The following is a 107,222-nucleotide window of genomic DNA, read 5'->3' as shown; positions in this document are numbered from 1 at the left end:
ACAAAGAAGCACCCACTTTTGCAGGCGTAGGTAGCACTGGACTCCGTCAATGCGCCGTATTCCGTGCCCTAGTCGCTGATTTGCCGTCGGTCCCACAATCGCGCGCACTGCTGCATGAGGTTCAGCGGGATGCATAAACCTCCCGGGCCACTCGATGGATCGATGGATACCGTCGCCTCTGATCCGCATCAGCGCGCACTGCTGCTGAATCGAGTTTCCAGGGCTTCTCAAGTCGCATTGGTCGGTACACGCAGTTCCCGCGCCGACCGGAGCCATCGAGACAAATCCCGCCAGTTGATGCTGCAAGGGCACCCTGACGGTCAAGACAGCCTCAAAGCCCCTTTCCGAAAGCCGCAGCGGCTAGCGGGGCGGGGTGAACCCTAGGCCTCCCGAGCGCGCTCAGCGCCTCAAAGCCCCAGCAACCCCGGACAATGTTAACGGATGCGTAAAGCCGAACGACAACGGTGTGTCCGGCAATGGTTCCGATCATGCGCCGCCGCGCCGGGTCGGCCAGACAGATCAACAACAAAAGAGAAACCCACGCAGGCCCGAAGGCTTGCGTGGGTTTTCGCTGGCATTTGGTGCCGGTGAAGGGACTCGAACCCCCGACCCCATCATTACGAATGACGTGCTCTACCAGCTGAGCTACACCGGCATCATGCTGTGAACGGGCGGATAGCACCTTCCCCTGCCGGAGAAAAGGGGCCTTGGGCGTCTTTTTTCGCCCAAGGCGCGTTGCCGGGGCACGTCAGTTCTTCGGCTGGCTTGTCTCGGCGGGTTCAACGTCGGGACGGACCATCTCGGGTTCCACCGGCTCGTGCCGGGGTATGATCACCTCGGGCTCGGGGACGGGGGCCGGGGCTGGCTTGGGCGCTTCCGGCGCGGTCACTGTCGACGACGGCGTATCGTCGTAATCCGTCTCTCTTGGCACCATGCCCGGCGCGAGCTTCGGCGTCGACGGCTTGCGGATCGGCGCGGACGATTCCGGCTCGGCAGGTCCAGGCGGGTGCGGCTGGACGGGCTGGCTGAGGTCGGGTGCGTCGGCTGCGGGCCGCGGGCTGCCGACCAGCAGCGGCAACATCTCGGCGCCGGTCGAGGTGGTCGAGGCCGCTCCGATTCCGCCTTCCGGCTCTCTCCAGGTCAGCGTGTCGAAGCCGCCGCAGTGGTTGCAGACCGGTGCCCAGGCGTTCATGACGTTGTGGCACTTGTCGCAGACCCATTGCGGCCCCCGAGACGCGGTCAGCGCCCGTGTCAGCCAGCCGCGCACGACGCTGTCGTCGGCGCCTTCGCCACGCTCGACGGCGGCCATGATCGACAGGGTCCGCGTTGTCGGATGCTTTTCGGCCAAGTCGCCCAGGGCGCGGCGGGCGCCGGGGAAATCTTCGGCGGCCAGCAAAAGCTCGGCCCTGAGAAGACGGCTTTCGTCGTGGTCGGGCGACTTCGCGATAAGCCGGTCGAAGCGGCGCAGGCGCGCGGCAGACGTCTCGTCCGGCACGATCTCGGCATAGGCGGCGGCGATGTCGGGATGGGGGCGAACCGACCAGGTTTTTTCGAGGATCCGCGAGGCGTTGCGGAAGTCCTTCTGCGCCACATAGCTGCGCGCAGCCAGAACGGCCGCCGGAATCAGATCGGGCGATGCCTTGGCGGCAGAAATCGCCGCCTCGCGCGCGCTGATCGAGTTGCCATGCGACAGCACCTCGCTGGCCTCCTGCAGTGCCAGGACGGCATCGCGGCGCAGGGCCACATCCTTGGGCAGATCGCCTTGGTTGCGCTTGTCCTTCAACGTTTGGCGCGCGCCCTTCCAATCATGCTCGCGGGTTTGCAGCTCCAGCAGCGTGTCCTGCAGTTCCTTGTGGCGCGGCTTCAGAACATAGGCCTTCTGGGCCAGCAGCAACGCCTTGTGCGTGTCGCCCTCGGCCAGCTTCTGGCGCATCAGGCCGCGGATGCCGACGAAGCGCGTACGGTCGTCTTCCAGAAGTTCGCGATAGACGGCGACGGCGCGCTGCGAATCGCCCGCGGTTTCCGCCGCCTGCGCGGCCAGCAGGTTCGTCAGGTGCGGCTGGTTCAGGTACTTCGCGGCCTTGTTGGCCTTGTCCTGGGCCAGCTTGCCCTCGCCCGAGGCGACGGCCAGCATCCCCTCGCCGAAGGCGGCATAGCCCTTGCGCTCGCGCGCGTGGGCAAAGTGGCGGTTGAGGGCGGTCTCATCCCCGGCAAGGAAACGCAGGAAGGCCACCAGCAGGCCCAGCAGCTTGAAGACGATCCAGGCCGCGACCATCAGGACCAAAAGCGCCAAGAGCGCCTTGACCGGGGTCAGTGCGAATTCGGTCCCGCCATATTCGATGCGCAGCATCTGGCCGGTTTCGGACAGGTAGACCGCGCCCAGGGCCAGCAGCAGCACGACCGCAAAGAAGAGCAGGATTTTCAGCAGGGAAAGCAGCATCCGTCGTTCCTCAGTTCGTGGACGAGGTCAGGTCGGTCAGCGCCGCCTGTGCCTGGCGGTGGGCAGTGGCGCGGTCCAGCCACCGGGCCATGGCCGGGGCGGTGCGCGCGGGTTCGGGCAGGGCCTGGAGTTCGGTCAGCGCAGTGTCGATGCGACCGGACTCCACCTCGGCATCGGCGCGCGACAGGATCGCGTCGGCATCGTTGCCCTCGCGCGGCTCGACCGAGCGCGCACCGGTCTGGGCCCGCAGGAAGTTCGTCAGGACGTTGCCCTCGCCGCTGGCGCTGCTGTCGCGCAGGCTGGCGCGCAAGGCACCGCGCGCGGCCTCGGGGAATTCGGATTGCAGCGACGTCAGGCTGGGCACCTCTGTCGTCAGCGCCTCGGGCGTCTGCAGCCCGGCGTCTTCAAGCGTCTTGCGGGCCTCGTCCGGGGTGACACCCTCGTCCAGCGCCGCCTGCAGCTGGGAAATCGCGGCCACGGCCTGGGCGCGGCGGGTGCTGTCCTCGGCGGCCTGCTGAAGTTCCTGAGCCTCGGACCGGGCAGCGTCGAGTTGGGCCTGCGCATCGGCGGCCGCAGTCTCGATCTGCTGCTGAAGGTTCTGCGCGGCATCCGGGTCGAATGCCGGGCGGGCTGCCAGTTCCTCGATCCGTGCCTGCTGCTCGTCAAGGCGTTGCTGCAGGGCCTGCAGCTGGTCGGCACCGTCATCGGCGGGCGCCTGTTCCAAGGCGGCGACGCGTTCGGCTAGGTCGGATTGCCCGGCATCCGCGGGCATCGCCTCGGCGGCGGCACGGCGGCCGGCTTCTTCGGCGGCGGCGATCAGCGCGTCCTGGTCGGTCGCGGCAGCGGCAGGAACCCGGTCCACGGGAAGATGCGGAAGCGCATAGATGGTGGCCGCAGCCCCCAAGCCCGCCGCAACGGCACCACCGAAAACCATCGGCCAAAAGCCACCCTTGCGCTGACGGACCTCGGACGCGGGACGGGCCGACTGGCTGGCCGAACCCGACGCTGCCATGCCGTCACGGGGATCACGCGCCGGGTCGGGGGCAGTCGACGCCACGTCGTGGTCGGGCACCGGTTCGGTCTCATTGACGACAGCAGGCTTCGCGCCCGCCGCAGGCAGCCCCGAGGCGGCGTCACCCACCAAGGTCGAACCGATCGGTTCGACCGTCCCCGGCTGTCCTGCCTGCGCGGCCTTGCCTTCGCCCACCGGCGACGACTCGATCACGCCGGGATGCGCCGGCACCTTGCGGATGTCGGTCGCTGGCTGCCCTGCGGCGGCGCCAGTCCCGGCTTGCGCCGCCCTGCCGCCGGCCTTGGTCTTGTCTGGTTTCTTCACGTGCCTGTCCCCGTCTCGGTGCCATTGCGGCCGCCATGCCCACATCGCGGCCCGTCCCGGCGTCCGCTGCAGCCTAATCAGCCAAGCCTGAACGCTCAACCCGCCGTGTTCAGCTTTGTTCCGTCAAAGCAACCCTGTAATGACCGCCCTCATGCCTTCCGCAGAGGGCTGGAGCGCCACGATCCGCCGGTCGCAAGGCTGCCGGAACTCCTGTGCCGCGGCCGTGCTGATGGCCGCCAGCCACAGCGGCGCGCAGGCGTCCGTTGCCTGCGCCGACAGCAGATCCGCAGAACGGGGAGAGAACACGGGCAGGATGACCGGTTCGTCCCCCGCCAGCAGTTCCCGCGCCGCGTCGTCCAGCGGCTGCGACACCTGGTCATAGACGACGACCCCCGGCACCGGCAGGACCTGCGCCAGATGCCGTCCGTGCGGATGGACCAGCGGCACCCCGGCTGCGGCAAGCAGCGGCAGCAGGCTGTCTGCGGTGCCCTCGCCCTCGACCACTGCGAATCCCGCGTCCCGCGCCACGCCGGCCGTTCGTCCGCCGACGCAGATGGCCGGACGCCCCCGGCCCGGGCCTGCAGCGGCGACGGCATGGGCCGAGGTGAAGACCAGCCCCGGCGCATCGTGAAGCCGCGCGGCATCGTGATCCACCGGCCGGATCGCCAGGATCGGAGAGATCACGCAGCGCCACCCCGGCATGGTCGCGGCGAAGCGCAGCGAATCCGTCCGTGGCCGGGTCAGAAGAAGCGGGGGTCGGGCGTCCGCCGGCATTGGCTTATCCTTCAGCGGGTGCTAGGCCCCTTTGCGTAAGCGCCACCCCCGGCCAGGGCAAGAGCATGACCGACACCATCTTCCTGGGCATCGAGAGCAGCTGCGACGACACCGCCGCCGCGCTGGTGACCGGCGACCGGCGCATCCTGTCGAACGTGGTCAGTAGCCAGACCGACCTGCATGCCGACTTCGGCGGCGTCGTCCCGGAAATCGCCGCGCGCGCCCATGCGGAGCGCCTGGACCTGGCGGTCGAACAGGCGCTGGCCGAGGCGGGCATTGGCCTTGATGCGCTGTCCGGCATCGCGGTGACGGCGGGGCCGGGGCTGATCGGCGGGGTGCTGGCGGGCGTCATGTGCGCCAAGGGCCTTGCGGCGGGAACCGGGCTGCCACTGGTGGGCGTGAACCACCTCGCAGGCCACGCGCTGACGCCGCGCCTGACGGACGGGATCGACTTTCCCTATGTCATGCTGCTGGTGTCCGGCGGGCACTGCCAGTTCCTGCGCGTCGACGGGCCGGACGACTTCACCCGTCTTGGCGGCACCATCGACGATGCACCCGGAGAGGCGTTCGACAAGGTCGCCAAGCTTCTGGCGCTGCCCCAGCCCGGCGGCCCCTCGGTCGAGGCCGAGGCGGCCGGGGGCGATCCCGACCGCCTGCCCCTCCCCCGTCCGCTGCTGGACCGGCGCGGCTGCGACATGTCGTTTTCGGGGCTCAAGACCGCGGCGCTGCGCCAGCGCGACCAGTTGATCGCCGCGCATGGCGGGCTGCGGGCGCAGGACCGCCGCGATCTCTGCGCCGCCTTCCAGACCGCCGTGGCCGAGGTGCTGGCCGAGAAGGCCCGCCGTGCGTTGGCCGCAAGCCCCGCCCCGGTGCTGGCCGTGGCCGGCGGCGTGGCCGCCAACCGGCAGATCCGCGCCGCGTTGGAATCCGTCGCCGCCGCCGCTGGCGCACGATTCCTGGCGCCGCCCCTGCGGCTTTGCACCGACAACGGGGCAATGATCGCCTGGGCCGGGATCGAGCGGTTCCGCACGGGCCATCGCGATGGCCTGGACCTGGCCGCGCGGCCCCGCTGGCCGCTGGATCGGCGTGCGGCACCGATGCTGGGCAGCGGCAAGAAGGGGGCCAAGGCATGATCGCCATCCTGGGCGCAGGCGCCTTTGGAACCGCGCTGGCCGTGGCCCTGTCGGCCAACGGTCCGGTGACGCTCTGGGGTCGGACCATCGACTGGCGCGACCAGAACCCTCGCCTGCCCGGCGTGACCCTGCCCGACGGCGTGCAGGTCACGGACGATCTGGGTGGCGCGCTGGGGGCCGGGACGGTGCTGCTGGCGCTGCCGGCGCAGAAGCTGGGGACCTTTCTGGAGGAACACGCGGCGCGGCTGGATGGCAAGAGCCTGGTCAGCACCGCCAAGGGCATCGACCTGCAGCGCCTGAACGGCCCCTCGGCGCTGATCGCCGCCGCCTGCCCGCGCGCCACGGTGGCGGTGCTGACCGGCCCGTCCTTCGCGGCCGATATCGCGCGCGGCCTGCCGACCGCCCTGACGCTGGCCTGTGCCGAGCCCACGGCGGCCGAGGCGCTGCAGCAGCGGCTGTCGGCGCCCGTCCTGCGGCTTTATCGCACGACCGACGTGAAGGGGGCCGAACTGGGCGGCGCGCTGAAGAACGTCGTCGCCATCGCGGCGGGCACGGTGATCGGCGCGGGCTTGGGCGACAGCGCCCGCGCCGCCATCATCACCCGCGGCTTTGCCGAGATGACCCGGCTGGCGGCGCATCTGGGCGCCCGGCCGGAAACGCTGACCGGGCTGTCGGGCCTTGGCGATCTGACCCTGACCTGCACCTCGGACCAGTCGCGGAACTTCCGCTTCGGCCATGCGCTTGGGGCGGGCCAGCCGTTCGATGCCTCCACCACCGTCGAGGGCGCTGCCACGGCGCGCGCGCTGGTGCGGCTGGCGGCGCGGGACGGGCTGGACCTGCCCATCGCCGCCATGGTCGCCCGCCTTGCCGAAGGCGAGGTTTCGGTGGAAAAGGCCATGGACCACCTGCTGAGACGCCCCCTGAAGGAGGAATGATGCCCCTGTTCGCCGTGATCTGCCGGGACAAGCCCGGCGCATTGCAAATCCGCCTGGACACGCGCGAGGCGCACCTGGCCCATATCAACACCAGCCGCATCGTCTTCATGGCCGGACCCCTGATCGAGGAGGGCGAGATGCGCGGGTCGCTGGTGATCCTGGATGCCGCCGACTTGGCCGCCGCGCAGGCCTGGGCCGACGCCGACCCTTACAAGGCGGCGGGCCTCTTTGCCTCGACCGAAATCGTCGAATGGAAGAAGGTGATCGGCTGATGGCCTATTGGCTTTTCAAGTCGGAACCCGACGTCTTCGGCTGGGACGACCTCGTGTCGCGCGGCGACAAGGGCGAGGAATGGGACGGGGTGCGCAACTATCAGGCGCGCAACATGATGCGCGCAATGAAGGTGGGCGAGCTGGGCCTGTTCTACCATTCCAACATCGGCAAGGAAGCCGTCGGCATCTGCGAGGTCATCGCCGAGGCCCATCCCGACAGCACGGCGGACGACGCGAAATGGGAGTGCGTCGACGTCCGCGCCGTCCGCAAGCTGCCCCGCCCCGTCACCCTGGACGAGGTCAAGGCCGAGCTGCGGCTGAAGGACATGGTGCTGGCCAACAATTCGCGCCTGTCGGTCCAGCCCGTCACGCCCGAGGAATGGGCCGTCATCATGGAGCTGTCGGGCGCGGAGTGAGCGGCGGCTTTTCCGCTTCAAGCCACACCCGCCCCACGTTAGGTTCCGCCATGCCCGGCAACCCAGGAGGTCACATGAGCCAGCGCCTGCACCTTGTCTTCGGCGGAGAACTGGTCGATCCGTCCAGCACCAAGTTCCGCGACACCAGCCAGATCCACATGGTCGGGATCTTCCCGGATTATGCCAGCGCCTTCCAGGCTTGGAAGGCCGAAGCGCAGCGGACCGTGGACAGCGCCCAGACCCGCTATTTCATCGCGCACCTGCACCGCCTGCGCGACGAGGAACGCGAGGTCAGCCCGACCGAGGAACTCGGCGGCTGATGGCGGCGGGGACGGGTCTGGGCCAGCTGGGGCTATGGCTGCACCTGCGCGGCCGCCGCGGCGACGGCCTCGACCTGCCCGCCATTCCGGCCGGCCCCGGCCCTGCGCTGGTGCTGCATGTCTCGGACGATGCGGCACAGGCCTGCCCGCAGATCCTGCGCCGGCTGTCGGCCAGCCACCCGTCGCTGCGCGTCCTGCGCCTAAACGCGTCCGACGCAGATCCCGCCCGCGACCCGGCGCTGTCGGCGCAGCTTCTGGCCCGCGCACGGCCAAGGGCGGTGCTGCTGCTGGGCAGCAGCCTGCCGCCCGCGCTGATCGCCGCCGCCGCCGCCCGGCACCTGCCGATCATCCTGGCCGAGGCCAGGTTGAGTGCCGAGGACCACGGCTGGGGCCTGCGCGCCAGCATGCGCCGCCAGCTTCTGTCGCAGATCGATGCGGTGATGCTGCCCGATGCCGCCAGCCACCGCATCGCCCGCCGCATCGGCATCGAAGACTCGCGCATGGTCATGACCGGCCCCGTGTCCGAGATCCGAGAGCCGTTGTCCTGTTCGGAAACCGAGCGTGCCTCGATGGCCCAGCAGATGAATGGCCGCCACGCCTGGTTCGCCGCCTGCGTCCCCCCGGCCGAGGAAGCCGCCGTGCTGGCCGCGCACCAGGCCGCCCTGCGCCGGTCGCATCGCGCGCTGCTGATCATTGCCCCGCGAGACGCCGCCCGGATCGACGGGCTGGCCCGCGACATCGAGGCTGACGGCCTGACCGTCGCCCGCCGCAGCGAAGACGAGGATTTCGGTGACGAGGTGCAGGTGCTGCTTACCGACGGCCCGACCGAGATGGGGCTGTGGTATCGCCTCGCCCCCGTCACCTTCATCGGCGGCACGCTGTCCGGCGACGACAACGCAATGCGCCACCCGTTCGAGCCTGCCGCGCTCGGCTCTGCCATCGTGCGCGGCCCGCGTCCTGGTCCGTTCCGCACCGAATGGCACCAGCTGGCCGGCGCCAACGCCGCGCGCCAGGTTCGCAACGCCGAGGAACTTGCCCAGGCGATCGCTGACCTGACCCAGCCCGAGACGATCGCCACCCTGGCCAGCAACGCCTGGACCGTCAGCACGGGGGGTGCGGATGTGGCCCTGCGAATCGCGGACCGGGTGGCGGCTGCTCTGGATGCGGCTGCGCGGGTCACCGCATGAAGCGCGCGCCCGCCTTCTGGTTCCTGCGCCCGCCTTCGGTGCGGGCGCGGCTGCTGGCCCCGCTTGGCGCCGCCTATGCCCGCGCCACCGCGCGACGGCTGGCGCAGGGCGCGCGGGCGCGCGTGGGCGTGCCGGTGATCTGCGTCGGCAACCTGAACGCCGGGGGGACAGGCAAGACGCCCACGGTCATCCACCTGCAGATGGCGCTGGCGGCGCGCGGCGTCTCGGCGCATGTCGTCTCTCGCGGCTATGGCGGCAGCGCCAAGGGTCCGCTGAGGGTCGACGAGCCAACCCACGACGCGATCCTGACCGGCGACGAGCCGCTGCTGATGGCGGCTTTCGGCCCGGTCTGGGTCGCCGACGACCGGCACGCCGGTGCAAAGGCCGCGGTCGCGGATGGCGCGCAGGCGATCATCCTCGACGACGGTTTCCAGGACCCGGCGCTGGCGCATGACCTGTCGCTGGTGGTCGTGGACGCGGCCAAGGGCTTCGGCAACGGGCTCTGCATCCCTGCCGGGCCGCTGCGGGAACCGGTGGCGGCGGGTCTTGCGCGCGCCGACCTGCTGCTGTCCATCGGCCGCGACGCGGCGCAGGCGGGCTTTCCGACGCCGGACGGCGCCCCGCGGCATCTGCGCGGTCGGCTGGCGCCCCTGCAGATGGGCTTCGACTGGCGCGGCCACCGCGTGCTGGCCTTCGCCGGCATCGGCCACCCCGAGAAGTTCTTTGCCACCCTGCGCGATCTCGGCGCAGAGGTGGTCCGGGCCGAGGGGCTGGAGGATCACCAGCTCTTCACCACCGCGCTGCTGACCCGGCTGGAAACCGAATCGCGGCTGCAGCGGGCGCAGCTGGTCACCACGGAAAAGGACGCCGCCCGTCTGCCGCGTTCCTTCCGGCCCAAGGTAATGGCCCTGCCCGTCCGGCTGGCGTTGGCCGACGATGCCGCGCTGACCGCTGCGCTGGACCGGCTGTTTCCGCCAGCCGTTTGAAATCCGCCGCGCAACCCCGATATAGGGGGCAACGTTCACGAAAGGCGCGCCATGTCCTCGAATGCCCGAGCCAGGCTGAGTTTCTATCTGCTGATGCTGCTGACGCTTTATGCGGCCACCGCGGGTGCGGGCTGACCGGCATGTTTTCCCTGGACAACCTTCTGCGCAACAACCTCGGCGTCCCGGCGCGCCCGGCCCTGCCGCCCACGCCCCGTCACCCGCACGAGGGGCGGCCGAAGTGGATCACCCTCGCGGCAACGCCCTTCCTGCTCGGGGCGTTCTTCCAGGGCGCGACTGCCATGGTCACCGACCTTGCGGCCTTCGGACTGGTCGCAAGCGGCATGTGGATGACCCGCGAGGGGCTCGTCGCGCAGGCAGCGTTCGAGGCACGCCGCATCGCCAAGCGCCCGGCGATCCCGCGCAAGCTGTTCGGCGGCGTCCTTGGTGCGGTCGGACTGGGGCTCGGCGCGGCCGAGCCGGGCGCATTGGCAGATGCGGGCCTGATCGGCGCGGCGGGGCTGGCGCTGCACCAGCTGTCCTTCGGCCTGGACCCTTGGCGCGACAAGAACCGCGACGGCGTCGACAGCTTTCAGCAGGGCCGCGCACAGCGGATGATCGAAGAGGCCGAGGGCCACCTGGAGCAGATGCGCGACGCTATCGCCCGCACGGGCGACCGGCGGCTCGAGGCGCGCGTCGGCGTGTTCGAGGCGACGGTGCGGCACCTGTTCGACCGGGTGCGGGACAATCCGGCGGGGCTGGCCTCGGCCCGGCGCTATCTTGGCGTCTACCTGATGGGCGCGCGGGATGCGACAATCAGGTTCGCCGATCTCTATTCGGTGACCGACGACGGGGCCGCCCGCACCGCCTATGAGAGTTTCTTGGACGATCTGGAAAAGGATTTCATCGCACGCTCGGACCGGCTTTTGGACGGCGACCGTGACGCGCTCGACATCGAGATGTCGGTCCTGCGCGAACGGCTGGCCCGCGAGGGCCTGGCCGGCGCCGCGACCCGCGTGGCCCCTGCCGATCGTCCGGCCCTGCAAAGCCACGAGGCGCAGACTTTGGACGACCTGCTGAAGATGCCATTCCCGGGTCAGAAGACGCCGCGCGACTGATGCCCCGTTTCGCATTGAAATTCGAATACCAGGGCGCGCCCTTTGCTGGCTGGCAAGCGCAGGCCGACCAACCTTCGGTCCAGGGCGCCATCGAGGCTGCGCTGGCGCGTCTGGACGCGGGCTTCGCCGCCGGCGCACGGATCGCGGCGGCGGGTCGGACGGATGCCGGCGTCCACGCCACGGGCCAGGTCGCCCATGCCGACCTGGCGCGCGACTGGGACCCGTTCCGGTTGGCCGAGGCGCTGAACTGGCACCTGAAGCCGGCACCGGTCGCAATCTTGCAGGCGGCGCGGGTCGACGACGACTTCCACGCCCGCTTTTCCGCCATCGAGCGGCGCTACCTGTTCCGCCTTGTGGCCCGTCGCGCACCGGTGACGCATGACAGGGGGCAGATCTGGCAGGTGCTGAACCCGCTGGACATCGGGGCGATGCGCGAGGGCGCGGCGCATCTGGTGGGCCATCACGACTTCACCACCTTCCGATCCTCGATCTGCCAGGCCAAGAGTCCGGTGAAGTCGCTGGACGAGATCGCCATCGAAGAGGTCGAGATCCCGCACGGCCGCGAATACCGCTTCCACCTGCGGGCGCGGTCGTTCCTGCACAACCAGGTGCGGTCGATCGTGGGAACGCTGGAGCGTGTCGGCGCCGGGTCGTGGCCGCCGGCGCGCGTGGCCGAGGCGCTGGCGGCGCAAGACCGTGCGGCCTGCGGGCCGGTATGCCCGCCGCAGGGTCTCTATCTTTCGGGGGTGGGTTACCCCTGCGACCCCTTCACGCGCCGGGAACCTGCCCGGTGCAGCAGCGAGCCGTCCGGCAGTTCGACCTGACCGCGGCGGCGGCGGCGCGGGCGTTCGTCGCGGCGCGACACGACGATCTTGAGCGTGTGCCACAGGATCCACAGGTCCAGCCGCAAGCTGCGATGACGCTGATAGATCAGGTCGATCTTCAGCTTGGCCGGCAGGCAGCGGCGGTAATAGGCCGCCTCGGTCGCCTGCGCGGACTTGCAGCGGGCGAGGATGCGGTCCTCGTGCCGGTGATAGATCAGCGTCGCAAGGCCGGTGACGCCCGGGCGGCTGTGCAGCACCTGGCCGTAGACGGCAGGGAACCGTTCGACGTATTCGCGCAGTGGCGGGCGGGGGCCCACGAAGCTCATGTCGCCCTTGAGGATGTTGACCAGCTGCGGCAGTTCGTCGATGCGCGATCGGCGCAGGAAGCGCCCCATCGGCGTGATCCGCCAGGCCTTGTGCGCACCGGTGGCGCCGAAGTCGCCCTCCTTGCACAGCATGGTGCGGAACTTCCACTGGGTGAAGGGCTGATTCGGGCTGCGCATCCGATGGGCGGCATAGAAGATCGGGCGGCCCTGCAGCACCAGAAGGACAGCCGCGACACCCAGCATGACGACGGACAGCGGGATCAGAAGCAGAAGGGCCAGCACCACGTCGAAGGTCCGCTTGGTCAGCGGCATCGGGTTCACGCCGGGCGCCGTCGCCTCGCCCATGAACCACGCCATCTTGGGCGCGGTCAGACTGGCCAACCGGGCAGCGTCGGTGTTGTCCCAGTCGTGGTGGATCGTCACATTGGCATCCGGTTACTGGCTACGAGCTTCTTTCGCGGCTAGCACAAGCCGGAACGATAGGGAACTGGCGCCCGAGGTTTTCGGTGCAATCCCTTGCGCAACCATGGCAGTTCGGCCACTCTGTGCCGATCCGGAACGGCAAGACGGGGTATGATGCGGAAATTTCTGGTCCTGCTGGACGACAGCAAGGAATGTCTGAACGCGATCCGCTTCGCCTCGATGCGCGCGGCCAAGACCCAAGGGGCTGTCGTGATTCTGGCCGTCATTCCCGCCGACGAGATCCAGCACGGCTTCGGCGTGGCCGACGTGATGCGCGGCGAGGCGCGCGAGCGGATCGAGGCGCATTACGAGGTCTTCGCGAAGTGGATGCGCTCTCGGCCGGGGATCGAGCCGGAGCTGGTCATCCGCGAAGGGGACCCGGCCGAGGAGCTTCTGGCGCAGATCGCCGAAGACGGAGAGATCGGCATCGTCGTCCTCGGGCTTGCCGCCGACAAGGGCGGACAGAACCCTGTCCTGACGCGGCTGCTGCGCGACCCGCTGGCCTTGCCGTGCCCGATCACGCTGGTGCCGGGCGACCTGTCCAAGGACCGCCTGGAGGCGATCACCTGACCGCCCCTGCAGCTTGACCCGAACGCCCTGGATAGCCATATCAGGCATCAAAGGAGCGCCCCCATGTTCATCCAGACCGAGACGACCCCGAACCCGGCCACGCTGAAGTTCCTGCCCGGCGAAACCGTGCTGGGCAGCGGAACGGCCGACTTCCCCTCGCCCGAGATGGGCGCGACCTCTCCGCTGGCCCGCCGGATCTTCACGGTCGAAGGCGTCACCGGCGTCTTTCTGGGCCGCGACTTCGTCACCGTGACGAAGGCCGACGATGCCCCCTGGGACCACCTGAAGCCGTCGATCCTGGGCGCCATCATGGAGCATTTCCAGTCCGGGGCCCCGGCGATCGAGGGCGAGGCGCCCGAAAGCGCGGGCCATGCCAGCCATGACGGACCGGATTCCGAGGTGGTCGGCCAGATCAAGGAACTGCTGGACACGCGCGTTCGTCCGGCTGTGGCGCAGGACGGCGGCGACATCACGTTCCACGGCTTTGATCGCGGCATCGTCTACCTGCACATGCAGGGTGCCTGCGCGGGCTGCCCGTCCTCGACCCTGACGCTGAAGATGGGGATCGAGAACCTGCTGCGCCATTATATCCCCGAGGTGATCGAGGTCCGGCCCGTTGCCTGACCGGATCGTCCTGGGCTTCGACACATCGGCCGCGCATTGCGCGGCCGCTTTGCTGCAGGGCGACCGTCTTCTGGCCCAATGCCACGAGGAGATGGCCAAGGGACAGGCCGAGCGGCTGATGCCGATGGCCGCCGAGGTTCTTGCCGAAGCCGGGTTGAGATGGGGCGATGTCGCGCTGGTCGGCGTGGGCGTCGGTCCGGGCAACTTCACGGGCATCCGGGTTGCGGTGGCGGCGGCGCGCGGGCTGGCGCTGGCCCTTGGTGTTCCGGCGGTCGGCGTCGGCACGCACGAGGCGCTGGCCTTCGGCCTGCCCAGGCCCTGCCGCATCGTCATCCCCGGCCGGGCGGGAGAGATCATCTGGCAGGATTTCCCGCCGCCGGATGAGGCCCAGAGCGGGAGCCGGCCGCGGCAAGCCGCAGCCGGCGCGCTGCCGCCCGGCCCCGCGCCGGCTGCGCCGGTTGTCGCTCTGGCCGAAGGTGTGGCGCGGATCGCGGCGTCGCGCGCCGACCGGCCGGGGCCGCGGCCGGCGCCGTTGTATCTTCGGCCCGCGGATGCGGCCCCCGCGCGGGAGGCGCCGCCGGTGATCCTCCCGTGACGCCGGAGGCGCTTGCGGAGTTGCATGCCCGCTGCTTCGAGCGGCCGCGCCCCTGGACCGCTGGCGAGTTTGCGGACCTCGTGGCCTCGCCCGGCGGCTTCCTGCTGTCAGAGCCGGGAGGCTTCCTGCTGGGTCGCGCCCTGGCCGGAGAGGCCGAGTTGCTGACGCTGGCAGTGGTGCCCGAGGCCCGGCGGGCGGGCCTGGGCCTGCGCCTGGTCGAAGGTTTTGCCAGAGAGGCGGCACGGCACGGGGCGGACGCGGCCTTCCTGGAGGTCGCAGCCGACAACTTGGCGGCCCGGCACCTTTACGACCGCGCGGGCTGGGCGCATGCTGGCACCCGGCGGCGCTATTACGGGCCGCAGACGGACGCCATCGTGATGCGATTGACGCTGCGTGCCGACCAAGAAGGCGGTTGACCGTCCCAGACCGATGCGCCCTAATCGCGAGTGACGGCGGGCCCTTCTGAATCGCCCGCGGAAACAGGATGAGGTTCCCTGATGACGCTGATGAAATCGCTTCTGACCGGCGCGGCGCTGTCCGCGATGTCGGCCGGCGCGGCCCTGGCCGATCCGGCGCTGATCTTCGACCTTGGCGGCAAGTTCGACAAGTCCTTCAACGAGGCAGCCTACATGGGCGCGCAGCGTTGGGTCGAGGAGACCGGCGGCAGCTATCGCGAGCTGGAGATGCAGTCGGAAGCGCAGCGTGAACAGGCCCTTCGGCGCTTGGCCGAATCCGGGTCGAACCCGATCGTCATGACCGGCTTTGCCTTCGGCGACGTCCTCAGTCAAGTGGCGGGCGATTATCCCGACACCAAGTTCGCGATCATCGACATGGTGGTCGAGGCGCCGAACGTGCAGTCGGTGGTCTTCACCGAGGAGCAGGGCAGCTACCTTGCCGGCGTCATGGCGGCCATGGCATCGGAATCGGACACCGTCGGTTTCATCGGCGGCATGGACATCCCGCTGATCCACAAGTTCGAATGCGGCTTTGCGCAGGGCTTCAAGTCGGTGAAGCCGGAAGGCGAGGTGCTGATCAACTATACCGGCACGACCCCGGCGGCCTGGAACGACCCCGTGAAGGGGGGCGAGCTGGCGCGCGCGCAGATCTCTCAGGGGGCTGACGTGATCTATGCGGCGGCGGGCGGCACCGGTATCGGCGTGCTGCAGGCAGCGGCCGACGAAGGCATCCTGTCGGTCGGCGTCGACAGCAACCAGAACATGCTGCACCCGGGCAAGGTCCTGACCTCGATGGTCAAGCAGGTGGACAACGCGGTCTATGATGCCTTCGTGGCGGGTGCCGATCTGGAGCCCGGCATCAAGGTCATGGACCTGGCCGCGGGCGGCGTGGACGTCGCCATCGACGAGAACAACCAGGAGCTGGTCACCCCCGAGATGCAGGCCGCCGTGGACGAGGCCAAGGCCGCCATCGCCTCGGGCGAAATCTCGGTGCACGACTACATGACCGACAACACCTGCCCGGCCAGCTGATGGCGACCGCAGGGAAAAGCGTGGGGGGGCGGTCGGACACGGCCGCCCCCGCTGCCATCGAGCTGCGCGGCATCTCGAAGGCGTTCGGGCCGGTCCAGGCCAACCGCAATATCGACCTGCGCGTCCCCAAGGGCACGATCCACGGCATCATCGGCGAAAACGGCGCGGGCAAGTCCACGCTGATGTCGATCCTCTACGGGTTCTACAAACCCGACGCGGGCGAGATTCTGGTCGACGGCCGCCCGATCACCATCGCCGACAGCCAGACCGCGATCCGCGCCGGCATCGGCATGGTCTTCCAGCATTTCAAGCTGGTCCGAAATTTCACCGTGCTGGAGAACGTGATCCTGGGCGCCGAGGACGGGGCCATGCTGCGCCCGTCGCTGTCCAAGGCGCGCGGCGTGCTGAAGCAACTGGCCGCCGAATATCAACTGAACGTGGACCCCGACGCGACGATCGACTCGCTCTCGGTTGGTCACCAGCAGCGGGTCGAGATCCTGAAGGCGCTCTATCGCCAGGCCGATATCCTGATCCTGGACGAACCCACGGGCGTGCTGACACCGGCCGAGGCGGATCACCTGTTCCGCATCCTGGAAGGCCTGCGCGACGAAGGAAAGACGATCATCCTGATCACCCACAAGCTGCGCGAGATCATGGAGATCACCGACAGCGTCAGCGTCATGCGCCGGGGCGAGATGGTGGCATCCGTCCGCACCGCCGAGACCAGCCCCGAGGAGCTGGCCGAACTGATGGTGGGCCGCAAGGTCCTGCTGAACGTCGACAAGCAGCCGGCGCGGCCTCAGGCCCCGGTGCTCGAGATGCGCAACCTGAGCATGGTCGACGACGAGGGCGTGGAACGCCTGCGCGGCGTCAACCTGGACATCCGTGCGGGGGAAATCCTGGGCCTCGCCGGCGTCAGCGGCAACGGCCAGACCCAGCTGCTGGAGATTTTGGGCGGCTATCCCCCAAAGAATGCCAAGGTCGGCGGCGAGGTGCGGATGAACGGCCAGCCCCTGCCCCTGTCGGGGAGCAGGTGCAACGCCGGCCAGCGGCGCCGCGACGGCATCGGCCACATCCCCGAAGACCGGCAGGTTGAAGGGCTGATCATGGACTTCGCGGCCTGGGAAAACGTCGCCTTCGGGTGGCAGGACGCGCCGGAATTCAACAAGGGCTGGCTGATGGACAACGCCGCCATCCGCAGCGACGCCGCCGAGAAGATGGAGCGGTTCGATGTCCGCCCGCGCGACCCGAACCTGGCGGCGCGCAACTTTTCCGGTGGCAATCAGCAGAAGATCGTCGTCGCGAGGGAGATCGAGCGCAACCCCGACCTGCTGCTGATCGGCCAGCCGACGCGCGGGGTGGACATCGGCGCCATCGAATTCATCCACAAGCGGATCGTGGAACTGCGCGACGCCGGCAAGGCGATCCTGCTGGTCTCGGTCGAGTTGGACGAGATCCTGTCGCTGTCGGACCGCGTGGCGGTCATGTTCGACGGACGCATCATGGGCGAGAGGCTGCCGGACCAGACCACCACCGGGGAACTGGGCCTGCTGATGGCCGGCGTGACCGACATGAGCGCCCCCGCCACCGCTGGCATCCCGCCCGAAGACCAGCACCCCGAGGAGCGCGCCTGATGGACAAGATGCCGAAATGGGCGGACGTGATCCTGACGCCGCTGATCTCTCTGGTGCTGGCGATGGGAATTTCCGCGCTGGTGATCCTGGCGATCGGCGAAAGCCCCTGGGTCGCGCTGACCACGATGGTCGAGGGCGCGCTGGGGTCGTCCTATGGCTGGGGGTTCACGCTTTATTATGCGACGAACTTCATCTTCACCGGACTGGCGGTCGCCGTCGCCTATCACGCCAGCCTGTTCAACATCGGCGGCGAAGGTCAGGCGGCGATGGGCGGACTGGGAGTCGCGCTGGTGCTGTTGAATATCCCGCTGCCGCATTGGGCACTCGCGCTGCCTGTTGCCATGGTCGGGGCGGCGCTGTTCGGCGCGGCCTGGGCCTTCATCCCGGCGATCCTTCAGGCAAAGCGCGGCAGCCACATCGTGATCACAACGATCATGTTCAACTTCATCGCGGCAGCGCTGCTGAATTACGTGCTGGTCAACAAGCTGCGCCCAGTGGGCAGCATGGACCCGGCCTCGGCCCGGTTTCCCGAGTCGACGAACCTGCCGGCGCTGACCGACCTGTTCGCGTCCATCGGCATCGAATGGGGGCGCAACACCCCCGCAAACATCACCTTCTTCCTGGCGCTGGCCGCCTGCCTGCTGGTCTGGGTGCTGATCTGGCGCACGCGTCTTGGATTCGAGATCCGCGCCTTGGGCAAGTCCGAACCGGGCGCCGTCTATGCCGGCATCAACCCCGTCCGCATCACCGTGATCGCCATGCTGATCTCGGGCGGTCTGGCAGGGCTGATGGCGATCAACAACGTCATGGGCGAATCGGAACGCCTGGTCCTGAACGCCGTCGAAGGCGCGGGCTTCATCGGCATCGCCGTGGCGCTGATGGGCCGCAACCACCCGCTCGGTATCCTTCTGGCGGCGCTGCTGTTCGGCTTTCTCTATCAGGGCGGGGGCGAACTGGCGCTGTGGACGACCATCCCGCGAGAGCTGATCGTGGTCATCCAGGCGCTGGTGATCCTGCTCACGGGCGCGCTGGACAACATGGTCCGCGTGCCACTGGAGCGTCTGTTCCTGTCCCGCCGCCGGACCGGGGGGGCCAAGGGATGAACATCAAGGATTCCTTCATCGCCATCATCGTGCTGGCGATCTGCCTTGTCTGGGCGCTGGCCGACGGGACGGCTGCGCAGCAGGGCATCGGCAGCGCGCTGCGCCTGATGACGCCCCTGCTGCTGGCCTGCCTGGCGGGGCTCTATTCCGAACGGGCCGGCGTCTTCGACATCGGGCTTGAGGGGAAGATGCTGATGGCGGCCTTCACCTCGGCCTCGGTCGCGTTCCTGACGGGCAGCGCCTGGCTGGGGCTGGCGGCGGGGATCGCCGGGGCGCTGGTGCTGTCGCTGGTCCACGGGCTTGCCTCGATCACCTTCAAGGGCAACCAGCTGATCTCGGGCGTGGCGATCAACTTTCTCGCCTCGGGCCTGACGGTGCTGGTCGGCCAGAACGCCTTCGGCCTTGGCGGTCGCACGCCGTCGCTGACCGGGGCGGGCCGGTTCAATCCGATCACCCTGCCCTTTGCGGACACGCTGCGCGACGTGCCGGTGCTGGGGCCGATCTATTCCGGTCTGATCTCGGGGCACACGATCCTGGTCTATGTCGCCTTCGCGCTGGTGCCGCTGACCTGGTGGGTGCTGTTCCGCACGCGCTTTGGCCTGCGGCTGCGGGCCGTGGGGGAAAACCCCGCCTCGGTCGATACCTCGGGCGTATCGGTGACACGGCTGCGCTATGCGGCGGTGGCGATCTGCGGCGTGCTGACCGGCATCGCCGGGGCCTATCTAGCCACGGCTCTGTCGGCCGGCTTCGTCAAGGAGATGACGGCAGGCCGCGGGTTCATCGCCCTGGCGGCGTTGATCTTCGCCAAGTGGCGGCCCTGGCAGGCGCTGTTCGCGACCTTCCTCTTCGGCCTCCTCGAGGCGATCGCGAACCTCTATCCCGACCTCGACCTGGGCTTCGTCACCGTCCCCTCGATGTTCATGAACGCGCTGCCCTATATCCTGACGGTGGTGATCCTGGCGGGCTTCGTCGGCCGCGCCGTCCCGCCCCGCGCCGGAGGAGAGCCCTATGTCAAGGAGCGCTGAGCTCGCCGCCCTTATCCGCGAGCGCGCCGGGGATAAGCCGCCAGCGTTCGGCATGATCCTCGGGTCCGGGTTGGGGCACCTGGCGGCCAAGGTAGAGGGCGTCGCCATCCCCTACTCGGACCTGCCGGGCTTTCCCCATGCCGGCGTGTCCGGCCATGTCCCGCAACTGGTGATCGGCCAACTGGAGGGCACCCGCGTCGCCGTCTTCGGCGGGCGGTCGCATTACTACGAATCGGGCCGTGCCGACGCCATGCGCCTGCCGCTGGAGGTGCTGGCCGAACTTGGCTGCGACCGCCTGATCCTGACGAATGCGGCCGGCTCGCTGCGCTCCGACATCCCGCCCGGCGCGCTGATGCTGCTAAGCGATCACATCGCCTTCGCCGGAACGAACCCCCTGATCGGAGAGGCGACGGACGCCCGATTCGTGCCCATGACCGACGCGCATGACGTCGACATGCGGGCCGGCCTGCGCGCGGCCGCCGAGGCCGAAGGCGTGGAGCTGCCAGAGGGCGTCTATTGCTGGTTTTCGGGCCCCAGCTTCGAAACCCCGGCCGAGATCCGCGCCGCCCGCACTCTTGGTGCCGATGCCGTGGGCATGTCCACCGTGCCGGAAATCATCCTGTCGCGCTTCCTGGGGCTGCGCTGCGCCGCGATCTCGGTAATCACCAACATGGGGGCGGGCCTGTCGGACGAGGCGATCAGCCACGATCATACCGAAGCAATGGCGCCCTTGGGCGCTGCCAAGCTCGAGGCCGTCCTGCGCCGCTTCCTGCGCGACTGAGGGTTCACGGTCTGTCCGAAGTCGCAAGTCGGCTTACACGCTGTCTCGGGCAATCCTGCCAACACGGTCAGGCGTCGAACAGACGCCTGGACGGCTGAATGCGGCCGATGGGCGTCGACCTGCAGCCGCCGGTTTCAACAGCGTCTTATGCGACGCCACCTGCCCGCGCCCATCGTGATGCCGCGGACATGATCAGCCGCCGATCGCCGATCCCGTGGACGGCTGCATCCGGGCCAATGCGGCCTCGACCTTCGAGGTCGCCGCCTCAAGGTCCGTCAGCCCGTGCAGGAACACCACCTGCCCGCGCCCGTCGTCATGCCGCGACCGGTGGCGTTGGTAGCGCGGGTCGTAGTGGTCCCGCAGCAGGCTCTCCGAAATTCCGTAGAGGTCGCCGACCGCCAGCATCTCCCGCCACATGGCGATCCGGTCGGCGGGGTGCAGCGGCGTCAGCTGGGTCAGAATCGGCGCCATGCGGACGCCGTCGCCCAGCACCTCGGCATAACGGTCGGCGGTGAAGACCGCGCGCGCCTCGACCGGCACCTCCAGCCGGGCGCGCGGGGCGGCGCAGATCGCCTGCCACATCGCCTTGGGAACGTTCAGATCGCCGATCCGGCTGCTCTCGGCCTCGACCAGCACCGGTCGGGTGGGGTCCAGCGCCTCAAGGGCCAGCGCCAGGCGGCCCTCGAACATCTTCTGGCTGGGCTGGCCACCTGGCATGCCGCCGAAGATGCTGCCCCGGTGGTTCGCCAGCCCCTCCAGGTCGATGACCTGGTGCCCGCGGCTGGCCAGGTGCAGCAGGATCTCGGTCTTGGCGCTGCCGGTATTGCCGTCCAGAACGATCACCGGCGCGGGAACCGGGCCATTCTGCACCAGGTCCACGACCAGCCGGCGCCAGGCCTTGTAGCCGCCCTCGATCCGGTCGGCGCGCCAGCCGACCTCTCGCAGAAGCGTCGTGAAGGCGCCGGAGCGCTGCCCGCCCCGCCAGCAATAGACCAGCGGCTGCCACGCCCCGTCGTGATGGGCCAGCGGCCCCGCGATGTGGCGGGCGATGGCCGCGATGACCAGCGCGCCGCCGATCTTGCGGGCGTCAAAGGGCGACACCTGCTTATAGATCGTGCCGACGCGCGCCCGCTCCTCGTCGTTGAGGACGGGCAGGCTGATCGCGCCGGGCAGGTGATCCTCGGCATATTCCGCCGGAGAGCGGGCGTCGATGATCTGGTCGAACCTCGACAGCGCGGGGTCGGCCACCCGTGACAGGCGCAGGGTCAAGATCAGAAGACGTAGACGGGCGTGCCGACCGGGACCTGGTCGAACAGGCTGATCACGGCTTCGTTGCGCATCCGCAGGCAGCCGTTCGACACCGCCCGGCCGATCGATCCGGGATCGGTCGTCCCGTGGATGCGGATCGCCGTGTCCTGGCCCTGGGCGTTATAGAGATAGAGCGCCCGCGCCCCCAGCGGGTTCTTCGGACCGCCGGGCATGCCATCGGCATATTTCTGGTACGCGTCCGGGTTACGTTCGATCATGTCCTGCGTCGGGCGCCAGCTGGGCCATTCGACCTTGCGCCCGATGGTCGCTTTGCCCTTCCAGACCAGTTCGTCCTTGCCGACGGCGACGCCGTAGCGGATCGCCCGGCCCGGCGCGATGACGTGGTAGAGGAAGAAGTCGCGGCTGACCACGACGATGCTGCCGACCTCGAAATCCTCGCGGATGGCGACCTCGGTCGGAACATAGGGATCGGCCGCAGCCGGGGCGACGGGTGCGGCCTGTGCCATCACCAGCGACGGCGCGGCGGCCAGCGCAACGGCCAGAGGCAGGGCCAGCGAGATCATCTGACGGCGGTTCATGCTTCATCCTCGTCCGGAACATTCGGCCCATGGTTACAGGAAAAGCGGCACCCCCCGCAACTCACGTCGACGTTGAGCCTTGACCGAGGCGCACACGGGCCACATCTGTTGGGCATGTGCTGCAGCAATTCGCAACCTCGCCGCCGCAAGGCGACTGTCCGTCCGGCCCATCTGTGCCGGGGCCGGGGCGACCGAGCCTGCCGCTGCCACATGTCCGCCCGGCCGCGCCTGTCGCGGCCCGCACCGCGCCCCGTGCCGGTGCACCTGGAGGCGCTCCCGCACGCTCAGCTGGCTGACCGCGCGCCATCGCGCCCGCAGGCGCCGCCGGCGGCCCCAATGTTGCTGCGACCGATCCGCAACCTTGGGACATCTGGACATGACCTCCGCCACCGAACTTGACCTGACCATTCCGGGCATCAGCTGCGCGTCCTGCGCCGGCCGTGTGACCCGTGCCCTGACCGCCCTGCCCGGCGTCAGCGACCTGAACGTGAACCCCGTCACCAAGCGCGCGCATCTGCGGCTTGACGGCGCCACCCTGCCGCAGGTGCAGGACGCACTGGAGCAGGCGGGCTATCCCGCGCAGCTGACCACCACCCGCCTGACCATCGACGGGATGAGCTGCGCCTCGTGCTCGGGGCGGATCACCCGCGCTCTGACCGTCCGCCCCGATGTCGCGCAGGCGCAGGTGAACCTGGCCACCCACCGGGCCGAGGTGACCCACGCGCCCGGCCTGTCGCCCGAGGCGCTGGCGCAGGCCATCACCCACCTGGGCTATCCCGCCAAAGTCGCCGTGCCCGACTGCCTGGCCGCGCCGCCGCCCGATCAGGCGCCCGACCTTCGGCGCGCTTTCCTGACGGCCCTTGCCCTGACCCTGCCGGTCTTCCTAGTCGAGATGGGTGGACATGCCATTCCCGGCTTTCACCACTGGCTGCACGGGCTGGTCCCGACGCAGGCGCTGTGGCTGGCGCAGATGGTGCTGACGCTGGCGGTTCTGGCGGGTCCGGGGCGGCGCTTCTTCACGGCAGGCATCCCGGCCCTGCGCCGCGGTGCACCCGAAATGAACAGCCTCGTCGCCCTCGGCGCGGGGACGGCGTTCCTGTTCTCGACCGTGGTGACGCTGGCGCCGGGGCTGGTGCCGGCATCCTCGCGTCAGGTCTGGTTCGAGGCGGCGGCGGTAATCATGACTCTGATCCTGATGGGCCGCTGGCTGGAAGCGCGCGCCAAGGGGCAGGCCGGCGCCGCGATCCGCGCGCTGATCGCGCTGGCGCCCGACACGGCGACAGCCCTGCGCGACGGACGTCCGGTCAAGCTGCCGGTCGCCGATCTGCGCGACGGCGACCTGCTGCTGCTGGCCCCCGGCGAACGGGTGGCGCTGGACGGCGTGGTGACCGACGGTTCGGGTCCCGTCGACGAGTCGATGCTGACAGGGGAACCTGTCCCGGCCTCGAAAGCCCCGGGCGACAAGGTCACCGGCGGGACGGTGAACGGATCGGCGGCCCTGACCTATCGCGTCACCGCGACCGGGTCGGACACCGTCCTGTCGCGGATCGTGGCGCTGGTCGAGCAGGCGCAGGCCGCCCGGCTGCCGGTGCAGGCGCTGGTCGACCGCGTGACGCTGATCTTCGTGCCGGTTGTGATGGCGCTGGCGGCGCTGACCTTCGTGCTGTGGCTGATCTGGGGGCCGGGGCTGGCCCATGCTGTCGTTGCCAGCGTGTCGGTGCTGATCATCGCCTGCCCCTGCGCCATGGGTCTCGCCGTGCCGGTGTCGATCATGGTCGGCAGCGGTCGGGGTGCGCAGCTTGGCGTCCTCTTCCGGCGGGGCGATGCGCTGCAGAAGCTGGCAGGTGCGCGGGTCGTGGCCTTTGATAAGACCGGCACGCTGACGCAGGGTCGCCCGCGGGTCACCGCGATCTGGACCGACGGCATCGGGCGCGACGATGCGCTGCGCTTTACCGCCGCCGCCGAGGCTCGGTCCGAACATCCCCTTGCCGCCGCCATCCTGGCCGAAGCCGAGGGCATGGACCTGCCCGCCGCCCGCTCGGTCACGGCCACCGCCGGACGTGGTCTAACGGCCTCGGTCGAGGGGCAGGACCTGCTGATCGGCAACCGTGCGGCGCTGGAGGCTGGCGGCGTCCCCCCTGCCCCGGCCCTGCTTGCGCAGGCCGATGACGCGGCCCGTCAGGGCGCGACCCCCGTCCACCTGGCCGTCGATGGTCGACACGTGGCGACCTTTGCCCTGGCCGACCCGGAACGCCCCGAGGCCGCGCCCACGGTGGCCGATCTGCACCGGCTGGGTCTGGAAACGGCGATGCTGTCGGGCGACCTCCTTGCCACAACGCAGGCCGTCGGCGCGCGCATCGGCATCGACCGGATCAAGGCCGGCCTGACATCCGAGGACAAGCTGACCGCAATCCATGGCATGGGCAAGGGCAGCGTCTTCGTGGGCGACGGCATCAACGACGCCCCCGCGCTGGCCGCCGCCGAGACCGGCATCGCGATCGGCACCGGCACCGACATCGCCATCGAATCCGCCGACGCGGTGCTTATGTCAGGCAATCCCCAAGGCGTCGTGCGGGCGATTCGCCTGTCGCGGGCGGTGATGCGCAATATCCGCCAGAACCTGTTCTGGGCGTTTGCCTATAACGCAGCGCTGATCCCGGTGGCGATGGGCGTGCTGGTGCCGTTCGGGGGACCGCAGCTCTCTCCGATGCTGGGGGCGGCGGCGATGGCGCTGTCCTCTGTCTTCGTGGTCGGCAACGCCCTACGGCTGCGGAGCGCCGCATGACCCTGTCCCGCCGTCAGCTGCTGACCGCCGCTGCCCTGACCCTGGCGCTGCCCGCCACGGCCCGGGCGCAAGTCGTGCCGCGCATCCTGTGCTTCGGCGACAGCCTGATGGCGGGCTATGGCCTGCCGCCCGGCCAGGGGCTGGTGCCGCAGCTGTCGAACTGGTTGGAGGCGAACGGGCATCCGGCGCGGCTGATCGACGGGGGGCTGTCCGGCGACACCGCCTATGGCGGTCGCGTCCGCATCGGACCGTCGCTGCGGCGTCACCGTCCCGACGCCGTCATCGTCGAACTTGGCGGCAACGACATGCTGCGCGGCTGGCAGGCGGACCAGGCGGAAAGGAACCTCGACGCGATCCTGACCATCGCCGGCAGGGGCGGTCGGTCGCTGCTGCTGGTCGGCGTCGGTGGCCCCGGCAAGGATGCGGCATCCCGGCGGGCTTGGGCCGGGATCTGGCCCCGGCTGGCGACCCGGCACGATGCGCTGCTGCTACCGAACCTTTATGGGCCGCTGCTTGCCGCGCCGCGCGACCGGCAGGCGGGCCTGCTGCTGGACGGCGTGCATCCGTCGGCCGAGGGAGTGCGGCTGATGGTGGGGCATCTTGGGCCGGTGGCCGCGCAGCTGGTCAGCCGCGCGGCGTGACAGCCGGTCAGTGACCGGCGTGGTCGCCATGTTCGGCGGCGGCGTCCTCTCGCTGGTTGTCGACGACCGCGGTGGTCGTTTCGCTGCCGCAGTCGCCGAAGTCGAGCGTCAGATCGATGCTGTCGCCATCGGCCAGCGGACGGGTCAGGCCCATCAGCATCACGTGATCGCCACCGCGCGCAAGCTGGTGCGTCCCGCCGGCGGGAACGGTGATGCCACCCTCGATGGCGCCCATGCGCATCACGCCATTCTCCTCGGAATGGCTGTGCAGCTCGACCCGATCGGCCGCGTCCGAGGCGACGGATTGCAGCGAACAGGCCACCTTGCGATGGTTTTCCAGCGTCAGGAAGATCGCGCCGGTCTTGGGGTTGGCGCTGCGGGCATAGGCGTCGTTGATGTGCATGCCGTCATGCGCCAGCGCGGCAACGGGAAAAAGGGCCGCAACGGCGGCAAGGGTCAGGGTCTTCATGATGGTCCTCGTGTTCTAAAAAGTGATTCTCAGGCAACGAGGAGAACCGGAGGATCGCGCACCCGGATGGCGGTGCGCCGGAAGGTCCGGGTAGGCGCACGCCGCGCCGTCGTGGCCCCGAGGGTGCCCGACACGCGCTGCGGCAACGCGACATCAGCGGAGCCAACCGCGACCAGCACGGCAAGGGCCATGTCGGGGCAGACATGGGCGGCACGGCCCCCGTCGTCGGGAAGAACCGTGACGACGACCCCGTGCCCGGTGCACAGCACGACCTCGGTCCCTTGGCGCACGGTGCCGCGCGCAGCACCCAGCCCGATGCTGGTCAGCATCACGACAAGGATCAGGGCGAAGGGCACGGGACGGAACATGGCGGGACCCTAGCTGACCGGGCGTGGCGGGTCAGCGGTCAATCGGTCGCAGGCATGCGAAAGCCCCGCCGAAGGGACGGGGCTGCGCAGGTTGCCGGCTGCTGCGGCTCAGGCCGAGGCGGTCTCGGCTTCGGCCTTGGACAGGTCGCGCTTGATCTTCAGCGCACGGTCCGACAGTTCGGTGTCCTTGGCGCGGGCCAGGAAGGCGTCCAGCCCGCCACGGTGATCGACCGACCGCAGGGCGGCGGCCGAGATCCGCAGCGAGTAGCCACGGCCCAGCTTTTCGGACAACAGCGTGACCTCGTTCAGGTTCGGCAGGAACCGGCGACGGGTCTTGTTGTTGGCATGGCTGACATTGTTACCGGTCATCGGGCCTTTGCCGGTCAGTTCGCAGACGCGCGACATGGTTGTGTTCCTTCGTCTCAGCTATGCGGGCGTTCCCGGCAGTGGGTCCGTCCCAATGTGAAAGGGCGCCGCGAGGCAGCGCCCGGAATTCCGTTCGCGGGTGGTTACAGCGATGCGGGGCCTGCGTCAAGCCTTGTCGGGCGATTCGCCGCGCGATAGCCGGATTCCAGCGCGATCAGGCGTTCCTTCCGCCAGAGGCCGCCGGCATAGCCCGTCATGCTGCCGTCGCTGCCGATCACCCGGTGGCAGGGCACGACCAGTGCCAGCCGGTTCGCGCCATTGGCCGCAGCCACCGCACGGACGGCGGACGGCTGGCCGATGGCGGCGGCAAGCTGGGCGTAGCTGCGCGTCTCTCCTGCCGGGATGTCGCGCAGCGCCTGCCAGACGCGGGCCTGGAAGGGCGTTCCCACAAGCCGCAGGGGCAGGTCCAGCCGCCCGTCGCGGCCCTCGAAGAATCGGGCCAGCGCGGCCTCGGTCTGGTCCGTCACCGCCGTCCGGCCCAGCCCGATGCGCCCGCCGACCAGCGCCGACAGCCGCCGCAGACCCTGCGGCAGCGCCTTGCGGTCCACGAATTCCAGCAGGTGCAGCGCGTCGTCGTCGGCGATGACGACCATCCCGCCAAGGGGCGTGTCGATCCAGTCGGCGCGCAGGTCGCCCTGCATCTGGTGCGGCGCGTGGCCGAACAGCGCGCGGAACGCTTCGCGAAACCCCGAGGACGAATCGAAGCCGGCCTCCAGTTGTGCATCGATCATCCTGCCCCCCTTGTGCAGCGTCGCCATTCCCTGCCGCAGCCGCGCGGTGCGGGCCATCTGCAGAAAGCTCTGCCCGAAATGCTGGCGGAACAGCCGCCGGACAGTCGACGGATCGTGACCGCGGGCAGCCAGGTCCGCCTCGGACCAGCGGTGGTCGGGGCGGGCGGCAAGGGCTGCGGTCAGATCGGCGATCAGCGGATGCGCATCCGCCTGCGCCCCCCCGGGTTTGCAGCGCAGGCAGGCGCGGAAGCCGGCGGCCTTGGCGGCGGCGGCGTCGGGAAACCAGCGGCAATTTTGGGGCCGGGGCTTTCTGGCCGGACAGGTCAGCCGACAGAAGATCCCGGTCGTGGTGACGCCGACCAGCGCCACGCCCTCATAGGCCGCATCGCGCGCCAGCAGCGCGGCATAAAGTTGGTCATGATCCGTCAGGTCACGCATCGCATCACCCCTTTCCCGCACCGTCATACGCGATTCGCGCGGGGTGTGGGGCGTGAAATCGGGCAGCTATTCCCGCGCGCCCAGCCAGTCGAGCACCTGGCGCGCAGCGATCCCGGGGGCCAGGTCGCCCGCAGCCACCGACTGCCCCAGATCCTCGACCCGCCTGCGCGCGTCGGGCGTGTCCAGCTGCGCCAGAAGACCGGCGCGCAGTTCGGCCAGGAACCAATGGCGGGCCTGCTGGGCGCGAATGCTGTCGAAATGCCCGTGCGCCCGCCGCCAGTCGACCAGCTGGCACATCCGGTCCCAGGCCTCGTCAAGGCCCGCGCCCGTGGCGGCCGAAACCGGCAGCGCCTGGGGAAAGCCCTCGGGGTCCTGCGGTCGCTTGCGCAGCAGGCGCAGAGCGCCCGCATAATCCGCGACGGTACGGCGGGCCGATGACATCAGCTCTCCGTCGGCCTTGTTGACCAGGATCAGGTCGGCCATCTCCATGATGCCGCGCTTGACGCCCTGCAGCTCGTCCCCGCCCGCCGGGGCCAGCAGCAGGATGAAAAGGTCCGACATGTCGGCGACCAGCGTTTCGGACTGTCCGACGCCGACCGTCTCGATCAGGATGACGTCGTGGCCTGCGGCCTCGCAAAGGCGGATCGCCTCTCTGGTCCGGCGGGCGACGCCGCCAAGCTGGGCGCTGGAGGGGGTCGGGCGGATGAAGGCGCGGGGGTTGCGGGACAGAAGCTCCATCCGGGTCTTGTCGCCCAGGATCGAGCCGCCGGACCGGGCCGAGGACGGATCGACCGCCAGAACGGCCACGCGCAGGCCCTGTTCGGTCAGGCGGGTGCCGAAGGCCTCGATGAAGGTGGACTTGCCGACACCGGGCGTGCCCGACAGCCCGATGCGCAGCGCCTGCCGGTCGGGCAGCGCCCCGATCAGCCGTTGCGCGCGGTCGCGGTGGTCGGGCCGGGTCGATTCGACCAGCGTGATTGCCCGCGACAGCGCCCGGCGGTCGCCCTGCGTCAGAGGTTCGAGAAGTTCGTCCATCCATCGCCCCGTTCAGATCGGCCGGAACATTGGACCAGATGCAACCGACCGACAATCCCCGCGCCCCCGGTCTGGTCCTTGTGCCCGAGGGGGCGCGGGCCTAGATTGCGCATCGTCAGGGAGGACCGGCATGCCCAAGCTGTCCCGAAGGACCGTGGTTCTTGCGCTGCCGGTGCTGGCGGTGGCTGGACGCGCATGGGCGCAGCAGGACTGGTCCGCGCAGCCCCTGCAGCTGATGATGGTCTCGTCCCCCTATTGCCACTTCTGCCGCGCCTGGCGGGCAGAGATCGCGCCAGGCTATGCCGCCTCGCCCGCCGGACGGGTGGCGCCCTTGTTCGATGTCGATGTCGACGGCCCCTTCCCCGACGGGCTGGCACTGGACCGGCGCCCGCGCATCACACCCAGCTTCATCCTTCTGGACCGCGGCACCGAGATCGGGCGCGTCGAAGGCTATGTCGGCAAGCACTATTTCCATCCGGTGCTGGAGGAGATGATGCAGCGCGCGGGCGTCGACCTGGCGGCGTCCTGACGACGATTATCGCGCGGGGAAGATGCGGCGGGCTTTTGTCGGGCGCGTCCTTGCGCTAGGCAAGCGGCGATGCAAATTGCGAAGGTGCCGCCATGCATGACATCCGTGCGATCCGTGACAACCCCGAGGCCTTCGAACAGGCGCTGAACCGGCGTGGGCTGCACGGCCTGACCTCGCAGATCCTGTCGCTGGACAGCGACCGTCGCGCGCGGATCAGCGCCGCCGAAACCGCGCAGGCGGACCAGAACAAGGCCAGCAAGGAGGTCGGTGCCGCCAAGGCCCGCGGAGACGACGCCCAGTTCGAGCGACTTCGCGCGCTGGTCGCGCAGACCAAGTCCGACATCGCCGCCATGCACGCCGAGGCCGCCGATCTGGATGCGCAGTTGCGCGACCTGCTGATGGGCATCCCGAACCTGCCGCTGGAAATCGTGCCTGATGGCAAGGATGAAGACGACAATGTCGAGCTGCGGCGCTGGGGCACCCCGCCCGGCTTCGACTTCCATCCGCAAGAGCATTTCGACATAGCGGGCGTCAAGCCCGGCATGGATTTCGAAACGGGCGCCAAGCTGTCGGGCAGCCGCTTCGTCGTGCTGAAGGGCGCGGTCGCCCGCATCCACCGGGCGCTGGCGCAATTCATGATCGACCTGCACATCGACCAGCACGGGCTGGAGGAGACCTGGACCCCGGTCCTCGTGCTGGAGGACATGATGCTGGGCACCGGTCAACTGCCCAAGTTCGGCGAGGACAGCTATCTGACCCGCGAGGGGTACTGGCTGATCCCCACGTCCGAGGTGACGCTGACCAACACGGTGCATGGCGACCTTGTCGATCACGCCAGCCTGCCCCGCCGGATGGTCGCGCACAGTCAGTGCTTCCGGTCCGAGGCCGGCAGCGCGGGCCGCGACACCGCCGGGATGCTGCGCCAGCACCAGTTCGAGAAGGTCGAGATGGTGTCCATCACCGACGCCGACAGCGGCCTGGCCGAACATGAGCGGATGACCCGCTGCGCCGAAGCCGTTCTGGAAGCGCTGGACCTGCCCTACCGGACCGTCGTGCTGTGTACCGGCGACATGGGCGCGGGCGCGCGGATCACCCACGACCTCGAGGTGTGGCTGCCCGGCCAGGACCGCTATCGCGAGATCAGCAGCGTCAGCTATTGCGGCGATTACCAGGCGCGACGCATGAACGCGCGCTATCGCCTCGAGGGCGGCGGCAAGCCGGAATTCGTGCATACGCTGAACGGGTCCGGGCTGGCCGTCGGACGCGCGCTGATCGCGATTCTGGAAAACGGCCAGCAGGTCGACGGTTCGGTCGTGCTGCCCCAGGCCCTGCACAGGTATCTGGGCGGCGCGACGCGGCTGACGGCAAAGGGAACGCTGTCCTGAACCGTTCTGCAGCACGGCGGAAACTGGCGCACCCGACGGCGCGTTTGCCTGCATGATCAGGCGCGGGACAGTTGTACATGTGGCGGCCTCGGTGATCTTCGTGATCGCCGGGATCGGCCACGCCATCCCCGTCACCCACGACAGCGCCCGCCTGTCGGGGCCGCTGCTGCCTCCGCCGCCGCAGATCACCATCAGCGCGCCCGGACAGATACCGGAACTGTATCTCGACCCCGTGAACATCGTGATGTGGGCCCTGCTGGCGTCGATCTGGGCGATGGTGCTGCTGGATGCGGCGGGACAGTTCATCGATCCCTCGGATGACATCGTCGAGCGAGGCGACCTGCCCCGTATCTGGCCCCTGATGAGCATCGCCGTGCTGGCAGCGACGGCCCTGCCCTGGCTGCTGAGAAACCCGTTCCTGCTGACGGCGGTCGCCGCCCTGGGGGCGCTGTGCGCCATCATTGCAGCGGGACGCGCTGCAGGGCACCACCGGCCCGCGATCGGCTTTCTGGCGGGGTGGTCGACCGCGGTCTTCTCGGCGACGCTGGCGGGGCTGGCGGCGGACAAGCTGCCGATCCAGGCGCTTTCGGCGCTGGCCATCCTGCCGGGCGCGGCCATCGGGATGGTGGCCCAGATCTGGATCGGATCCAGCGTCGGCTACTCTCTGGCGCTGATCTGGGCGTTCTGCGGACTTGCGGTCACCACGATGGGCAGCGACCCCATGATCGCGCTGGCGGCGATCCTGGGGATCTCTGGCATGGCGACGGTGCTGGTCCGCGCCGCCAGTTAGCTGCCCTTCGGTTTCTGCCGCACCTTGTGCTTGGACAGGGCGCCCGACTGCACGATCCTCGTGGCCTTCGCCTTGTAGGGGTTGTCGCCCCCCTGGTCGCGGAAGAACAGCCGGATCGGCGTGCCGGGCATGTCGAAATCCGCCCGCAGCCCGTTGATCAGGTAGCGCTGATAGCTGTCGGGGATTTTGTCGGTGTGCGTCGCCTTGACGATGAACGCGGGCGGCCTGGTTTTCACCTGGGTCATGTAGCGCAGCCGGATGCGGCGCCCGCCCGGTGCGGGGGGTGGGTGGCTTTCGGTCATGGCGCCCAGCCACTGGTTCAGCTTGGCCGTCGACACGCGGCGGTTCCAGACCTCGTGCGCCTTGAGGATCGCGTTATGCAGCCGGTCCAGACCCTTGCCGGTGCGTGCGGACACCGTGACCAGCGGTGCGCCCTTCAGCTGCGGCAGCAGCTTCTCGAAATTCGCGCGCAGTTCGTTCAACTTCTGCGGCTTTTCCTCTTCCAAGTCCCACTTGTTGGCGGCAACGACGACCGCGCGGCCCTCGGTTTCCGCGAAGTCGGCAATGCGCAGGTCCTGCTGCTCGAACGGGATCTCGACGTCCAGAAGGACGACGACAACCTCAGCGAAGCGGACGGCGCGCAACCCGTCGGCGACCGACAGCTTCTCCAACTTGTCGGTGACCTTGGCACGCTTGCGCATGCCCGCCGTGTCGAAGATCCGCATTGGCGTGTCCATGAAGCGGGTCGTCACGCTGATCGAATCGCGAGTGATCCCGGCCTCGGGACCCGTCAGCAGTCGGTCCTCGCCCAGGATCTTGTTGATCAACGTCGACTTGCCGGCATTCGGGCGGCCGATCACGGCCAGCTGCAGGGGGCGATCCTCGGACGGGCGCCAATCCTCTTCGCCCTCGCCACTTTCGGCATCCTCGTCCGAAAGGTCGATGTCGGTCACGGCCTCGACGGGCGCGGGGCGGTCGGCCTCGATCTGATCGGCTAGGGGCACCAGCAGGCGGTAAAGGTCGTCCATTCCCTCGCCATGCTCGGCCGAAATGCGAATGGGCTCACCAAGGCCAAGGGCATAGGCTTCCATCGCACCGGCCTCTCCGGCGCGACCCTCGGACTTGTTGGCGGCCAGGATCACGTGTTTTGCGCGGCGGCGCAGGATCTCGGCAAAATACTCGTCGGCTGCGGTCACACCGACCCGCGCATCGACCACGAAGAGGCAGATGTCGGCCTCGTCCACCGCGCGTTCGGTCAGGCGGCGCATGCGGCCTTGAAGGCTGTCGTCGTCGGCCATTTCCAGGCCGGCACTGTCGATCACGACAAAGCGCAGGTCGCCCAACCGTCCCGCGCCTTCGCGCAGGTCGCGGGTCACGCCCGGCTGGTCATCGACCAGCGCAAGCTTCTTGCCGACAAGACGATTGAAAAGTGTGGACTTGCCCACGTTGGGCCGCCCGACGATGGCGAGTGTGAAGGTCATCTGAACGCATGCAACTGGCCGTTGCGCGCAACGACGTAAAGGGTTTGACCGGCGACGACGGGGGCCGAGGCAGCCCCTCCGGGGATCTGCGCCTGCCCGACCAACGCGCCGGTGGCGGGATCGAAGCTGCGTAACATGCCATCGGATGAGGCGACATGCAAGCGCCCGCCGGCCAGGATCGGCCCGTAATGCGCGTAGATCTGGCTCTGCTTGCGCGTACGCTCGGTCGTGAAGAACGGCAGCGGCTGGCGCCAGAAGACGCCGCCCGTGACCGCGTCCAGCCGCACCAGCTGCCCCTGGTCGTTGACCGAGAAGACCGATCCGCCCGCCACGACCACGGGGCTGGTCGCGCCTTCGTCGGCGGCCCAATCCTGCAGGCCCGTGGCCAGTTCGACCGCATCCATGCGCCCCGACGAGGTCGCGGCGTAGACCCGGCCCCCGGTGATGACCGGGTCGCCGGTCACGTCGCGGATGATCGCCATGCTGCGCCCGGTCCGGGTGCCGGCGATCTGGTTGGCCCAGGTGGTGAGGCCCGTTTCCCGGTCTACGGCAAGCATCTGGCCGGACGCGAAGGGAAAGATCACCGTGTTGCCTTGCACCGCCGGGACCGACACGCCCATGACGCCGGATCCCGACGGCGCGCCGGAGGTCTGCCACAGCACGCGCCCGTCGCTGGCGCGCACCGCCCATCCGACCGAGTTCGTGTCCGCGACATAGACGACGCCGTCCTGCACCGCCGGACCGCCGCTGATCGGCGCACCGACGCGCTGCCGCCAAAGCACCGCGCCCGAGGCCGCGTCCAGCGCGACCAGTTCGCCAAAGCCGGTTGTGGCAAAGACGCGCCCACCTTCGTATGCCAGCCCGCCGCCCGAGGCGCTGTCGGGATTTTCCTGCACCGGCGTGATGTCGACCGACCATGCGCGTCCGCCGGTGGGGGCCGTTGCCGTCACCCGCGCCCGGCTGTCCAGCGTGAAGATGCGCCCTGCCGCCACGACCGGATCCGACGTGATGCGGTGGCGGCGTGTTTCCCCCTGCCCGATCGGCACCGACCAGAGCCGGCCTAAGGACGGGGCCAGCTGTACATGGCCCGGCGCATGGGCGGCATTGCCGCCGCGATGGGTCCATTCGGCGTTCGAGACCGGCGCTGCCAGCGACAGGGCGGTGCCGGTGATGCCGGCCGGCCCCTCGGCCGCGGGGCCATCGGGCGAGGTCACCGCCAGCGGGTCAAGACGCTCTCCGGGCAGGATCACGTCGCGGTTTCCGCAGGCCGAAAGCCCCAGTCCGGCGGCAATCGCCAAGGTCAGTCGCAGCGTGGCGGTCATCCCGGCCTCTCCCCTCAGTCGTTCGTCAGTTCGTGGCGTCCAGCATGTCGGCGGGTTCCGGGTCGGCGCCGAGCGCGATCATCATCTCGGACAGGCGGCGACGCAAGGCTTCGCTGAGCCCGTCCTTCTGCTGGATCTGCCGGATCAGCGACATCGCGTCCTCGGACCGGCCGGCATCGACCAGGGCCACGGCCTTCTGTTCCAGCGCCAGCAGCTCGAACGGCGCACCGGCGCGCGACAGGCGCGTCAGGACGGCGTCACGTTCGGACGGGTCCATGTCAGGACCGTTCAGCATCACCAGCTTCAGCTGCGCCAGCTCGATCAGGACGCCACGTTCGGCCACGTCGGTGACGCCGCTCAACGCCTCGGCCGCAGCCGCATCGTCGCCGGCCTGGGCGTACTCGCCGGCGGCCAAAAGTCCCGCCAGCGCCTCGCGCCCGGTGGACCCTTGCGGGTCGACCGCCAGAATCGCGGCCGGGTCGTCGCCGGCCAGGATGGCGTCGCCCCAGGCTTCGGCGGCGGCGCGGTCCTGCGCCAGGCTGTATTCGCGCCACGCAGCCCCGCCGACGATCAGCACGATCAGAAGAATCCCGATCCAGCCATAGCGGCGCATCGCGCCAGCAAGCCGGTCGCGGCGCAGTTCCTCGGTCACCTCGTCGATGAAGCTGTCGTTCTGGTTGGCCATGGCCGCCTTCAGGTCAAAGTTCCGTTGCCACGGTCTTATACCGGCACGGCGCGGAAAGCCAATGCCGGGAACGGCTTGCCCTGCGGCTGTGACAAGCGTGCCTGGCGCTCAGTCTTCGGGCAGAAGGGCCGGGTTCCAGACCACCTCCCACAGGTGGCCGTCCGGGTCGCTGAAATAGCCTGCATAGCCGCCATAGAACGTGTCCCGCGCCGTCTTGACGATCCGGGCGCCTGCCCGACTGGCTTGCGCCATGACGGCATCGACGTCAGACCTGCTGCCGACGTTGTGACCGATGGTGAAGCGGGTCGGATCTGCGGGCCCCTGCGGCACGCCCGTGTCATGGGCAATGTCTGCCTGCGCCCACAGCGCCAGCTTGAGCCCGCCCGACAGGTCGAAGAACGCGACGGCGCCGTGGTCGAACTCCTGCCCGACGATCCCCACTGTCGGCAGGCCAAGCCCGTCGCGATAGAAGGCCAGCGACCGCTGCAGGTCAGCGACGCCCAGAGTGATGACCGATATGCGTGGTTTCATGTCCGTGCCCTTTTCCATCCGGTCCGCGACATGCGGACCGCCGACAGTCTTGGGCCGTCGCCGTGGCGACGGAAGGACCCGCGATGCGGGGGCCGGGCCAACCGTCCCGAGCCTGACCTGTTTCAGACGGGGAAACGTTAAGGGCACCTGTCGGGGGCTGTCAACGGCCACGAGAAAGGCCCGCCGGATCGGCGGGCCTTGATGCGGCGGGCTGAAGAATCAGAGGCGCGAGGCCACGTTTTCCCAGTTCACCAGCTTGTCGAGGAAGTTTTCCAGGTATTTCGGCCGGGCGTTGCGGAAGTCGATGTAGTAGCTGTGCTCCCACACGTCGCAGCCAAGAAGCGCAGTCTGGCCGAAGCAGAGCGGGTTGACGCCGTTCTCGGTCTTGGTGACTTCGAGCCCGCCGTCAGAGTTCTTGACCAGCCAGACCCAGCCCGACCCGAATTGCGCCGCGCCGGCATCCGAGAACTTCTTCTTGAAATCCTCGACCGAACCGAAGCTGTCCTTGATGGCCGATTCAAGTTCCGACGGCATCGCGCCCGAGTTCGGCGACATCATTTCCCAGAACTGCGTGTGGTTCCAGTGCTGGCTGGCATTGTTGAAGATGCCGTTCTGCGCCACGGCGCCCTTCTGATAGGTGCCCTTGACGATGTCTTCCAGCGACTTGCCGTCCCATTCGGTCCCGGCGACCAGCTCGTTCAGCTTGGTGACATACGCGTTGTGGTGCTTGTCGTGGTGGTATTCCAGCGTCTCGCGCGACATCCCAGCGGCTTCCAGAGCGTCGTGCGAATAGGGAAGATCGGGAAGGGTGAAGGCCATTTTCCTGTCCTTTCGAAAGGGTTGGGTCTGCGGTCGCGGCGCACGGTCGCGCATTCGCCCGTTCAACGCAAGGGGTCGGGTGCGGTTCCGGTGCGCAGGCGAGAGAGGGGGCCGTCTGCCCCCTTACCGACCCTTGGCCAGTTGCCTCGATGCCCGGACGAACTCAGCGCGGGGCCAGCTGGCTGCCCGGCAGCGCCGCGTTGGTCAGGATCAGGCCCAGATAGTCGGCGGTCGAGCGGAAGCCGATGACGCGGAAGCCGCCGGGAATTCGCCAGATTGCGGCGGCGGTCTGCGCCACGCGGGTGCGGCGCAGCTGGCCCTGCCGCAGCGCCAGCGCATCGACCGGGGCCAGCTTGGCGATGATGTCGGCGGCATGGGGCCCGGTCACGTCGAAGACCGCGCGGGCGTCCGACACGTCGACGACAAGCCCGTGGTCACCCATCAGCGCCTGGGTCAGCGCGTCCTGCGCGTCGGCACGCTCGGCCTCGGGGAGGATCAGCAGCAGCTCGTCCGGCGACATCCAGCCCAGGCTGCGGCTGCCGTCGGTGGTGATGCCGGCGACGTCGGGAATGGCAAGGCCCGTGGCCTCGGCCAAGGCGTCGCCTGCGCGCGACAGGTCAGCGCGGATCGTGATCATGCCAAGCCCCGGAACGCGGGCGATGGCGGCCAGTGCGTCAGCCATTCAGGCGGCTCCCTTCCTTGTCGTAGAAGACGGGATCGACAATCCGCGCCTGCATCACCTGGCCCGAGGGCATGGGGAAATCCAGCACCTGCCCCATGCGCTCGGGACCGTGGCGCACAAGGCCCATGGCGATGGGCCGCCCCAGCGTCGGCGAGTGATAGCTGGAGGTGACACGGCCCTGCACGTTGCGCTGGCCGTTGGGGTTCACACCTTCTGCCACGGCATAGGCCCCGTCGGGCAGCACCTGCCCGTCGACGCTTTCCAACCCGACCAGCCGCCAGCGCTTACCGTCGACCATGTGCAGGCGCCGCTGCGCGCGCTTGCCAATATAGTCGGCCTTCTTCTTTGATATCGCCCAACCAAGGCTGAGGTCCTGCGGGATCACGGTCCCGTCTGTCTCGTCGCCGATCATGATGAAGCCCTTCTCGGCGCGCATCACGTGCATCGCCTCGGTGCCATAGGGGGTGATGCCCAGGTCCTGGCCGATCTCGTGCAGACGCTCCCACAGCTCCAGCCCGCGTCCCGCGGGAACCGCGATCTCGTAGCTGAGCTCGCCCGAGAAGCTGATGCGGAAGACGCGGGCGGGGATGCCTGCGATGTCGCCCTCGGCCCATTGCATGAAGGGCAGAGCGGCCTGCGACAGGTCGATGCTTCCGCCAAGACGTTCCAGCAGCGTCCGCGCCTGCGGGCCGGCGACGGCGATCTGGGCATATTGCTCGGTCAGGTTGGCGGTATAGACCTGCCAGTCCCACCATTCGCATTGCAGCCAGTCTTCCATGTGCCCGTGGATGCGGTCGGCTCCGCCGGTGGTGGTGTGGCAAAGCCAGGTGTCGTCGGACAGGCGGGCGACGACGCCGTCATCCATCAGGAAGCCGTTCTCGTTGCACATCAGGCCATAACGGCATTTGCCGGCCGGTAGCGTGGACATCATGTTGGTATAGAGCATGTCCAGGAACCGCCCTGCATCCGGCCCCTTGACCACGATCTTGCCCAAGGTCGAAGCGTCCAGCGTCCCCACGCCCTTGCGCACGGCCAGGATCTCGCGGTCGACGGCCATGTGGCGATCCTCGGCGCCCTTTGGATAGGAATAGGGGCGGCGCCACTGGCCGACGGGTTCGAAGCTGGCGCCGTGCGCCTCGTGCCAGGCATGCATCGGCGTCTTGCGCAGCGGCTGGAACGCCTCGCCCTTGGCGTCGGCCGCGATGGTGGCCAGGGTCAGGGGCGTATAGGGCGGGCGGAAGGTCGTCGTGCCGGTGGCCGCGATCGGCTGGTTCAGCGCATCCGACAGCACCGCCAGACCGTTGATGTTGCTGAGCTTGCCCTGATCCGTCGCCATCCCCAGCGTCGTGTAGCGCTTGGCATGTTCGACAGATGCATAGCCCTCGCGCGCGGCCAGTTCGACATCGGTGACCTTCACGTCATTCTGGTAGTCCAGCCACATCTTCGACCGCAGCTTGTAGGGCGCGCGGGCGGGCATCACCCAGACCGGCTGCGTCGCGCCCTCGGCCCGCTCCAGATCGCCGGCGCAGCGCAGGTCGCCACTGGCGGCGCCAACGGCTGTGACGTTGCCCTTGCCGTCGGCACCCAGGGGCGGGCGGTCCGGGTCGGGACGGAACATCGCCTGCGCCTTGTCCCAGGTCAGCTTGCCGCCGCAATGGCTGTAGAGGTGCACGACCGGCGACCAGCCGCCCGACATGGCGACGACGTCGCAGTCCAGGCTGTCCGTCACGCGGCCTTCGCCCGACTGGTCGCATAGGGTGACGCCCGCGACATGGCGGCCGCCTTTGACTTTGGCGATGCCGGTGCCGGTCAGGACGGTGATCCCCGCATCGCGGGCCGCCCGCGGCAGATCGCCGTCGGCCACCGGGCGGGCATCGACGATGGCCGGCACGTCAAGGCCAGCGGCCCGGGCCGCCAGAGCGGTGCGATAGGCATCGTCGTTGTTGGTGACGACGACGATGCGCTGCCCCGGCGCCACCCCGTATTCGGCAATGAAGTCGCGCACGGCCGAGGCCAGCATCACGCCCGGAACGTCGCTGCAGGCAAAGGCCAGCGGGCGCTCGAGCGCACCCGTCGCCGTGACGACATGCCCTGCCCGGATGCGCCACAGGCGCTGGCGGGGGATGCCCTGGTTCGGATCATGATCGGCCAGCGCCTCTCGGGCGATCAGATAGCCGTGGTCGTAAAGCCCCGTGGCCATGGTGTTGCGGCGCAGGGTCACGTTCGGCCGCCCGCGCAGGTCGGACAGCAGCGCGTCGATGGCCGCCTGCCCGTCCTTGTGGTCGATCGGCGTCCGCCCGCCCCACAGGCTGTCCTGTTCCAGGACCAGCACCTGCCCGCCCGCCTGCGCGGCGTCACGCGCGGCGGTCAGACCGGCGATGCCGCCGCCGACGACGACCGTGTCGGCAAAGCCGTAGGCCTGTTCATACCGGTCGGGATCAGCATCCGTCGGCGCCCGGCCAAGGCCCGCGCTGCGGCGGATGATCGGCTCGAACAGGTGCTTCCAGAAGGACCGCGGGTGGATGAAGGTCTTGTAATAGAAGCCCGCCGGGAAGAAGGGCGACAGAAAGCTGTTCACTGCGCCGACATCGGCGTCCAGCGACGGCCAGCAGTTCTGGCTGCGGGTGACCATCCCCGCGACCAGGGGCGTGGTGGTGGCGCGCTGGTTCGGCTCGAACCGGCCGCCCTGGCCCAGGCCCAGAAGCGCGTTCGGTTCCTCGGCGCCCGAGGCGACGGGGCCGCGCGGGCGGTGATACTTGAAGGACCGGCCCATCAGCATCTGGCCATTGGCCAGAAGCGCCGAGGCCAGCGTGTCGCCGGTCAACCCGCGCAGGTGGCGGCCGTCGAAGCGGAACGGCAACTGATAGGCGCGATCGATGCGGCGTCCGCCCGACGGCAGGCGAAAGGGGGGTGTGTGGGTCATTTACGTGGTCGTCCAGTCGGGGGTCCAGTCGGGGCGGGCGGCGCGGATGCTGTCCACGATGTCCGACGGCGGATGCGCGTTCTGCGCCTTGTAGGTGCCGAAGACCTGCAGCGTCGCGGTGCAGCGGGCGGCCAGGAACCACCTGCCGCAGCCATAGGCGTGACGCCAGCGTTCGAAATGCACGCCCTTGGCGTTCTTGCGGTCGAAGAGGTAGGCCTCGAACTCCTCGTCGGTGCCTCCGGGGCCGACGCGCTTCAGATGCGCCTCTCCGCCCGGTTGCAGCTCGGTCTCCTCGGCGGTGACGCCGCAATAGGGACAGGTCAGGATCAGCATGAAACGCTCCTTGCGGCGGGGGCGGGACGAACGAAACCACCGCAGGGGCTGTGCCCTGCGGTGGTTCCGATCCGAAGGTCCGGGTCGGGCCGGGCGATCCGCGCGGTCGCGGTCGCGGCGGGATCAGTTGGCCGGGGCCGGTTCGACAGGCTCGGCCGGCGATTCGACGGCCGGGGGGCTGTCGGTCTCGACTTCGACAGGGGGAACGTCGGCGCTGTCGTCCTCGACGACGACATTGGTGTCGCCGCCGGCAACCGGTTCAGTCGTGGCCGTGCCGGTTTCGGTGCCCGACATGAAGAAGAACAGAAGCGCGACGACGACAACGATGCCGCCGACGATGAAGTACAAGCCATTGTTATTGCGGTCAGCCATGAGGAACCCTTTCGGTCGAAGCTGGTGTGACCGAACAATTCCGAAGCCGGCGCGGCGGTTCCGAAGAAGAAGAACATCGGCGTGCCTCCGCCTAATGCGCGACGCCGGCGGCGACGGATTCGTCGATGAACCGCCCCTCGCGGAAGCGGTTCAGACCGAAGTCCGCGGCCAGCGGTCCGGGCGCGCCTGTTGCGATCAGTTCCGCCATGGCCCAGCCCGATCCGGGGATCGCCTTGAAGCCGCCGGTACCCCACCCGCAATTGACGAAGATCCCGCCTACCGGCGTCGCCGACAGGATCGGGGACCGGTCGCCCGTCATGTCCACGATGCCGCCCCATTGCCGCAGCATCTTCAGGCGCGACAGCATCGGGAAGGTCTCGATGAGGGCGCGGACGGTCTCCTCGACATGGTGCCAGGACCCGCGCTGGGTGAAGTTGTTGAAACTGTCGGTGCCGCCGCCGATCACCATCTCTCCCTTGTCGGACTGCGACAGGTATCCGTGAACTGTGTTGGCCATCACCACCACGTCCATGCAGGGCTTGATCGGCTCGCTGACCAGCGCCTGCAGCGCCACGCTCTCGATGGGAAGGCGGAAGCCCGCCATCTCGGCCAGCTGGCTGGAATGCCCCGCGACCACGAGAGCCACTTTGTCGCAGCCGATGCGGCCCTTGGTCGTCTCGACCGCGCGGATCTGGCCGCCCTCGGTGTCGATGCCCTTGACCTCGCAGTTCTGGATGATGTGCATTCCCATGTCCGAACAGGCGCGGGCATAGCCCCAGGCCACCGCGTCGTGGCGCGCCGTGCCACCCCGCGCCTGATAGAGGCCCCCCAGCACGGGATAGCGCGGCCCGTCGAGTTGAATGATCGGCACCAGTTCCTTGAGGCGCGCAGGCTCGATCCACTCGGTCGCCACGCCCTGCAGGTTGTTGGCATAGACGGTGCGCTTGTAGCCGCGCACCTCGTGTTCCGTTTGCGCCAGCATGATCAGGCCGCGCGGGCTGAACATGACGTTGTAGTTCAGGTCCTGCGACAGGTTCTCAAAAAGGCTGCGGGACTTTTCGTAGATCGCGGCCGACGGGTCCTGCAGATAGTTCGATCGGATGATCGTCGTGTTGCGCCCGGTATTGCCGCCGCCCAGCCAGCCCTTCTCGATCACCGCGACGTCGGTGATGCCGAAGTTCTTCCCCAGGTAATAGGCCGTCGCCAGCCCGTGGCCGCCCGCCCCCACCACGACCACCTTGTAGCGGTCGCGCGGCGGCGGGTTGCCCCAGGCGCGTGTCCAGCCCTTGTGCTGGCGCATCGCCTCGCGGGCGATGGCGAAGACGGAATAGCGGCCGGTGCGCGGGGCGTCTGGCATGGTGGCTCCCAAGGTTGCTCGGCCCCAATTTGAAGAACCGCGCGCGCCCGCTCAACCCGCGTTGCGACAGATCGCGCAGATGTGCGGCATGCGACACCATGAACCCGCGGCCCGCCCCCCATGGCCGCTTCCGGTTCGGGGTCAGGCAGGCTAGGGAGGGGCAACGGAGGATGCCCATGTTCTGGATCTTTGCCGCCGGCCTGACGGCGATCGTCGCCTATGCCATTCTGTCGCCCGTCTGGCGCGCCCGCGGCCGGGCCGAGCCTGCCGCCGCCTTCGACCTGCGCGTCTATCGCGACCAGCTGCGCGAAGTGGAGCGCGACCTCGACCGCGGCGTGATCCGCGCCGACGACGCCGACCGCCTGCGGGTCGAGATCGGGCGCAAGGTGCTGGACGCCGACCGCCGCCTGACACAGGCCGCGCCCACGGCTGCCGCAGGCAGGCCGATCGTCGCCGGCGTGGTGATGGCAGGGCTTCTGGCCATCGCCGCCACGCTTTATCTGAGCGAGGGTGTTCCCGGCGCATCCGACATGCCGCTGCAGGCGCGCTTGGTCGCCGCCGATGCCGCGTATCGCGACCGTCCCTCGCAAGCCGAGGCCGAGGCTGCCGTCCCGCCCCGCCCGCAGCCGGACCTGTCCGCCGTCGATCCGGAATATCTGGACATGGTTGAACAGCTGCGGCAGGCGGTGGCCCGCACCCCGGACGACCCCCAGGGCCTGCAGCTTTTGTCCACGCACGAGATGCGCCTCGGCAACCTTCCCGCCGCCCGCGCCGCGCAGGAGCGCCTGGTGGGGATCGAGGGCGACAACGCCACGGCCGCCCAGCTGATGCAGCTGGCGACCCTGATGATCGAGGCTGCCGGCGGGGTCGTCACCCCAGAGGCCGAGTCCGTCCTGTCCGGGGCGCTTGCCAAGGATCCGGACCAGCCGCAGGCGCGCTATCTGCAAGGCGTGCTGCTGATCCAGAACGGCCGCCCCGACCGGGCCTTCCCGATCTGGCGCCGCCTGCTCGAGGAAGGGCCGGAAACCGCGCCGTGGATCCCCTCGATCCGTGCCGCCATTGCCGATCTGGCCTGGCTGGCGGGCGATGCGGACTACACGCCGCCCGCCCTGCCCGGCCCCGACGCGGATGCCCTTGCCGCCGCCGAGGACATGCCCCTCCAGGATCGCCAGCAGATGATCGAAGGCATGGTTGCCGGGCTCCAGCAGCGGCTGGCGACCGAAGGCGGCAGCCCTTCCGAATGGGCTCGGCTGGTCGGCGCCCTCGGCGTCCTCGAACGCACCGAGGAAGCCCGTGCCATCCTGCAAGAGGCACGGACCCGCTTTCCCCAACCCGATGCTGTCGCCCCCATCGAAGAGGCCGCGCGCGCCGCGGGACTGGACCCATGATCCACGAGGACATGATCGAATTTGCAGCCGCCCTGCCACGCTTCGGCGCGCTGGCCGGGCTGGATCTCGGCACCAAAACCATCGGCGTCGCCGTCAGCGACGGGATGCGGCAGGTCGCCTCGCCGATCACGGTGATCCGCCGGCAGAAGTTCACGCTGGACGCCGCCGCCCTGCTCGAGATCATCCGGGACCGCGGCCTTGCCGGCATCGTCCTCGGGCTGCCCCGCAACATGGACGGCTCGGAAGGGCCGCGGGCGCAGTCGACGCGCGCCTTTGCCCGCAACCTGATCCGGTTGACCGAGCTGCCGATCGGCTATTGGGACGAACGGTTATCCACCGTCGCCGCCGAACGCGCGCTTCTCGAGGCCGACACCTCGCGCAAGCGCCGCGCCGAGGTCATCGACCAGGTGGCGGCAGGCTACATCCTGCAGGGGGCGCTGGACCGGCTGTCCCACCTGTCGCGGCAGGCGTGACGGCCGCGCAACGCGCGGCCCCCGGCCAAGCGGCAGCGTCCGGGTCGGGCTCCGCCCGACCCGTCCCTTTTTTTTCGCACCCCCGGTGCTTCGCGCACCCACGCTTGCCTGAGGCGCCGAAACGCGCCATCCAAGGCACCATGACCGAAGCCATCGCCAGCCCCTGCGTCGGGATCTGCACGCTCGACGACGATCTGCGGATCTGCACCGGCTGCTATCGCAGCCTCGACGAAATCGCCTCATGGGGCAGCCTGCCGCCCGAGGCCAGGCGTCGCGTCATCCGCGACCTGCCCCGGCGCCGCCGAACATCCGGCCGCGGCGACTACATCCCCTGCCGGGGATCATAGGCGTGGCTCTTGCGCCATTCCTGGAAGAACTCCGCCAGCTCGGGATCGACCTTCGGCGGTATGACGATGCGCAGCTCGACGTGCTGGTCGCCTCCGTTCACGCCACGCCCCCGAAGCCGCAGCTTCTGCCCCGAGGTCGCACCCTTCGGGATCGTCAGGTTCACCTTGCCGTCGATGGTCGGTGCCGCGACCTTCGCGCCCAGCACCGCCTCGTCCAACGTGATCGGCAGCACCAGGTGGATGTCGTCGCCGTCGCGCCGGAAATGCGGATGCTCGGCCACGCTGACGGTCAGGTAGGCGTCGCCCGCATCGCCCCGCCCAAGGCCCGGCTCTCCCTTGCCGCGCAGACGGATCGCCTGGCCGTCGTGCACCCCCTTTGGAATCGCCACCTCCAGCGTACCGCCCTGCGGCAGCGTGATTCGCGTCCGGCCGCCCTGGACGGCGGTCATGAAATCGACGGTCAGCGCATAGCGCACGTCTTGCCCGCGCATGTCGCCACGCGCGCCGCCGAACCCTCCGAAGCCGCCGAAGGGGCCTGCGCCCCGCGCCCCCGCCCGATGGCCGAACAGGTCGGCGAAGACGTCGGACAAGTCCGGGTCGCCGCCGCCATGCGACGGACCCTCTCCAAAGGGATTGCCGCCGGCGTGCTGGTGCCAGCGGCGGCTCATCCGCTCCTGCCCCTGGGCGTCGATCTCTCCGGCATCGAAGCGGCGGCGCTGCTCGGCATCCTTCAGCAGGTCATAGGCCGCCGAAGCCGCCTTGAACCGCGTCGCCGCCGCCGGATCGTCGGTCAGATCCGGATGGTCCGTCTTGACGATGCGCCGGTAGGCCTTCTTGATTTCCTCCGCGCTGGCCGTGCTGGACACGCCGAGCGCTTCGTATGGATCGCCTGCCATGCCTGAAACCCCATCTGCCGTTTATTCTGTCTCGTCAGAAAGATATACGCGGCAGGCGTTTCATCAATAGGGCAACGGGTGGTGGCGGTGCAGTCGTTCGATCCCGCGTCGCAATTCGTCGGTAAGATCACGTCCCAACCCTGCGATGATGTGGCGCAGCTGATCCATCGTTGTCGCCCCGATGATCGGCACGACCTTGAAGGGCCGCGTCAGCTGCCAGGCGATCGCCATGTGGACGACGTCCCAGCCATGCTCGGCCGCCAGCGCGCCATAGGCGTCGGCCGCCGCGATGCCGCGACCGGTCTTGCGGCCGCCGAGGATGCCCATCCCGCCCGACGCCTTGTCCACCGCCGCGCGGCTGCCGTCGGGCATGGCGTCGCCCGAATACTTGCCGGTCAGCAGGCCCGCCGCCAGCGGCGAATAGGACAGAAGCGTCACGTCCTCGTTCACCGCCACCTCGGCCAGGTCGGTATCGTACATCCGGTAGAGCGGCGAATATTCGTTCTGGATCGCCGCCATCCGCGGGCTGCCCGTCCTGTCGGCGATGTCGCACCAGCGCGCCAGCCCCCAAGCCGATTCGTTTGACAGCCCGACCGCGCGGATCTTGCCCGCCTGAACGGCATCGCGCATCGCGCCCAGCACATCCTCCATATGCGCCAGCGTCGCGGACTTGTCCTGCGCCGATGGGTCATAGGTCCAGTTCTGGCGGAAGGCATAGGACCCGCGCACCGGCCAGTGCAGCTGGTAGAGGTCGATCCGGTCCGTCTGCAGCCGCCGCAGCGAGGCGTCTATGCAGTCGCGCACCGTCGCGCCGTCGACGGTCGCGCCATCCCGGACCATCTGGCTGGGCCCGGTGATCTTGGTCGCGATCTCGACCCGGTCGCGGTTGCCGGTCCGCACCAGCCAACGGCCGATGATGTCCTCGGACAGGCCGATCGTCTCGCGGCGGACGGGGTTGACGGGATACATCTCGGCGCAGTCCATGAAGGTCATCCCGATCTCCAGCGCCGCGTCCATCTGGGCATGAGCCTCGGCTTCGTCGGTCTGGTTGCCGAAGGTCATGGTGCCCAGGCAGATCCGGCTGACCTCGACGTCGCTGCTTCCAAGTGTGACGCGTTCCATTCGCTGATCCCTGTCCATCCGTGTTGCGCGGCAAGCTAGCGAACGGTTCGGTGGACGCAAGCCGTCCCTTCGCGAAGAAACGGCTTGCAAGCCCGATCTGAAATGACAAGCAATATCACTGCTTCAAAAAAACCAGCGCGAGGCTGCAACCCTACCCCCGGAAGGGCGTGACCGACCTCTGAACCCTGAACTCTTGAAAATATCGGGCTCAATGGCAGCCACTAGCCGGTCATCGCGTTTACGCCTATAGCCCCATAGGGCTACGTTGCGCCGAAGACACCGGCCGCCGTGAAACCGATTGCACGCCGATACAGATCGAATGACGCGCCACCCATGCCGATGACTTCCCCCCTCCTTGCCGAAATCGACCAAGAGCTGAGCCATCTCGCTCCGCGCGGCTACATGTTCGGCCTGCATATCCGCTTCTCGCGCCCTGTGCGGCGCGTCTGCACCTATCCCTCGCGCTGGATCCAGACCTACACGCGGCGGAACCTGGGGATCGGCGACCCCATGATGATCTGGTGCATGCTGAACGAAGGCGCCATCCGATGGGGCGATCTTACCCGGATCGCGGCGGATCCCCTCGACGTCATGGCGCAGGCCCGGCACTTCGGCCTGACCTTCGGTGTCGCCGTGGCCCACGGACCAGTCGAATCGCGATCCTATATTGGCGCCGCCCATGACAGCCGCGACTTCACCGATGCCGAGATCGACCGGATGGCCCACCTGCTGCGGACCGGCCACGACCATCTGGACCGGGCCACTGCGCTGCGCCCGATCCTCGTCGAGGCGCTCGAGGCGATTGCCTGCGGCATGACCTATGACCAGGCCTGCGGCGCGCTTGGCATCTCTCGGACCGCGCTGCGCTATCGGCTGCAGACTGCGCGTTCTGCCCTGGGGACCGAGGACAACGCCCAGGCCATCCGCAAGGCGATCGACCTGGGGCTGATGAACAGCAACACCATCGCCGGGATCAGCAAGGGTCTGCCGAGCGGGCCGGAGGGGTAAGAATGTTGGCTGCGGTGGGGGTCCACGATTGCCGGAGTGGAGCGTTGCTCAGCAGCCAGCATGGGGTCGCCTCGCTGCTCGAGGTCTCGGCAAGGACGCGGCCCAGATAAACAGAGCTTTGCAAGACAGGGGGCTATGCGCCTGAAGGCCATCTGCAGGGAGCGTGGGGTGAGCGACCGATGCAACAGGCGCCGCGGGGGACGAGGCAATCGCTTCGACATCCTGTTCGGCAGGCTCATGGACCTGCGATCCGCGCCTCCTGTCATCGGCACGCAAGGGTATTCCCCGCCGCGGTCGGTGCCCTCCCAACATTCGATGGCTCGGTTCGCTGACCTACCGCCGACGACGCCACAGGCGGTGCCGGGGCCAGCGCCAACCTTTGAAGAGGCTGCGCTTGCCAAGCGGCTCGAAGATCTTGTCAGGGCCTTCGGGGTCCAGGATCTCGTTGTCGGCCATCCAGGTTTCCAGGCCGCTCAACTCGGGGACCTCGTAGGGGATCAGCGTGCGCCCGGTTCCGGGGGCGTGACGGCTGGCCTCGATCGCCGCGATCAGGCCGCCATGCGTCCTGATCCTTGATGACACCTCGTCCTGCGACAGCGCCAGATGTTCGGCAATCAGATCGTCGCGCAGACCGGCGACGGTGCGCCGCATTTCGTCCGCACCGGGGCGATCGGCGGCCAGCACGACGTCGCATTCCGTGTCCAGCCGCATCGAGCGATTGTTGAAGTTCGACGAGCCGACGCGGAGATAGGTGTCGTCGACGATGGTGACCTTGGCATGGACATAGATCTCGTGTCCGCCATCGGTCACCGGGTGATAGATCCGCAGCCGGCCGCGATGGTCCAGCCGCTGCAATGCCTCGACCAGCCGGGCGCGGGCGGTGTCCATGGCCAGCGGCTCCAGCCAGCCCTGCGCGGTGATCGGGTTCACGATGACGATCTCTGGCGGGTCGTCCTCGACCAGCCGCCGCGCGATCGCCTGAGCGATGCGGCGCGAGGCAAAATACTGGCTCTCGGCATAGATCGACCGCTTCGCCCTCGCGATCAGGTCCAGGTACATCTGCTCGATCTCGGCCACCGGCTCGATATCGGCCATCTCGGGCCGCGTGCGCGCGATGGCCAGCGGCACGTCACGCAGGGTGGGCTTCAGCCCTTCGGGCCAGCAGGCAGATGATTTGATGACCGGCTCCAGCTTTTCGCCCGAGGCGACAAGCCACCGCTCGCGTGCCAGATCGCCCAAGGCCCGCGCCGCAGGACCGTCGAAGGCGCTTGTCGCGTCGTGCCACGGCACCAGGGGCTTGCCGCTGACGCTGGTGCGACGGGGGTCGTCGTCCAGATGCTCGCGGGTGTCCCAGCGTCCCTCGGTCATGTCGATGCCGCCGCAGAAGGCCAGGCAGTCGTCGATGACCACGATCTTGTGGTGGTGAGAGCTGGCAAGCGGGTGCTTGCCGTCCAGCCGCAGCGTGATGCGCGGATGCATCTTCCAGCGCAGGATGGTCAGCAGCGTCGTGCCCCGCAGCATCGCCTTGAAGGCGCCGGTGTCCCATCTCAGCAGGCGTATCTCCAGCGAGGGCGTGCGTCGTGCCAGCCAGATGACGAAGTCGCCGAGCACAGCGGGGCCACCATCGCTGGCGTCGCCCAGATGGATGCGCGCGTCGAAGTCCCAGCCGATCATCAGGATGCTGTGCCTGGCCTGGACCATGGCCTGCCGCACCGCGCGGAAATACTCGTCGGCATCGGCGATGAAGCTGAAGCGTTCCGACGTCTCGACCCGCCAGCAGTTCCGGCCCGCTTGCGTCAGGCGGTCGTTGCAGCCGTCCATTTTCGTCCCGATGCCCCTCGTCACGTCCTTGCGCCCTGTCCCGCCCAGGAGAGGGATCCACGTGCAAACGCGCCGCCGCGCCCTTCGTTCCACCGCAACTTCCGTCACTTGCATGGATGTTGAGGCCCGCTGTGACGCTGCCCGGGCGACGCTTTCGGTAAATCTTGAACCAATCGGAAAAGCGTCTTTCTCGTTGATGTCACGGCAACACGAAGAGTGCGTCGTTGCCACCAGCACTGACCATGGCCGGATCACGTGCATCCTTGCGTGGCTGCGATGTCAGAAGCGCGTTCCTTGACCCGCCGCAGGCTGCCCCTGGTCCAGAACACCACGGTGGCCACGGCCTACCGGCGAGGGAGGTAATGGATCAGCGACATCAGCGCGATGAAGATGAAGGCCGGGGCGATGCCGGCAGGATGATGGTTTCGTTGTTGACGTCTCGCCGCAGGCTGAGGGCATGGATCGCAAGCGAGGTCAGCATCGCCATCAGGAAGGCGTTCACCGGTATGATGTAATCGACCGCGAAGGGAAAGTGCGCGGCCCCGAGGCCGCGCCGCCCCGAACCTCGCCCCGGCGGAATCCCACGCGTGAAGGGGCTGTCCAGCCGGTCATTCAGGATCGTCTGCATCTGCATGCCAGCCATCGACAGGCTGGCACCGACGACCAGCGCCAACAGCGCGACGAGCAGGCGGATTCGCACAAATCCTGTTCGTCCGCCAGGCGGGCCGCAGCAGCGCCTCGACCACCCGGCCGAGGCTGTAGCGCGGCTGTTCCAACCCCAAGTCGGTGCCGAGGCCGAGGGCGACAGCCGCCGCAAGCGCCAGCAGGATCAGTTGGCGCCGCAGCACCATTGCGCCATAGAAGTCACGCCCCTGCACCGCCACGGCGTCGTTACTGCTCACTCAGCGACACCCAATACGCCCTGCTGAGTACGGCGCCCTGCCGAAGGCGGACAAGTCAAAGCATCTCCGCTTCAACGATCTTCGAGGAACAGCAGTTACGCTGCTATCCGAAGCTGGCAACGGCATTCCCCAGATCTGCCACACTCTGCAGTCAGCGACGCGCATATCGGAGAAGTATCTCGCCACGACCCCTGCCCTATCTCGGGCGGCGATTCTGGCCTTTGAGAACAGCCCGGCAACTCAATTTGCAAACAGCTGCAAACCGGCCCCCAACAGGTCGATCACCGGCCACATAAAGTGCACGGAGATTAATAACCTGAATGGCGGACCCGGAGCGATTCGAACGCCCGACCCCCAGATTCGTAGTCTGGTGCTCTATCCAGCTGAGCTACGGGTCCGTCTTGAGGAGGGGGCTTACCGGCCAGTTCGGGGGGATGCAAGAGCGAAAAACGAAAATGGGGTCAGGTTTTTTGGAAAGCTGTCACCCGGCCTGCAGGATCGGGCCTGGCGACACCGTGGTCATGCCGCGGGGGATGTGGATGCAGAACTGGCTGCCCTCGGCGTCGCTGCGCAACAGATCGAGGCGGCCGCCATGTCCGCGCACCAGATCCGCGGCGATGGTCAGGCCCAGGCCCGTCCCCCCACGGCGCGTGCTGCCCGTGAAGGGCTTGAAAAGATATTCGCGCGCCTTGTCGGGCAGGCCGGGGCCGGTGTCGCAGACCTTGATCCACCAGCCGGTATCGCCCTCGCCCGCGCCGATCTCGACCGTGCCGGGCTGGCCCATCCCCTCGATGGCCTGGCGGGCGTTGCGCGCCAGGTTCGCCAGCACGCGGTAAAGCTGGTCCCGGTCGGCGCGAATCGTCAGACTGGGCGGAATGTCGATCAGGAACTCGACCTGCCCCGCCGCCTCGCCGGCCAGCGTCTCGGCCTCCACGACCTCGTTGACCAACTGCGCCAGGTTGAAGCGCGACAGCGTCGGCATCGGCTCCTCGGCCTTGCCGAAGGCCAGCGTCGTCTCGCAGAGGTTCACAGCGCGGGTGATCGAGTTCACCAGCTTCGGCGCGGCGCGCCTGACCTTCGGGTCGGCGCTTTCCTCCAGCCGGTCGGCGAAGATCTGCGCCGTGGTCAGGATGTTGCGCAGGTCGTGGCTGATCTTGGCCACCGCCTGCCCCAACTGTGCCATGCGCTCCTTCTGCTTCAGCGACGAGGTTACCGTCTGCTGCATCGACTGCAGCGCGGTTTCGGCCTCGTTCAGCTCGGCCAGGCGGGCATCGGGGATGATGATGTGGCGCGCATCCTCGGGCGCGTTGGCATAGGCGGTCATGTGGGTGATCACGCGCCGGATCGGCACCAGGATCAGCCGTTGCGCCGCCAGAAACAGCAGGATCGCCGTCAGGATCGAGAACAAGGCCGATACCGCAAGCAGCCGCAGCGCATAATCGATCATCGCCTGCCGAAGGGGCTGGATCTGCATGGTGATCTCGATCAGCTGCCCCGCCTGGTTCACCGGAGAGCCGATCACCCGGATCACCCGGTCCTGCCCGTTCAGAAGCACGGCCAGCGAATCGTCGATGGTCTGCAGGACATCCTCGTCGCGCAGGTCGTATGTGGCGGCGATGGGTCCGGGAATGCGCGACGACAGCACCAACTGCCGGATGTCGTTGCGCCGCAGCACGACGTTCAGGACGCCGGCGTTCTGCAGAAGCTCGCTTTCCAGGTCCGTCGCCAGCGAATCGTCGGTGGCCAGCAGCGCGAGGCTGGCGATCTGCGCCCGCTCCAGCCGCGATTCGAGATAATCCAGCCGGAATCCCGCCAGGGACGGCAGCAGGATGAACAGCTCTGCCAGGATGACGAACATGGTCGTCAGCGCGGCGAATCGGCCAGAGATCGTATTCAGTCGCATCTTGTCCGGATTGTGGTATGGCCAGCGCCGGTTATCGGCCACGCGAGGTTTGGATTGCACATCAAACGAATGTGATCGCGACAGGGTTCCGTTCAAGGCCCATCTGCGCCCCCGTCGCGATGAAGTGTTGACGCAGGCGGGCAGGTCCACTATCCAGCGGGCTTCGAACAACCGGCGCCGTTGCGCGGGGCGGCTTTTGGCCACCTTGCCCCGACTGGCCGCCCCCCGCAAGAACCGATCCGGAGACTGACCATGAAGCGCACCTTCCAACCGTCGAACCTCGTTCGTGCGCGCCGTCACGGCTTCCGCGCCCGCATGGCCACCAAAGGCGGCCGCCTGGTGCTGAACCGCCGCCGCGCCAAGGGCCGCAAGCGTCTGTCGGCCTGATCGCGTCAGGCGATCACGCCGGTGGCCACGGCCGCCGCATGAAGGCTTTCGACATGCCGCCACTGCCCCATCCTGCTGACGATCAGCCCAGGGATGCCGGCAAGGCGGCATTTCGCATGCCTCCGGTCCTGCGACAGCGGGCCGAATTCCTGGCCGCCTCGCGCGCCAGGCGACAGGGCACGCCCGGTTTCCTGCTGCAGGCCCGCAGGCGCGACGACGATGGTCCGGCGCGCGTGGGCTTTACCTGTTCAAAGAAGATCGGCAACGCCGTGGCCCGCAACCGGGCCAAGCGCCGCCTGCGCGAAGTCGCGCGGCTTCATCTGCCGACGCTTGGCCGCAAGGGCTGGGACTATGTTCTGGTAGGCAGGCCGAAGGCGACGATCGATCGCGGCTTTTCCGACCTTTGTGAGGATTTCTCCCGCGCGATGGCCAAGGTCCACGGATGACCCCCCTGGCCCGCATCGCGGCCCTGCCGGTGCGGGCCTACCGCCTTGTCGCCTCGCCCTGGGTCGGGCACGGCTGCCGGTTCCAGCCGACCTGCTCGGCCTATGCGCTCGAGGCGCTAGAGCGTCACGGCGCGCTCCGCGGTGGCTGGCTGACCCTGCGCCGCATCGCGCGCTGCCATCCCTGGGGCGGCTGCGGCTATGACCCCGTTCCGGGTGCCGATCCCGATCACGAAGAGGCCCGCCATGCTGGACGACACTGACGAGACCGAGATCCACCCGCTGTTCGCCGGCGCCCCCCGGGCGACCGAGTTCCGCAAGCTGCGCAAGCGCCTGGTCCGCGAAACTCGGTCGGCAATCGAGGATTACGGCATGATCCGTCCGGGCGACCGATGGCTGGTCTGCCTGTCCGGCGGCAAGGACAGCTACACGCTGCTGGCGATCCTGCACGAATTGCAGTGGCGCGGGTTGCTGCCGGTTGATTTGCTGGCCTGCAACCTGGACCAGGGACAGCCGAATTTCCCGGCGACGGTCCTGCCCCAGTTCCTGAAGGCACGGGGCGTGGCCCATCGGATTGAATACCAGGACACCTATTCCATCGTGAAGGAAAAGGTTCCGGCAGGCCGCACCTATTGCGCGCTCTGCTCCCGCTTGCGGCGCGGCAACCTTTACCGGATCGCGCGGGAAGAGGGTTGCTCGGCGGTGGTCCTCGGCCACCATCGCGACGACATCCTGGAAACCTTCTTCATGAACCTCTTCCACGGCGGGCGCCTTGCGACCATGCCGCCCAAGCTTCTGAACGAGGACGGCGACCTGACCGTCCTGCGCCCGCTGGCCTACGTGGCCGAAACCGATTGCGAACGGTTCGCCCGGGCGATGGACTATCCGATCATCCCCTGCGATCTCTGCGGCAGCCAGGAAGGTCTGCAGCGCGTGCAGGTCAAGCGCCTGCTGGACGAGTGGGAGGCCAGGACCCCCGGCCGCCGCCAAGTCATGTTCCGGTCGCTGATGAACGTGCGGCCCTCGCACCTGCTGGACCCCAAGCTGTTCGATTTCGCATCGCTGTTTCCCGGCGGCGGCGCGGCGGACGACGATGTTCCGCAGCTTCGCGGCGAAGCTCTGGAACATTAACCGAACGAAAAGCATTCCGCGCTAGACCTGATCACGTTGATTCCGTGAGAGGTCCGGCATGTCCAGGAACGTCCATCGCCTGTTTTCGCCCATCCGCAAGTTTCTGGGCAGCACGTCCGAGGCTGGCGACGTCTCGCGTTCGGTCCTGATCCTCAGGCTCGAGAATACCGAGACACTGGGCCGCCTGCTGGACAAGACGGCGCTCAGCCATCTTCTGGTCCAGCTGTCCATGGCGCTCGGCCGGGCGGTCCGCCCCTATGACCCGGTCCAGATCATTGCGCCCGGTCTTTTCGCCTTCGTCCTGCGGGATCGAACGGACCGAGATGCGCTGCACATCGCGCGCCGCTTGCAGCAGCAGGGGCAGGCGCCGATCGCCTTGTCCGGGCAGACCGTGACGCCGGTGCTGTCGGGCGTGCTTGTCCACGCGGAAGCCCCCGGCCTGCCGGACGTGGGCGCGCTGATGGACAACGCCCGCCGCCGGATGGAGATGGTGGACGACAAAGGCCTGGGCCAACTGAGCCTTTTCACCCACGACCCAAAGCTCGCAGGACCGGAACTGGTCGCCACGGTCACCGACGCCATTCGGGTCGACCAGATCGAGGCATGGTTCCAGCCCCAGATCAGCTGCCACACTGGCCGCATCACCGGGTTCGAGGCCTTGGCCCGTTGGAACCATCCGCAGCGCGGCCTACTGACGCCAGCGGCATTCATGCCGCAGATGTCCGAAGTTGACCACAACAACCTGACGCTGTGCATGCTGGCGCAGTCGCTGGCGGCGCTGAAGTCCTGGGACGAAGCCGGCTTCGACGTGCCCGCCGTGTCGATCAACATCTCGAACTGCGAACTTTCGGACGCGAATTTCGCCAGCTGTCTCTTGTGGGAGCTTGACCGCCATGACATCGCCCCGCGCCGCCTGGTCGTCGAGGTCCTAGAGAGCGTGGGCCCGCTCACCAGCAGCGCCGAAACGCGGGCGAACCTGCGCAAGCTGGCCAAGGCCGGTTGCCAGATCGACCTGGACGACTTCGGCACCGGCTATGCCAGCCTGGACGCGATCCGGCAGTTCGGCATCAACCGCATCAAGATCGACCGAAGCTTCGTGACCGCCTGCGACATCGACCCGAACCAGCAGCGCATGATCCTGGCGATACTGGCGCTGGCCGAACGGCTTGGCATCGCGACGCTGGCCGAAGGGGTCGAGACGCGCGAGGAGTACGGCTTCCTGGCGCAGATGGGCTGCGACGAGGTGCAGGGCTATGCAATCTCCCGCCCCATCCCGCTGCTGCAGACGTTCGATTTCCTGTCCCGTCACAGGACATCGGCCGCCGACCTGCCGACCATCGCCCGCCGCGGCTGACGGTTCCCCGGCGGCGTTTGGCCGCAGCCAAGCCCCCGGCGGGCAGCGCGGCCCCGCTTCGGACCGTTCCGAAGCCCCTTGTTTTCCTGCACCGGATGCCAAATCCGCTTGACCTTTCGGGGTCGCTTCTGTTGAACCGGCGCGACTGACGCGATGACGGTGGTAACCGAAGTATGGAAGACAACAACCGCAATCTGATCCTGGCGACGGTCCTGTCGTTCCTGGTGATCCTGGTCTGGTACACGGTCTTCGCCCCCGAGCCGGTGTCGGACCAGCCCTCGGGCCAGCCCCTGACCGAGCAGACGATCACGGACCAGCCACTGGCCCCTGCCGCCACCGAAACGGCGCCCACGGACCTTGCGGTGGCCCCCGGGGCTGCCGATCCGGTTGCTCGGGTTCCCATTGCGTCCGAGGCGCTGGCAGGCTCGGTCTCGCTGCTGGGCGGACGGATCGACGACCTGCTGCTGACCCGCTACGAAGAGACGCTGGACGAGAATTCGCCCGACGTCCGCCTTCTGTCGCCCTCGTCCGCGACCGCCGATGATACCGTCGTCACCGATCCGGCGGCCTACAAGCCCTATTACGCCGTCTATGGCTGGACGCCCGGTGCGGGCGTGGATCCGTCTGCCGTTCCAGGTCCAGGCACCGTCTGGTCGCTGGAGTCCGGCGACACGCTGTCCCCCGGCCAGCCGGTCACGTTGGCGTGGGACAACGGCGCCGGCCAGGTCTTCCGCCGCACCTTCCAGCTGGACGAGAATTACCTCTTCACCGTCTCGCAGAGCATCGAGAACAACGGCGACGCCGCGTTCACGGCCGCTCCCTACGGGATCATCGCACGCCACGGCCGTCCGAACACGCAGAACTACTTCGTCCTGCACGAAGGCGTCGTCGGCATGCAGGACGGCACCCTTCTGGAGATGGACTACGGAGATATCGCCGAACTCGAGCCAGTCGCCCGCGAAGGCCGCGCCGAGGTCTACGAGGTCAGCGGCAACGGCTGGATCGGCTTCACCGACAAGTACTGGATGACGTCTTTGGCGCCCGCGCCGGGTCAGGCCTTCACGGCGGTCGTGAAATACGCCGACGGCGCCGACATCTACCAGACCGAAGCCCGCTTCCCGATGCAGACCGTGCAGCCGGGCACGCAGCTGACCGCCGACAGCTACCTGTTTGCCGGTGCCAAGGTCTGGGAGGTCCTCGACGGCTACGCCGAGGCCCCCGGCATCGAGCGTTTCGTCGACGCCATCGACTGGGGCTGGTTCTATTTCCTGACCAAGCCGATCTTCCGCCTGCTGCACTGGCTGCACGGCATCATCGGCAACATGGGCTGGGCGATCATCGCGCTGACCTTCGTGCTGAAGACGCTGGTCTTCCCGCTGGCCCGCAAGTCCTACATCTCGATGGCGAAGATGAAGGAACTGCAGCCGCAGATGGAGGAGATCAAGAACCGCACCGGCGACGACCGCATGAAGTTCCAGAAGGAAGTCATGTCGCTCTACAAGCGCGAAAAGGTCAACCCGGCCGCCGGCTGCCTGCCGATCCTGCTGCAGATCCCGATCTTCTTCTCGCTCTACAAGGTGATCTTCGTCACGATCGAACTGCGCCACGCGCCCTGGATCGGCTGGATTCACGACCTTTCCGCGCCCGATCCTTCCAGCCTTCTGAACCTGTTCGGCCTGCTGCCCTTTGCGGCGCCGGCCCAGGGGACGCTGCTTCACTCGTTGTCGCTGCCCGCCCTGGCGATCGTTCTGGGCATCAGCATGTGGATGCAGCAGCGGCTGAACCCGGCCCCAACCGACCCGGCACAGAAGATGATCTTCGCCTGGATGCCGTGGATCTTCATGTTCATGCTGGGCGGTTTCGCCTCGGGCCTCGTGCTCTACTGGATCACCAACAACGTGATCACGATCATCCAGCAGTACACGATCATGTCGATGCACGGGCATCGCCCGGACCTGTTCGGCAACATCAAGTCGTCGCTGCCGGCCCGCCGGCGCGAAGGCGGCAAGTGACCCCGCGTCTGGCCCTGATCCGCCGCCACCCGATCAAGTCGGTCGGCGGAGAGGGGCTGGACAGCGTCACCCTCCGGCCCGCCCGCCGCCTGCCCGGCGACCGGGAATGGGCGATCCTGACCGAGGCTGGCGAACGCCACGCCGTCGCCAGCCAGGCCGCGGGCCAGCCTGACCGCTGGCTGCCCAAATCCTGCTTCCTGCGCGGCGTCGCCTCGCTCGATCTCCAGGCCATCAGGGGCGGGTGGCGGGATGACCGCCTGCATCTGTCACATCCGCGCCACGGCAGCATCACGATCGATCCCCATTCCGAAGGTCCGCGGCTGATCGACTGGCTGTGCCCCCTCTGGCCGACCGAGGCCCCCGCGCCGACGCGCTTAGTGCAGGGCGCCGCCATCTGGACCGACCAGAAGTGGCCGTGGCTTTCGGTGCTGTCGCTCTCCAGCCTCGCGGACCTCGAATCGCGCACGGGCCAAACCCTCGGCACGCATCGCTGGCGCGGCAACCTCTGGATCGAGGGCTGGCCGCCCTTCGCGGAACGCGAACTGGTCGGCCACGTCATCCGCGTCGGAGAGGTCGAGCTGCGCATCACCGCCCATGTGGGCCGCTGCGACGCCACCAGCGCCGACACCGAAACGGGGCAGCGCGACATCGACATGGTCCAGACGCTGGACCGCCATTTCGGCCATACCGACTTCGGCGTCTTTGCCGAAGTCGTCACCGGCGGCCAGATCCGCCTTCAGGATCAGGTCACCACATGAAGGTTTCATTCCCCGTCGCGCCAGAGCCCGACGCCGCCGCAGCCGAGGCCGCGCGCCTGCTGTTCGCCGGTCCCGTCGACTTCCTCAAGGGCGTCGTTGCGATGGACGGCCTGCCCCCCGCCGACCGCCCCGAAGTCTGCTTCGCGGGCCGTTCGAACGTCGGCAAATCCAGCCTGATCAACGCGCTGACCGGCCGCAAGGGCATCGCCCGCGCTTCGAACACGCCGGGCCGCACGCAAGAGATCAACTATTTCACCCTCGGCGACCGGTCCTACCTGGTCGACCTTCCCGGCTATGGCTTTGCCAAGGCGCCCGTGGCGGTCGTGGCCAAGTGGCAGGCGCTGCTCAAGAACTACCTCGCCGGTCGCCCGACGCTCCGCCGCGCCTTCTGCCTGATCGACTCGCGCCACGGCGTGAAGGATGTCGATCACGAGATCATGACGCTGCTCGACCGTTCCGCGGTGCCGTTCCAGGTCGTGATGACCAAGACCGACAAGCTTGGCCCGAACGCGGTCAGGCCGGTGCTGGCCCAGGTCGAGGAGGCGCTGCAGAAGCATCCCGCGGCTTACCCAGAGATCGTGGTGACGTCTTCCGAGAAAGGCCACGGCATTTCCACGTTGCGGACGATCATCGCCGGGCTGGACTGACAGGCGCATGCGCCCTAGGGTCCGCCCCGTCAGCCAGGGACCTTCAGGATGAGAAGACAGAGCATGAACCGTGACTGGATCGCCACCGCCCGCACCCTTTCTGAAGCCCTGCCCTATCTGCAGCGCTATTCGGGCGCCGTGGTCGTCGTCAAGTTCGGCGGCAACGCGATGGGCGACGACGACGCCATGGCGGAATTCGCCCGCGACATCGTCCTGATGAAGCAGGTCGGCATGAACCCGGTCGTCTGCCACGGCGGCGGCCCGATGATCAACGACCTGCTGGACCGCCTGGGGATCGAGAGCCGCTTCGTGCGCGGCAAGCGCGTGACCACCAAGGAAACCGTCGAGGTGGTCGAGATGGTGCTGTCCGGCCTTGTGAACAAGCGCATCGTCCAGGCCATCAACGACGCCGGCGGCCGCGCGGTCGGCATCTCGGGCAAGGACGACGACATGATGGTCTGCGAGGTCGACGACCCTGAACTGGGCTTCGTCGGTCGCCCGGTCGAGATGAACGTCCAGATCATCCGCGACCTCTACGGCGCCGGCATGATCCCCGTCATCGCCCCCGTCGCCACGGGGATGGAGGACAACGAGACCTTCAACGTCAACGGCGACACGGCCGCCGGCGCCATTGCCGGCGCACTTCAGGCCGACCGGCTGCTGCTGTTGACCGACGTGTCGGGCGTCAAGGACGCCTCGGGCGAGGTGGTGACCGCGCTTCATCCCGATCAGGTGCGCGCGATGATCGTCGATGGCCAGATCGCCGGCGGCATGATCCCCAAGACCGAAACGGCGCTGAAGGCGCTCGAGGATGGCGTGCGGGCCGTCGTGATCCTGGACGGTCGCGTCCCGAACGCCTGCCTGCTGGAACTGTTCACCGAGCATGGCGCGGGATCGCTGATCCGCACGACTGAACCGCGCGTCAAGCCGCGGGGACTTCGCCAGGGCGATACCGGCCTCTGATCGCGCATCCGGCGGTGTCCGCTTGCAGCTTGGCCGAATGCTGTGGCAGGCTGCGCGGACCGATGGCATGAAAGGCAGACCGCGATGACGCCACTTGGATACCGACGCCTGATCCTGACCCGCCATGCCAAGTCGGCTTGGGACGATCCGACGCTGGACGATCATGACCGTCCGCTGAACGACCGTGGCCGCCGCTCGGCCCGCGCGCTGGGGGACTGGATGGCCAGCCGCGGCTACGAGCCCGAGGAAGTTCTCTGCTCTTCCTCGGCCCGCACGCAGGAAACCTGGGCGGTCATCGCCGGCGCACCGTTGGAGGTCAGGCCGCTGATGCGGATCGAGCCGTCGCTGTATCAGGCGGGCACGGACCGGATGCTGTCGGTCCTGAAGACCGCGACGCAGCCGACGGTCATGATGCTGGGCCACAACCCCGGCATCTCGGAATTCGCGGCCATGCTGCCGGCCCGCGCGCCGATGGAGCCGGATTTCCGCCGTTATCCGACGGCCGCCACGCTGGTGGTCGACTTCCAGATCGACGACTGGCGCGACGTCCAGCCGGGCCAAGGCAGCGTCATGGACTTCGTCCGCTTCGACGGCCGCAGCTGATACCCGTTACGGGCTGGGGGCAGCGCCCCCTGCCCGCTCAGTGGCCCAGGATCTGGCTCAGGAACAGCTTTGTCCGTTCCGATTGGGGGCTGTTGAAGAACTCGCGCGGCGCGTTCTGCTCGACGATCTGGCCCTGGTCCATGAAGATGACGCGGTTCGCCACGGCTTGGGCAAAGCCCATCTCGTGGGTGACGCAGATCATCGTCATCCCTTCTTCGGCCAGCTCGATCATCGTGTCCAGAACCTCCTTGATCATCTCGGGGTCCAGGGCGCTGGTCGGTTCGTCAAACAGCATGATCTTGGGCTGCATGCACAGGGACCGCGCAATGGCCACGCGCTGCTGCTGGCCGCCCGACAGTTGCCCCGGATACTTGTCGGCCTGTTCGGGGATCTTGACCTTTTCAAGAAATCGCCGAGCCGTCGCCTCGGCCTGCCTGCGTGGGACGTTGCGGACCCAGATCGGCGCCAGCGTGCAGTTCTCGAGCACGGTCAGGTGCGGGAACAGGTTGAAGTGCTGGAACACCATCCCGACCTCGGACCGCACCTTGTCGATGTTCTTGATATCGCTGGTCAGTTCCACCCCGTCGACAACGATATGCCCCGACTGATGCTCCTCCAGCCGGTTGATGCAGCGGATCAGCGTGGACTTGCCAGATCCGGACGGGCCGGCGATGACGATCCGTTCGCCCTTGTGCACTGTCAGGTCGATATCGCGCAGCACGTGGAAGCTGCCGTACCACTTGTTCATGTTGCGAATGTCGATGGCGACCTCATCGCTGATCGTCATCCGGTGGCGGGGGCTCTGTTCGGTCATCGGGTCCTACCTGTGGTCGCGCTGCAGCCGGCGTTCCAGATACATCGAGTATCGCGACATGCCGAAGCAGATGAGAAAGAAGATGGCGCCGACGAAAATGAACGGCTCCCAGTAGATGCCCTTCCAGGCGATATTGGCGCGCACCGCGTCCGACATCGACTTCAGCGGGTCGTAGAGGCCAACGAAGGTCACCAGCGTCGTGTCCTTGAACATGCCGATGAAGGTCGACACGATCCCGGGGATGCTGATCTTCAGCGCCTGCGGCAGGACGATCAGCCGCTGCGCCTTCCAGTAGTCGAGGCCAAGCGCGTCCGCGGCCTCGTACTGGCCCTTGGGCAGGGCGGCCAGGCCGCCGCGGATCACCTCGGCCATGTAGGCGGCGGCGAAGATCGTCACCATGATGATCACGCGCAGGATGATGTCGAAGCTGGTGCCCGGCGGCAGGAAATAGTTCAAGAGCAGCGACGCCACGAACAGCAGCGCAATCAGGGGGACGCCGCGGATGAACTCGATGAAGATCACCGCCAGCGACTTGATCAGAAACATGTCCGACTGCCGCGCCAGCGCCAGCACGATGCCGAGCGGCAGGGACAGCGCGATGCCCGCCACGCCGATGGTCAGCGACAGAAGGAAGCCGCCGAAGCGGTCCGACCGCACCGGCTCGATCGCCAGCGGGATCAGGCCCTGCGCGTCGCTGGCTGCATCACCGGCCAGGAACAGCCAGAAGAGGACCGTGACCACCCCCGCCGCGACTGCCCCCAGCATTGGGGCACGCCCAGCCAGCAGCCGCCATGCCAGCCAGCCCAGCACCGGCGCCACCAGCACGAAGATCGGCCCCCAGAGCGTCCCGCCCCAAAGAAACCAGACCCCCAGCAGCGGATAGATGACCGAGAAGGGCAGCAGCCAGGCGATGTTGCGCTCGGACGCGTAGAGCCCGAAACCCAGGACCAGCGCCGTGAAGGCCAGCCAGCCCGCTGGCACGCCCAGCACGATCATTGCCCCCAGCGTGACGACAGCGGTGACGGCCAGCACCACGCGGCGGATCAACAGCGACGCGCCGAACAGCACCGGCGCCAGCGCGACCATCAGCAGGCCGAAGGTCATCGTCGGCCGCCAGTAGAGATCGGGCGGATAGAAGCCGAAGATATACTGGTTCCACCGCTCGCGGATGACGGCGAAACATGCGCCGCGCGCGCCCTCGCCCCAGGTGGCGGCGATGATCTCTCGGCACTCGGAGAGGCTGGAGGCGTTCCAGACGGAGTGGGCGAACCAGTCCCAGAAGGTCACGAACAGGAACCAGACGATCAGCGCCCCGAGGATCGTCAGGACGGTGTTCACCGGCCCCGAGAACAGGTTTTCTCGCAGCCAGCGGACGGCCCCCGCCTGCCGGTCGGGCGGCGGGGCCGCGGGCAGCATCGTGTCTCGAACGAAGGGGACGGTCTGGGCATGGGTGTCGCTCATCTCACCGCTCCTTCAGTTTGACGCTGGCGTTGAAGACGTTCATTCCGGCCGAGATGATCAGGCTGAGCGCCAGGTAGGTCAGCATCATCAGCACGATGGCCTCCAGCTCTCGGCCCGTCTGGTTCAGCGTCGTGCCGCCAAGCGTGCCGCGCAGGTCCATGTAGCCGACGGCAATGGCCAGAGAACTGTTCTTGGTCAGGTTGAGATACTGCGAGATCAGCGGCGGAATGATCACCCGCAGCGCCTGCGGAAGGATCACCAGGCTCATGGTGCGGTTGGGGCGCAGGCCCAGGGCGAAGGCGGCCTCGGACTGGCCGCGGCTGACGGCCAGAATGCCGGCGCGCACGATCTCGGCGATGAAGGCAGCGGTATAGAGCGTCAGCGCCAGCCACAGGGCCACCAGGCCGTTCGCCACGTTCAGCCCGCCCGAGAAGTTGAAGCCCTGCAGGCTGGGCGGCACCAGGTGCAGGCCGAAATACCAGATCAGGAACAGCGACGGCAGCACCATCACCGCCAGCGTCTTCCACCAGGTCGCGGGACGGTCCCCCGTCCGGTCCTGCACCGCCTGCGCGCGGCTGCGGATCGCGCGACGCGCGAACCACCCGCCCAACAGTGCCACGACGAAAGCGATGGTCGCCCAGTTGAAGGTGATCCGCGCGCCCAGATCCAGGCTGCCGGGGTCGTTGGTCATCCCCAGCGTCGGGATCGAGGTATAACGATTCGTCAGCGCCACGTTGTCGAAGAGGATCATCGACCAGGCCGGGTCCTCTCCGCGATAGGCGTTGGGCGGCGGCAGGATCTCGGTGAAGATCGCAAAGACGATCAGGATCCACAGCAGCAGCGGCATGTTGCGGAAGATCTCGACGAAGACGGTCATCAGCCGCGCGAACAGCCAGTTCTTCGACAGCCGCGCGACGCCCACGATCACGCCCAGGATGGTGGCCGAGATGCAGCCCAGCACCGCCACGATCAGCGTGTTCAGCAGGCCAACGACGGCCGCGCGCAGATGCGTGTCATCGGCGGTATAGGGGATCGGCGTCTGCGGAATGTCGTATCCGGCGCGCTGGAACAGAAAGCCGAAGTCGAAGCTTTTTCCCAGCAGGGCCAGGTTCTGCAGCGTGTTGTTGATCAGCCACCAGAACAGCGCCATCACCAGGATGAACACGATGACCTGAAAGGTCAGCGACCTGTAACGTCGGTCATGGATCAGCATGCTCAGCCGGAACGGCGGGTTCGCCGGCACCGAGACGTCCGTCATCATCTTTACCCCTGTCGCCTGCCATCGGCTTGTCGCCGCTTTGCGTGGGCAGGTTTATCGTTGCAGGACAGCCGCGGGCCGGTCCGGCCCGCGGGTCTTCAGGATCAGCGGAACGGCTGCGCGTAGAGCAGGCCGCCCTGCGTCCACTGCGCGTTCAGCCCGCGGGCCAGGCCGATCGGGGTCTGTTCGCCGATATTGGCTGCGAAGATCTCGCCATAGTTGCCGTTCGCCAGGATCGCGCGGCGCGCCCACTCGGCGTCGAGGCCGATCATCGCGCCGAGTTCGTCCGACACGCCCAGAAGACGCTGGACCTCGGGGTTGTTCGAGGACCTGACCAGTTCCTCGATGTTTCGCGAGGTGACGCCGTATTCCTCGGCCGCGATCAGCGCGTTCAGTGTCCAGCGGGCGATGTCGCCCCAGTTGTTGTCGCCGTGGCGCACCGCCGGCCCCAGCGGCTCCTTCGAGATGATCTCGGGCAGGATGATGTGGTTTTCCGGGTCGGCGAAGGCCGCGCGCGTGGCCGCCAAGCCCGAGGCGTCGGTGGTATAGGCGTCGCAGGCGCCGGCCATGTACTGCTGTTCACCTTCGGCATTGCTGTCGATGTTGACGGGCGTGTAGGCCATGTTGTTGGCGCGGAAATAATCGGCCAGGTTCAGCTCGGTCGTGGTGCCGGTCTGGATGCAGATGGTGGCGCCGTCCAGTTCCTTGGCCGAGGTCACGCCCAGATCCTTGCGGACCATGAAGCCCTGGCCGTCGTAATAGTTCACGCCTACGAAATCGAGTGCCAGGTCGGTATCGCGAGAGAAGGTCCAGGTCGAGTTCCGCGCCAGAACGTCGACCTCACCCGAGCTGAGCGCCGTGAAGCGGGTCTGGCCGGTGGTCGGCACGAAACGCACCTTGTTCGGGTCGCCCAGAACGGCCGCGGCCAGCGCGCGGCAATAGGCGACATCGAAGCCCGTCCAGTTGCCGCTGGCATCCGGCGCGGCGAAGCCGACAAGGCCCGTGTTCACGCCGCAGTTCAACTCGTCACGTTCCTTGACCTGCGCCAGGGTCGAGCCCTCTTGGGCCAGCCCCATGCCGGCAAACACCGTCGCCGCGGCCACCGTCCCCAGGAAAACCGATTTTGTCATTGCTACCTCTGTGTTGGAGCGTCCGGGCCGTCGCGCGCGACCCCCGAAGGCGATGCGGACCGGTCCCGGCCCTTGTCGTCATAGCACGGCGCGCAATTTGCCGTCCCAATAGGCGATATTGTGCCGGTACAAAGCTGCGCGTCAAGAACCGCGTCGGACGACGCTAGGGCACTCAACCCCGGCGGGACAGCTGCCACAGCCGTTCTGCCCATTCCATGGACAGGCGGCGCTCCTCGGCGGCTTCCGCCGCTTCCTCGTCGGCGCCCCAGCGTTCGATCTGGAAATCTTCGTCGATGCGGGACAGCCGATGCGCCTCGGCCGCAGACAGGCGTCCCCGGATGACCGCCAGCCCCAGGACCAGTGAACCGGGGATCGTCACAAGATCGTGCAGCGCCGTCAGCGCCCAGACATCCAGCGCCGCAACTTCCGCGCGCAGCCGTTCCAGCGCGTCCGGGTCCTGGTCGACGGGAATCACCCCCGCCGTCGTTTGCAGGGGTGCGCGCAATTCGGTTGCCGCCCAGTCCAGCAGAGGGTCCCATTCCGCCGCCTGCCGTTCGACCAGTTCGGCGGGCTCGGGTGCCCGATAGCACAGCAGGTCCGTGCCGCCATATTCGGCCAGCATCCCCACCACGCCGTCGACCTGTGGGGCCACCTTCTCGACGGCCGAATTGGCGGCGCGCGTCAGCGGCATGGTGTGGGGCAGGATCTCGGCGGATTGGGCGTCCCATTCGGCGGCGATGGCCTGCGCCAGCGGTTCGGTCGGCAGGACCAGCGGCTTCTTGTTCGGCGTGCGCAGCTGGCGGTCGTCCAGCAGGATCTCGTATCCGCCGTCGGTGGCGCGGGTATCGACCCGCGTCCAGAACCTGCGCGCCTTCCATTCGCTCATTCAGCCCACTCCTCGATGGTTCGGGTCAGGGTGTCGAATTCATCCACGATCCGCGCGGCACCGGCATCGGTCAGCGCCGCCGCCGGGTGATAGCCCCAGCTGACGCCAAAGCCCGCCATGCCGGCCGCACCGGCCATCAGCATGTCGAAGCTGGTGTCGCCGATCATGACGGCCTGCCCGGCCTCGATTCCCGTTTCGGCCATGGCCGCCAGCAGCATCGAGGGGTGCGGCTTCGACGGATGCCCGTCCGCCGTCTGCAGGCTGAGGAACCGCCCGGCCAGCCCATGCGCCGCGATCATCGCATCCAGCCCGCGCCGCGACTTGCCGGTCGCGATTGCCAGCAGCAGGTCGTCGCGCATGGCCAACCGATCAAGACACTCCATCGCGCCGGGATAAAGCGGTGCGGCCTGTTCCAGCCGCGCCTTCATGAAGCTGTCCTTGTAGCCCGCGACGATCCGCACCTGCGTCTGGACATCCGCCTCGGGCGCCAGCTCGGCGACGGCAACGGGCAGCGACAGCCCGACGATTGTCAGCACCTCGGCCTTGGGCAGCGGCGCCAGCCCGGCTTCCTGGAAGGCAAAGCTCATCGCGTGGTGGATGTGGTCCTGGCTGTCGACCAGCGTGCCGTCGACGTCGAAGACGACCAGCCTCATTCGGCCTCCGCGAAGGGATCGTCGGGGACGTCGTTCTCGTGCCAACCGAGCGATTTCCACGTCCGCTGCATATGTTCGGGCAAGGCTGCCGTCAGCGTCATGCGCTTCTTGGTGATGGGGTGGTCGAAGGCGATGCTGCGGGCGTGCAGGTGCAGCTTCTTGCTGATCTCTCCGCCAAGCTGTGCGCCCCAGCCGTCGCCCAGGTTTTCCTGACCCGAGCCGCCATACTTGCCGTCACCCACGATCGGGTGCCCCAGTTCCGCCATGTGGGCGCGCAGCTGGTGGGTGCGGCCGGTGATCGGCACCAGTGCACACCAGCTTGCCCGCGTCCCCAGCGCGTCCAGCACGGCATAATCCGTCGTCGCGCGCTTGGCGCCCTCGGTCGTGTCGATGTCGCGCGGGTGGACGGCGATCATCTTCTCGTTGTCGCCGCGCCCGCCGCCGCCCTTGACCAGGCCATAGCGGACGGTGCCCATCCGCGGATGCGGCACGCCCGCCACCGCCGCCCAATAGATCTTGCGCGTCGTGCGCGAGCGGAACGCCTCGGACAGGGCGCGCGCCACGCGGTCGGTGCGCGCCAGCAGCAGGACGCCGGAGGTGTCCTTGTCCAGCCGGTGCACCAGCTTGGGACGGTCCTTGTAGCCGAACATCAGCGCCTCGGTCAGCCCGTCGACGTGACGGCCGCCCAACCCGCTGCCGCCCTGGCTGGGAAGGCCCGGCAGCTTGTTCAGCGCAATGATGTGTTCGTCCTTCCACAGGACGGCCGCCTGGATCATCTGCACGTCGCCGTCGGTGAGGCGCGGCCCGATGGGGCGCGGCCTGGCGGGAACAGGCTGGGCGTCGGGCAGCGGCGGGACGCGCACCTCCTGGCCCGGCTCGATCCGGGTGGCGGCCTTCACGCGGCCTCCGTCGACGCGCAGCTGCCCGGTGCGGCACATCTTCTCGACCGCGCCCTGCGACAGCTGCGGAAACCGCTTCTTCAGCCAGCGGTCCAGGCGCATCTCGCCCTCGTCCTGACCCACGATGATCGTCTGAACGCCGCTCATGCCCATATCCCCCGTCCGACAGCCAGGCCCGCGACCACCGCCAGCAGCGACAGCACGACCGAGGTCAGCACATAGATTCCCATTCCCCAGACCTGGCCACGCTCCCACAGGGTCAGCGCGTCCAGCGAGAATGCCGAAAACGTCGTGAACCCGCCCAAAAACCCGCTCAGCAGAAGCGGCGCATAGTGGTTGCCAAGCCGCTCGGCCAACGCGACGGCCAGCACACCCATGGCAAAGCTGCCCAGCACGTTGACAACGCCGGTGGCGACCGGGAAGCCGGGGCCGTGCCAGGCGATGGCGCGATAGACGGCATAGCGTGCCGTCGCACCTGCCGCGCCGCCAAGGGCGACCTGAAGGAATGGGTTCATCATGGGCTGCTCCTCGGCGCTTGGGCGCGCAAAGTCAACTGCCGCGCTTCAGGCGCTGGCTGACGAACCAGTCCAGCCTGCGCTTCAGTTCGCGCTCGAAGCCCCTCTCGACCGGAGTATAGAGAACCGGGCGCTTCAGCCCGTCCGGGAAGTAGTTCTGGCCGCTGAACCCGTCCTCGGCGTCGTGGTCATAGGCGTATCCGGCGCCATAGCCCTGGTCCTTCATCATCTTTGTCGGCGCGTTCAGGATATGGGCGGGCGGCATCTGGCTGCCCGTGCGCCGGGCCTCGGCGCGGGCCGCCTTGTAGGCGACGTATCCGGCGTTCGACTTGGGGGCCAGCGCCAGGTAGATGACTGCCTGACCCAACGCCAACTCGCCCTCGGGGCTGCCGAGGCGTTCGTAAAGCGTCCAGGCATCCAGGCAATGCCGCGCGGCGGCCGGATCGGCCAGCCCGATATCCTCGATTGCCATGCGGGTGATGCGGCGGGCCAGGTAGCGCGGATCCTCGCCCCCCTCCAGCATGCGCGCCAGCCAATAAAGAGCCGCGTCGGGGTCGCTGCCGCGCACCGATTTGTGGAGGGCCGAGATCAGGTTGAAATGCTCGTCGCCCGACTTGTCGTACTTCGCGGCCCGCTTCATCAGCCGCTGCGCCAGCGCCTCGGCATCGACCTTCGCGTCGGTCTTCCACGCCGCCACCTGCTCGATCAGGTTCAGCGCCGCGCGACCGTCGCCATCGGCCATCTCGAGCAGCGCCTCGCGCGCTTCGGCCGTCAGGGGCAGCTTGCGGCCAAGCTCCCGCTCGGCGCGTTGGGCCAACAGTTCCAAGTCGGCAAATCCCAGGCGCTCCAACACGATGACCTGCGCGCGCGACAGGACGGCGGCGTTCAACTCGAAGGACGGGTTCTCGGTCGTGGCACCGACCAGCAGGATCGTGCCGTCTTCCATATGCGGCAGGAAGCTGTCCTGCTGCGCCTTGTTGAATCGGTGGATTTCGTCGACGAACAGCAGCGTCGCGCGGCCCTGCTGGCGGCGCAGCTTCGCGGCGTCGAACACCTTGCGCAGGTCTGGAACGCCCGTGAAGATCGCGCTGATCTGCACGAAGGCCAAGTCGCTTTCATCGGCCAGAAGCCGTGCGATCGTGGTCTTGCCCACCCCCGGCGGACCCCAGAGGATCAGGGAAGAGAGACTGCCGGCTGCCAGCATGCTGCCCAACGGACCGTCCGGTCCCAGGACGCGCGCCTGGCCGATGACGTCGGAAAGCTTTGCAGGACGGATGCGGTCGGCCAAGGGCCTGACCCCCGCTGATCGCGGAGGTTCGGAATGTGATGCTGTATCGAAAAGATCCGCCATGACGCCCATAATCTAGGTCGGACGCGGCATCTGCAACAGAGGTGATCGACGATCAGTGCATCTTCGCGGTCAGGTCGATCGACACGCACTGGAAGGCACCGTCGTCGATCCACATCTCTCGGCCAAGGGCCTCGGCCGTCAGGCCGCAGCGGCCGTACCAGCGCGGCCAATTGGCACCCGTCAGCGCGATCAGCCGGGTGGCACCCATGTCGCGGGCCGATCCGGTCATTGCCTCAACCATCTTGAAGTGCACCTTGCGGCGGTACATCTGTGGGATCGAGTGGCTGACGAACACGCGCGAACATTCCCAGACATAGGGATCGACCGGAGCAGGCTGGAACAGCAGGTCCTGTGGGATCGAGCCCCCCAGAATCCCTTCTTGCGCATCACGAATCATGTACGAATAGATCCCGCACCGCGCGGTGGTGGGCGTCAGGCGGATGCCAGCCAGGACCTCGCCCTTGTCGTGTATCGCGATCCAGCGGCTCTGCGGAGTGTCGTACTGGTCGAACTCCATGTCCTCTGCCTCGGGCAGGTCCCAGTTCTTCTGAATGATGAAACTCTGTTTTCGGGCGCGAAACAGATTGGCGAACAACTCGCCATGGTTGTGGAGGTTGGAAAAAGACAATGTCGTCGTTTGCATGTGTTGCTCCTGAGGTGTGGGCCCCCTCCGCGCCTCGCACTCACCCCGGCGACCTACTACAACAGACGGTATTCCTTGGCTCTCTGAAGCGCCTCGGCCGTGGTCCGGGCGTTCAAACGTTCTCGGACCGAGATCAGCCTTGCCTTGAAGGCGCTTTCGGTGATGCCAAGCTTGGCAGCCGCTGCTGCGTGACGATCGCCCTCGGCAATGCAACGAAGGGCTTCTTTCTGAGCCTTGGTCAGGCTCGCAGGCGGCTCGGTCACTTCGTGGAGCCGCCATACCGTCGTCGAGATCTCCTGGATCTCGGCATCCGTAAATTCTCGATCGGGACGGGCGAAAGACGCGATCGTACGTGACGCGATTGGGCCGTGCGACACGGTCAACCCATAAATGAGGCCGTGATCCGCAGCATCCTTGAGGATGTCGAACGGGTCCGGGATTGGCAGCGCCGACCATCGACAGGCGCCGGTCGTCGAGAACCCCCAGGCAATCGTCGGGTCCCGCAGCGCATAGCCATTCTGGGAATAGAACTCGGCCCATTCCTCGGCGTAGGTCTGGAACTGCATCAAGGGGGCCGCAAAGCGGATGTGCAGACCGACGAAATACCCAGACAGAGCAACCTTGCCCAGCTTCCGAAGTCCAGCGTTTATATCTGCGCGAGAAGACATGGGCGTCGAAAATGATTTCTAGAGGTTGAAGGGGGCGTCACTTGCAGCTTTGCCCTCATATCATTTCATAAAAGTTAACAACAACGGGGAGTTTTCAAATATTCCGGTTCGTGGGCAATATGACGAACCGGGGCAACACCACAGTCATACGATACAGCCTGCGCACATGCCGTCAAAGCCTTCACGCACCACGTGCCGCTACGTCAGCCTTTGTCTGCCCAAAGAAAAGCCCCGCCGCGACCTGCGCAACGGGGCTTCTTCAGGAATCGTCTCGAAATCACTCTTCGGCGGCGAACTCGGCTTCCAGGCGGGCGCGGTCGGCGGCACCCTTGGCCGAGGTGTCGCGGTCGACCAGCTCGATGATCGCCATCGGCGCCATGTCGCCATAGCGGAAGCCGGCTTTCAGGATGCGGACATAGCCGCCCTGGCGATCCTTGTAGCGCTCGCCCAGGACGTCGAACAGCTTGGCGACGTGCATGTCCTGCTTCAGCTGCGAATCAGCCTGGCGACGGGCGTGCAGATCGCCGCGCTTGGCCAGCGTGATCAGCTTTTCGACGATCGGACGCAGTTCCTTGGCTTTCGGCAAGGTGGTCTTGATCTGCTCGTGCTCGATCAGCGAGCCGGCCATGTTGGCGAACAGCGCCTTGCGGTGTTCGTGGGTGCGGTTCAGGCGGCGATAGCCACGTGCGTGACGCATGATGTGTCTCCTTTACGTCTTTTGCTTTGTCCGGCAGCCCATGCGTGCGGGCCGCTCTCCTTGGGGCGGAAAGCCCGGGTGGCGGGGGGACCGAAGCCCCCCAGCCAAAATCAGAACTGGTCGTCGAAACGCTTGGCCAGGTCCTCGATGTTCTCCGGCGGCCAGTCGACCACGTCCATGCCCAGGTGCAGGCCCATGCCAGACAGCACTTCCTTGATCTCGTTCAAGGACTTGCGGCCGAAGTTCGGGGTGCGCAGCATCTCGGCTTCGGTTTTCTGGATCAGGTCGCCGATATAGACGATGTTGTCGTTCTTGAGGCAGTTGGCCGAACGGACCGACAGCTCCAGCTCGTCGACCTTCTTCAGCAGGCGCGGATCGAACTCCAGTCCGTCGTCGCTGTCCTGGCGGGTGGCCGATTCGGGCTCGTCGAAGTTGACGAAGACCGACAGCTGGTCCTGAACGATGCGCGCGGCATAGGCCACGGCGTCTTCCGGGGTCAGCGAACCGTCCGTCTCGATCTTCATGGTCAGCTTGTCATAGTCCAGCACCTGCCCTTCGCGGGTGGGCTGCACCTCATAGCTGACGCGCTTGACCGGCGAGAAGATCGCGTCGATCGGAATGAGGCCGATGGGCGCATCCTCGGGACGGTTCTTGTCGGCGGCGACATAGCCTTTGCCCGTCTGCACGGTCAGTTCCATGTTCAGCTCGGCGCCGTCGTCCAGGTGGCAGATGACATGGTCGCGGTTCAGCACGGTGATGCCGGCCGTTTCCTGGATGTCGCTGGCCTTGACCTCACCCGGACCCTTGGCCGAGAGCGTCAGGCGCTTGGGGCCTTCGACGTCCATCTTCAGCGTGACGCCCTTGAGGTTCAGCACGATGTCGGTCACGTCCTCGCGGACGCCGGCGACGCTGCTGAACTCGTGCAGGACGTTGTCGATCTGGACGGCGGTGATGGCGCCACCCTGCAGCGACGACATCAGGACGCGACGCAGCGCGTTGCCCAGGGTCAGGCCGAAGCCCCGCTCCAGCGGCTCCGCGATGAGCGTCGCGGTGCGGGTCGCGTCGGCCCCCGGCTTGACGACCAGCTGGGTCGGCTTGATCAATTCGGCCCAATTCTTGTGGATCATGGATTTTCCTCCATACCTGTCCCCGACCCATGACCGTGGCCGGAAACGCCCGAGGTGAAATGCGAAAGTCCGGCCCGCGCGAAAGCCACGCGCGGGCCGGTCAACGATGATCCAGGATCAGACGCGACGGCGCTTCGGCGGGCGGCAGCCGTTATGGGCGATCGGCGTCACGTCACGGATGGCCGTGATGTTGAAGCCGGCGGCGGCCAGCGCACGCAGGGCCGATTCGCGGCCCGAGCCGGGGCCTTGGACTTCGACGTCGATGGTGCGGACGCCATGTTCCTGGGCCTTGCGAGCCGCATCCTCGGCAGCCATCTGGGCGGCGTAGGGTGTCGACTTGCGCGAACCCTTGAAGCCCATCGTGCCGGCCGACGACCACGAGATAGCGTTGCCCTGAACGTCCGAGATCAGGATCTTGGTATTGTTGAAGCTGGAGTTCACATGAGCAACGCCGGTGGCGATGTTCTTGCGTTCCTTGCGCTTCATGCGGGTCTTGTCACGTGCCATGTCGCTGCCCCCTTACTTCTTCTTGCCGGCGATGGGTTTCGCCGGGCCCTTGCGGGTGCGGGCGTTGGTGTGGGTGCGCTGGCCGCGGACCGGAAGGCCGCGACGGTGACGCAGACCGCGATACGAGCCGAGGTCCATCATGCGCTTGATGTTCATCTGGACTTCGCGGCGCAGGTCGCCTTCGACGGTCAGGTTGCCGTCGATGTATTCGCGGATGGCCAGAACTTCGGCATCCGACAGGTCGTTGACGCGACGGGTGCGGTCGATGCCGGTCGCTTCGCAGATCTGCTCGGCATACATGTCGCCGATGCCGTGGATATAGGTCAGTGCGATCGGGACGCGTTTCCCGGTCGGAATGTTGACGCCAGCAATACGAGCCACGCGTTTTCCTTTTCAGTTGCGGTTCCGTAACGCCGGAACCTTTTTTCACAACGCAAGGCCCGAAAGCCGCGCCTCCGGGCCAATCGATGGTCCACCCGCGGATCGGGTGATTCTCTTGCGAGATGACGTGCTTTAATTGCAGCGCCGGTCAAGGTCAACCCTGCCGGGACAGCAGGTCCGCGATCCGGGCCGCCACGTCATCCATGTCGGCCATGCCGTCCACCTGGCGCAGATCCCCCGTGGCATAATAATAGCCCAGAAGCGGCGCGGTCTTCTTGTAGTATTCGCGCAGCCGGTCGGCAAAGACCTGGGGCGTGTCGTCGTTGCGCACCGGCTCTCCGGCGGCCAGCGATTCTTCGGCGCGCTTGACGATCCGGGCGACCAGCCCCTCGTCATCGACCTTCAGCTCGATCGCGGCGTCCAGCTTCTGGCCCGTTTCGGCCAGCAGCGCCCGCAGCGCATCGGCCTGCGCCAGGGTTCGCGGAAAGCCGTCGAAGATGAAACCCTTGCCACCCTCGGCCAGCTTTTCGCGGATCAGGCCGATGACGATCTCGTCGGTGACCAGTTCACCCCGGTCCATGACCTGGGCGACGCGCTTGCCCATTTCGGTCCCCGAGGACCGGGCTGCCCGCAGCATGTCGCCGGTGGACAGCTGCACGAGGCCGCGCTCCTCGACCAGGCGCTTGGCCTGCGTTCCCTTGCCCGCGCCCGGAGGCCCGAGCAGGATGATGTTGATGGTCATGGCGTTGTCCCCCTCGCTTGGCCATCATCGCGGCCTTGTGCTTGACGGCGCGGCGCCCGCTAGGGCCCGCGCCTGTTCGATGCCCTCAGCGGCGCGACGGCGCGCGGCGGGGCTTTGCGGTGCCCGGCTTGCGCTTGCCGCGGAGCTGGGACTTCTCGATCAACCCCTCGTACTGGTGGGCCAGCAGGTGGCTCTGGACCTGGTTGATCGTGTCCATGGTGACCGACACCACGATCAGCACCGACGTCCCGCCCAGATAGAAGGGAATCGACAGCTGCGAGCGCAGGATCTCGGGCATGAGGACGACCGCCGCCAGGTAGGCCGAGCCGATTACCAGAACCCGGTTCACGACGTAATCGAGATAATCCTGCGTCCGCTTGCCCGGCCGGATGCCCGGAATGAAGCCGCCCTGGTTCTTGAGGTTCTCGGCCACATCATCGGTCTTGAACGAAACGTTCTGGGTATAGAAGTAGGTGAAGAACACCACCATGCCCGCGAAGAACAGCAGGTAGAGCGGCTGGCCCGGTCCAAAATAGGCCAGAATCGTCGACATGATCGGCCCCGCATCGTTCCCCGAGAAGGTCGAGATGGTCACCGGCAGCAGCAGCAGAGAACTGGCGAAAATCGCCGGGATGACGCCCGCTGGGTTCACCTTGACCGGCAGGTGGCTGGTCTGGCCGTCATAGACCTTCATGCCGACCTGGCGCCGCGGGTACTGGATGCGAATCTTGCGCAGCGCCCGCTCCATGAAGACGACGAAGGCGATGACCGCGATCAGCATGACGATCACGAAAAGGATCACCGGGGTCGAGATGGCGCCCGTGCGGCCCTGCTGGAAGAAGCTGGCCAAGGCAGCCGGAATCTCGGCCAGGATGCCGACGAAGATGATCAGGCTGATTCCGTTGCCGACGCCGCGGGCAGTGATCTGCTCGCCCAGCCACATCAGGAACATGGTGCCGCCGACAAGCGTGATGACCACGGCCGCCTGGAAGAACAGGCCCGGATCATGGGCCAGCCCCCCGGCCTCGAGGCTGCGGGCGAGGCCATAGGCCTGAAACAGCGCCAGCGCCACCGTGCCGTAGCGGGTGTACTGGTTGATCTTCTTGCGGCCCTGCTCGCCCTCTTTCTTCAGCTGCTCCAGCGTCGGAACCATGGAGGTCAGCAACTGCACGATGATCGAGGCCGAGATGTAGGGCATGATCCCCAGTGCGAAAACGCCCATCCGGCCAAGCGCGCCGCCGGTGAACATCGACAGCATCCCGCCGATCCCCGCCTGCGCCTGATCCATGAAGTTCCGCAAGGCCGCGCCATCGATGCCGGGCACGGGAATATAGGTGCCGATGCGATACATGACCAGCACGCCGATCGTGAACCAGATCCTCTGGCGGAGTTCCGTGGCCTTGCCAAGCTGCCCCCAGGAGAGGTTCGCGGCCATCTGTTCTGCGGCTGACGCCATTTGTGTCCGTCCCGTATCATGACAGCGCCGCCGACCCGTGTTTCGGGGACCGGCGGCGCCTGAAAACCTAGATGCTATCTATGGGGCAGGGAAGCCCCGATCAACAGCTTATTCGGCCGCCGCGGGTGCCGCGGGCAGCGTGACCTTTCCGCCGGCCTTCTCGACCGCTTCGACAGCAGCCTTCGAGGCGCCGGTGACGACGATGGTCAGCCCGGCCTTCAGCTCGCCCTTGGCCAGCAGGCGGATGCCATCCAGCTTGCGGCGCACGAGGCCGCTGGCGACCAGGGCGTCCTCGGTCAATTCGGCCGAGCCGTCGATCTTGCCCGCATCGATGAAGCCCTGGATCTGGCCCAGGTTGACGACGGTGAACGACTTGGCGTTCGGCTTGGTGAAGCCGCGCTTGGGCAGGCGGCGATAGAGCGGCATCTGGCCGCCTTCGTATCCGTTCAGCGCGACGCCCGAGCGGGATTTCTGGCCCTTGATACCCCGGCCGGCGGTCTTGCCCTTGCCCGAGCCGGGACCACGCGCAACGCGCTTCTTCGAGCGGTTGGCGCCTTCATTGTCGCGGATTTCATGCAGTTTCATGTCGCTTCTCCTTCGCCGGACGCACCCTCGAAGCGAAGCAGGGGGCCGCGGCATTTCTTGTTGTCACGTCGTGCCCACCGGCACCGGGGGGCCATACACTGTCTTGCCGCCGCATTCAAGTGAGGTCGACTGACGCCTCACCGTCAGTTGTCTTGTGCCTTCCGCTGCGGTTGCTAGGGATCACGAAATGACCCTGACGGACCTCCCCATGAAAGCCCTGCTGCTGACGATTGCCCTCGCCCTGCCCTTCACGACGCATGATGCGCGCGCTGACGAGCCCGTGTTCTGCACCGCCCGCATCAACGACCGCGATGTCGTCATGGGCTATGACAAGACCGAGGCCCGGCTCTCGGACACCTACTCACGGCGCGAACTGCTTGCGACGAGATGGGGCCGGCATGACTGCCCCAGCTATGTCGTGCTGCGCAGCCTGACGCCCGAGCTGACCGACGAGGAGCGACTGCCCTTCTGCCTGCGCGTCGACGGATCGAACGAATCGGTGATCGGCTATGACCTGGGGAAGCGCGATGCCTGGGGCCGCTGCCGCGCCGGTGCCGGATCGGTCTGCACACGGGTGAACCAGACAACGGCGGCGGCTGGTGCGCTGACATCCGCCGCGGCGCGCCGATCGATCCAGGGCCTTCAGGCGCTGCCCGACGGGTCGGGGGCGGTCATCCTCAGCGGGACCGGCGGGTACATTTCGGGGGCGCTCGCGTCGCTTGGCGGTGCCGCCGCGGCCGTTGCCGCCTCACCGATGCTTCTGACAGGCGCGGCCGTGTCGGTCGTCGCAGTCGGCGGCACGCTATATGCCTGCCACGACGGCTGAGCCGGAACGCAAAACGCCCCGCTTTCGCGGGGCGCTTTCACCGAACCCTGAAAGGCTCAGTTCTTCTCTTCGATGATGGTCACGAGATGCGGGATCTTGTTGACCATTCCGCGCACGGACGGAGTGTCCTCCAGCTCGCGGGTGCGGTTCATCTTGTTCAGGCCCAGACCCTTCAGCGTCTCGCGCTGGATGGCCGGACGGCGGATCGGGGAGCCGATCTGCTTCACGACGATGGTTGCCATCTGGACTGCTCCTTACGCTTCGACAGCGGCGTCAGCCGGCTTTTCGTTCGACGGCAGGATGTCGGCCACCTTCTTGCCGCGACGCTGCGCGACCGAACGGGGGCTCGATTCCTTCTTCAGACCGTCCAGCGTTGCGCGGATCATGTTGTAGGGGTTCTGCGACCCCTGCGACTTGGCCACGACGTCCTGAACACCCAGCATCTCGAACACGGCGCGCATCGGGCCGCCGGCGATGATGCCGGTCCCCGGAACGGCGGTGCGCATGATCACCTTGCCGGCGCCATGACGACCTTCGATGTCGTGATGCAGGGTGCGGCCGTCACGCAGCGGCACGCGGACCATGCCGCGCTTGGCTTGTTCGGTCGCCTTGCGGATCGCCTCGGGGACCTCCTTGGCCTTGCCCTTGCCGAAACCGACGCGGCCACGCTGGTCGCCCACGACGACGAGCGCGGCGAAGCCAAAGCGCTTGCCGCCCTTGACGGTCTTCGAGACGCGGTTGATCGCGACAAGGCGATCCTGAAATTCCGGGTTTTCGTCGCGCTCTTCGCGGCGGCCCCGGCGGTTGTCACGTTCTGCCATGCGGCATTCCTTCCCTTGGCGCCCGCGGCGCCGGTTTATTCCGATCCTGGTGGGCGCCCGAAGCGGGGCGCCCCCGGATCATCGGGGCGGCGAAAACGCCGCCCGCAACATTTAGAACTTCAGACCACCTTCACGGGCGGCGTCGGCCAGAGCCTTCACCTTGCCGTGGAAGATGAAGCCGCCGCGGTCGAACACGACGTCTTCGACGCCGGCAGCCTTCGCGCGCTCGGCGATGGCCGAACCGATCTTGGCCGCAGCCTCGACGTTGTTCTTGCCGACCAGGCCCAGGTCCTTCTCCAGCGTGCTGGCCGAGGCCAGGGTCACGCCGTTCAGGTCGTCGATGACCTGAACCGAGATGTTCTTGGACGAGCGGTGGACCGACAGCCGCGGACGGCCGTTCGACATCGCACGCAGTTTGTTCCGAACGCGCAGGCGGCGCTTCTGGAACAGCTCTTGCTTTTTCAGTGCCATTTCATGCGCCCCTTACTTCTTCTTGCCTTCCTTGCGGAAGACATACTCGCCCTTGTAGCGAATACCCTTGCCCTTGTAGGGCTCCGGCTTGCGCCACTCGCGGATGTTCGCGGCGACCTGACCAACAAGCTGCTGGTCGATGCCTTCCACAACGATTTCGGTCTGCTTCGGCGCCGTGATCGTGACACCAGCCGGCACCTCGAAGTTGACGTCGTGCGAATAACCCAAGGCCAGCTTCAGGACATTGCCCTGCATGTTGGCGCGGTAACCCACACCCTGGATCTCGAGTTCCTTCTTGAAGCCCGCCGACACGCCGGTCGCCAGGTTCTCGATCATCGAGCGGGTCATGCCCCACTGCTGACGGGCGCGCTTCGAAGTGCCGCGCGGCTTGACCGCAACGGCGCCTTCTTCCAGCACCACATCCACATCGTCGGTCGCCGTGAAGCTGCGGGTGCCTTTCGGCCCCTTCACTTCGATGGTCTGACCCTTGATCTCGGCCGTCACGCCCTTGGGCAGATCGACCGGCTTTTTACCAATCCGAGACATTCTGCCCTCCTTAGAACACGGTGCAGAGGACTTCGCCGCCGACATTGGCAGTGCGAGCCGCTGCATCCGACATGACGCCCTTTGGGGTCGAGACGATCGAGACGCCCAGACCCTGACGGACCTGCGGGATTTCCCTGGCGCCGGTATAGACGCGGCGACCGGGCTTCGAGACGCGCGACAGTTCGCGGATCACCGGGCTGCCGTCGTGGTACTTCAGACCGATTTCCAGCTCCTTGTGGCCTTCGGTCGTGGTCACTTCCTCGTAGCCGCGGATGTAACCTTCAGTTTTCAGCACGTCCAGAACCCAGGCACGCAGCTTGGAGGCCGGGGTGCGGACGGTCGATTTGCCACGCATCTGCGCATTGCGGATGCGGGTCAGCATATCGCCGAGAGGATCGTTCATCATTCCCTGTTCCCCCTTACCAGCTGGACTTGACCAGGCCGGGGATCTGACCTTGCGAGCCCAGCTCGCGCAGCATGATCCGCGACAGTTTCAGTTTGCGGTAATATGCGTGCGGACGTCCGGTCAGTTGGCACCGGTTGTGCAGACGCGTGGCCGACGAATTGCGCGGCAGTTCGGCCAGCTTCAGCGTGGCCTTGAACCGCTCTTCCATCGGGCGGGACTGGTCGTGGACGATCTCGTTCAGTTCGGCGCGCTTGGCGGCGTACTGCTTGACCAGACGCTCGCGCTTCTTCTCGCGCTCGACCATGGATTTCTTTGCCATATCTTCTTTCCCTCCGCGATCAGCTGGTGAACGGCATGTTGAAATGCTTCAACAGCGACTTCGCTTCCGCGTCGGTCTTCGCGTTGGTGCAGATGATGATGTCCATCCCCAGAACTTCGTCGACCTTGTCGAAGTTGATTTCCGGGAACACGATGTGTTCTTTCAGGCCCATCGCGTAGTTGCCGCGACCGTCGAACGAGGTCGGCTTAACGCCGCGGAAGTCGCGGACGCGGGGCAGCGCGATGTTGATCAGACGGTCCAGGAATTCGTACATCCGGTCGCCGCGCAGGGTCACCTTGCAGCCGAGGGGCATTTCTTCACGGACGCGGAAGCCGGCGATCGACTTCTTGGCATGCGTGATGACAGCCTTCTGACCGGCGATGAGCGACAGCTCCTCGGCGGCCTGCTTGACCTTCTTGGTGTCCTTGACGGCCTCGCCGACGCCCATGTTCAGGACGATCTTGTCCAGACGCGGGATCTGCATGTCGTTCTTGTAATCGAACTCTTCCTTAAGAGCGGCCCTGATCTGGTCGCGGAACTGACCGCGCAGACGGGGCGTGTATTTGGTTGCGTCCAGCATCAGATCACGTCTCCCGTGGTCTTGGCGAAACGGACCTTGGTGCCGTCTTCCATGCGGAAGCCGACGCGGGTCGCTTTGCCGTTCTTGTCCATCAGCGCCAGGTTCGACAGGTCGATGGGCATGGCCTTCGACACGCGTCCGCCTTGGCTGGTCTGCGATTGGCGGGTGTGGCGGATCGCGACGTTCACGCCGTCAACGACGGCCTTGTTGTCCTTGGGCATGACGGCGGCGATTTCGCCCTGCTTGCCCTTGTCCTTGCCGGCCAGAACGACGACCTTGTCGCCTTTTTTCAGCTTGGCAGCCATCACAGCACCTCCGGTGCAAGCGAGATGATCTTCATGAAGTTCTTGGCACGCAGCTCGCGCACGACCGGCCCGAAGATACGGGTGCCGACCGGTTCGCCCTGGTTGTTCAGGATGACGGCGGCGTTGCGGTCGAAGCGGATCGAGGTGCCGTCTTCACGGTTCACTTCTTTCGCGGTGCGGACGACGACAGCCTTGCGGACGTCACCTTTCTTGACCCGGCCCCGCGGGATGGCTTCCTTGACGGACACGACAATGATGTCGCCCACCGACGCATAGCGACGGTGCGAACCACCCAGGACCTTGATGCACTGAACCCGGCGAGCGCCGGAGTTGTCAGCAACATCCAGATTGGTCTGCATCTGGATCATTTGGTTTCTCCCGACCTTTGGAGACCGCGTCGTGCGGCCCCAGGGTTTCGATCATTTCTGATCTGTGATGATGGACTTCAGGCCGTAGCCGCTTCGTCCGTCAGGACAGTCCAGCGCTTCGTCTTCGAGATCGGCGCGCATTCGACGATGCGAACGGTGTCACCGATCTTGAACTGGTTCTCCGCGTCGTGGGCGCGGTATTTCTTCGACGACCGCACGGTCTTGTGCAGAAGCGGGTGCTTGAAGCGGCGCTCGACCAGGACGGTGATCGTCTGTTCGTTCTTGTCGCTGGTGACGCGGCCTTGCAGAATGCGTTTGGGCATGGACCGGGCTCCTTAGTTCGAGGCCGCGGCGTCGGCCGCTTTCTGGTTCAGTATCGTCTTCACGCGCGCCACGTCTCGGCGGACGGTGCGCATGCGGGCGGTGCTCTCAAGCTGGCCGGTGGCCTGCTGGAAACGCAGGTTGAAAGCTTCCTTTTTCAGCGCGACCAGCTGATCCTTCAGCTGGTCAGGCGTCTTCGACTGAAGTTCCTTGGCGTCCATGACGCGTCTTCCTTTCAACATCACCGGAGAGCCCCTGTTGCCAGGGCCACCCTGATTCCGGTGGAGTTTCGTGATGAAGGCCTGCCCATACAGGGTCGAGACCCGCTTTGCAACCCGTATCCGGGCCGCCGGAAAAGAACAAGCCTCGCCGGTCGCCCGGCGAGGCCAGAGGCCGTCGTGGCCGCGCGGGACTTACCAGTCTTCGCGGGCAACGATGCGGGTCAGCACCGGCAGCTTCATGGCGCCGAGACGCAGGGCCTCACGCGCGATGGTGTCGCTGACGCCGTCGATCTCGAACATGATCCGGCCAGGGTGAACCCGGGCCGCCCAGAAGTCGATCGAGCCCTTGCCCTTACCCATCCGGACTTCGGTGGGCTTGGACGAGACCGGGACGTCCGGGAAGATCCGGATCCAGACCCGGCCCTGACGCTTCATGTGACGGGTGATCGCGCGGCGGGCCGCCTCGATCTGACGCGCGGTCACACGCTCGGGCTCGGTCGCCTTGAGGGCGAACGAGCCGAAGTTCAGGTCGAAACCGCCCTTGGCTTCGCCGTGGATCCGGCCCTTGTGCTGTTTGCGGAACTTCGTCCGTTTCGGTTGCAGCATCTTTTCTACTCCTTACCGGGCGTCGCGGCGCGGACCGCGAGGGGCCGGACCTTCCTGAGCCTCGGCGGTGCGGCGATCATGGGCCTGGGGATCATGTTCCATGATCTCGCCCTTGAAGATCCACACCTTCACACCGATGATCCCATAGGGGGTCGTGGCTTCGGACAGTGCATAGTCGATATCGGCCCGCAGGGTGTGCAGGGGCACGCGGCCCTCGCGGTACCATTCGGTCCGTGCGATCTCGGCGCCGCCAAGGCGGCCGGCGACATTCACGCGGATGCCCAAGGCACCCATGCGCATCGCGTTCTGGACCGAGCGCTTCATGGCCCGGCGGAACGAGACCCGACGCTCCAGCTGCTGGGCGATCGACTCGGCGACCAGCTGGGCATCGACTTCAGGCTTGCGCACTTCGACGATGTTCAGGTGCAGTTCGCTGTCGGTGAAGTTCGCCAGCTTCTTGCGCAGCACCTCGATGTCCGCACCCTTCTTGCCGATGATGACACCGGGACGCGCGGCGTGAATGGTCACGCGGCACTTCTTGTGGGGGCGCTCGATGATGACGCGGCTGACGCCGGCCTGCTTGGCTTCCTTGTGAATGAAGTCCCGGATCTTCAGGTCTTCAAGCAGCAGGTTGCCATAGTCCTTGTCGTCGGCGTACCAGCGGCTGTCCCAGGTGCGGTTGACCTGGAGGCGCATGCCGATCGGATTGACCTTCTGACCCATTACGCTTGCTCCTCGACTTGGCGCACCTTGATGGTGATTTCCGAAAACGGCTTCATGATCTTGCCGAAGCGGCCACGTGCCCGCGGACGGCCACGCTTCATCACCAGGTTCTTGCCGACCCAGGCCTCGGCGACGATCAGGTTGTCGACGTCCAGACCGTGGTTGTTCTCGGCGTTCGCGATGGCCGACTGCAGGCACTTCTTCACGTCACCCGCGATACGCTTGTGCGAGAAGGTCAGGTCGGCCAGGGCCTTGTCCACCTTCTTGCCGCGGATCAGCTGCGCGACGAGGTTCAGTTTCTGCGGCGAGGTGCGAAGCATCTTCGTCTTGGCGAAGGCCTCGTTCTCCGCCACGCGGCGCGGATTTGTTTCCTTACCCATGACGATTACTTCCTCTTGGCTTTCTTGTCCGCGGCGTGACCGTAATAGGTGCGCGTGGGCGAATATTCACCGAATTTCTGACCGATCATCTCTTCGCTGACGTTCACGGGGATGTGCTTGTGCCCGTTATAGACCGCGAAGGTCAGACCCACGAATTGCGGCAGGATGGTCGAACGGCGCGACCAGATCTTGATGACCTCGGATTTGCCGGATTCCCGAACCTTCTCCGCTTTCTTGAGCACATAGGCGTCAACAAAGGGGCCCTTCCAAACAGAACGTGCCATAGCTTAACGCCCCTTCTTCTTCGCGTGACGCGAACGCAAGATATACTTGTCGGTCGCCTTGTTGCTGCGGGTCTTCTTGCCCTTGGTGTCTTTACCCCAGGGCGTGACCGGGGTCCGGCCACCCGAGGTGCGGCCTTCACCACCACCATGCGGGTGGTCGATCGGGTTCATCGCGACGCCGCGAACGCTCGGGCGGATGCCCTTGTGGCGGTTGCGACCGGCTTTGCCGAGGTTCTGGTTCGAGTGGTCGGCGTTCGACACGGCACCGATGGTCGCCATGCATTCCTGACGGACCAGACGCAGTTCGCCCGAGGACAAGCGGATCTGAGCATAGCCGCCGTCGCGGCCGACGAATTGGGCATAGGTGCCGGCAGAACGCGCGATCTGGCCGCCCTTGCCGGGCTTCAGCTCAACATTATGGACGATCGTGCCGATGGGCATGCCGCTGAAGGGCATGGCATTGCCGGGCTTCACGTCGACCTTATTGCCGGCAAAGATCCGGTCGCCAACAGCCATGCGCTGCGGGGCGAGGATGTAGGCTTGCTCGCCGTCTTCATACTTCACCAGCGCGATGAAGGCGGTGCGGTTGGGATCGTACTCGATCCGCTCGACGACTGCCGCGATATCGAACTTGGTGCGCTTGAAATCGACGATGCGATACAGGCGCTTCGCACCACCGCCCTTGCGGCGCATGGTGATCCGTCCGGTGTTGTTCCGACCGCCCTTCTTCGTCAGACCCTCGGTGAGGGATTTGACGGGGCGACCTTTCCAAAGCTCCGAACGGTCGATCAGAACCAGCCCGCGCTGGCCAGGCGTCGTCGGTTTATACGACTTCAATGCCATCTTTCTGTCTTCCGTTGCTTTGGACCAGGATGGTCCGTTTCAGTCAAACGCGGCCGCCCCAAGGGTGCCCCGGGGCGGCCAGATCGCGGCCGATTGTCAGAGACCGGTCGAGACGTCGATGCTGTTACCCTCTTCCAGGGTGACATAGGCCTTCTTGACGTCGCTGCGACGGCCAAGCTGGCCGCGGAAGCGCTTCTGCTTGCCTTTGGTGATGGTGGTGTTGACCGCCTTCACCTTGACGCCGAACAGGGCTTCAACCGCCTGCTTGATCTGCGGCTTGGACGAATCCTTCGCCACCTGGAAGACGACGCCGTTGTTCTCGGACGTCATCGTCGCCTTCTCGGTGATGATCGGTTTGACGATCACGTCGTAGTGTTCTGCTTTCGCGCTCATTTCAAACGAGCCTCCAGAGCTTCGACACCGGCGCGCGTGATCACCAGCGTGTCACGCTTGAGGATGTCATACACGTTGGCGCCCATCGACGGCAGGATGTCCACGCCTTCGATGTTGCGGGCTGCGCGGGCGAAGCCTTCGTTGACTTCGGCACCGTCGATCACCAGCACGCGCTTCCAGCCGTTCTCGCGGACGGCCTTGGCGACGGCGGCGGTCTTGGCATCGGCGAGGTTCAGATCCTCGATGATCACCAGTTCACCCGCGGTGGCTTTCGCCGACAGCGCGTGGCGCAGGCCCAGGGCGCGGACCTTCTTGGGCAGGTCGAACGCGTGCGAGCGCGGGGTCGGACCCTTGTAGACGCCACCGTGACGGAAGGTCGGCGCCTTGCGGGACCCGTGGCGAGCGCCGCCGGTGCCCTTCTGGCGATAGATCTTCTTGGTCGAGTAGCTCACGTCCGACTTGCCCAGCACCGAGTGCGTGCCGGCCTGCGCCTTGGCGTGCTGCCAGCGCACGACGCGCTGCAGGATGTCGCCGCGCGGCTCCAGCCCGAAGACGTCATCTGCGAGCTCGATCGACCCGGCCTTGCCGGAATCCAGCTTGATCACATCAAGTTTCATCACTTGTCTCCTTCGGGCGCGGCTTCGGCATCCGTCTCGGTCGAAGCTTCGGCCTCCTGCAGAGCGGCTTCCTGCTCGGCAGCGGCGGCTTCCTCGGCGGCCTTGCGGGCGGCTTCTTCCTCGGCAGCTGCCTGGGCGGCGGCTTCCTCGGCCAGACGCTTGGCTTCCTCGGCGGCCGATTTCAGCGCGGCGGGATAGATCAGGTTCTCGGGCGTCGCCTTCTTGACGGCGTCCTTGACCGTGACCCAGCCACCTTTCGAACCCGGAACCGAACCCTTGACCATGATCAGGCCACGGTCGGCGTCGGTGCGGACGACCTGCAGGTTCTGCGTGGTGACGCGAACGGCACCCAGGTGACCCGCCATCTTCTTGCCCTTGAACACCTTGCCGGGGTCTTGGCACTGGCCAGTTGAACCGTGCGAACGGTGGCTGATCGACACGCCGTGCGAGGCGCGCAGACCACCGAAGTTGTGGCGCTTCATGGCGCCGGCAAATCCCTTACCGATCGAGGTGCCGGCGATGTCCACGTACTGACCCGCAAAGTAGTGGTCAGCAGTGATTTCCTCACCGACGTTGATCAGGTTCTCTTCGGCGACGCGGAATTCCGCGATCTTGCGCTTGGGCGCGACCGAGGCCTTGGCAAAGTGACCGCGCATCGCGGCGGTCGTGCGCTTGGCTTTGGCACTGCCTGCACCCAGCTGGACCGCGGTATAACCGTCGGTCGCGGCAGTGCGCTGCGCGACAACCTGAAGACCGTCCAGCTGCAGGACGGTGACGGGGACCTGGCGGCCGTCCTCGAGGAACAGACGCGTCATGCCCAGTTTCTTGGCGATAACACCAGTACGCAACATGATCAGCCTCCTCAGACCTTGATCTCGACATCCACGCCGGCGGCGAGGTCGAGCTTCATGAGGGCGTCAACGGTCTGCGGGGTCGGATCGACGATGTCCAGCAGACGCTTGTGCGTGCGGATTTCCCACTGGTCACGCGACTTCTTGTCGATGTGCGGACCACGCAGGACCGTGAACTTCTCGATCTTGTTGGGCAGCGGGATCGGGCCGCGAACGGTCGCGCCGGTGCGCTTGGCCGTGTTGACGATCTCCTGCGTGCTGGCGTCCAGCACGCGATAGTCAAACGCCTTCAACCGGATCCGGATATTCTGGCTTTGCATTTCACTTCCCTCTTGCGGGGAGTTCCAGTCGAGAGGCTGACATCGCACCACGCGGTGCCAGCATCGGACCGTTATGAAAACTGCAAGGCCGCCCTTCGTCGCGGGCGGCCCGTGCAAGGGCCGTCGATTCTCTGGGATCGACGGCGATGGGGGCTTATGCAAAATGTCGGCCGATCCGTCAAGCACCGATCTGTGCCGATCAGGGCGCAACCCGGCGGACCTGCCATAGGATCAAGGTCGACCTGATCCCCCGCCGCGCACCCGCGACCTGTACGCCCGGTTCGAACTGGCTTCGCAAGGTCAACGAGGCGCGGCAGAGGCGGTCGATTGGCGGCAGAAGGTCGTCGAAGACGATGCGGTTGGCACAGCCTCGTCCGCCACCAGGACGATCTCGCGCCGCTCTCCGACCAGAAGGGCCGCGACTGCCGGAAAATTTGCAACCGCCACGACATAGCCGCCGAGAAGTGGCCAACGCGGGCAAGCTACGAAGCGCCCGAAGGCCTGCAGGATGCGTCCGGCCGCCGTTCAGATCGTGATCGGCTGACCCAGCGGCGGCATCAGCCCGACAGTGATCACGCAGCAGACGGCGGTCCGGACGACGCCGCCCGTGCCGATGTCGGGACGGAGGAGCGGGGTCAGCCCCGGATCAGTGCCCGCAGCGGCAGAAGTGCAGGGCAAGCTTCCCATACCTGGCTCAGCGCCCCCAACCATCGCGGCCAGTGTCGCCCCCCCACCAAATCTGGGCGATGCGCCATAGACCGCTTGCCGCAAAAAACAGGCCGCCCGATTGGGCGGCCCTTTCTAGATCGATCTGTCTCGGATCACTGGATGATCTTGGAGACCACGCCGGCGCCGACGGTGCGGCCGCCTTCGCGGATGGCGAAGCGCAGCTTTTCTTCCATCGCGATCGGGGCGATCAGCTCGACCTCGAACTTCAGGTTGTCGCCCGGCATCACCATCTCGGTGCCTTCCGGCAGCTTCACGGTGCCCGTCACGTCCGTCGTGCGGAAGTAGAACTGCGGGCGATAGTTCGCGAAGAACGGCGTGTGGCGGCCGCCTTCTTCCTTGGTCAGGATGTAGGCCTCGGCCTCGAACTTGGTGTGCGGCTTGACCGAACCCGGCTTGCACAGCACCTGGCCGCGCTCGACGCCTTCACGGTCCACGCCGCGCAGCAGCGCGCCGATGTTGTCGCCGGCCTCGCCGCGGTCCAGCAGCTTGCGGAACATCTCGACGCCCGTGCAGGTGGTCTTGCGGGTGTCGCGGATGCCCACGATCTCCAGTTCGTCGCCGACGTTGACGGCGCCGCGCTCGACGCGACCGGTCACCACGGTGCCGCGGCCCGAGATCGAGAACACGTCCTCGATCGGCATCAGGAACGGCTGGTCCACGGCGCGCTCGGGCGTCGGGATGTATTCGTCGACGGCGGCGATCAGCGCGCGGATCGAGTCCTCGCCGATGGCGTTGTCGCGGCCTTCCATCGCGGCCAGGGCCGAGCCCTTGATGATCGGGATGTCGTCGCCCGGATAGTCGTAGGAGGACAGAAGTTCCCGCACCTCCATCTCGACCAGCTCCAGCAGTTCCTCGTCATCCACCTGGTCGACCTTGTTGAGGTAGACGACCATGTAGGGAATGCCGACCTGGCGGCCCAGCAGGATGTGCTCGCGCGTCTGCGGCATGGGGCCGTCGGCGGCGTTCACGACCAGGATCGCGCCGTCCATCTGCGCCGCACCGGTGATCATGTTCTTCACGTAGTCGGCGTGGCCCGGGCAGTCCACGTGCGCATAGTGGCGGTTCTCGGACTCGTATTCCACGTGCGCGGTCGAGATCGTGATCCCGCGGGCCTTCTCCTCGGGTGCGCCGTCGATCTGGTCATAGGCGCGGAATTCGCCGAAGTACTTCGTGATCGCCGCCGTCAGCGTCGTCTTGCCGTGGTCAACGTGACCAATGGTCCCGATGTTGACGTGCGGTTTGTTCCGTTCAAACTTTGCCTTTGCCATGTGGGCCTCCTGGATACCGCGGGGCATGGCTGAAAGGCCCCGGATGTGACGTGCGCCGCGACATATAAGGCGGCCCGGGGAAAATCAAGGGCGGGAACGCGGCCGGCATCGGCCGCTTCGCGCGTGCGGCGCCATTGCCGGAACGCAAAGGCGTCCCATATCGTTCGTGACGCAGCAGATCGGCGACACCGCCGGCCCAACCACGGGAGACGGACATGAGCTTGATGAGAAGTCTGACCAAGGTCGCAGCAGGCGTGATGCTGGCCAAGGGGATCGGCACGATGATGTCGCAGCAGCAGCAGGGCCGCAAGCATGGCAAGGTCCAGGGCGGCGGGTTGCTGGACAATCTTCTGGGCAACAACATGGGCGGCACCGGTGGCGGTATCGGCGGCATGCTGGGCCGCGCCATGGGCGGCCAGGGCGGCACGTCGCGCGGCAGCCTGGGCGGCTTGCTGGACCAGCTGGGCGGTGCATCGCGCGGCGGGCATGGCGGTCAGGGTGGCCTTGGCGGGATGCTGGGCGGGCTTCTGGGCGGCGCGGCCGCCGGCGGCGCTGCCGGGCGGCTGGCGCAGAAGGATTCGCAGCCGAAGAACGAGGCGAGCTTCGGCCAGCTCTTCGACGACTCGATCAGCCATGACGGAGAGCCGCAGGTGACGCCGACGCCCGAGCAGAACGCCCTGGCCGGGCTGATGCTGCGCGCGATGATCCAGGCCGCCAAGTCAGACGGCCATATCGACGATGCCGAACGCCAGCGCCTTCTGGGCCACCTGGGCGACGATCTCGACGCCGAGGAACGCGACTTCATCCGCCAGCAGATGACCGCCCCGGTCGATGCGGCAGCCCTTGCGCGCGACGTCCCCGAAGGGATGCAGGCGCAGGTCTACCTGATGTCGCTTCTTGCGATCGACTTCGACAGCGAGGCCGAGGCCCGATACCTCAACGAACTGGCCGTCGCGATGGGACTGGACCGCTCGACCGTGAACGACATCCACCGCAAGGCCGGGGTCATGCCGCTTTACAACCGCGCGTGAACGGGCGTCACGGCGATTGATCGGATGGGAATGCTCTGCCACTCTGCTGGCAGAGCATTTCTTCCGAAGACCTTTCAGGAGCCAGCCATGCGCCAGATCGCCCTCGCCGCCGCAATCGCCGTTACCGGCGCCGCCGCATTGGCCCAGTCCCCCGAGGACGCGGTGGAAGGCCGCCACGGCTTCATGACGATGCTGTCGATCGAAATGGGCGCGCTGGCCGGCATGGCGAAGGGAGAGGTTCCCTATGACGAGGCGATGGCCACGGCGGCCGCGCGGAACCTGATGGCCCTGGCAAGCTATGATGCGCCGAAGCTGTTTGTCGAAGGGACCTCTTCGGAGGATCTGGACGATTCGGACGCCCTGCCCGCCATCTGGCAGGACCGCGAGGATTTCGAGGCGCAGTTCGCCGCCCTGCAAGAGGCGGCCCAGGGCATCGACCAGCAGGTGACGGGCGGGCAGGAAAGTCTCGGCCCGGTCGTGCAGAAGCTTGGCGTGACCTGCCGCGACTGCCACGACTCGTATCGCCTGGACCGCTGAATGAGGGCGCCGACCGAGCGGGTCCGCCTGTGGGACCCCTGGCTCCGGATCTATCACTGGCTGCTGGCCGGGCTGGTCATTGCCAATTGGTTGCTGGGAAAGTTCGGACCCTCGGTCATGACGCTGCATTTCTGGTTCGGCTACACGATCCTGGGCCTGCTGGTCTTCCGGCTGGTCTGGGGCATCGTCGGCCCCGACTCGGCGCGCTTTACCAGCTTCGTGCGAGGACCGCGGGCGACTTGGGCCTATGTCCGTCGCCTTCATCGCCGCGAACCGAGCCACTGGCCGGGGCACAACCCGATGGGCGCGTTCTCGGTCGTGGCGATGCTGGTCGTCCTTCTGTGGCAGGTCGGCAGCGGCCTGATCCTTGACCCCGACGATTTCATCAACGTGGGACCGCTGGCCGACCAGGTCAGCCGCGCAACCTCTCGCGCGGCGGCGGGGTGGCACGACCTGGGGGCCAACCTGATCCTGATCCTGGTGCTGCTGCACGTCGCGGTGATCCTCTATTACCGCATCTGGAAGCGCGAGGACCTGGTGGGGCCGATGATCACCGGCTGGAAATGGGTGCGTCGCCGCTGACGGCGGCAACCCGGAACCATGGGGCGCCGGGGCCGTTGCCACCGACACGCAACTGCACGAGGTTCCGATGTCGAGCGACCCCCTTCTTCCGCCCTTCCGCAGCGGTGCGCTGTCCGATCCCCGGCTTCCCGTTCCGGACTTTCCGCGGCAGGAGCAGAAGGCTCCGGGCCTTGCCCGCGACATGGACCCCCTGCCGGATCACGGCGAGGAAAGCTACAAAGGCAGCGGGCGGCTGAAGGGCAAGCGTGCGCTGATCACCGGCGGCGACAGCGGCATCGGCGCAGCGGCGGCCATCGCCTTTGCCCGCGAAGGCGCGGACGTCGCAATCAACTACCTGCCCGAGGAGCAGCCGGACGCCGACCGCGTGGTCGCCGCCGTAAAGGCCGAGGGCCGTGTGGCCGTCGCCATTCCCGGCGACCTGCGCGAGGAAGCCTTCTGCAAGGAGCTGGTGGAAAGCGCCGTGTCGCAGCTGGGAGGGCTGGACGTGCTGGTCAACAATGCCGGCCGTCAGCAGTTCTGCCACAAGCTGGAGGACCTGACCACCGCCGACTTCGACGCGACGATGAAGACCAACGTCTACGCGCCCTTCTGGGTGACCAAGGCGGCGCTGGCCCACATGGGCAAGGGTGGGTCGATCATCATCACGTCGTCGGTGCAGGCCTTCAAGCCGGCGGGCCACCTCTTCGATTATGCCCAGAGCAAGGCCGCGAACGTGGCCTTCGCGCAGTCGCTGGCCAAGCAACTGGCACCGCGCGGCATCCGCGTGAACGCCGTCTGCCCCGGCCCCTACTGGACCGCCTTGCAGGTCAGCGGCGGCCAGACCACGGATGCGGCCTCGCATCACGGGGCCAGCCAGCCGCTCGGCCGACCCGGCCAGCCGGTCGAGATCGCGCCGATCTATGTGCTGCTGGCCTCGGACGAGGCCAGTTATATCACCGGCGAGTACTTCGGCTCGGTCGGCGGGAACGGGCTCTAGGTAAAGCGATTGTCGCGCGGGAAACCGCGCGGCGCCATCCGCCCGGTGCTGCCGCGCTTGCCCAGCCATTCGCTCAGGTCCGGCTCTGTCCGGGTCTTGCCGCCCACCATCTGCCAGGACAGGCCACCGGCCAGCGTCAGGCAGATCGCGTCAACCATGCAGTCGTCCGCGATCAGCCCGCCGCCCTTGCCATAGCGCTGGAGCCGAACGCCCTTGCCGCGCGACATCTCGGGCAGTTCGGCCAGCGGGAAGACCAGCAGCTTACGGTTTTCGCCCACGACGGCGACGTGATCACCGTGCACCGGGCGGCAGAGCAGCGCGTCCCCGTTCAGCACCTGCTTGCCCGACCGCGTCTGCGCCAGGATGTCGCCCGATCCGACGATGAAGCCGTCCCCGGCCTTGGATGCGACCAGATACTTCACCCCGTCGCGCCAGGGGAACATGGCGATGATCTCGGCCTCGTTCGGCAGGTCGATCATCAGGCGCAGCGGTTCGCCCATGCCCCGGCCGCCGGGCAGCGTGTTGGCCGGGATCGTATAGAACCGGCCGTTCGACGCAAAGACCATCAGCTTGTCGGTGGTTTCCGCGTGCAGCGCCAAGCCCGGCCCGTCGCCGTCCTTGAACTTCAGCTCCGCGTCCAGCGGCTGGTGGCCCTTCATGCTGCGGATCCAGCCCATCTTCGACAGGATGACGGTCAGCGGCTCGCGCTCGATCATCGAATCCAGGTCGATGACCGGGGTTTCGGCGGCCTCGGCGATGGTCGTGCGGCGCTGGCCGTCGGGGCTGGACTTGCCGAAAAGGTTCCGCACCTCTTTCAGCTGATCCGCGATCCGCGCCCATTGCACGTTCTCGCTGGCCAGCATGGCCTGCAGCCCCTCGCGTTCATCAAGCAGGGCGTCGCGCTCCGCCCGCAGCTCGATCTCCTCGAGCTTGCGCAGCGCACGCAGACGCATGTTCAGGATCGCCTCGACCTGGACGTCCGACAGGCCGAACTCGGCCATCATGACGGCCTTGGGCTCATCCTCGTGGCGGATGATCTCGATCACCCGGTCCAGGTTCAAATAGGCGACCAGATAGCCTTCCAGCACCTCCAGCCGGGCGGCGATCTTCTCCAGCCGGAAGTTGGCACGGCGGACCAGAACCTCGCGCCGGTGGTCCAGGAAGGCGCGCAGGACCTCCTTGAGCGAACAGACCTTGGGCACGCGGCCGTCGATCAGCACGTTCATGTTCAGGTTGAACCGGATTTCCAGATCGCTGGCGCGGAACAGCGCGCCCATCAGCTGTTCGGGGTCGACGGTGCGGGCCTTCGGCTCCAGCACGATGCGGATGTCCTCGGCCGATTCGTCGCGGACATCGGCGAAGATGGGAATCTTGCGGGTCTGGATCAACTCGGCCAGCCGCTCGATCAGCTTGGACTTCTGGACCTGGTAGGGGATCTCGGTCACGACGATCTGCCACAGCCCCCGGCCCAGATCTTCCTGCGCCCACCGCGCGCGCACGCGGAACGCGCCGCGGCCGGTTCGGTAGGTCTCGGCGATGCTCTCGCGGCTTTCGACGATCACGCCGCCGGTCGGGAAGTCGGGGCCCTGGATGATGCCCGCCAGGGTGTCGTCGCGTGCGTCAGGCGTCTTGATCAGGTGCAGGCAGGCGTCCACGACCTCGTGCAGGTTGTGGGGCGGCACGTTGGTGGCCATGCCCACCGCGATGCCGGACGCGCCGTTCGCCAGCAGGTTCGGGAAGGCCGCGGGCAGCACGACGGGTTCCGACAGCGTGCCGTCATAGTTCGGGCGGAAATCGACCGAATCCTCGGCCAGCCCGTCCATCAGCGACTCGGATGTCGCCGCCAGCCGCGCCTCGGTGTATCGGGCGGCGGCCGGGTTGTCGCCGTCGATGTTGCCGAAGTTCCCCTGCCCGTGCACCAGCGGATAGCGCATGGCGAAGTCCTGGGCCAGGCGCGCCATCGCGTCATAGATCGCGGCATCGCCATGCGGGTGATAGTTGCCCATCACGTCGCCGGTGATCTTCGCGGACTTGCGGAAGGCGCCGTTCGGCGACAGGCGCAGTTCGCGCATCGCGTAGAGGATGCGGCGGTGAACCGGCTTCAGCCCGTCGCGGGCATCGGGCAGGGCGCGGTGCATGATGGTGGACAGCGCATAGGTCAGATACCGCTCGCCGATAGCGCGGCTCAGCGGTTCGGATTGCGTGCCGTCTTGCGGGTCGGGAAGCAGATCGTCGGACATGGTTCCTTGGATATGCCGCGCCGCCCGGACGGTCCAGATCGAAATGCATGGCGGGAACGCGGCGGGAAGCTTGGCGTTGAGGCGCCGGATTGTTAGGCTGGGCGCGGGCAAGGGAACGCACACGATGATCAGGCTGGGGCTGCTGATGCTGGCGACGCTTCTGGGGCTGTGGTTGGTTCTGGCCACCTATGGCGACGGAAACCTTCGGGCCGACCGCGCGCCTGTCGCACCGGCGGCGGTGACGGCGGCGCAGGATGCCGGGGCGGCCGAGGCGGCTCCGGCCGCGCCCCTGCCCGTGCAGGCGCCGGCCGAGATCATTCCCGCGGCCAGCCAGACGCCCGAGCAGGTGGTGGAATTCCGTGGCCCCGAACTGGTGCCGTCGCCCGAACATGCCGGCCGCGATCCCGAACCCGACCCGGCGGCGGATGCGGGTGACATGCTTTACGTTACGGCGACGCGGCTCAACATGCGGTCGGGCCCGGGGTCGGACAACGGGGTCGTTTCGGCGCTGGCGCAAGGGACGGGCGTCACGCCGGTCGGCGACGCCGCGGACGGCTGGGTCGAGGTCAGCGCGCCGGACGGTCGGCGGGGCTTCGTTTCGACCGACTTCCTGTCGGCGGAGGCGCCGTGAAGCGAGTTCTCGTGACCGGCTGTTCGTCCGGCATCGGGCTGGATGCTGCGCGCCGGCTGACGGCCGAGGGGTGGTGCGTCGTCGCCACCTGCCGCCGCCGCGCAGACCTGGACGCCCGCCGCGCCGAGGGGATGGAGGCCGTCCACCTGGACCTTGGCGACGAGGCCAGCGTCGCCGCCTGCGCCGACGAGGTTCTGACCGGTGGTCCGCTGGACGCGCTGGTCAACAACGCGGCCTTCGCCCTTCCCGGCGCGATCGAGGACATGCCGCGCGGCGCCCTGCGCGCAATATTCGAGGTGAACCTGTTCGGCACCCATGACCTGACCGTCAGGCTGATCCCGCATTTCCGCGGGCGCGAGGATGCGCGGATCGTCAACATCAGCTCGGTCCTGGGGTTGATCGGCATTCCGTGGCGCGGCCCCTATGTGGCCACGAAGTTCGCGCTCGAGGGCCTGACCGACGTCCTGCGGCTGGAGATGCACGGCGCGCCTGTCAAGATCGTCCTGATCGAGCCCGGCCCGATCACCAGCCGCATCCGTGAAAACGCCATCCCGCATTTCGAACGTTGGGTCGACTGGCAGGCGAGTCCGCGCGCAGGGCAGTACCGCGAAACGCTGCTCAAGCGGCTCTACCAGCCATCGGGCAAGGACCGGTTCGAGCTGCCGCCCAGTGCCGTCAGCGACCGGATCGTGACGGCCCTGACCGCCCGGAACCCTGCGCCGCGCTATTATGTCACGGCGCCGACGCGCATTTCAGGCGTGGCGCGGCGGGTTCTGTCGTCCCGCGCACTGGACTGGTTTGCCCGGCGGGGATAGGGTCGCGGGCGAAAGGCGGTGCGCCCATGGAAGACAAATCCCTGTTCATCGTCATGCTGGTGTCGATCGGCGTGGTCGTGGCGATCCTGATGACCGGCATCGGCGGCTTCGCCCGCGGCGGTGAGTTCAATCGCAAGCATGGCAACCGGATGATGCGTTGGCGGCTTTACGCGCAGGCAGGCGCCATCGCCCTCATGCTGCTGTTCGTCTGGTGGAGGTCGCTCTGATGGTCGTGCTGAACAAGATCTATACCCGCACCGGAGACAAGGGCGACACCGCCCTGTCGGACGGCAGCCGCGTGGCCAAGCACGATCCGCGGGTCGAAGCCTATGGCACCGTCGACGAGCTGAATGCGACACTCGGGCTCTGTCGACTGCACGCCGGGGGCGAATTGGCCGAACGGATGGCGGTGATCCAGAACGACCTGTTCGATCTGGGCGCGGACCTGTCGCGGCCGAACATGGCCGCCGACGACCACGCAGGCTATCCGGTGCTGCGGATCATCGACGCGCAGGTCGACCGGCTGGAGGCAGAGATCGACGCCATGAACGCGAACCTGCAGCCGCTGCGCAGCTTCATCCTGCCCGGCGGGACGGCGCTGGCGGCGCATCTGCACCTTGCCCGCACCGTCGCCCGCCGGGCCGAACGCCGCGCGACGGAACTGCTGGCGGGCGGCGACGTGAACGGGTCGGCGGTGCGGTACCTGAACCGCCTTTCGGACTGGCTGTTCGTGGCCGGGCGCGTTGCCAACGACGGCGGTGCCAGTGACATCCTGTGGGTTCCGGGCGCCAGCCGTTAGCGCCAGACTGGCCAGAACAGCCGCAAACGCGACGTTCCGTGACGCTTTTGCGCTGTTATTGCCGGAACGCCCTGTCTAACACTGCCCCTCGATAGACGACGGAAGAAAGGGAGAGAGGCTGATGAAAGTCCTCGTGCCGGTTAAGCGGGTGATCGACTATAACGTGAAGGCCCGCGTCAAGGCGGACGGGTCGGGTGTCGATCTGGCCAACGTGAAGATGTCGATGAACCCCTTCGACGAAATTGCGGTGGAAGAAGCGATCCGCCTGAAGGAGAAGGGCACGGCCACCGACATCGTGGCCGTCAGCATCGGCGTCAAGCAGGCCGCCGAGACGCTGCGCACCGCGCTGGCCATGGGCGCCGACCGCGCCATTTTGGTCGTCGCCGCCGATGACGTGCATCAGGACATCGAGCCGCTGGCCGTCGCCAAGATCCTCAAGGCCATCGTCGATGCCGAACAGCCCGGGCTGGTCATCGCCGGCAAACAGGCCATCGACAACGACATGAACGCGACCGGCCAGATGCTGTCGGCTCTGCTGGGCTGGAGCCAGGCGACCTTCGCGTCGAAGCTGGAGATCGCCGGAGAGACCGCCAAGGTCACCCGCGAGGTCGACGGCGGCCTGCAGACCATCGAGGTCAAGCTGCCCGCCATCGTCACCGCCGACCTGCGCCTGAACGAGCCGCGCTATGCGTCGCTGCCCAACATCATGAAGGCCAAGAAGAAGCCGCTGGAGGAGAAGACCCCCGCCGATTACGGCGTGGACGTCGCCCCGCGCCTGACGGTCGTCAGCACGCGCGAGCCCGAGGGCCGCAAGGCGGGCATCAAGGTCGGCTCGGTCGACGAGCTGGTGTCGAAACTGAAAGAAGCGGGGGTCGTTTGATGGCTGTTCTTCTGCTGGCCGAAGTCACCCATGGTGAGTTGAACCTCGACGCGACAGGCAAGGCCGTCAGCGCCGTGGTGTCACTGGGCGACGTCACCGTTCTCTGCGCCGGTGCGCAGGCGCGCGCTGCCGCCGAGGCCGCCGCGAAAATCGCTGGCGTCGCCAAGGTCCTGGTGGCCGAGGACGCGCGCTATGGCCACCGCCTGGCCGAGCCGACTGCGGCGCTGCTGGTGTCGCTTGCGGGGGAATATAGCCACGTCGTGGCGCCCGCGACCACGGATGCCAAGAACATCATGCCGCGCGTCGCCGCGCTGCTGGACGTGATGGTGATCTCGGACGTCTCGAAGGTGATCGACGCCGACACGTTCGAACGCCCGGTCTATGCCGGCAACGCGATCCAGACGGTCAAATCCTCGGACGCGACCAAGGTCATGACCATCCGCACCACCAGCTTCGACGCGGCAGGCGAAGGCGGTCAGGCATCGGTGTCCGACGCGGCGCTGGCCGACGATCCGGCGCTGTCGACCTGGCTGAACGACGAGACCGCCGAGAGCGATCGCCCCGAGCTGACCTCGGCCGGCCGCGTCGTCTCGGGCGGCCGTGCGCTGGGGTCGAAGGAGCAGTTCGTGCTGATCGAGCAGCTGGCCGACAAGCTGGGCGCCGCCGTCGGCGCGTCGCGGGCGGCGGTCGACTCGGGCTATGCGCCGAACGACTGGCAGGTGGGCCAGACCGGCAAGGTGGTGGCGCCCGCGCTCTACGTCGCGGTCGGCATCTCGGGTGCGATCCAGCACCTCGCGGGCATGAAGGACAGCAAGGTCATCGTCGCCATCAACAAGGATGAAGAGGCCCCGATCTTCCAGGTGGCCGATTACGGCCTGGTCGGCGATCTGTTCCAGATCGTTCCGGAACTGACCGAGAAGCTCTGACCGCGACCCTGCGGAACGACCTGTGCAGCCGCCCCTTCGGGGGCGGTTTTGCATTGCAGCCCCGCCAGCCCCGCCCTATCGTTCGGGCGAGCAAAAACGGGGGTGCAGACATGGCGATTCAATCGGTTGGCGTGATCGGTGCAGGCCAGATGGGCAACGGCATCGCCCATGTCTTCGCGGTCGCCGGCTTCGACGTGCTGCTGACCGACATCAGCCAGGATGCTCTGGACAAGGCCATCTCTCTGATCGACCGCAACCTGGAACGTCAGGTCAGCCGCGACAAGATCTCGGCCGAGGACAAGAAAGCCACCATGGGCCGCCTGCGCACCACGCTGAAGCTGTCGGACCTGGGCCAGACCGATCTGGTGATCGAGGCCGCGACGGAGCGTGAGACCGTCAAGCAGGCGATCTTCGAGGACCTGGTCCCGCATCTGAAACCCGAAACCATCCTGACCTCAAATACGTCCTCGATCTCGATCACGCGGCTGGCCAGCCGGACCGACCGGCCCGAGAAATTCATGGGGTTTCACTTCATGAATCCGGTCCCCGTGATGCAGCTGGTCGAGCTGATCCGCGGCATCGCCACGGACGAAGCGACGTATTCATTGCTTCTGGACGTCGTCAACAAGCTCGGCAAGACCGCCGCCAGCGCCGAGGATTTCCCGGCCTTCATCGTCAACCGCATCCTGATGCCGATGATCAACGAGGCGGTCTATACGCTTTATGAAGGTGTGGGCTCGGTTCGGTCGATCGACAGCGCGATGAAGCTGGGCACCAACCACCCGATGGGTCCGCTGGAACTGGCCGACTTCATCGGCCTGGACACCTGCCTTGCCATCATGAACGTGCTGCATGACGGGCTGGCCGATACCAAGTACCGCCCCTGCCCGCTGCTGACCAAGTATGTCGAGGCCGGCTGGCTGGGCCGCAAGACCGGCCGCGGCTTTTACGACTATCGCGGCGAAACGCCTGTTCCGACGCGGTAAGACAGGGGCCGGTCGCCCGGCCCCGCTTGTCGGTCACGCATCCGCCTTGGGCTGGCGGTTGCCCATGAACTGGTCGAATTCGGCCTTGTCCTTGGCCTCTCGCAGCTTCTGCAGGAAGTCGACGAACTCGCGGTGCTCGTCTTCCAGCCGCTTCAGCGTCTGTTCGCGATAGGCGTCGAAGGCCGTGTTGCCGGTCGAGGGCGCGGTATAGCGGGGGGCGCGTATGCGCTTGCTGCATCCGAACATGCGTTTGCTCCAGATCATGTAGAAAAGAAGGCCAAGGCCGACGGGCCAGAAGGCGATGAAGCCAAGGATCATTGCGACGATCCAGGCTGGGCGGCCGCGCTCGTCCAGCCAGTCGCGCCCGCGGGCAAGGAAGTCGCCGAAGCGTGGTCCCGACAGCGGCCGAAGTGCGCGTGAGACAGTGTCCATCTCATGGTCTCCCAATGTTAATGTTAATCACATTTACATAGATGGGAGCAATCGGCGCGCCGTCAAGACGGACAATCGCAAAAATCAGTCGGGGATCAGGCCGAGGCCGCGGAGATAGATCAACGCTCCGCTCTCCAGCATCTCACTGGCGGCGACGGGGCTTCGGCTGCCGGGCTTGCCCCTGCCGAACAGCTCGACGACGCCGTGGCTCAGCGCCCAGATGTGGTTCGCCACCATCCGCGCCGGCGGACGGTCGGCGGCAGGCAGCCGCGCCGAAAGCGCCTCGGCCGCGTCGATCAGCACGCCCTGTGCCCGTCCGGATGCCGCTGCAAGTTCCGCATTGCCGACGATGGAGATCCCGGATTCGAACATCGCCATGTAGTAACCGGGCCGCTCGGCCGCGAAATCCAGATAGGCCTGCCCCATGCGAAGAAATGCCGTCAGCGGCTTGGGGCGCCCGTGGTCGAAGGCCGCCGACAGACGGTCGGTGAAGTCGACGAAGCCTTGGCGCGCCACCTCCTCCAGAAGGTCGTCACGACCCTTGAAATGGCGATAGGGCGCGGCGGCCGACACTCCGGCATTACGCGCCGCCTCGGTCAGGGTGAATGCCTGCGGACCCTGTGCCTCGATCAGCGCGGCGGTTGCTTCCACCAGTGCCTGGCGCAGGTTGCCGTGGTGATAGGACTTGCGCTCGGGCACTACATGCCTTCGCCGAAGTAGTCCGCGACAAGCGCATCCAGCGCGTCAAGAAGCGCGACCGCCTCGGGTCCGGTGGCGGTGACCCTGATCTGGCTGCCGCGGGGGGCCGTCAGCATCAGAAGGCCCATGATCGAGTCGCCGGCGACCGCCATGCCGTCCTTTTCGACCGTGGCCTGGGCGTCGAACCGCTCTACCACGTCGACGAACTTGGCGCTGGCGCGGGCGTGCAGCCCCTTGACGTTGATGATCGACAGTTGCCGCGTGACGCTGTCGCTCATCTGGCGCAGCTTCCGTCGCCCATCCCGGCTTCCGGCGGCACGTTGTATGAATTGATGTACTTGCGGCCCGCGTCCTTGGCGCAACTGACTGCGTCACGCACCGTCAGGTGGCGCGACTTGGCCAGTTTGACCAGCATGGGCAGGTTCGCCCCGTAGAGGATGGTCCGGTCCTGCACGGCGCAGGCCGGCAGCGACAGGTTCGAGGGGGATCCGCCGAAGAGGTCGGTCACCAGGACCACGCCGTCGCCCAGATCGACCGCATCGGCGGCGGCCTTGATCTCTGCTGTCTTCACGGCGCGGTCGTGATCGTCCTCGATCGCGACGGCAGCGATGCCCACCTGGGGGCCTACGACATGTTCGACGGCGGAAAGATATTCCCGCGCCAGCCCGCCATGCGCCACAATGACAATTCCGATCAACGCGCCCCACCAAGACAAAACGACCGCCCGGGTCCTCGGAGTTTCACAGCGCCTGCTCCCGCATCGGCACTGCCCCGCTTGGGGGCGACGCATCCGCGCCGGTGTTTAGCGCAGCGCCGCGACGCTCCAGTTCCCTGTGCCTTATTGACACCGGCCAGCCAGCATCTGCAAGCGCAACAGCCGCATTTTCCACCAAAGTGACGGAACGGTGTTTCCCCCCGGTGCAGCCGAAACCCACAGCCAGATGCGATTTTCCCTCCTCGATATGGGCAGGCAGCAGGAATTTCACCAGATCGCAGGTCCGCGTGAAAAACTCGGCGAATCGAGGATCGGCGGCGACATGCGCCTGAACGCGCGGATCGCGGCCGTCGAGGGCGCGCAGGTCCGGCTTCCAGTGGGGGTTCGCAAGGAAGCGGCAATCGAACATCATGTCGAGGCCCCGGGGCACCCCGCGCTTGTAGCTGAAGGAATGCAGTGAGACGCTGAGCCGCCGGCCCGGCCTGACATCGAACCATTGCGCCAGCTCGGCCTTCAGGTCGTGCGGCGACAGGTCGGTCGTGTCGACCAGCACGTCGGCCCGCGCCCGGATGGGTGCCAGCAGGTCGATCTCGGCCAGCACGCCCCCCAGTGGCGCCTCGTCCGGCGCCAGCGGGTGACGGCGGCGCGTCTCGCTGTAGCGGCGTACCAGGACGTCCGCGTTGCAGTCGAGGAACAGCACCTCGGGCGAATATTCGGGCAGCCGCGTCAGGCGGTCGATCAACTCGATGACGTTGGCCGTGGAAAAGTCGCGATTGCGCACGTCCAGCCCCAGCGCCAGCGGCATCGGCCGCGCCGGTCCGTCCAGAAGCCGCGGGATCAGCGACAGGGGCAGGTTGTCGATCGCCTCGAAGCCCAAGTCCTCGAGCACGTTGATCGCGGTGGAGCGACCCGCACCAGACGGACCCGTCACCAGCACCAGTCGCTGGATGTCTTCCGAATTCGATGGTCTTGTCATGACGTTCCGGACCATTCGCGTTCCTCTGTCCGCCGGTTCCGCGCTTCAGGCAAGGCGCCGCCCCAGAAGCATCTGCCGCAGCGCAGCATAAAGATGCGCGCGATAGGGACCCAGCACAAGCGGAACCGGCACACCCAGCCAATCGTGCACATGCATGTGTGGCAGGCGCTCCACTTCCTCGCGACCAAGGTCGCAGGCCAGCGCGACCGGAACCGGAGCCGACGCCTCGGCCGATAGGATACCGACCCCGCGCGCCTCGATCCTGCCGCGAAGCTGTGCCGGCACCGACGCGATCAGCTGCCCGGCTATAAGTTCGAGGTCGGTCCTGTCATCCGCCACCAGCAGTGCCCCCACCGCCATCAGCTGCAGGGCCAGCGTCGACTTGCCTGATCCCGCGGGCCCGAGGATCAAGAGCCCCCGCCCGTGGATCGCCACGGTCGTTGCATGCAGTTGCATCCGAATCACCGCTGCAATTCTCCTCAAGTCCGAGATGCTCAATTTACCCGCTGACCGCTCCAAAGCGCGTCCAAAGGAATTATGATTGCGATAACATCAGCAGTTAACGCTAACCGTTTGCGCTGTCGTATTTCGCCACGAATCTCAGATGTTATAGCCGATCTTGCTGCATCCACATCCCCGCAGCGCCCTTCAGCCACGGAGCCACCTACCATGACGACGCGCGTAAACCCCACCTGCCGGCTCGAGGACCAAGGCATCGAGGGGCTGGGCCAAGTCCATTACAACCTCCTGGAGCCTGCCCTGATGTCCGAGGCCGTTGCGCGCGGAGAGGGCAAGCTGGGCCTGGGGGGCAGCTTCCTTGTCTCGACCGGGGCGCATACGGGCCGCTCGCCCAAGGACAAGTTCGTCGTCCGCGCGCCGTCGGTGGAGGACACGATCTGGTGGGATAACAACAAGCCGATGGCGCCCGAGGCGTTCAACCTGCTGCATGCCGACATGCTGGCGCACATGAAGGGCCGCGACTATTTCGTGCAGGACCTCTTCGCCGGTGCCGACCCGGAAAACCGCCTCGACGTCCGCGTGGTGACCGAACTGGCCTGGCACGGCCTCTTTATCCGCCACTTGCTGCGCCGCCCCGAGGCCGCCGAGCTTGCGACTTTCATCCCCGAGTTCACGATCATCAACTGCCCCGGCTTCCAGGCTGACCCCGCACGTCATGGCTGTCGGTCCGAAACAGTGATCGCGATGAACTTCGACAAAAAGCTGATCCTGATCGCCAACACTGCCTATGCTGGCGAGAACAAGAAATCGGTCTTCACGCTGCTGAACTACCTGCTGCCCGAAAAGGGCATCATGCCGATGCATTGCAGCGCCAACCACGCTCCCGGCAACCCCGACGACAGCGCCGTCTTCTTCGGCCTGTCCGGCACCGGCAAGACAACGCTGTCGGCCGACCCGTCGCGCGTCCTGATCGGCGACGACGAACACGGCTGGTCCGACACCGGCATCTTCAACTTCGAAGGCGGCTGCTACGCCAAGACGATCAACCTCTCGCCCAAGGCCGAGCCCGAGATCTTTGCCACCACCTCGCGGTTCGGCACCGTGGTCGAGAACATGGTCTACGATCAGGACAGCCTCGAACTGGACTTCGAGGACAACTCGATCACCGATAACATGCGCTGCGCCTATCCGTTGGACGCGATCTCGAACGCCTCGGCCACCAGCCTCGGCGGTCACCCGAAGAACGTGATCATGCTGACCTGCGACGCCTATGGCGTGCTGCCCCCCATCGCGCGACTGACGCCGGCGCAGGCCATGTACCACTTCCTCTCGGGCTTCACCTCGAAAACCCCGGGAACCGAGGTAGGCGTGACCGAGCCGATCCCGACCTTCTCGACCTGCTTCGGCGCACCTTTCATGCCCCGCCGCCCCGAGGTCTATGGCAAGCTGCTGCAGCAGAAGATCGCCCAGCACGGCGCCAGTTGCTGGTTGGTCAACACCGGCTGGACCGGCGGCGCCTTCGGCACCGGCAAGCGGATGCCGATCGCCGCGACCCGTGCATTGCTGGCCGCCGCATTGGACGGGACGCTGAACGACGTCCAGTTCCGCCACGACCCGAACTTCGGCTTCGACGTTCCCGTCAGCGTCCCGGGTGTCGACGACCGCCTGCTCGACCCGCGCCGGACATGGTCCGATCCGGCCGCCTATGACGCGCAGGCGCAGAAGCTGGTGCAGATGTTCTGCGACAACTTCGCCCAATATCTTGACGCCATCGACGACGAGATCCGCGCCGCCGCCATCGGCTGAACCCGCCGCGCAGCACGAACAAACCCGCGCCGAAAGGCGCGGGTTTCTCACATCGTGTCGGGCGGCCATCGGCCGCCCGTCAATTTGGTCAGCCGATGCGGCCACCGCCTTGCTTGGTGATGGCCACGACCGCCGGACGCACCGGCATATTATCGTGGAAGTCCGGCCAACGGGTCGACAGGTCTTCGTAATAGGACACGCGCCCGTGGCCTTCCCAGTCCTCACCACCGTCGCCGGGGTGCTGAACCGCCACGAAGAAGGTCGTCAGGTCCGGCGTCGGGCACGGCCCGCACATCTCGCCGCCGACCGGCACGCGGTAGAACAGGCGCGACGTGCCGCGGGCATCGCCCTCGGTATCCACGGCCCAAAGACCATCGGTCCGCCCCGTGTCGCCGGCCGAGTTGCCGTCCGTCGACACCCACAGGCGCCCGTCGGCGTCGATGGCGCAGTTGTCGGGCATCCCGAACCAGCCGTTCTCGGTCGTCTCGGTCGAGAAGGTGGCGCCGACCGCGGCGACTGACGGGTCGCCGCACTTCACCAGGATCTCCCAGATTCCCGCGGTCGCGGCCAGGTCGCCGCCGTCTTCCTGGATCTCGATGATGTGGCCGAAGGCGTTTTCCACGCGCGGGTTGGCGGCATTCGCCTCTTCGCGCTTGGTGTTGTTGGTCAGCATCACATAAGCGCGGCCGGTGTTTGCGTCGGGGTCGATGTCCTCGGGACGGTCCATCGGCGTCGCTTCCAGCAGGTCGGCGGCGCGTCGTGTCTCGATCAGCACGTCGGCCTGGCTCTCGAACCCGTTCTCGGCAGTCAGCGGGCCTTCGCCATAAACCATAGGCAGCCACTGCACCGTGCCATCCTCGTCGAAGCGCGCCACATAGAGCGTGCCTTTGTCCAGCAGGTCCATGTTGGCGGCACGATCGTCAGGATTGTACGTTCCGGCGGTAACAAACTTGTAGACATAGTCGAAGCGCTCGTCGTCACCCAGGTAGAAAACCACGCGGCCGTCCTTGGCGACGGCACTTGACGCACCCTCGTGCTTGAAGCGGCCAAGCGCGGTGCGCTTCTTCGGGGTCGAGTTCGGGTCCATGACGTCGACCTCGACGATCCAGCCAAAGCGGTTCGGCTCGTTCGGCTCCTGGCCGATGTCGAAGCGCTTGTCGAAGAAGCCCCACTGGTAGGTACCGCCCGGAACGCCAAGACGCTTGTAGTTGGCGGCTTCGGGGTGGTCCGCCGGCAGTTCGCCGGTGAAATAGCCGTGGATGTTCTCCTCGGCCATGATGTAGGTGCCCCAAGGCGTCACGCCGCCGGCGCAGTTGTTGATCGTGCCGAAGACCTTCGTGCCGGTATCGTCGGCCGAGGTCTTCATCCGGTCATGGCCCGCGGCGGGGCCGGTCAATTCCATCGCAGTCTTCGCGGTGATGCGGCGGTTCATCGCGCCATCCAGCACCGGCTGCCATTTGCTGTCGACCTTGCGGATCTCGATCACCGTACCGCCATGGGCGGCCATCTCGATGCCCACCCGCTCGGCGGTGGCGTCGGCGACGACCATCTCGCCGTTCTGCATGGTGACGATGCCGGGGAACATCAGGTGTTCGTTGGTGTATTCGTGGTTCACGACCAGCAGGCCGTGATCGTCGGCGTCGTCCAGCGGGATAAAGCCCACGAAGTCGTTGTTATAGCCGAACTGGCGTTCCTGCGCGGCCTCGGTCTGCTTCGCCGGGTCGAATTCCGGCGCGTCGGCAAAGACCTTGTCACCCCAGCGCAGCAGGACGTCTGCGTCATAGCCCCCGGCGACATGGTGGTCGGCATCGACGCCGGCCATGACCTCGGGGAAGTCGAAGACGCTGCCCAACGCGCCCTGCGCCTTGGCCTCGCCCGCCGACATCAGCGCAATGGGGCTGACCGTGGCGCTGATCGCCACCGTCGCCATCGAGCCGCGCAGGAAGCCGCGGCGCGAGAAACGGGCGGCGATGATCTCGCCCATGGTGCGGTTCTGGGTGGGGTTCAGGCCGGGGCCGTCGGCCTCTTCCAGCTGTGTGGTGCGGAAAACGTGGCGGCGTGTGGTGTCATCCATCGCGTGGCTCCTGTCGGTCGTTTCTGATCCGCATGCTGCGGGTCAGGCGACCGGTTAGGCCCCGAGAGTGACGGATGGGCGACAGGAACATGAAGCTTTCATGTCGCCCGCTGCCCCCTTGGTCAGAGACCCAGGCAATGCCGCATGATGGCCTTTTGTGCGTGCAAACGGTTCTCGGCCTCGTCGAAGATGACGGATGCCGGGCCGTCCATCACGCCGCTCGTGACCTCGTCGTCACGGTGTGCGGGCAGGCAGTGCATGAACAACGCATCGGACTTGGCACGCGCCATCAGCGCCTCGTTGACCTGATATCCGCGCAGCTGGTTGTGCCGGCGTTCCTTGGCGGATTGCGGATCGTGCATGCTGACCCAGGTGTCGGTGACGACCAGGTCCGCCCCGTCGATCGCCTTGAAGGGATCGCGCTCGATGGTGACCGGGCGTCCCATGTCCGCGGCATAGTCCAGGCAGGCGCGCTCGGGGTCCAGCGGCGGCGGGCCTGTGAACGTCAGGTCAAAGCCGAACTGTCCCGCCGCATGGGCAAAGCTGCAGAAGACGTTGTTGCCGTCGCCCGACCAGACGACCTTGCGCCCCGAGATCGGACCGCGATGTTCCTCGAACGTCATGACGTCGGCCATGATCTGGCAGGGATGCGTGCGGTTCGTCAGCCCGTTGATCACGGGCACGGTGGCGTGCTCCGCCATCTCCAACAGGGTGGCTTCCTCGAAGGTGCGGATCATGATCAGGTCGACATAGCGCGACAGCACCCGCGCCGTATCGGCGATGGTCTCTCCGTGGCCCAGCTGCATTTCCGACCCGGACAGGATCATCGTCTGCCCGCCCATCTGGCGCACGCCGACGTCGAAGCTGACGCGGGTCCGGGTCGAGGGCTTCTCGAAGATCAACGCCACCATGCGCCCGGCCAGCGGCTGTTCGTCGTCGGGCGTTCCCTTGGGACGGTCGTTGCGGGCGGTCTTCATCGCGCGGGCGCTGTCGATGATCGACCTCAGCGCGTCGCGGTCGGTGGTGTGGATATCCAGGAAATGGGTCATCTGTCTGTCTTTCGGCGATATCGGCCAAGCAAGCCTGCTTGCCGCGGCGGGGTCAAGGGGGCGCGGCCGCCCTTTGCGGTTCTGAACGGGAGGGATGCAGCTATCGTCGACGCGTCATCACGCGGACCGGCGCGCCTTCGCCGTCGCGCAGGATATGGTCGCCCGAAAACCCGGCCTTCCGATACG

At 67.1% G+C, this 107,222-nt stretch carries 127 protein-coding genes and 2 tRNA genes (1 of these 129 running past the window's edge); 50 read left to right on the top strand and 79 right to left on the bottom strand.

From position 1 onward, the window contains the following. Positions 1-579 precede the first annotated feature (579 nt). The 4 genes from OC159_RS01500 to OC159_RS01485 all read right to left on the bottom strand — a co-directional run bounded on the left by OC159_RS01500 (position 580) and on the right by OC159_RS01485 (position 4,550). Positions 580-655 (bottom strand) — tRNA-Thr (locus tag OC159_RS01500). Positions 656-748: 93 nt separating this feature from the next. After that, a complete protein-coding gene (locus tag OC159_RS01495; RefSeq protein ID WP_265499373.1) occupies positions 749-2,440 on the bottom strand; it encodes a heme biosynthesis protein HemY in 1,692 nt (563 codons plus the stop codon). Positions 2,441-2,450: 10 nt separating this feature from the next. Next, positions 2,451-3,776 (bottom strand): COG4223 family protein, encoded by a 1,326-nt coding sequence (locus OC159_RS01490; protein ID WP_265499372.1) that lies wholly within the window; start codon positions 3,774-3,776, stop codon positions 2,451-2,453. 123 nt (positions 3,777-3,899) lie between these two features. Further along, positions 3,900-4,550: a uroporphyrinogen-III synthase gene (locus OC159_RS01485; protein WP_265499371.1), complete on the bottom strand. Its 651-nt coding sequence runs from the start codon at positions 4,548-4,550 to the stop codon at positions 3,900-3,902. Between the two features lie 65 nt (positions 4,551-4,615). Between OC159_RS01485 and tsaD the strand changes: the two genes are divergently transcribed. From tsaD to truA, 9 genes are all read left to right on the top strand, one after another. Next, positions 4,616-5,683 (top strand): tRNA (adenosine(37)-N6)-threonylcarbamoyltransferase complex transferase subunit TsaD, encoded by a 1,068-nt coding sequence (gene tsaD / locus OC159_RS01480; protein ID WP_265499370.1) that lies wholly within the window; start codon positions 4,616-4,618, stop codon positions 5,681-5,683. Further along, positions 5,680-6,618: an NAD(P)H-dependent glycerol-3-phosphate dehydrogenase gene (locus OC159_RS01475; protein WP_265499369.1), complete on the top strand. Its 939-nt coding sequence runs from the start codon at positions 5,680-5,682 to the stop codon at positions 6,616-6,618. The genes tsaD and OC159_RS01475 overlap by 4 nt, the downstream gene beginning before the upstream one ends. Further along, positions 6,615-6,890 carry a YciI family protein gene (locus OC159_RS01470; protein WP_265499368.1) on the top strand — a complete coding sequence of 92 codons (276 nt, stop codon included), beginning with the start codon at positions 6,615-6,617 and terminating at the stop codon, positions 6,888-6,890. Before OC159_RS01475 ends, OC159_RS01470 begins: the two co-directional genes overlap by 4 nt. Further along, complete coding sequence (locus OC159_RS01465; protein WP_265499367.1) at positions 6,890-7,306, top strand: EVE domain-containing protein; 417 nt, start codon at positions 6,890-6,892, stop codon at positions 7,304-7,306. The genes OC159_RS01470 and OC159_RS01465 overlap by 1 nt, the downstream gene beginning before the upstream one ends. A gap of 74 nt (positions 7,307-7,380) precedes the next feature. Further along, the gene (locus tag OC159_RS01460) at positions 7,381-7,626 is read left to right on the top strand and encodes a DUF4170 domain-containing protein (RefSeq protein WP_265499366.1); all 246 of its coding nucleotides are present in this window, start codon (positions 7,381-7,383) and stop codon (positions 7,624-7,626) included. Continuing rightward, entirely contained in the window at positions 7,626-8,813 is a 1,188-nt protein-coding gene (locus OC159_RS01455; protein ID WP_265499365.1) for a 3-deoxy-D-manno-octulosonic acid transferase, read from the top strand. The genes OC159_RS01460 and OC159_RS01455 overlap by 1 nt, the downstream gene beginning before the upstream one ends. After that, the gene (gene lpxK, locus OC159_RS01450; RefSeq protein WP_265499364.1) at positions 8,810-9,799 is read left to right on the top strand and encodes a tetraacyldisaccharide 4'-kinase; all 990 of its coding nucleotides are present in this window, start codon (positions 8,810-8,812) and stop codon (positions 9,797-9,799) included. Before OC159_RS01455 ends, lpxK begins: the two co-directional genes overlap by 4 nt. Positions 9,800-9,939: 140 nt before the next feature. Next, positions 9,940-10,914, top strand: coding sequence for a 5-bromo-4-chloroindolyl phosphate hydrolysis family protein (locus OC159_RS01445; RefSeq protein ID WP_265499363.1), 975 nt, complete (start codon positions 9,940-9,942; stop codon positions 10,912-10,914). Next, positions 10,914-11,738: a tRNA pseudouridine(38-40) synthase TruA gene (gene truA, locus OC159_RS01440; RefSeq protein WP_265499362.1), complete on the top strand. Its 825-nt coding sequence runs from the start codon at positions 10,914-10,916 to the stop codon at positions 11,736-11,738. Before OC159_RS01445 ends, truA begins: the two co-directional genes overlap by 1 nt. Here truA and OC159_RS01435 read toward each other — a convergent pair. Further along, positions 11,666-12,487, bottom strand: a complete 822-nt coding sequence (locus OC159_RS01435; protein WP_322626696.1) for a sugar transferase — start codon at positions 12,485-12,487, stop codon at positions 11,666-11,668. The two genes, truA and OC159_RS01435, sit on opposite strands and share 73 nt — an antisense overlap. A 153-nt stretch (positions 12,488-12,640) precedes the next feature. On the opposite strand from OC159_RS01435, the gene OC159_RS01430 reads away from it, so the two are divergent. The 9 genes from OC159_RS01430 (at position 12,641) to OC159_RS01390 (ending at position 20,345) form a co-directional block, all read left to right on the top strand. Further along, positions 12,641-13,096 carry a universal stress protein gene (locus OC159_RS01430; RefSeq protein WP_265499361.1) on the top strand — a complete coding sequence of 152 codons (456 nt, stop codon included), beginning with the start codon at positions 12,641-12,643 and terminating at the stop codon, positions 13,094-13,096. A 63-nt stretch (positions 13,097-13,159) separates the two neighbouring features. Continuing rightward, the gene (locus OC159_RS01425; RefSeq protein WP_265499360.1) at positions 13,160-13,720 is read left to right on the top strand and encodes a NifU family protein; all 561 of its coding nucleotides are present in this window, start codon (positions 13,160-13,162) and stop codon (positions 13,718-13,720) included. Then, complete coding sequence (gene tsaB / locus OC159_RS01420) at positions 13,713-14,315, top strand: tRNA (adenosine(37)-N6)-threonylcarbamoyltransferase complex dimerization subunit type 1 TsaB (RefSeq protein WP_265499359.1); 603 nt, start codon at positions 13,713-13,715, stop codon at positions 14,313-14,315. Before OC159_RS01425 ends, tsaB begins: the two co-directional genes overlap by 8 nt. Then, positions 14,312-14,731, top strand: coding sequence for a GNAT family N-acetyltransferase (locus OC159_RS01415; RefSeq protein ID WP_265499358.1), 420 nt, complete (start codon positions 14,312-14,314; stop codon positions 14,729-14,731). Before tsaB ends, OC159_RS01415 begins: the two co-directional genes overlap by 4 nt. An 81-nt stretch (positions 14,732-14,812) precedes the next feature. Further along, positions 14,813-15,802, top strand: a complete 990-nt coding sequence (locus OC159_RS01410; RefSeq protein WP_265499357.1) for a BMP family lipoprotein — start codon at positions 14,813-14,815, stop codon at positions 15,800-15,802. Beyond that, entirely contained in the window at positions 15,802-17,436 is a 1,635-nt protein-coding gene (locus OC159_RS01405; RefSeq protein WP_265499356.1) for an ABC transporter ATP-binding protein, read from the top strand. The genes OC159_RS01410 and OC159_RS01405 overlap by 1 nt, the downstream gene beginning before the upstream one ends. Next, positions 17,436-18,539: an ABC transporter permease gene (locus OC159_RS01400; protein WP_265499355.1), complete on the top strand. Its 1,104-nt coding sequence runs from the start codon at positions 17,436-17,438 to the stop codon at positions 18,537-18,539. The genes OC159_RS01405 and OC159_RS01400 overlap by 1 nt, the downstream gene beginning before the upstream one ends. Next, positions 18,536-19,564: an ABC transporter permease gene (locus OC159_RS01395; RefSeq protein WP_265499354.1), complete on the top strand. Its 1,029-nt coding sequence runs from the start codon at positions 18,536-18,538 to the stop codon at positions 19,562-19,564. Before OC159_RS01400 ends, OC159_RS01395 begins: the two co-directional genes overlap by 4 nt. Further along, the gene (locus tag OC159_RS01390) at positions 19,548-20,345 is read left to right on the top strand and encodes a purine-nucleoside phosphorylase (protein ID WP_265499353.1); all 798 of its coding nucleotides are present in this window, start codon (positions 19,548-19,550) and stop codon (positions 20,343-20,345) included. The genes OC159_RS01395 and OC159_RS01390 overlap by 17 nt, the downstream gene beginning before the upstream one ends. Before the next feature lie 192 nt (positions 20,346-20,537). Here the strand turns inward: OC159_RS01390 and mnmH are convergent, their stop codons facing one another. Both mnmH and OC159_RS01380 read right to left on the bottom strand, forming a co-directional pair. Further along, positions 20,538-21,614 (bottom strand): tRNA 2-selenouridine(34) synthase MnmH, encoded by a 1,077-nt coding sequence (mnmH, locus tag OC159_RS01385; RefSeq protein WP_265499352.1) that lies wholly within the window; start codon positions 21,612-21,614, stop codon positions 20,538-20,540. A gap of 2 nt (positions 21,615-21,616) precedes the next feature. Further along, positions 21,617-22,192: a L,D-transpeptidase gene (locus tag OC159_RS01380; protein WP_265499351.1), complete on the bottom strand. Its 576-nt coding sequence runs from the start codon at positions 22,190-22,192 to the stop codon at positions 21,617-21,619. Positions 22,193-22,568: 376 nt separating this feature from the next. Between OC159_RS01380 and OC159_RS01375 the strand changes: the two genes are divergently transcribed. Then, a complete protein-coding gene (locus OC159_RS01375) occupies positions 22,569-24,977 on the top strand; it encodes a heavy metal translocating P-type ATPase (protein WP_265499350.1) in 2,409 nt (802 codons plus the stop codon). After that, entirely contained in the window at positions 24,974-25,618 is a 645-nt protein-coding gene (locus OC159_RS01370; RefSeq protein WP_265499349.1) for an arylesterase, read from the top strand. The genes OC159_RS01375 and OC159_RS01370 overlap by 4 nt, the downstream gene beginning before the upstream one ends. A 7-nt stretch (positions 25,619-25,625) precedes the next feature. Here the strand turns inward: OC159_RS01370 and OC159_RS01365 are convergent, their stop codons facing one another. From OC159_RS01365 to meaB, 5 genes are all read right to left on the bottom strand, one after another. After that, positions 25,626-26,087 carry a copper chaperone PCu(A)C gene (locus OC159_RS01365; protein WP_265499348.1) on the bottom strand — a complete coding sequence of 154 codons (462 nt, stop codon included), beginning with the start codon at positions 26,085-26,087 and terminating at the stop codon, positions 25,626-25,628. 29 nt (positions 26,088-26,116) lie between these two features. After that, positions 26,117-26,455, bottom strand: coding sequence for a hypothetical protein (locus tag OC159_RS01360; RefSeq protein WP_265499347.1), 339 nt, complete (start codon positions 26,453-26,455; stop codon positions 26,117-26,119). Between the two features lie 108 nt (positions 26,456-26,563). Next, positions 26,564-26,860, bottom strand: coding sequence for a 50S ribosomal protein L28 (gene rpmB, locus OC159_RS01355; RefSeq protein WP_265499346.1), 297 nt, complete (start codon positions 26,858-26,860; stop codon positions 26,564-26,566). 104 nt (positions 26,861-26,964) lie between these two features. Next, entirely contained in the window at positions 26,965-28,050 is a 1,086-nt protein-coding gene (locus OC159_RS01350; RefSeq protein ID WP_265499345.1) for a bifunctional transcriptional activator/DNA repair enzyme AdaA, read from the bottom strand. Positions 28,051-28,116: 66 nt separating this feature from the next. Continuing rightward, positions 28,117-29,085: a methylmalonyl Co-A mutase-associated GTPase MeaB gene (gene meaB / locus OC159_RS01345; protein WP_265499344.1), complete on the bottom strand. Its 969-nt coding sequence runs from the start codon at positions 29,083-29,085 to the stop codon at positions 28,117-28,119. A gap of 130 nt (positions 29,086-29,215) precedes the next feature. Here meaB and OC159_RS01340 point away from each other — a divergent pair, with 130 nt between their 5' ends. The 3 genes from OC159_RS01340 (at position 29,216) to OC159_RS01330 (ending at position 31,789) form a co-directional block, all read left to right on the top strand. Continuing rightward, the gene (locus OC159_RS01340) at positions 29,216-29,614 is read left to right on the top strand and encodes a thioredoxin domain-containing protein (protein ID WP_265499343.1); all 399 of its coding nucleotides are present in this window, start codon (positions 29,216-29,218) and stop codon (positions 29,612-29,614) included. A gap of 92 nt (positions 29,615-29,706) precedes the next feature. Next, entirely contained in the window at positions 29,707-30,999 is a 1,293-nt protein-coding gene (gene serS / locus OC159_RS01335) for a serine--tRNA ligase (RefSeq protein WP_265499342.1), read from the top strand. 91 nt (positions 31,000-31,090) lie between these two features. Then, positions 31,091-31,789 carry a hypothetical protein gene (locus OC159_RS01330; protein ID WP_265499341.1) on the top strand — a complete coding sequence of 233 codons (699 nt, stop codon included), beginning with the start codon at positions 31,091-31,093 and terminating at the stop codon, positions 31,787-31,789. On the opposite strand, the gene der is transcribed toward OC159_RS01330, so the two are convergent. The 10 genes from der to OC159_RS01280 form a co-directional block, all read right to left on the bottom strand. After that, positions 31,786-33,270, bottom strand: coding sequence for a ribosome biogenesis GTPase Der (gene der / locus OC159_RS01325; RefSeq protein WP_265499340.1), 1,485 nt, complete (start codon positions 33,268-33,270; stop codon positions 31,786-31,788). The two genes, OC159_RS01330 and der, sit on opposite strands and share 4 nt — an antisense overlap. Next, entirely contained in the window at positions 33,267-34,592 is a 1,326-nt protein-coding gene (locus OC159_RS01320; protein ID WP_265499339.1) for an outer membrane protein assembly factor BamB family protein, read from the bottom strand. Before OC159_RS01320 ends, der begins: the two co-directional genes overlap by 4 nt. Before the next feature lie 25 nt (positions 34,593-34,617). Beyond that, positions 34,618-35,277, bottom strand: coding sequence for a tetratricopeptide repeat protein (locus OC159_RS01315; RefSeq protein ID WP_265499338.1), 660 nt, complete (start codon positions 35,275-35,277; stop codon positions 34,618-34,620). A gap of 108 nt (positions 35,278-35,385) precedes the next feature. Then, positions 35,386-35,808, bottom strand: a complete 423-nt coding sequence (locus OC159_RS01310) for a VOC family protein (RefSeq protein WP_265499337.1) — start codon at positions 35,806-35,808, stop codon at positions 35,386-35,388. A 219-nt stretch (positions 35,809-36,027) separates the two neighbouring features. Continuing rightward, positions 36,028-36,627: a superoxide dismutase gene (locus tag OC159_RS01305; RefSeq protein ID WP_265499336.1), complete on the bottom strand. Its 600-nt coding sequence runs from the start codon at positions 36,625-36,627 to the stop codon at positions 36,028-36,030. A gap of 163 nt (positions 36,628-36,790) precedes the next feature. Then, positions 36,791-37,309, bottom strand: coding sequence for a sarcosine oxidase subunit gamma (locus OC159_RS01300; protein ID WP_265499335.1), 519 nt, complete (start codon positions 37,307-37,309; stop codon positions 36,791-36,793). Then, a complete protein-coding gene (locus tag OC159_RS01295; RefSeq protein WP_265499334.1) occupies positions 37,302-40,232 on the bottom strand; it encodes a sarcosine oxidase subunit alpha family protein in 2,931 nt (976 codons plus the stop codon). The genes OC159_RS01300 and OC159_RS01295 overlap by 8 nt, the downstream gene beginning before the upstream one ends. Then, the gene (locus OC159_RS01290) at positions 40,233-40,565 is read right to left on the bottom strand and encodes a sarcosine oxidase subunit delta (protein WP_265499333.1); all 333 of its coding nucleotides are present in this window, start codon (positions 40,563-40,565) and stop codon (positions 40,233-40,235) included. It abuts the gene before it with no gap. A 123-nt stretch (positions 40,566-40,688) separates the two neighbouring features. Next, positions 40,689-40,937, bottom strand: a complete 249-nt coding sequence (locus tag OC159_RS01285) for a hypothetical protein (protein ID WP_265499332.1) — start codon at positions 40,935-40,937, stop codon at positions 40,689-40,691. A 91-nt stretch (positions 40,938-41,028) separates the two neighbouring features. Beyond that, positions 41,029-42,294: a sarcosine oxidase subunit beta family protein gene (locus tag OC159_RS01280; protein WP_265499331.1), complete on the bottom strand. Its 1,266-nt coding sequence runs from the start codon at positions 42,292-42,294 to the stop codon at positions 41,029-41,031. Positions 42,295-42,470: 176 nt separating this feature from the next. Here OC159_RS01280 and ccmI point away from each other — a divergent pair, with 176 nt between their 5' ends. The 3 genes from ccmI to OC159_RS01265 all read left to right on the top strand — a co-directional run bounded on the left by ccmI (position 42,471) and on the right by OC159_RS01265 (position 44,502). Continuing rightward, the gene (gene ccmI / locus OC159_RS01275) at positions 42,471-43,682 is read left to right on the top strand and encodes a c-type cytochrome biogenesis protein CcmI (protein ID WP_265499330.1); all 1,212 of its coding nucleotides are present in this window, start codon (positions 42,471-42,473) and stop codon (positions 43,680-43,682) included. Further along, a complete protein-coding gene (ruvX, locus tag OC159_RS01270) occupies positions 43,679-44,155 on the top strand; it encodes a Holliday junction resolvase RuvX (RefSeq protein ID WP_265499329.1) in 477 nt (158 codons plus the stop codon). Before ccmI ends, ruvX begins: the two co-directional genes overlap by 4 nt. A gap of 140 nt (positions 44,156-44,295) precedes the next feature. Further along, the gene (locus tag OC159_RS01265; protein WP_265499328.1) at positions 44,296-44,502 is read left to right on the top strand and encodes a DUF1289 domain-containing protein; all 207 of its coding nucleotides are present in this window, start codon (positions 44,296-44,298) and stop codon (positions 44,500-44,502) included. Here OC159_RS01265 and OC159_RS01260 read toward each other — a convergent pair. Together OC159_RS01260 and OC159_RS01255 are read right to left on the bottom strand one after the other, a co-directional pair. Further along, positions 44,478-45,398, bottom strand: a complete 921-nt coding sequence (locus OC159_RS01260) for a DnaJ C-terminal domain-containing protein (RefSeq protein WP_265499327.1) — start codon at positions 45,396-45,398, stop codon at positions 44,478-44,480. The two genes, OC159_RS01265 and OC159_RS01260, sit on opposite strands and share 25 nt — an antisense overlap. 63 nt (positions 45,399-45,461) lie before the next feature. Then, entirely contained in the window at positions 45,462-46,520 is a 1,059-nt protein-coding gene (locus OC159_RS01255; protein WP_265499326.1) for an aldo/keto reductase, read from the bottom strand. A 333-nt stretch (positions 46,521-46,853) separates the two neighbouring features. Between OC159_RS01255 and OC159_RS01250 the strand changes: the two genes are divergently transcribed. After that, on the top strand, positions 46,854-47,528 hold the full coding sequence (locus tag OC159_RS01250; RefSeq protein ID WP_265499325.1) for an autoinducer binding domain-containing protein: 675 nt from the start codon (positions 46,854-46,856) through the stop codon (positions 47,526-47,528). 333 nt (positions 47,529-47,861) lie between these two features. Here OC159_RS01250 and OC159_RS01245 read toward each other — a convergent pair whose 3' ends face one another. The 4 genes from OC159_RS01245 to OC159_RS01230 form a co-directional block, all read right to left on the bottom strand. Beyond that, complete coding sequence (locus tag OC159_RS01245; RefSeq protein WP_322626695.1) at positions 47,862-49,373, bottom strand: phospholipase D-like domain-containing protein; 1,512 nt, start codon at positions 49,371-49,373, stop codon at positions 47,862-47,864. A gap of 352 nt (positions 49,374-49,725) precedes the next feature. Continuing rightward, on the bottom strand, positions 49,726-50,049 hold the full coding sequence (locus tag OC159_RS01240; RefSeq protein WP_265499324.1) for an iron chelate uptake ABC transporter family permease subunit: 324 nt from the start codon (positions 50,047-50,049) through the stop codon (positions 49,726-49,728). Positions 50,050-50,572: 523 nt separating this feature from the next. Then, positions 50,573-50,649, bottom strand: a tRNA-Arg gene (locus OC159_RS01235). Positions 50,650-50,732: 83 nt separating this feature from the next. Then, complete coding sequence (locus OC159_RS01230) at positions 50,733-52,154, bottom strand: sensor histidine kinase (RefSeq protein WP_265499323.1); 1,422 nt, start codon at positions 52,152-52,154, stop codon at positions 50,733-50,735. A 252-nt stretch (positions 52,155-52,406) separates the two neighbouring features. Here OC159_RS01230 and rpmH point away from each other — a divergent pair, with 252 nt between their 5' ends. The 10 genes from rpmH to OC159_RS01180 all read left to right on the top strand — a co-directional run bounded on the left by rpmH (position 52,407) and on the right by OC159_RS01180 (position 60,452). Beyond that, positions 52,407-52,541, top strand: a complete 135-nt coding sequence (gene rpmH / locus OC159_RS01225) for a 50S ribosomal protein L34 (protein WP_042247969.1) — start codon at positions 52,407-52,409, stop codon at positions 52,539-52,541. A 53-nt stretch (positions 52,542-52,594) separates the two neighbouring features. Beyond that, a complete protein-coding gene (gene rnpA / locus OC159_RS01220) occupies positions 52,595-52,987 on the top strand; it encodes a ribonuclease P protein component (RefSeq protein ID WP_407674034.1) in 393 nt (130 codons plus the stop codon). Then, the gene (gene yidD / locus OC159_RS01215) at positions 52,984-53,247 is read left to right on the top strand and encodes a membrane protein insertion efficiency factor YidD (RefSeq protein ID WP_265499322.1); all 264 of its coding nucleotides are present in this window, start codon (positions 52,984-52,986) and stop codon (positions 53,245-53,247) included. The genes rnpA and yidD overlap by 4 nt, the downstream gene beginning before the upstream one ends. Further along, complete coding sequence (gene ttcA, locus OC159_RS01210; protein ID WP_265499321.1) at positions 53,231-54,115, top strand: tRNA 2-thiocytidine(32) synthetase TtcA; 885 nt, start codon at positions 53,231-53,233, stop codon at positions 54,113-54,115. The genes yidD and ttcA overlap by 17 nt, the downstream gene beginning before the upstream one ends. Before the next feature lie 58 nt (positions 54,116-54,173). Next, positions 54,174-55,469: an EAL domain-containing protein gene (locus OC159_RS01205; RefSeq protein WP_265499320.1), complete on the top strand. Its 1,296-nt coding sequence runs from the start codon at positions 54,174-54,176 to the stop codon at positions 55,467-55,469. A gap of 173 nt (positions 55,470-55,642) precedes the next feature. Beyond that, a complete protein-coding gene (yidC, locus tag OC159_RS01200) occupies positions 55,643-57,481 on the top strand; it encodes a membrane protein insertase YidC (RefSeq protein WP_265499319.1) in 1,839 nt (612 codons plus the stop codon). After that, positions 57,478-58,239 carry an MOSC domain-containing protein gene (locus tag OC159_RS01195; RefSeq protein ID WP_265499318.1) on the top strand — a complete coding sequence of 254 codons (762 nt, stop codon included), beginning with the start codon at positions 57,478-57,480 and terminating at the stop codon, positions 58,237-58,239. Before yidC ends, OC159_RS01195 begins: the two co-directional genes overlap by 4 nt. Beyond that, positions 58,236-58,886, top strand: coding sequence for a ribosome biogenesis GTP-binding protein YihA/YsxC (gene yihA, locus OC159_RS01190; RefSeq protein WP_265499317.1), 651 nt, complete (start codon positions 58,236-58,238; stop codon positions 58,884-58,886). Before OC159_RS01195 ends, yihA begins: the two co-directional genes overlap by 4 nt. Positions 58,887-58,949: 63 nt before the next feature. Next, positions 58,950-59,849, top strand: coding sequence for an acetylglutamate kinase (gene argB / locus OC159_RS01185; protein WP_265499427.1), 900 nt, complete (start codon positions 58,950-58,952; stop codon positions 59,847-59,849). 84 nt (positions 59,850-59,933) lie between these two features. Continuing rightward, positions 59,934-60,452: a SixA phosphatase family protein gene (locus tag OC159_RS01180; protein ID WP_265499316.1), complete on the top strand. Its 519-nt coding sequence runs from the start codon at positions 59,934-59,936 to the stop codon at positions 60,450-60,452. A 37-nt stretch (positions 60,453-60,489) separates the two neighbouring features. Here OC159_RS01180 and OC159_RS01175 read toward each other — a convergent pair whose 3' ends face one another. The 18 genes from OC159_RS01175 to rplO all read right to left on the bottom strand — a co-directional run bounded on the left by OC159_RS01175 (position 60,490) and on the right by rplO (position 76,225). Continuing rightward, on the bottom strand, positions 60,490-61,266 hold the full coding sequence (locus tag OC159_RS01175; RefSeq protein ID WP_322626694.1) for an amino acid ABC transporter ATP-binding protein: 777 nt from the start codon (positions 61,264-61,266) through the stop codon (positions 60,490-60,492). Positions 61,267-61,272: 6 nt separating this feature from the next. Further along, a complete protein-coding gene (locus tag OC159_RS01170) occupies positions 61,273-62,727 on the bottom strand; it encodes an amino acid ABC transporter permease (RefSeq protein WP_265499315.1) in 1,455 nt (484 codons plus the stop codon). A gap of 1 nt (position 62,728) precedes the next feature. After that, positions 62,729-63,985, bottom strand: coding sequence for an amino acid ABC transporter permease (locus tag OC159_RS01165; protein ID WP_265499425.1), 1,257 nt, complete (start codon positions 63,983-63,985; stop codon positions 62,729-62,731). 104 nt (positions 63,986-64,089) lie between these two features. Beyond that, entirely contained in the window at positions 64,090-65,115 is a 1,026-nt protein-coding gene (locus OC159_RS01160) for an amino acid ABC transporter substrate-binding protein (protein WP_265499314.1), read from the bottom strand. Positions 65,116-65,287: 172 nt separating this feature from the next. Next, a complete protein-coding gene (locus OC159_RS01155) occupies positions 65,288-66,001 on the bottom strand; it encodes an ATP12 family chaperone protein (protein ID WP_265499313.1) in 714 nt (237 codons plus the stop codon). Further along, positions 65,998-66,654 (bottom strand): HAD-IA family hydrolase, encoded by a 657-nt coding sequence (locus OC159_RS01150; protein WP_265499312.1) that lies wholly within the window; start codon positions 66,652-66,654, stop codon positions 65,998-66,000. The genes OC159_RS01155 and OC159_RS01150 overlap by 4 nt, the downstream gene beginning before the upstream one ends. After that, a complete protein-coding gene (locus tag OC159_RS01145; RefSeq protein WP_265499311.1) occupies positions 66,651-67,700 on the bottom strand; it encodes an RluA family pseudouridine synthase in 1,050 nt (349 codons plus the stop codon). Before OC159_RS01145 ends, OC159_RS01150 begins: the two co-directional genes overlap by 4 nt. Next, positions 67,697-68,071, bottom strand: a complete 375-nt coding sequence (gene crcB / locus OC159_RS01140; protein ID WP_265499310.1) for a fluoride efflux transporter CrcB — start codon at positions 68,069-68,071, stop codon at positions 67,697-67,699. The genes OC159_RS01145 and crcB overlap by 4 nt, the downstream gene beginning before the upstream one ends. A 31-nt stretch (positions 68,072-68,102) precedes the next feature. Beyond that, positions 68,103-69,419: a replication-associated recombination protein A gene (locus tag OC159_RS01135; protein WP_265499309.1), complete on the bottom strand. Its 1,317-nt coding sequence runs from the start codon at positions 69,417-69,419 to the stop codon at positions 68,103-68,105. A 52-nt stretch (positions 69,420-69,471) separates the two neighbouring features. Continuing rightward, positions 69,472-70,062 carry an acyl-homoserine-lactone synthase gene (locus OC159_RS01130; RefSeq protein WP_265499308.1) on the bottom strand — a complete coding sequence of 197 codons (591 nt, stop codon included), beginning with the start codon at positions 70,060-70,062 and terminating at the stop codon, positions 69,472-69,474. A 56-nt stretch (positions 70,063-70,118) separates the two neighbouring features. Then, on the bottom strand, positions 70,119-70,730 hold the full coding sequence (locus OC159_RS01125; protein ID WP_265499307.1) for a helix-turn-helix transcriptional regulator: 612 nt from the start codon (positions 70,728-70,730) through the stop codon (positions 70,119-70,121). A gap of 277 nt (positions 70,731-71,007) precedes the next feature. After that, entirely contained in the window at positions 71,008-71,427 is a 420-nt protein-coding gene (gene rplQ / locus OC159_RS01120) for a 50S ribosomal protein L17 (RefSeq protein WP_265499306.1), read from the bottom strand. A gap of 110 nt (positions 71,428-71,537) precedes the next feature. After that, the gene (locus tag OC159_RS01115) at positions 71,538-72,554 is read right to left on the bottom strand and encodes a DNA-directed RNA polymerase subunit alpha (RefSeq protein WP_265499304.1); all 1,017 of its coding nucleotides are present in this window, start codon (positions 72,552-72,554) and stop codon (positions 71,538-71,540) included. 117 nt (positions 72,555-72,671) lie between these two features. After that, on the bottom strand, positions 72,672-73,061 hold the full coding sequence (gene rpsK, locus OC159_RS01110) for a 30S ribosomal protein S11 (RefSeq protein ID WP_265499303.1): 390 nt from the start codon (positions 73,059-73,061) through the stop codon (positions 72,672-72,674). 12 nt (positions 73,062-73,073) lie between these two features. Then, positions 73,074-73,442, bottom strand: a complete 369-nt coding sequence (rpsM, locus tag OC159_RS01105) for a 30S ribosomal protein S13 (protein WP_265499302.1) — start codon at positions 73,440-73,442, stop codon at positions 73,074-73,076. Between the two features lie 154 nt (positions 73,443-73,596). Beyond that, positions 73,597-74,184 (bottom strand): adenylate kinase, encoded by a 588-nt coding sequence (locus OC159_RS01100; protein ID WP_265499301.1) that lies wholly within the window; start codon positions 74,182-74,184, stop codon positions 73,597-73,599. 85 nt (positions 74,185-74,269) lie between these two features. Next, positions 74,270-75,640, bottom strand: a complete 1,371-nt coding sequence (secY, locus tag OC159_RS01095) for a preprotein translocase subunit SecY (RefSeq protein WP_265499300.1) — start codon at positions 75,638-75,640, stop codon at positions 74,270-74,272. Positions 75,641-75,748: 108 nt separating this feature from the next. Beyond that, positions 75,749-76,225 (bottom strand): 50S ribosomal protein L15, encoded by a 477-nt coding sequence (gene rplO, locus OC159_RS01090; RefSeq protein WP_265499299.1) that lies wholly within the window; start codon positions 76,223-76,225, stop codon positions 75,749-75,751. 208 nt (positions 76,226-76,433) lie between these two features. Here rplO and OC159_RS01085 point away from each other — a divergent pair, with 208 nt between their 5' ends. Next, positions 76,434-77,051, top strand: a complete 618-nt coding sequence (locus tag OC159_RS01085) for a hypothetical protein (protein WP_265499298.1) — start codon at positions 76,434-76,436, stop codon at positions 77,049-77,051. A gap of 56 nt (positions 77,052-77,107) precedes the next feature. Here OC159_RS01085 and rpmD read toward each other — a convergent pair whose 3' ends face one another. The 23 genes from rpmD to tuf form a co-directional block, all read right to left on the bottom strand. After that, a complete protein-coding gene (rpmD, locus tag OC159_RS01080) occupies positions 77,108-77,293 on the bottom strand; it encodes a 50S ribosomal protein L30 (RefSeq protein WP_265499297.1) in 186 nt (61 codons plus the stop codon). A 12-nt stretch (positions 77,294-77,305) separates the two neighbouring features. Next, positions 77,306-77,872 (bottom strand): 30S ribosomal protein S5, encoded by a 567-nt coding sequence (gene rpsE / locus OC159_RS01075; RefSeq protein ID WP_265499296.1) that lies wholly within the window; start codon positions 77,870-77,872, stop codon positions 77,306-77,308. A 111-nt stretch (positions 77,873-77,983) separates the two neighbouring features. Continuing rightward, positions 77,984-78,343 (bottom strand): 50S ribosomal protein L18, encoded by a 360-nt coding sequence (gene rplR / locus OC159_RS01070; protein ID WP_265499295.1) that lies wholly within the window; start codon positions 78,341-78,343, stop codon positions 77,984-77,986. 12 nt (positions 78,344-78,355) lie between these two features. Then, positions 78,356-78,889: a 50S ribosomal protein L6 gene (rplF, locus tag OC159_RS01065; protein ID WP_265499424.1), complete on the bottom strand. Its 534-nt coding sequence runs from the start codon at positions 78,887-78,889 to the stop codon at positions 78,356-78,358. 10 nt (positions 78,890-78,899) lie between these two features. Then, positions 78,900-79,292 (bottom strand): 30S ribosomal protein S8, encoded by a 393-nt coding sequence (gene rpsH, locus OC159_RS01060; protein WP_265499423.1) that lies wholly within the window; start codon positions 79,290-79,292, stop codon positions 78,900-78,902. A gap of 16 nt (positions 79,293-79,308) precedes the next feature. Continuing rightward, on the bottom strand, positions 79,309-79,614 hold the full coding sequence (gene rpsN, locus OC159_RS01055; protein WP_265499294.1) for a 30S ribosomal protein S14: 306 nt from the start codon (positions 79,612-79,614) through the stop codon (positions 79,309-79,311). 19 nt (positions 79,615-79,633) lie between these two features. Then, entirely contained in the window at positions 79,634-80,194 is a 561-nt protein-coding gene (rplE, locus tag OC159_RS01050) for a 50S ribosomal protein L5 (protein WP_265499293.1), read from the bottom strand. After that, on the bottom strand, positions 80,194-80,499 hold the full coding sequence (rplX, locus tag OC159_RS01045; protein WP_265499292.1) for a 50S ribosomal protein L24: 306 nt from the start codon (positions 80,497-80,499) through the stop codon (positions 80,194-80,196). Before rplX ends, rplE begins: the two co-directional genes overlap by 1 nt. Next, entirely contained in the window at positions 80,499-80,867 is a 369-nt protein-coding gene (gene rplN, locus OC159_RS01040) for a 50S ribosomal protein L14 (RefSeq protein ID WP_022708219.1), read from the bottom strand. Before rplN ends, rplX begins: the two co-directional genes overlap by 1 nt. 77 nt (positions 80,868-80,944) lie before the next feature. Further along, the gene (gene rpsQ, locus OC159_RS01035) at positions 80,945-81,190 is read right to left on the bottom strand and encodes a 30S ribosomal protein S17 (protein WP_265499291.1); all 246 of its coding nucleotides are present in this window, start codon (positions 81,188-81,190) and stop codon (positions 80,945-80,947) included. 12 nt (positions 81,191-81,202) lie between these two features. Beyond that, positions 81,203-81,409: a 50S ribosomal protein L29 gene (gene rpmC / locus OC159_RS01030; RefSeq protein ID WP_265499290.1), complete on the bottom strand. Its 207-nt coding sequence runs from the start codon at positions 81,407-81,409 to the stop codon at positions 81,203-81,205. A 192-nt stretch (positions 81,410-81,601) separates the two neighbouring features. After that, positions 81,602-82,015: a 50S ribosomal protein L16 gene (rplP, locus tag OC159_RS01025; protein WP_265499289.1), complete on the bottom strand. Its 414-nt coding sequence runs from the start codon at positions 82,013-82,015 to the stop codon at positions 81,602-81,604. A gap of 12 nt (positions 82,016-82,027) precedes the next feature. Beyond that, positions 82,028-82,738 (bottom strand): 30S ribosomal protein S3, encoded by a 711-nt coding sequence (rpsC, locus tag OC159_RS01020; RefSeq protein WP_265499288.1) that lies wholly within the window; start codon positions 82,736-82,738, stop codon positions 82,028-82,030. Then, on the bottom strand, positions 82,738-83,118 hold the full coding sequence (gene rplV, locus OC159_RS01015; protein WP_265499287.1) for a 50S ribosomal protein L22: 381 nt from the start codon (positions 83,116-83,118) through the stop codon (positions 82,738-82,740). The genes rpsC and rplV overlap by 1 nt, the downstream gene beginning before the upstream one ends. Positions 83,119-83,123: 5 nt before the next feature. After that, a complete protein-coding gene (gene rpsS, locus OC159_RS01010; protein WP_136887226.1) occupies positions 83,124-83,402 on the bottom strand; it encodes a 30S ribosomal protein S19 in 279 nt (92 codons plus the stop codon). Positions 83,403-83,405: 3 nt separating this feature from the next. Beyond that, the gene (rplB, locus tag OC159_RS01005) at positions 83,406-84,245 is read right to left on the bottom strand and encodes a 50S ribosomal protein L2 (protein WP_265499286.1); all 840 of its coding nucleotides are present in this window, start codon (positions 84,243-84,245) and stop codon (positions 83,406-83,408) included. 96 nt (positions 84,246-84,341) lie between these two features. Beyond that, positions 84,342-84,638, bottom strand: coding sequence for a 50S ribosomal protein L23 (locus tag OC159_RS01000; protein WP_265499285.1), 297 nt, complete (start codon positions 84,636-84,638; stop codon positions 84,342-84,344). After that, the gene (gene rplD / locus OC159_RS00995) at positions 84,635-85,255 is read right to left on the bottom strand and encodes a 50S ribosomal protein L4 (protein WP_265499284.1); all 621 of its coding nucleotides are present in this window, start codon (positions 85,253-85,255) and stop codon (positions 84,635-84,637) included. The genes OC159_RS01000 and rplD overlap by 4 nt, the downstream gene beginning before the upstream one ends. Next, entirely contained in the window at positions 85,255-86,106 is an 852-nt protein-coding gene (rplC, locus tag OC159_RS00990; protein WP_265499283.1) for a 50S ribosomal protein L3, read from the bottom strand. Before rplC ends, rplD begins: the two co-directional genes overlap by 1 nt. Before the next feature lie 11 nt (positions 86,107-86,117). Then, a complete protein-coding gene (gene rpsJ, locus OC159_RS00985; protein ID WP_042247848.1) occupies positions 86,118-86,426 on the bottom strand; it encodes a 30S ribosomal protein S10 in 309 nt (102 codons plus the stop codon). Positions 86,427-86,726: 300 nt separating this feature from the next. Beyond that, on the bottom strand, positions 86,727-86,873 hold the full coding sequence (locus tag OC159_RS00980; protein ID WP_265499282.1) for a hypothetical protein: 147 nt from the start codon (positions 86,871-86,873) through the stop codon (positions 86,727-86,729). Positions 86,874-86,951: 78 nt separating this feature from the next. Continuing rightward, complete coding sequence (locus OC159_RS00975) at positions 86,952-87,104, bottom strand: hypothetical protein (protein ID WP_265499281.1); 153 nt, start codon at positions 87,102-87,104, stop codon at positions 86,952-86,954. Between the two features lie 143 nt (positions 87,105-87,247). Further along, positions 87,248-88,423 (bottom strand): elongation factor Tu, encoded by a 1,176-nt coding sequence (gene tuf / locus OC159_RS00970; RefSeq protein ID WP_265499280.1) that lies wholly within the window; start codon positions 88,421-88,423, stop codon positions 87,248-87,250. Between the two features lie 224 nt (positions 88,424-88,647). On the opposite strand from tuf, the gene OC159_RS00965 reads away from it, so the two are divergent. The 4 genes from OC159_RS00965 to OC159_RS00950 all read left to right on the top strand — a co-directional run bounded on the left by OC159_RS00965 (position 88,648) and on the right by OC159_RS00950 (position 91,549). Continuing rightward, positions 88,648-89,454 (top strand): tellurite resistance TerB family protein, encoded by an 807-nt coding sequence (locus tag OC159_RS00965; RefSeq protein WP_265499279.1) that lies wholly within the window; start codon positions 88,648-88,650, stop codon positions 89,452-89,454. Positions 89,455-89,541: 87 nt separating this feature from the next. Next, positions 89,542-89,991, top strand: coding sequence for a c-type cytochrome (locus tag OC159_RS00960; RefSeq protein WP_265499278.1), 450 nt, complete (start codon positions 89,542-89,544; stop codon positions 89,989-89,991). Further along, on the top strand, positions 89,992-90,573 hold the full coding sequence (locus OC159_RS00955; RefSeq protein WP_265499277.1) for a cytochrome b/b6 domain-containing protein: 582 nt from the start codon (positions 89,992-89,994) through the stop codon (positions 90,571-90,573). Positions 90,574-90,640: 67 nt separating this feature from the next. Then, positions 90,641-91,549, top strand: coding sequence for an SDR family oxidoreductase (locus OC159_RS00950; RefSeq protein ID WP_265499276.1), 909 nt, complete (start codon positions 90,641-90,643; stop codon positions 91,547-91,549). Here the strand turns inward: OC159_RS00950 and parC are convergent. Next, positions 91,546-93,789 (bottom strand): DNA topoisomerase IV subunit A, encoded by a 2,244-nt coding sequence (parC, locus tag OC159_RS00945; RefSeq protein WP_265499275.1) that lies wholly within the window; start codon positions 93,787-93,789, stop codon positions 91,546-91,548. The two genes, OC159_RS00950 and parC, sit on opposite strands and share 4 nt — an antisense overlap. Before the next feature lie 124 nt (positions 93,790-93,913). Here parC and OC159_RS00940 point away from each other — a divergent pair, with 124 nt between their 5' ends. From OC159_RS00940 to OC159_RS00910, 7 genes are all read left to right on the top strand, one after another. Beyond that, positions 93,914-94,420, top strand: coding sequence for an SH3 domain-containing protein (locus OC159_RS00940; RefSeq protein WP_265499274.1), 507 nt, complete (start codon positions 93,914-93,916; stop codon positions 94,418-94,420). Beyond that, a complete protein-coding gene (locus OC159_RS00935) occupies positions 94,417-95,235 on the top strand; it encodes an SDR family NAD(P)-dependent oxidoreductase (RefSeq protein ID WP_265499273.1) in 819 nt (272 codons plus the stop codon). Before OC159_RS00940 ends, OC159_RS00935 begins: the two co-directional genes overlap by 4 nt. Positions 95,236-95,261: 26 nt before the next feature. After that, positions 95,262-95,462, top strand: a complete 201-nt coding sequence (locus tag OC159_RS00930) for a twin transmembrane helix small protein (protein ID WP_265499272.1) — start codon at positions 95,262-95,264, stop codon at positions 95,460-95,462. Further along, positions 95,462-96,034: a cob(I)yrinic acid a,c-diamide adenosyltransferase gene (locus OC159_RS00925; protein WP_265499422.1), complete on the top strand. Its 573-nt coding sequence runs from the start codon at positions 95,462-95,464 to the stop codon at positions 96,032-96,034. Before OC159_RS00930 ends, OC159_RS00925 begins: the two co-directional genes overlap by 1 nt. Before the next feature lie 121 nt (positions 96,035-96,155). Then, on the top strand, positions 96,156-96,914 hold the full coding sequence (locus OC159_RS00920) for an electron transfer flavoprotein subunit beta/FixA family protein (RefSeq protein WP_265499271.1): 759 nt from the start codon (positions 96,156-96,158) through the stop codon (positions 96,912-96,914). Beyond that, positions 96,914-97,840, top strand: a complete 927-nt coding sequence (locus OC159_RS00915) for an electron transfer flavoprotein subunit alpha/FixB family protein (protein ID WP_265499270.1) — start codon at positions 96,914-96,916, stop codon at positions 97,838-97,840. The genes OC159_RS00920 and OC159_RS00915 overlap by 1 nt, the downstream gene beginning before the upstream one ends. Positions 97,841-97,950: 110 nt before the next feature. Then, positions 97,951-98,826, top strand: a complete 876-nt coding sequence (locus OC159_RS00910; RefSeq protein ID WP_265499269.1) for a 3-hydroxybutyryl-CoA dehydrogenase — start codon at positions 97,951-97,953, stop codon at positions 98,824-98,826. 33 nt (positions 98,827-98,859) lie between these two features. Here OC159_RS00910 and OC159_RS00905 read toward each other — a convergent pair whose 3' ends face one another. The 6 genes from OC159_RS00905 to OC159_RS00880 form a co-directional block, all read right to left on the bottom strand. Further along, positions 98,860-99,258, bottom strand: a complete 399-nt coding sequence (locus OC159_RS00905) for a DUF2852 domain-containing protein (protein WP_265499268.1) — start codon at positions 99,256-99,258, stop codon at positions 98,860-98,862. An 84-nt stretch (positions 99,259-99,342) separates the two neighbouring features. Continuing rightward, positions 99,343-99,957: a TetR/AcrR family transcriptional regulator gene (locus OC159_RS00900; RefSeq protein WP_265499267.1), complete on the bottom strand. Its 615-nt coding sequence runs from the start codon at positions 99,955-99,957 to the stop codon at positions 99,343-99,345. Continuing rightward, complete coding sequence (locus OC159_RS00895) at positions 99,957-100,235, bottom strand: HPr family phosphocarrier protein (protein ID WP_265499266.1); 279 nt, start codon at positions 100,233-100,235, stop codon at positions 99,957-99,959. Before OC159_RS00895 ends, OC159_RS00900 begins: the two co-directional genes overlap by 1 nt. After that, the gene (locus tag OC159_RS00890) at positions 100,232-100,654 is read right to left on the bottom strand and encodes a PTS sugar transporter subunit IIA (RefSeq protein WP_265499265.1); all 423 of its coding nucleotides are present in this window, start codon (positions 100,652-100,654) and stop codon (positions 100,232-100,234) included. Before OC159_RS00890 ends, OC159_RS00895 begins: the two co-directional genes overlap by 4 nt. Positions 100,655-100,697: 43 nt before the next feature. Further along, complete coding sequence (gene rapZ, locus OC159_RS00885) at positions 100,698-101,648, bottom strand: RNase adapter RapZ (protein WP_265499264.1); 951 nt, start codon at positions 101,646-101,648, stop codon at positions 100,698-100,700. A gap of 45 nt (positions 101,649-101,693) precedes the next feature. Further along, positions 101,694-102,104 carry an HPr kinase/phosphorylase gene (locus OC159_RS00880; protein ID WP_265499263.1) on the bottom strand — a complete coding sequence of 137 codons (411 nt, stop codon included), beginning with the start codon at positions 102,102-102,104 and terminating at the stop codon, positions 101,694-101,696. Positions 102,105-102,317: 213 nt separating this feature from the next. On the opposite strand from OC159_RS00880, the gene OC159_RS00875 reads away from it, so the two are divergent. Beyond that, positions 102,318-103,913 (top strand): phosphoenolpyruvate carboxykinase, encoded by a 1,596-nt coding sequence (locus OC159_RS00875; protein WP_265499262.1) that lies wholly within the window; start codon positions 102,318-102,320, stop codon positions 103,911-103,913. 88 nt (positions 103,914-104,001) lie between these two features. On the opposite strand, the gene OC159_RS00870 is transcribed toward OC159_RS00875, so the two are convergent. From OC159_RS00870 to OC159_RS00860, 3 genes are all read right to left on the bottom strand, one after another. Further along, on the bottom strand, positions 104,002-105,987 hold the full coding sequence (locus OC159_RS00870; protein WP_265499261.1) for a PhoX family protein: 1,986 nt from the start codon (positions 105,985-105,987) through the stop codon (positions 104,002-104,004). A gap of 122 nt (positions 105,988-106,109) precedes the next feature. Continuing rightward, a complete protein-coding gene (gene argF / locus OC159_RS00865; RefSeq protein ID WP_265499260.1) occupies positions 106,110-107,036 on the bottom strand; it encodes an ornithine carbamoyltransferase in 927 nt (308 codons plus the stop codon). Positions 107,037-107,136: 100 nt separating this feature from the next. Beyond that, positions 107,137-107,222, bottom strand: partial view of a GNAT family N-acetyltransferase gene (locus OC159_RS00860; protein WP_265499259.1) — the 3' end only. 394 nt of this gene lie beyond the right edge of the window; only the last 86 of its 480 coding nucleotides appear in the window; its start codon lies beyond the right edge, outside the window; it ends in the stop codon at positions 107,137-107,139.

This window comes from Paracoccus beibuensis (assembly GCF_026162625.1).
Classification (GTDB): domain Bacteria; phylum Pseudomonadota; class Alphaproteobacteria; order Rhodobacterales; family Rhodobacteraceae; genus Paracoccus; species Paracoccus beibuensis.
This window is presented reverse-complemented; position numbering and strand designations above follow the sequence as displayed.

Excerpts from the sequence above, each read along its gene's own strand:
- OC159_RS01495 (WP_265499373.1), bottom strand. The coding sequence starts at position 2,440 with ATGCTGCTTTCCCTGCTGAAAATCCTGCTCTTCTTTGCGGTCGTGCTG.
- OC159_RS01485 (WP_265499371.1), bottom strand. The coding sequence starts at position 4,550 with ATGCCGGCGGACGCCCGACCCCCGCTTCTTCTGACCCGGCCACGGACG.
- tsaD (WP_265499370.1), top strand. The coding sequence starts at position 4,616 with ATGACCGACACCATCTTCCTGGGCATCGAGAGCAGCTGCGACGACACC.
- OC159_RS01475 (WP_265499369.1), top strand. The coding sequence starts at position 5,680 with ATGATCGCCATCCTGGGCGCAGGCGCCTTTGGAACCGCGCTGGCCGTG.
- OC159_RS01470 (WP_265499368.1), top strand. The coding sequence starts at position 6,615 with ATGATGCCCCTGTTCGCCGTGATCTGCCGGGACAAGCCCGGCGCATTG.
- OC159_RS01465 (WP_265499367.1), top strand. The coding sequence starts at position 6,890 with ATGGCCTATTGGCTTTTCAAGTCGGAACCCGACGTCTTCGGCTGGGAC.
- OC159_RS01460 (WP_265499366.1), top strand. The coding sequence starts at position 7,381 with ATGAGCCAGCGCCTGCACCTTGTCTTCGGCGGAGAACTGGTCGATCCG.
- OC159_RS01455 (WP_265499365.1), top strand. The coding sequence starts at position 7,626 with ATGGCGGCGGGGACGGGTCTGGGCCAGCTGGGGCTATGGCTGCACCTG.
- lpxK (WP_265499364.1), top strand. The coding sequence starts at position 8,810 with ATGAAGCGCGCGCCCGCCTTCTGGTTCCTGCGCCCGCCTTCGGTGCGG.
- OC159_RS01445 (WP_265499363.1), top strand. The coding sequence starts at position 9,940 with ATGTTTTCCCTGGACAACCTTCTGCGCAACAACCTCGGCGTCCCGGCG.
- truA (WP_265499362.1), top strand. The coding sequence starts at position 10,914 with ATGCCCCGTTTCGCATTGAAATTCGAATACCAGGGCGCGCCCTTTGCT.
- OC159_RS01430 (WP_265499361.1), top strand. The coding sequence starts at position 12,641 with ATGCGGAAATTTCTGGTCCTGCTGGACGACAGCAAGGAATGTCTGAAC.
- OC159_RS01425 (WP_265499360.1), top strand. The coding sequence starts at position 13,160 with ATGTTCATCCAGACCGAGACGACCCCGAACCCGGCCACGCTGAAGTTC.
- OC159_RS01410 (WP_265499357.1), top strand. The coding sequence starts at position 14,813 with ATGACGCTGATGAAATCGCTTCTGACCGGCGCGGCGCTGTCCGCGATG.
- OC159_RS01405 (WP_265499356.1), top strand. The coding sequence starts at position 15,802 with ATGGCGACCGCAGGGAAAAGCGTGGGGGGGCGGTCGGACACGGCCGCC.
- OC159_RS01400 (WP_265499355.1), top strand. The coding sequence starts at position 17,436 with ATGGACAAGATGCCGAAATGGGCGGACGTGATCCTGACGCCGCTGATC.
- OC159_RS01395 (WP_265499354.1), top strand. The coding sequence starts at position 18,536 with ATGAACATCAAGGATTCCTTCATCGCCATCATCGTGCTGGCGATCTGC.
- OC159_RS01390 (WP_265499353.1), top strand. The coding sequence starts at position 19,548 with ATGTCAAGGAGCGCTGAGCTCGCCGCCCTTATCCGCGAGCGCGCCGGG.
- OC159_RS01380 (WP_265499351.1), bottom strand. The coding sequence starts at position 22,192 with ATGAACCGCCGTCAGATGATCTCGCTGGCCCTGCCTCTGGCCGTTGCG.
- OC159_RS01375 (WP_265499350.1), top strand. The coding sequence starts at position 22,569 with ATGACCTCCGCCACCGAACTTGACCTGACCATTCCGGGCATCAGCTGC.
- OC159_RS01370 (WP_265499349.1), top strand. The coding sequence starts at position 24,974 with ATGACCCTGTCCCGCCGTCAGCTGCTGACCGCCGCTGCCCTGACCCTG.
- OC159_RS01365 (WP_265499348.1), bottom strand. The coding sequence starts at position 26,087 with ATGAAGACCCTGACCCTTGCCGCCGTTGCGGCCCTTTTTCCCGTTGCC.
- OC159_RS01360 (WP_265499347.1), bottom strand. The coding sequence starts at position 26,455 with ATGTTCCGTCCCGTGCCCTTCGCCCTGATCCTTGTCGTGATGCTGACC.
- rpmB (WP_265499346.1), bottom strand. The coding sequence starts at position 26,860 with ATGTCGCGCGTCTGCGAACTGACCGGCAAAGGCCCGATGACCGGTAAC.
- OC159_RS01350 (WP_265499345.1), bottom strand. The coding sequence starts at position 28,050 with ATGCGTGACCTGACGGATCATGACCAACTTTATGCCGCGCTGCTGGCG.
- meaB (WP_265499344.1), bottom strand. The coding sequence starts at position 29,085 with ATGGACGAACTTCTCGAACCTCTGACGCAGGGCGACCGCCGGGCGCTG.
- OC159_RS01340 (WP_265499343.1), top strand. The coding sequence starts at position 29,216 with ATGCCCAAGCTGTCCCGAAGGACCGTGGTTCTTGCGCTGCCGGTGCTG.
- serS (WP_265499342.1), top strand. The coding sequence starts at position 29,707 with ATGCATGACATCCGTGCGATCCGTGACAACCCCGAGGCCTTCGAACAG.
- der (WP_265499340.1), bottom strand. The coding sequence starts at position 33,270 with ATGACCTTCACACTCGCCATCGTCGGGCGGCCCAACGTGGGCAAGTCC.
- OC159_RS01320 (WP_265499339.1), bottom strand. The coding sequence starts at position 34,592 with ATGACCGCCACGCTGCGACTGACCTTGGCGATTGCCGCCGGACTGGGG.
- OC159_RS01315 (WP_265499338.1), bottom strand. The coding sequence starts at position 35,277 with ATGGCCAACCAGAACGACAGCTTCATCGACGAGGTGACCGAGGAACTG.
- OC159_RS01310 (WP_265499337.1), bottom strand. The coding sequence starts at position 35,808 with ATGAAACCACGCATATCGGTCATCACTCTGGGCGTCGCTGACCTGCAG.
- OC159_RS01305 (WP_265499336.1), bottom strand. The coding sequence starts at position 36,627 with ATGGCCTTCACCCTTCCCGATCTTCCCTATTCGCACGACGCTCTGGAA.
- OC159_RS01300 (WP_265499335.1), bottom strand. The coding sequence starts at position 37,309 with ATGGCTGACGCACTGGCCGCCATCGCCCGCGTTCCGGGGCTTGGCATG.
- OC159_RS01295 (WP_265499334.1), bottom strand. The coding sequence starts at position 40,232 with ATGACCCACACACCCCCCTTTCGCCTGCCGTCGGGCGGACGCCGCATC.
- OC159_RS01290 (WP_265499333.1), bottom strand. The coding sequence starts at position 40,565 with ATGCTGATCCTGACCTGTCCCTATTGCGGCGTCACCGCCGAGGAGACC.
- OC159_RS01285 (WP_265499332.1), bottom strand. The coding sequence starts at position 40,937 with ATGGCTGACCGCAATAACAATGGCTTGTACTTCATCGTCGGCGGCATC.
- OC159_RS01280 (WP_265499331.1), bottom strand. The coding sequence starts at position 42,294 with ATGCCAGACGCCCCGCGCACCGGCCGCTATTCCGTCTTCGCCATCGCC.
- ccmI (WP_265499330.1), top strand. The coding sequence starts at position 42,471 with ATGTTCTGGATCTTTGCCGCCGGCCTGACGGCGATCGTCGCCTATGCC.
- ruvX (WP_265499329.1), top strand. The coding sequence starts at position 43,679 with ATGATCCACGAGGACATGATCGAATTTGCAGCCGCCCTGCCACGCTTC.
- OC159_RS01265 (WP_265499328.1), top strand. The coding sequence starts at position 44,296 with ATGACCGAAGCCATCGCCAGCCCCTGCGTCGGGATCTGCACGCTCGAC.
- OC159_RS01260 (WP_265499327.1), bottom strand. The coding sequence starts at position 45,398 with ATGGCAGGCGATCCATACGAAGCGCTCGGCGTGTCCAGCACGGCCAGC.
- OC159_RS01255 (WP_265499326.1), bottom strand. The coding sequence starts at position 46,520 with ATGGAACGCGTCACACTTGGAAGCAGCGACGTCGAGGTCAGCCGGATC.
- OC159_RS01250 (WP_265499325.1), top strand. The coding sequence starts at position 46,854 with ATGCCGATGACTTCCCCCCTCCTTGCCGAAATCGACCAAGAGCTGAGC.
- OC159_RS01230 (WP_265499323.1), bottom strand. The coding sequence starts at position 52,154 with ATGCGACTGAATACGATCTCTGGCCGATTCGCCGCGCTGACGACCATG.
- rpmH (WP_042247969.1), top strand. The coding sequence starts at position 52,407 with ATGAAGCGCACCTTCCAACCGTCGAACCTCGTTCGTGCGCGCCGTCAC.
- rnpA (WP_407674034.1), top strand. The coding sequence starts at position 52,595 with ATGCCGCCACTGCCCCATCCTGCTGACGATCAGCCCAGGGATGCCGGC.
- yidD (WP_265499322.1), top strand. The coding sequence starts at position 52,984 with ATGACCCCCCTGGCCCGCATCGCGGCCCTGCCGGTGCGGGCCTACCGC.
- ttcA (WP_265499321.1), top strand. The coding sequence starts at position 53,231 with ATGCTGGACGACACTGACGAGACCGAGATCCACCCGCTGTTCGCCGGC.
- OC159_RS01205 (WP_265499320.1), top strand. The coding sequence starts at position 54,174 with ATGTCCAGGAACGTCCATCGCCTGTTTTCGCCCATCCGCAAGTTTCTG.
- yidC (WP_265499319.1), top strand. The coding sequence starts at position 55,643 with ATGGAAGACAACAACCGCAATCTGATCCTGGCGACGGTCCTGTCGTTC.
- yihA (WP_265499317.1), top strand. The coding sequence starts at position 58,236 with ATGAAGGTTTCATTCCCCGTCGCGCCAGAGCCCGACGCCGCCGCAGCC.
- argB (WP_265499427.1), top strand. The coding sequence starts at position 58,950 with ATGAACCGTGACTGGATCGCCACCGCCCGCACCCTTTCTGAAGCCCTG.
- OC159_RS01180 (WP_265499316.1), top strand. The coding sequence starts at position 59,934 with ATGACGCCACTTGGATACCGACGCCTGATCCTGACCCGCCATGCCAAG.
- OC159_RS01175 (WP_322626694.1), bottom strand. The coding sequence starts at position 61,266 with ATGACCGAACAGAGCCCCCGCCACCGGATGACGATCAGCGATGAGGTC.
- OC159_RS01170 (WP_265499315.1), bottom strand. The coding sequence starts at position 62,727 with ATGAGCGACACCCATGCCCAGACCGTCCCCTTCGTTCGAGACACGATG.
- OC159_RS01165 (WP_265499425.1), bottom strand. The coding sequence starts at position 63,985 with ATGACGGACGTCTCGGTGCCGGCGAACCCGCCGTTCCGGCTGAGCATG.
- OC159_RS01160 (WP_265499314.1), bottom strand. The coding sequence starts at position 65,115 with ATGACAAAATCGGTTTTCCTGGGGACGGTGGCCGCGGCGACGGTGTTT.
- OC159_RS01155 (WP_265499313.1), bottom strand. The coding sequence starts at position 66,001 with ATGAGCGAATGGAAGGCGCGCAGGTTCTGGACGCGGGTCGATACCCGC.
- OC159_RS01150 (WP_265499312.1), bottom strand. The coding sequence starts at position 66,654 with ATGAGGCTGGTCGTCTTCGACGTCGACGGCACGCTGGTCGACAGCCAG.
- OC159_RS01145 (WP_265499311.1), bottom strand. The coding sequence starts at position 67,700 with ATGAGCGGCGTTCAGACGATCATCGTGGGTCAGGACGAGGGCGAGATG.
- crcB (WP_265499310.1), bottom strand. The coding sequence starts at position 68,071 with ATGATGAACCCATTCCTTCAGGTCGCCCTTGGCGGCGCGGCAGGTGCG.
- OC159_RS01135 (WP_265499309.1), bottom strand. The coding sequence starts at position 69,419 with ATGGCGGATCTTTTCGATACAGCATCACATTCCGAACCTCCGCGATCA.
- OC159_RS01130 (WP_265499308.1), bottom strand. The coding sequence starts at position 70,062 with ATGCAAACGACGACATTGTCTTTTTCCAACCTCCACAACCATGGCGAG.
- OC159_RS01125 (WP_265499307.1), bottom strand. The coding sequence starts at position 70,730 with ATGTCTTCTCGCGCAGATATAAACGCTGGACTTCGGAAGCTGGGCAAG.
- rplQ (WP_265499306.1), bottom strand. The coding sequence starts at position 71,427 with ATGCGTCACGCACGTGGCTATCGCCGCCTGAACCGCACCCACGAACAC.
- OC159_RS01115 (WP_265499304.1), bottom strand. The coding sequence starts at position 72,554 with ATGATCCACAAGAATTGGGCCGAATTGATCAAGCCGACCCAGCTGGTC.
- rpsK (WP_265499303.1), bottom strand. The coding sequence starts at position 73,061 with ATGGCACGTGACAAGACCCGCATGAAGCGCAAGGAACGCAAGAACATC.
- OC159_RS01100 (WP_265499301.1), bottom strand. The coding sequence starts at position 74,184 with ATGACCATCAACATCATCCTGCTCGGGCCTCCGGGCGCGGGCAAGGGA.
- secY (WP_265499300.1), bottom strand. The coding sequence starts at position 75,640 with ATGGCGTCAGCCGCAGAACAGATGGCCGCGAACCTCTCCTGGGGGCAG.
- rplO (WP_265499299.1), bottom strand. The coding sequence starts at position 76,225 with ATGAAACTGCATGAAATCCGCGACAATGAAGGCGCCAACCGCTCGAAG.
- OC159_RS01085 (WP_265499298.1), top strand. The coding sequence starts at position 76,434 with ATGAAAGCCCTGCTGCTGACGATTGCCCTCGCCCTGCCCTTCACGACG.
- rpmD (WP_265499297.1), bottom strand. The coding sequence starts at position 77,293 with ATGGCAACCATCGTCGTGAAGCAGATCGGCTCCCCGATCCGCCGTCCG.
- rpsE (WP_265499296.1), bottom strand. The coding sequence starts at position 77,872 with ATGGCAGAACGTGACAACCGCCGGGGCCGCCGCGAAGAGCGCGACGAA.
- rplR (WP_265499295.1), bottom strand. The coding sequence starts at position 78,343 with ATGGCACTGAAAAAGCAAGAGCTGTTCCAGAAGCGCCGCCTGCGCGTT.
- rplF (WP_265499424.1), bottom strand. The coding sequence starts at position 78,889 with ATGTCTCGGATTGGTAAAAAGCCGGTCGATCTGCCCAAGGGCGTGACG.
- rpsH (WP_265499423.1), bottom strand. The coding sequence starts at position 79,292 with ATGAACGATCCTCTCGGCGATATGCTGACCCGCATCCGCAATGCGCAG.
- rpsN (WP_265499294.1), bottom strand. The coding sequence starts at position 79,614 with ATGGCAAAGAAATCCATGGTCGAGCGCGAGAAGAAGCGCGAGCGTCTG.
- rplE (WP_265499293.1), bottom strand. The coding sequence starts at position 80,194 with ATGCTGGACGCAACCAAATACACGCCCCGTCTGCGCGGTCAGTTCCGC.
- rplX (WP_265499292.1), bottom strand. The coding sequence starts at position 80,499 with ATGGCTGCCAAGCTGAAAAAAGGCGACAAGGTCGTCGTTCTGGCCGGC.
- rplN (WP_022708219.1), bottom strand. The coding sequence starts at position 80,867 with ATGATCCAGATGCAGACCAATCTGGATGTTGCTGACAACTCCGGCGCT.
- rpsQ (WP_265499291.1), bottom strand. The coding sequence starts at position 81,190 with ATGCCCAAACGCATTCTGCAAGGCCGCGTCACCAGCGACAAGAACGAA.
- rpmC (WP_265499290.1), bottom strand. The coding sequence starts at position 81,409 with ATGGACGCCAAGGAACTTCAGTCGAAGACGCCTGACCAGCTGAAGGAT.
- rplP (WP_265499289.1), bottom strand. The coding sequence starts at position 82,015 with ATGCTGCAACCGAAACGGACGAAGTTCCGCAAACAGCACAAGGGCCGG.
- rpsC (WP_265499288.1), bottom strand. The coding sequence starts at position 82,738 with ATGGGTCAGAAGGTCAATCCGATCGGCATGCGCCTCCAGGTCAACCGC.
- rplV (WP_265499287.1), bottom strand. The coding sequence starts at position 83,118 with ATGGGTAAGGAAACAAATCCGCGCCGCGTGGCGGAGAACGAGGCCTTC.
- rpsS (WP_136887226.1), bottom strand. The coding sequence starts at position 83,402 with ATGGCACGTTCTGTTTGGAAGGGCCCCTTTGTTGACGCCTATGTGCTC.
- rplB (WP_265499286.1), bottom strand. The coding sequence starts at position 84,245 with ATGGCATTGAAGTCGTATAAACCGACGACGCCTGGCCAGCGCGGGCTG.
- OC159_RS01000 (WP_265499285.1), bottom strand. The coding sequence starts at position 84,638 with ATGAGCGCGAAAGCAGAACACTACGACGTGATCGTCAAACCGATCATC.
- rplD (WP_265499284.1), bottom strand. The coding sequence starts at position 85,255 with ATGAAACTTGATGTGATCAAGCTGGATTCCGGCAAGGCCGGGTCGATC.
- rplC (WP_265499283.1), bottom strand. The coding sequence starts at position 86,106 with ATGTTGCGTACTGGTGTTATCGCCAAGAAACTGGGCATGACGCGTCTG.
- rpsJ (WP_042247848.1), bottom strand. The coding sequence starts at position 86,426 with ATGCAAAGCCAGAATATCCGGATCCGGTTGAAGGCGTTTGACTATCGC.
- tuf (WP_265499280.1), bottom strand. The coding sequence starts at position 88,423 with ATGGCAAAGGCAAAGTTTGAACGGAACAAACCGCACGTCAACATCGGG.
- OC159_RS00965 (WP_265499279.1), top strand. The coding sequence starts at position 88,648 with ATGAGAAGTCTGACCAAGGTCGCAGCAGGCGTGATGCTGGCCAAGGGG.
- OC159_RS00960 (WP_265499278.1), top strand. The coding sequence starts at position 89,542 with ATGCGCCAGATCGCCCTCGCCGCCGCAATCGCCGTTACCGGCGCCGCC.
- OC159_RS00955 (WP_265499277.1), top strand. The coding sequence starts at position 89,992 with ATGAGGGCGCCGACCGAGCGGGTCCGCCTGTGGGACCCCTGGCTCCGG.
- OC159_RS00950 (WP_265499276.1), top strand. The coding sequence starts at position 90,641 with ATGTCGAGCGACCCCCTTCTTCCGCCCTTCCGCAGCGGTGCGCTGTCC.
- parC (WP_265499275.1), bottom strand. The coding sequence starts at position 93,789 with ATGTCCGACGATCTGCTTCCCGACCCGCAAGACGGCACGCAATCCGAA.
- OC159_RS00940 (WP_265499274.1), top strand. The coding sequence starts at position 93,914 with ATGATCAGGCTGGGGCTGCTGATGCTGGCGACGCTTCTGGGGCTGTGG.
- OC159_RS00930 (WP_265499272.1), top strand. The coding sequence starts at position 95,262 with ATGGAAGACAAATCCCTGTTCATCGTCATGCTGGTGTCGATCGGCGTG.
- OC159_RS00925 (WP_265499422.1), top strand. The coding sequence starts at position 95,462 with ATGGTCGTGCTGAACAAGATCTATACCCGCACCGGAGACAAGGGCGAC.
- OC159_RS00920 (WP_265499271.1), top strand. The coding sequence starts at position 96,156 with ATGAAAGTCCTCGTGCCGGTTAAGCGGGTGATCGACTATAACGTGAAG.
- OC159_RS00915 (WP_265499270.1), top strand. The coding sequence starts at position 96,914 with ATGGCTGTTCTTCTGCTGGCCGAAGTCACCCATGGTGAGTTGAACCTC.
- OC159_RS00910 (WP_265499269.1), top strand. The coding sequence starts at position 97,951 with ATGGCGATTCAATCGGTTGGCGTGATCGGTGCAGGCCAGATGGGCAAC.
- OC159_RS00905 (WP_265499268.1), bottom strand. The coding sequence starts at position 99,258 with ATGGACACTGTCTCACGCGCACTTCGGCCGCTGTCGGGACCACGCTTC.
- OC159_RS00895 (WP_265499266.1), bottom strand. The coding sequence starts at position 100,235 with ATGAGCGACAGCGTCACGCGGCAACTGTCGATCATCAACGTCAAGGGG.
- rapZ (WP_265499264.1), bottom strand. The coding sequence starts at position 101,648 with ATGACAAGACCATCGAATTCGGAAGACATCCAGCGACTGGTGCTGGTG.
- OC159_RS00880 (WP_265499263.1), bottom strand. The coding sequence starts at position 102,104 with ATGCAACTGCATGCAACGACCGTGGCGATCCACGGGCGGGGGCTCTTG.
- OC159_RS00875 (WP_265499262.1), top strand. The coding sequence starts at position 102,318 with ATGACGACGCGCGTAAACCCCACCTGCCGGCTCGAGGACCAAGGCATC.
- OC159_RS00870 (WP_265499261.1), bottom strand. The coding sequence starts at position 105,987 with ATGGATGACACCACACGCCGCCACGTTTTCCGCACCACACAGCTGGAA.
- argF (WP_265499260.1), bottom strand. The coding sequence starts at position 107,036 with ATGACCCATTTCCTGGATATCCACACCACCGACCGCGACGCGCTGAGG.